The sequence below is a fragment of the Streptomyces sp. NPDC060232 genome, assembly GCF_042726555.1.
Lineage (GTDB): Bacteria > Actinomycetota > Actinomycetes > Streptomycetales > Streptomycetaceae > Streptomyces.
Genome location: NZ_JBHXAG010000020.1, coordinates 1 through 112,862, shown reverse-complemented (window position 1 = coordinate 112,862; position 112,862 = coordinate 1). Strand labels below are relative to the sequence as shown.

General features: G+C 71.7%; 100 protein-coding genes and 9 pseudogenes (1 of these 109 running past the window's edge). 50 read left to right on the top strand and 59 right to left on the bottom strand.

The features are described from left to right. The 10 genes from ACFWFZ_RS26220 to ACFWFZ_RS26175 form a co-directional block, all read left to right on the top strand. Positions 1–47 carry the 3' portion of a CBS domain-containing protein gene (locus ACFWFZ_RS26220; RefSeq protein ID WP_387125422.1) on the top strand. It extends 373 nt beyond the left edge of the window, so the window shows 47 of its 420 coding nt (coding positions 374–420); its start codon lies off the left edge, out of view; its stop codon occupies positions 45–47. Positions 48–157: 110 nt separating this feature from the next. Continuing rightward, positions 158–1,033: a universal stress protein gene (locus ACFWFZ_RS26215; protein WP_387125421.1), complete on the top strand. Its 876-nt coding sequence runs from the start codon at positions 158–160 to the stop codon at positions 1,031–1,033. Positions 1,034–1,139: 106 nt separating this feature from the next. Next, the gene (locus tag ACFWFZ_RS26210; RefSeq protein WP_387125457.1) at positions 1,140–2,615 is read left to right on the top strand and encodes an AAA family ATPase; all 1,476 of its coding nucleotides are present in this window, start codon (positions 1,140–1,142) and stop codon (positions 2,613–2,615) included. A gap of 279 nt (positions 2,616–2,894) precedes the next feature. Further along, positions 2,895–5,336, top strand: coding sequence for a phosphoenolpyruvate synthase (ppsA, locus tag ACFWFZ_RS26205; RefSeq protein ID WP_387125420.1), 2,442 nt, complete (start codon positions 2,895–2,897; stop codon positions 5,334–5,336). A 42-nt stretch (positions 5,337–5,378) separates the two neighbouring features. Next, complete coding sequence (locus ACFWFZ_RS26200; protein ID WP_387125419.1) at positions 5,379–5,879, top strand: flavodoxin domain-containing protein; 501 nt, start codon at positions 5,379–5,381, stop codon at positions 5,877–5,879. Positions 5,880–5,920: 41 nt separating this feature from the next. Beyond that, positions 5,921–6,520, top strand: a complete 600-nt coding sequence (locus ACFWFZ_RS26195) for a hypothetical protein (protein WP_387125418.1) — start codon at positions 5,921–5,923, stop codon at positions 6,518–6,520. Then, on the top strand, positions 6,513–9,182 hold the full coding sequence (locus ACFWFZ_RS26190; protein WP_387125417.1) for a cation-translocating P-type ATPase: 2,670 nt from the start codon (positions 6,513–6,515) through the stop codon (positions 9,180–9,182). The genes ACFWFZ_RS26195 and ACFWFZ_RS26190 overlap by 8 nt, the downstream gene beginning before the upstream one ends. A gap of 18 nt (positions 9,183–9,200) precedes the next feature. Next, positions 9,201–9,506 (top strand): DUF1876 domain-containing protein, encoded by a 306-nt coding sequence (locus ACFWFZ_RS26185; protein ID WP_387125416.1) that lies wholly within the window; start codon positions 9,201–9,203, stop codon positions 9,504–9,506. Positions 9,507–9,592: 86 nt separating this feature from the next. Further along, complete coding sequence (locus tag ACFWFZ_RS26180; protein ID WP_387125415.1) at positions 9,593–10,510, top strand: ABC transporter ATP-binding protein; 918 nt, start codon at positions 9,593–9,595, stop codon at positions 10,508–10,510. Next, a complete protein-coding gene (locus tag ACFWFZ_RS26175) occupies positions 10,507–11,328 on the top strand; it encodes an ABC transporter permease subunit (RefSeq protein ID WP_387125414.1) in 822 nt (273 codons plus the stop codon). Before ACFWFZ_RS26180 ends, ACFWFZ_RS26175 begins: the two co-directional genes overlap by 4 nt. Before the next feature lie 31 nt (positions 11,329–11,359). Here ACFWFZ_RS26175 and ACFWFZ_RS26170 read toward each other — a convergent pair whose 3' ends face one another. The 6 genes and pseudogenes from ACFWFZ_RS26170 to ACFWFZ_RS26145 all read right to left on the bottom strand — a co-directional run bounded on the left by ACFWFZ_RS26170 (position 11,360) and on the right by ACFWFZ_RS26145 (position 16,102). After that, entirely contained in the window at positions 11,360–12,346 is a 987-nt protein-coding gene (locus tag ACFWFZ_RS26170) for an Acg family FMN-binding oxidoreductase (RefSeq protein ID WP_387125413.1), read from the bottom strand. A 24-nt stretch (positions 12,347–12,370) separates the two neighbouring features. Further along, positions 12,371–13,207 (bottom strand): annotated as a pseudogene (locus ACFWFZ_RS26165) (universal stress protein); the annotation flags it as partial. 87 nt (positions 13,208–13,294) lie between these two features. Further along, a pseudogene (locus ACFWFZ_RS26160) lies at positions 13,295–13,864 on the bottom strand (CBS domain-containing protein); the annotation flags it as partial. Positions 13,865–13,877: 13 nt separating this feature from the next. Next, positions 13,878–14,480: a CBS domain-containing protein gene (locus ACFWFZ_RS26155; RefSeq protein WP_387125412.1), complete on the bottom strand. Its 603-nt coding sequence runs from the start codon at positions 14,478–14,480 to the stop codon at positions 13,878–13,880. A gap of 40 nt (positions 14,481–14,520) precedes the next feature. Beyond that, positions 14,521–15,408, bottom strand: a complete 888-nt coding sequence (locus tag ACFWFZ_RS26150) for a universal stress protein (RefSeq protein ID WP_387125411.1) — start codon at positions 15,406–15,408, stop codon at positions 14,521–14,523. A gap of 34 nt (positions 15,409–15,442) precedes the next feature. Further along, complete coding sequence (locus ACFWFZ_RS26145; RefSeq protein WP_387125410.1) at positions 15,443–16,102, bottom strand: CBS domain-containing protein; 660 nt, start codon at positions 16,100–16,102, stop codon at positions 15,443–15,445. A 259-nt stretch (positions 16,103–16,361) separates the two neighbouring features. Between ACFWFZ_RS26145 and ACFWFZ_RS26140 the strand changes: the two genes are divergently transcribed. Genes ACFWFZ_RS26140 through ACFWFZ_RS26125 form a run of 4 tightly spaced genes read left to right on the top strand, consistent with a single transcriptional unit; the run spans position 16,362 to position 20,983 of the window. After that, on the top strand, positions 16,362–17,270 hold the full coding sequence (locus ACFWFZ_RS26140; RefSeq protein ID WP_387125409.1) for a universal stress protein: 909 nt from the start codon (positions 16,362–16,364) through the stop codon (positions 17,268–17,270). Further along, positions 17,267–18,130: a universal stress protein gene (locus tag ACFWFZ_RS26135; RefSeq protein ID WP_387125408.1), complete on the top strand. Its 864-nt coding sequence runs from the start codon at positions 17,267–17,269 to the stop codon at positions 18,128–18,130. Before ACFWFZ_RS26140 ends, ACFWFZ_RS26135 begins: the two co-directional genes overlap by 4 nt. Positions 18,131–18,137: 7 nt before the next feature. Further along, complete coding sequence (locus tag ACFWFZ_RS26130; protein ID WP_387125407.1) at positions 18,138–20,717, top strand: cation-translocating P-type ATPase; 2,580 nt, start codon at positions 18,138–18,140, stop codon at positions 20,715–20,717. A 2-nt stretch (positions 20,718–20,719) separates the two neighbouring features. Continuing rightward, on the top strand, positions 20,720–20,983 hold the full coding sequence (locus ACFWFZ_RS26125; RefSeq protein WP_387125406.1) for a DUF1918 domain-containing protein: 264 nt from the start codon (positions 20,720–20,722) through the stop codon (positions 20,981–20,983). Between the two features lie 230 nt (positions 20,984–21,213). Here ACFWFZ_RS26125 and ACFWFZ_RS26120 read toward each other — a convergent pair whose 3' ends face one another. Next, positions 21,214–21,678, bottom strand: coding sequence for a Crp/Fnr family transcriptional regulator (locus ACFWFZ_RS26120; RefSeq protein WP_387125405.1), 465 nt, complete (start codon positions 21,676–21,678; stop codon positions 21,214–21,216). Positions 21,679–21,999: 321 nt separating this feature from the next. Here ACFWFZ_RS26120 and ACFWFZ_RS26115 point away from each other — a divergent pair, with 321 nt between their 5' ends. Together ACFWFZ_RS26115 and ACFWFZ_RS26110 are read left to right on the top strand one after the other, a co-directional pair. Further along, complete coding sequence (locus ACFWFZ_RS26115; RefSeq protein WP_387125404.1) at positions 22,000–22,458, top strand: Hsp20/alpha crystallin family protein; 459 nt, start codon at positions 22,000–22,002, stop codon at positions 22,456–22,458. Continuing rightward, on the top strand, positions 22,455–22,958 hold the full coding sequence (locus ACFWFZ_RS26110; RefSeq protein WP_387125403.1) for a flavodoxin domain-containing protein: 504 nt from the start codon (positions 22,455–22,457) through the stop codon (positions 22,956–22,958). The genes ACFWFZ_RS26115 and ACFWFZ_RS26110 overlap by 4 nt, the downstream gene beginning before the upstream one ends. 182 nt (positions 22,959–23,140) lie before the next feature. On the opposite strand, the gene ACFWFZ_RS26105 is transcribed toward ACFWFZ_RS26110, so the two are convergent. From ACFWFZ_RS26105 to ACFWFZ_RS26065, 9 genes are all read right to left on the bottom strand, one after another. After that, entirely contained in the window at positions 23,141–23,632 is a 492-nt protein-coding gene (locus tag ACFWFZ_RS26105; RefSeq protein WP_387125402.1) for a CBS domain-containing protein, read from the bottom strand. 19 nt (positions 23,633–23,651) lie between these two features. After that, positions 23,652–24,311, bottom strand: coding sequence for a CBS domain-containing protein (locus ACFWFZ_RS26100; RefSeq protein ID WP_387125401.1), 660 nt, complete (start codon positions 24,309–24,311; stop codon positions 23,652–23,654). A 37-nt stretch (positions 24,312–24,348) separates the two neighbouring features. Beyond that, the gene (locus ACFWFZ_RS26095; RefSeq protein ID WP_387125400.1) at positions 24,349–24,951 is read right to left on the bottom strand and encodes a CBS domain-containing protein; all 603 of its coding nucleotides are present in this window, start codon (positions 24,949–24,951) and stop codon (positions 24,349–24,351) included. A gap of 108 nt (positions 24,952–25,059) precedes the next feature. Then, complete coding sequence (locus ACFWFZ_RS26090; protein WP_387125399.1) at positions 25,060–25,326, bottom strand: acyl carrier protein; 267 nt, start codon at positions 25,324–25,326, stop codon at positions 25,060–25,062. Further along, entirely contained in the window at positions 25,323–26,633 is a 1,311-nt protein-coding gene (locus ACFWFZ_RS26085) for a dihydrolipoamide acetyltransferase family protein (protein WP_387125398.1), read from the bottom strand. Before ACFWFZ_RS26085 ends, ACFWFZ_RS26090 begins: the two co-directional genes overlap by 4 nt. Before the next feature lies 1 nt (position 26,634). Continuing rightward, positions 26,635–27,642, bottom strand: coding sequence for an alpha-ketoacid dehydrogenase subunit beta (locus ACFWFZ_RS26080; RefSeq protein WP_387125397.1), 1,008 nt, complete (start codon positions 27,640–27,642; stop codon positions 26,635–26,637). Further along, positions 27,639–28,697 (bottom strand): pyruvate dehydrogenase (acetyl-transferring) E1 component subunit alpha, encoded by a 1,059-nt coding sequence (gene pdhA, locus ACFWFZ_RS26075; protein ID WP_387125396.1) that lies wholly within the window; start codon positions 28,695–28,697, stop codon positions 27,639–27,641. The genes ACFWFZ_RS26080 and pdhA overlap by 4 nt, the downstream gene beginning before the upstream one ends. 14 nt (positions 28,698–28,711) lie before the next feature. Next, positions 28,712–30,511, bottom strand: coding sequence for an acetate--CoA ligase (gene acsA, locus ACFWFZ_RS26070; RefSeq protein WP_387125395.1), 1,800 nt, complete (start codon positions 30,509–30,511; stop codon positions 28,712–28,714). 268 nt (positions 30,512–30,779) lie between these two features. Further along, positions 30,780–31,427: a CBS domain-containing protein gene (locus ACFWFZ_RS26065; RefSeq protein WP_387125394.1), complete on the bottom strand. Its 648-nt coding sequence runs from the start codon at positions 31,425–31,427 to the stop codon at positions 30,780–30,782. 293 nt (positions 31,428–31,720) lie between these two features. Between ACFWFZ_RS26065 and ACFWFZ_RS26060 the strand changes: the two genes are divergently transcribed. Beyond that, on the top strand, positions 31,721–32,443 hold the full coding sequence (locus ACFWFZ_RS26060) for a hypothetical protein (RefSeq protein WP_387125393.1): 723 nt from the start codon (positions 31,721–31,723) through the stop codon (positions 32,441–32,443). A 228-nt stretch (positions 32,444–32,671) separates the two neighbouring features. Here the strand turns inward: ACFWFZ_RS26060 and ACFWFZ_RS26055 are convergent, their stop codons facing one another. The 5 genes from ACFWFZ_RS26055 to ACFWFZ_RS26035 all read right to left on the bottom strand — a co-directional run bounded on the left by ACFWFZ_RS26055 (position 32,672) and on the right by ACFWFZ_RS26035 (position 36,194). Then, positions 32,672–32,974: a metal-sensitive transcriptional regulator gene (locus tag ACFWFZ_RS26055; RefSeq protein ID WP_387125392.1), complete on the bottom strand. Its 303-nt coding sequence runs from the start codon at positions 32,972–32,974 to the stop codon at positions 32,672–32,674. A gap of 17 nt (positions 32,975–32,991) precedes the next feature. After that, the gene (locus ACFWFZ_RS26050) at positions 32,992–33,576 is read right to left on the bottom strand and encodes a rhodanese-like domain-containing protein (RefSeq protein WP_387125391.1); all 585 of its coding nucleotides are present in this window, start codon (positions 33,574–33,576) and stop codon (positions 32,992–32,994) included. A 98-nt stretch (positions 33,577–33,674) separates the two neighbouring features. Next, complete coding sequence (locus ACFWFZ_RS26045) at positions 33,675–34,421, bottom strand: sulfite exporter TauE/SafE family protein (protein ID WP_387125390.1); 747 nt, start codon at positions 34,419–34,421, stop codon at positions 33,675–33,677. Then, positions 34,418–34,783, bottom strand: a complete 366-nt coding sequence (locus tag ACFWFZ_RS26040; protein WP_387125389.1) for a rhodanese-like domain-containing protein — start codon at positions 34,781–34,783, stop codon at positions 34,418–34,420. Before ACFWFZ_RS26040 ends, ACFWFZ_RS26045 begins: the two co-directional genes overlap by 4 nt. Before the next feature lie 34 nt (positions 34,784–34,817). Then, positions 34,818–36,194, bottom strand: a complete 1,377-nt coding sequence (locus ACFWFZ_RS26035) for a rhodanese-like domain-containing protein (protein WP_387125388.1) — start codon at positions 36,192–36,194, stop codon at positions 34,818–34,820. Between the two features lie 309 nt (positions 36,195–36,503). Between ACFWFZ_RS26035 and ACFWFZ_RS26030 the strand changes: the two genes are divergently transcribed. Next, positions 36,504–36,788: an SHOCT domain-containing protein gene (locus ACFWFZ_RS26030; RefSeq protein WP_387125387.1), complete on the top strand. Its 285-nt coding sequence runs from the start codon at positions 36,504–36,506 to the stop codon at positions 36,786–36,788. A gap of 125 nt (positions 36,789–36,913) precedes the next feature. Here ACFWFZ_RS26030 and ACFWFZ_RS26025 read toward each other — a convergent pair whose 3' ends face one another. Further along, entirely contained in the window at positions 36,914–39,274 is a 2,361-nt protein-coding gene (locus ACFWFZ_RS26025; protein WP_387125386.1) for a phosphoketolase, read from the bottom strand. A 236-nt stretch (positions 39,275–39,510) separates the two neighbouring features. Between ACFWFZ_RS26025 and ACFWFZ_RS26020 the strand changes: the two genes are divergently transcribed. The 6 genes and pseudogenes from ACFWFZ_RS26020 to ACFWFZ_RS25995 all read left to right on the top strand — a co-directional run bounded on the left by ACFWFZ_RS26020 (position 39,511) and on the right by ACFWFZ_RS25995 (position 46,033). After that, positions 39,511–40,386, top strand: a complete 876-nt coding sequence (locus ACFWFZ_RS26020) for a universal stress protein (protein WP_387125385.1) — start codon at positions 39,511–39,513, stop codon at positions 40,384–40,386. A gap of 671 nt (positions 40,387–41,057) precedes the next feature. Further along, the gene (locus ACFWFZ_RS26015) at positions 41,058–41,558 is read left to right on the top strand and encodes a pyridoxamine 5'-phosphate oxidase family protein (protein WP_387125384.1); all 501 of its coding nucleotides are present in this window, start codon (positions 41,058–41,060) and stop codon (positions 41,556–41,558) included. 264 nt (positions 41,559–41,822) lie between these two features. Next, positions 41,823–42,854 (top strand): annotated as a pseudogene (locus tag ACFWFZ_RS26010) (PEP/pyruvate-binding domain-containing protein); the annotation flags it as partial. Positions 42,855–43,037: 183 nt separating this feature from the next. Next, on the top strand, positions 43,038–43,601 hold the full coding sequence (locus ACFWFZ_RS26005; RefSeq protein WP_387125383.1) for a DM13 domain-containing protein: 564 nt from the start codon (positions 43,038–43,040) through the stop codon (positions 43,599–43,601). A gap of 131 nt (positions 43,602–43,732) precedes the next feature. Next, entirely contained in the window at positions 43,733–44,797 is a 1,065-nt protein-coding gene (locus ACFWFZ_RS26000; RefSeq protein ID WP_387125382.1) for a PucR family transcriptional regulator, read from the top strand. A 363-nt stretch (positions 44,798–45,160) separates the two neighbouring features. Continuing rightward, positions 45,161–46,033, top strand: a complete 873-nt coding sequence (locus ACFWFZ_RS25995; RefSeq protein ID WP_387125381.1) for a potassium channel family protein — start codon at positions 45,161–45,163, stop codon at positions 46,031–46,033. A gap of 20 nt (positions 46,034–46,053) precedes the next feature. Here ACFWFZ_RS25995 and ACFWFZ_RS25990 read toward each other — a convergent pair whose 3' ends face one another. Then, positions 46,054–46,440: a winged helix-turn-helix transcriptional regulator gene (locus ACFWFZ_RS25990; protein WP_387125380.1), complete on the bottom strand. Its 387-nt coding sequence runs from the start codon at positions 46,438–46,440 to the stop codon at positions 46,054–46,056. Between the two features lie 98 nt (positions 46,441–46,538). Between ACFWFZ_RS25990 and ACFWFZ_RS25985 the strand changes: the two genes are divergently transcribed. Then, on the top strand, positions 46,539–46,946 hold the full coding sequence (locus tag ACFWFZ_RS25985) for a RidA family protein (protein ID WP_387125379.1): 408 nt from the start codon (positions 46,539–46,541) through the stop codon (positions 46,944–46,946). A gap of 69 nt (positions 46,947–47,015) precedes the next feature. Here the strand turns inward: ACFWFZ_RS25985 and ACFWFZ_RS25980 are convergent, their stop codons facing one another. The 3 genes from ACFWFZ_RS25980 to ACFWFZ_RS25970 all read right to left on the bottom strand — a co-directional run bounded on the left by ACFWFZ_RS25980 (position 47,016) and on the right by ACFWFZ_RS25970 (position 49,152). Continuing rightward, positions 47,016–47,219, bottom strand: a complete 204-nt coding sequence (locus ACFWFZ_RS25980; RefSeq protein ID WP_387125378.1) for a hypothetical protein — start codon at positions 47,217–47,219, stop codon at positions 47,016–47,018. 91 nt (positions 47,220–47,310) lie between these two features. After that, complete coding sequence (locus ACFWFZ_RS25975; RefSeq protein WP_387125377.1) at positions 47,311–48,333, bottom strand: TerC family protein; 1,023 nt, start codon at positions 48,331–48,333, stop codon at positions 47,311–47,313. 243 nt (positions 48,334–48,576) lie between these two features. Continuing rightward, positions 48,577–49,152 (bottom strand): TerD family protein, encoded by a 576-nt coding sequence (locus ACFWFZ_RS25970; protein WP_387125376.1) that lies wholly within the window; start codon positions 49,150–49,152, stop codon positions 48,577–48,579. A gap of 392 nt (positions 49,153–49,544) precedes the next feature. On the opposite strand from ACFWFZ_RS25970, the gene kdpF (ACFWFZ_RS25965) reads away from it, so the two are divergent. The 10 genes and pseudogenes from kdpF (ACFWFZ_RS25965) (at position 49,545) to ACFWFZ_RS25920 (ending at position 59,465) form a co-directional block, all read left to right on the top strand. After that, positions 49,545–49,634: a K(+)-transporting ATPase subunit F gene (gene kdpF / locus ACFWFZ_RS25965; protein WP_387125375.1), complete on the top strand. Its 90-nt coding sequence runs from the start codon at positions 49,545–49,547 to the stop codon at positions 49,632–49,634. A gap of 175 nt (positions 49,635–49,809) precedes the next feature. Next, positions 49,810–49,944 (top strand): hypothetical protein, encoded by a 135-nt coding sequence (locus tag ACFWFZ_RS25960; RefSeq protein WP_387125374.1) that lies wholly within the window; start codon positions 49,810–49,812, stop codon positions 49,942–49,944. Continuing rightward, positions 49,941–50,030, top strand: coding sequence for a K(+)-transporting ATPase subunit F (kdpF, locus tag ACFWFZ_RS25955; RefSeq protein WP_387125373.1), 90 nt, complete (start codon positions 49,941–49,943; stop codon positions 50,028–50,030). The genes ACFWFZ_RS25960 and kdpF (ACFWFZ_RS25955) overlap by 4 nt, the downstream gene beginning before the upstream one ends. Before the next feature lie 8 nt (positions 50,031–50,038). Then, positions 50,039–51,703, top strand: coding sequence for a potassium-transporting ATPase subunit KdpA (kdpA, locus tag ACFWFZ_RS25950; protein WP_387125372.1), 1,665 nt, complete (start codon positions 50,039–50,041; stop codon positions 51,701–51,703). Next, the gene (gene kdpB, locus ACFWFZ_RS25945; RefSeq protein WP_387125371.1) at positions 51,700–53,838 is read left to right on the top strand and encodes a potassium-transporting ATPase subunit KdpB; all 2,139 of its coding nucleotides are present in this window, start codon (positions 51,700–51,702) and stop codon (positions 53,836–53,838) included. The genes kdpA and kdpB overlap by 4 nt, the downstream gene beginning before the upstream one ends. Positions 53,839–53,843: 5 nt before the next feature. Then, positions 53,844–54,479 (top strand): K(+)-transporting ATPase subunit C, encoded by a 636-nt coding sequence (kdpC, locus tag ACFWFZ_RS25940; protein ID WP_387125369.1) that lies wholly within the window; start codon positions 53,844–53,846, stop codon positions 54,477–54,479. Between the two features lie 73 nt (positions 54,480–54,552). Continuing rightward, positions 54,553–54,669: pseudogene (locus ACFWFZ_RS25935) on the top strand (winged helix-turn-helix domain-containing protein); the annotation flags it as partial. Between the two features lie 5 nt (positions 54,670–54,674). Beyond that, on the top strand, positions 54,675–57,215 hold the full coding sequence (locus tag ACFWFZ_RS25930; protein WP_387125368.1) for an ATP-binding protein: 2,541 nt from the start codon (positions 54,675–54,677) through the stop codon (positions 57,213–57,215). A gap of 164 nt (positions 57,216–57,379) precedes the next feature. Continuing rightward, entirely contained in the window at positions 57,380–58,750 is a 1,371-nt protein-coding gene (locus ACFWFZ_RS25925) for a TrkH family potassium uptake protein (protein WP_387125367.1), read from the top strand. Next, a complete protein-coding gene (locus ACFWFZ_RS25920) occupies positions 58,743–59,465 on the top strand; it encodes a potassium channel family protein (protein WP_387125366.1) in 723 nt (240 codons plus the stop codon). The genes ACFWFZ_RS25925 and ACFWFZ_RS25920 overlap by 8 nt, the downstream gene beginning before the upstream one ends. Before the next feature lie 113 nt (positions 59,466–59,578). Here the strand turns inward: ACFWFZ_RS25920 and ACFWFZ_RS25915 are convergent, their stop codons facing one another. The 9 genes from ACFWFZ_RS25915 to ACFWFZ_RS25875 form a co-directional block, all read right to left on the bottom strand. Further along, entirely contained in the window at positions 59,579–61,207 is a 1,629-nt protein-coding gene (locus ACFWFZ_RS25915) for a hypothetical protein (RefSeq protein ID WP_387125365.1), read from the bottom strand. Continuing rightward, on the bottom strand, positions 61,204–62,094 hold the full coding sequence (locus tag ACFWFZ_RS25910) for an ATP-binding cassette domain-containing protein (RefSeq protein ID WP_387125364.1): 891 nt from the start codon (positions 62,092–62,094) through the stop codon (positions 61,204–61,206). The genes ACFWFZ_RS25915 and ACFWFZ_RS25910 overlap by 4 nt, the downstream gene beginning before the upstream one ends. Positions 62,095–62,296: 202 nt before the next feature. Continuing rightward, on the bottom strand, positions 62,297–63,184 hold the full coding sequence (locus ACFWFZ_RS25905) for a universal stress protein (protein WP_387125363.1): 888 nt from the start codon (positions 63,182–63,184) through the stop codon (positions 62,297–62,299). A 94-nt stretch (positions 63,185–63,278) separates the two neighbouring features. Beyond that, entirely contained in the window at positions 63,279–64,130 is an 852-nt protein-coding gene (locus tag ACFWFZ_RS25900) for a DMT family transporter (protein WP_387125362.1), read from the bottom strand. Between the two features lie 150 nt (positions 64,131–64,280). Continuing rightward, complete coding sequence (locus ACFWFZ_RS25895) at positions 64,281–65,159, bottom strand: universal stress protein (RefSeq protein ID WP_387125361.1); 879 nt, start codon at positions 65,157–65,159, stop codon at positions 64,281–64,283. A gap of 135 nt (positions 65,160–65,294) precedes the next feature. Further along, on the bottom strand, positions 65,295–66,470 hold the full coding sequence (locus ACFWFZ_RS25890) for an amidinotransferase (protein ID WP_387125360.1): 1,176 nt from the start codon (positions 66,468–66,470) through the stop codon (positions 65,295–65,297). A 356-nt stretch (positions 66,471–66,826) separates the two neighbouring features. After that, positions 66,827–67,246, bottom strand: a complete 420-nt coding sequence (locus ACFWFZ_RS25885; protein WP_387125359.1) for a hypothetical protein — start codon at positions 67,244–67,246, stop codon at positions 66,827–66,829. Between the two features lie 295 nt (positions 67,247–67,541). Beyond that, on the bottom strand, positions 67,542–68,639 hold the full coding sequence (locus ACFWFZ_RS25880) for an SPFH domain-containing protein (protein WP_387125358.1): 1,098 nt from the start codon (positions 68,637–68,639) through the stop codon (positions 67,542–67,544). Between the two features lie 3 nt (positions 68,640–68,642). Beyond that, positions 68,643–69,074 (bottom strand): NfeD family protein, encoded by a 432-nt coding sequence (locus ACFWFZ_RS25875; protein ID WP_387125357.1) that lies wholly within the window; start codon positions 69,072–69,074, stop codon positions 68,643–68,645. Positions 69,075–69,341: 267 nt separating this feature from the next. Between ACFWFZ_RS25875 and ACFWFZ_RS25870 the strand changes: the two genes are divergently transcribed. Further along, entirely contained in the window at positions 69,342–71,312 is a 1,971-nt protein-coding gene (locus ACFWFZ_RS25870; RefSeq protein ID WP_387125356.1) for a copper resistance CopC/CopD family protein, read from the top strand. Positions 71,313–71,402: 90 nt separating this feature from the next. Here ACFWFZ_RS25870 and ACFWFZ_RS25865 read toward each other — a convergent pair whose 3' ends face one another. The 4 genes from ACFWFZ_RS25865 to ACFWFZ_RS25850 all read right to left on the bottom strand — a co-directional run bounded on the left by ACFWFZ_RS25865 (position 71,403) and on the right by ACFWFZ_RS25850 (position 74,784). Continuing rightward, positions 71,403–72,179, bottom strand: a complete 777-nt coding sequence (locus tag ACFWFZ_RS25865) for a DUF1775 domain-containing protein (protein WP_387125355.1) — start codon at positions 72,177–72,179, stop codon at positions 71,403–71,405. A gap of 49 nt (positions 72,180–72,228) precedes the next feature. Further along, positions 72,229–72,894, bottom strand: a complete 666-nt coding sequence (locus tag ACFWFZ_RS25860) for a hypothetical protein (RefSeq protein WP_387125354.1) — start codon at positions 72,892–72,894, stop codon at positions 72,229–72,231. A gap of 120 nt (positions 72,895–73,014) precedes the next feature. Next, complete coding sequence (locus ACFWFZ_RS25855; protein WP_387125353.1) at positions 73,015–73,953, bottom strand: glycoside hydrolase family 16 protein; 939 nt, start codon at positions 73,951–73,953, stop codon at positions 73,015–73,017. A gap of 582 nt (positions 73,954–74,535) precedes the next feature. Then, positions 74,536–74,784: a hypothetical protein gene (locus ACFWFZ_RS25850; protein WP_387125352.1), complete on the bottom strand. Its 249-nt coding sequence runs from the start codon at positions 74,782–74,784 to the stop codon at positions 74,536–74,538. A 39-nt stretch (positions 74,785–74,823) separates the two neighbouring features. On the opposite strand from ACFWFZ_RS25850, the gene ACFWFZ_RS25845 reads away from it, so the two are divergent. Both ACFWFZ_RS25845 and ACFWFZ_RS25840 read left to right on the top strand, forming a co-directional pair. Then, positions 74,824–76,980, top strand: coding sequence for a bifunctional polysaccharide deacetylase/glycosyltransferase family 2 protein (locus ACFWFZ_RS25845; protein WP_387125351.1), 2,157 nt, complete (start codon positions 74,824–74,826; stop codon positions 76,978–76,980). Beyond that, the gene (locus ACFWFZ_RS25840) at positions 76,977–78,266 is read left to right on the top strand and encodes an acyltransferase (protein WP_387125350.1); all 1,290 of its coding nucleotides are present in this window, start codon (positions 76,977–76,979) and stop codon (positions 78,264–78,266) included. Before ACFWFZ_RS25845 ends, ACFWFZ_RS25840 begins: the two co-directional genes overlap by 4 nt. A 76-nt stretch (positions 78,267–78,342) precedes the next feature. Here the strand turns inward: ACFWFZ_RS25840 and ACFWFZ_RS25835 are convergent, their stop codons facing one another. Together ACFWFZ_RS25835 and ACFWFZ_RS25830 are read right to left on the bottom strand one after the other, a co-directional pair. After that, positions 78,343–79,029, bottom strand: a complete 687-nt coding sequence (locus tag ACFWFZ_RS25835; protein WP_387125349.1) for an N-acetylmuramoyl-L-alanine amidase — start codon at positions 79,027–79,029, stop codon at positions 78,343–78,345. 485 nt (positions 79,030–79,514) lie between these two features. Beyond that, a complete protein-coding gene (locus ACFWFZ_RS25830; RefSeq protein ID WP_387125348.1) occupies positions 79,515–80,504 on the bottom strand; it encodes a helix-turn-helix transcriptional regulator in 990 nt (329 codons plus the stop codon). A 193-nt stretch (positions 80,505–80,697) separates the two neighbouring features. On the opposite strand from ACFWFZ_RS25830, the gene ACFWFZ_RS25825 reads away from it, so the two are divergent. Continuing rightward, positions 80,698–81,438 (top strand): NIPSNAP family protein, encoded by a 741-nt coding sequence (locus ACFWFZ_RS25825; RefSeq protein WP_387125347.1) that lies wholly within the window; start codon positions 80,698–80,700, stop codon positions 81,436–81,438. Positions 81,439–81,447: 9 nt separating this feature from the next. On the opposite strand, the gene ACFWFZ_RS25820 is transcribed toward ACFWFZ_RS25825, so the two are convergent. The 7 genes and pseudogenes from ACFWFZ_RS25820 to ACFWFZ_RS25790 all read right to left on the bottom strand — a co-directional run bounded on the left by ACFWFZ_RS25820 (position 81,448) and on the right by ACFWFZ_RS25790 (position 90,594). Then, positions 81,448–82,392, bottom strand: a complete 945-nt coding sequence (locus ACFWFZ_RS25820) for a 5'-nucleotidase (protein WP_387125346.1) — start codon at positions 82,390–82,392, stop codon at positions 81,448–81,450. Positions 82,393–82,529: 137 nt separating this feature from the next. Continuing rightward, a complete protein-coding gene (gene recQ, locus ACFWFZ_RS25815) occupies positions 82,530–84,527 on the bottom strand; it encodes a DNA helicase RecQ (RefSeq protein ID WP_387125345.1) in 1,998 nt (665 codons plus the stop codon). A gap of 193 nt (positions 84,528–84,720) precedes the next feature. Then, positions 84,721–84,990, bottom strand: a pseudogene (locus tag ACFWFZ_RS25810) (hypothetical protein); the annotation flags it as partial. A gap of 400 nt (positions 84,991–85,390) precedes the next feature. Next, positions 85,391–86,242: a class I SAM-dependent methyltransferase gene (locus ACFWFZ_RS25805; protein WP_387125344.1), complete on the bottom strand. Its 852-nt coding sequence runs from the start codon at positions 86,240–86,242 to the stop codon at positions 85,391–85,393. Between the two features lie 53 nt (positions 86,243–86,295). Continuing rightward, positions 86,296–88,797 carry a SpoIIE family protein phosphatase gene (locus ACFWFZ_RS25800; RefSeq protein WP_387125343.1) on the bottom strand — a complete coding sequence of 834 codons (2,502 nt, stop codon included), beginning with the start codon at positions 88,795–88,797 and terminating at the stop codon, positions 86,296–86,298. Between the two features lie 182 nt (positions 88,798–88,979). After that, positions 88,980–89,045, bottom strand: a pseudogene (locus ACFWFZ_RS25795) (hypothetical protein); the annotation flags it as partial. Between the two features lie 376 nt (positions 89,046–89,421). Next, positions 89,422–90,594, bottom strand: coding sequence for a hypothetical protein (locus ACFWFZ_RS25790; RefSeq protein WP_387125341.1), 1,173 nt, complete (start codon positions 90,592–90,594; stop codon positions 89,422–89,424). 525 nt (positions 90,595–91,119) lie between these two features. Here ACFWFZ_RS25790 and ACFWFZ_RS25785 point away from each other — a divergent pair. From ACFWFZ_RS25785 to ACFWFZ_RS25775, 3 genes and pseudogenes are all read left to right on the top strand, one after another. Next, positions 91,120–91,560, top strand: a complete 441-nt coding sequence (locus ACFWFZ_RS25785) for a hypothetical protein (protein ID WP_387125340.1) — start codon at positions 91,120–91,122, stop codon at positions 91,558–91,560. 190 nt (positions 91,561–91,750) lie between these two features. Further along, positions 91,751–92,725 carry a phosphotransferase family protein gene (locus ACFWFZ_RS25780; RefSeq protein WP_387125339.1) on the top strand — a complete coding sequence of 325 codons (975 nt, stop codon included), beginning with the start codon at positions 91,751–91,753 and terminating at the stop codon, positions 92,723–92,725. Positions 92,726–92,870: 145 nt separating this feature from the next. Continuing rightward, positions 92,871–93,509, top strand: a pseudogene (locus ACFWFZ_RS25775) (phosphatase PAP2 family protein); the annotation flags it as partial. Between the two features lie 12 nt (positions 93,510–93,521). Here ACFWFZ_RS25775 and ACFWFZ_RS25770 read toward each other — a convergent pair. After that, positions 93,522–94,217 (bottom strand): response regulator, encoded by a 696-nt coding sequence (locus tag ACFWFZ_RS25770; RefSeq protein WP_387125338.1) that lies wholly within the window; start codon positions 94,215–94,217, stop codon positions 93,522–93,524. Continuing rightward, positions 94,214–95,686 (bottom strand): histidine kinase, encoded by a 1,473-nt coding sequence (locus ACFWFZ_RS25765; RefSeq protein ID WP_387125456.1) that lies wholly within the window; start codon positions 95,684–95,686, stop codon positions 94,214–94,216. Before ACFWFZ_RS25765 ends, ACFWFZ_RS25770 begins: the two co-directional genes overlap by 4 nt. Before the next feature lie 129 nt (positions 95,687–95,815). Between ACFWFZ_RS25765 and ACFWFZ_RS25760 the strand changes: the two genes are divergently transcribed. Continuing rightward, entirely contained in the window at positions 95,816–96,268 is a 453-nt protein-coding gene (locus ACFWFZ_RS25760) for a flavodoxin family protein (RefSeq protein ID WP_387125337.1), read from the top strand. Between the two features lie 33 nt (positions 96,269–96,301). Here ACFWFZ_RS25760 and ACFWFZ_RS25755 read toward each other — a convergent pair whose 3' ends face one another. From ACFWFZ_RS25755 to ACFWFZ_RS25725, 7 genes and pseudogenes are all read right to left on the bottom strand, one after another. Beyond that, complete coding sequence (locus ACFWFZ_RS25755) at positions 96,302–97,045, bottom strand: class I SAM-dependent methyltransferase (protein ID WP_387125336.1); 744 nt, start codon at positions 97,043–97,045, stop codon at positions 96,302–96,304. Between the two features lie 232 nt (positions 97,046–97,277). Beyond that, entirely contained in the window at positions 97,278–98,159 is an 882-nt protein-coding gene (xdhC, locus tag ACFWFZ_RS25750) for a xanthine dehydrogenase accessory protein XdhC (RefSeq protein ID WP_387125455.1), read from the bottom strand. A gap of 1 nt (position 98,160) precedes the next feature. Next, the gene (xdhB, locus tag ACFWFZ_RS25745; RefSeq protein WP_387125335.1) at positions 98,161–100,560 is read right to left on the bottom strand and encodes a xanthine dehydrogenase molybdopterin binding subunit; all 2,400 of its coding nucleotides are present in this window, start codon (positions 100,558–100,560) and stop codon (positions 98,161–98,163) included. After that, a complete protein-coding gene (locus ACFWFZ_RS25740; RefSeq protein ID WP_387125334.1) occupies positions 100,557–102,029 on the bottom strand; it encodes a xanthine dehydrogenase small subunit in 1,473 nt (490 codons plus the stop codon). The genes xdhB and ACFWFZ_RS25740 overlap by 4 nt, the downstream gene beginning before the upstream one ends. A 410-nt stretch (positions 102,030–102,439) precedes the next feature. Continuing rightward, on the bottom strand, positions 102,440–102,937 hold the full coding sequence (locus tag ACFWFZ_RS25735) for a metallophosphoesterase family protein (protein WP_387125332.1): 498 nt from the start codon (positions 102,935–102,937) through the stop codon (positions 102,440–102,442). A 172-nt stretch (positions 102,938–103,109) separates the two neighbouring features. Continuing rightward, a pseudogene (locus ACFWFZ_RS25730) lies at positions 103,110–104,027 on the bottom strand (amidase); the annotation flags it as partial. Then, positions 104,014–104,223, bottom strand: coding sequence for a hypothetical protein (locus tag ACFWFZ_RS25725; RefSeq protein WP_387125331.1), 210 nt, complete (start codon positions 104,221–104,223; stop codon positions 104,014–104,016). The gene ACFWFZ_RS25725 and the pseudogene ACFWFZ_RS25730, both read right to left, overlap by 14 nt. 165 nt (positions 104,224–104,388) lie before the next feature. Here ACFWFZ_RS25725 and ACFWFZ_RS25720 point away from each other — a divergent pair, with 165 nt between their 5' ends. Beyond that, positions 104,389–105,306 carry an MBL fold metallo-hydrolase gene (locus ACFWFZ_RS25720; protein WP_387125330.1) on the top strand — a complete coding sequence of 306 codons (918 nt, stop codon included), beginning with the start codon at positions 104,389–104,391 and terminating at the stop codon, positions 105,304–105,306. Here ACFWFZ_RS25720 and ACFWFZ_RS25715 read toward each other — a convergent pair. Further along, on the bottom strand, positions 105,258–105,887 hold the full coding sequence (locus ACFWFZ_RS25715; RefSeq protein WP_387125329.1) for a TetR/AcrR family transcriptional regulator: 630 nt from the start codon (positions 105,885–105,887) through the stop codon (positions 105,258–105,260). The genes ACFWFZ_RS25720 and ACFWFZ_RS25715 overlap by 49 nt on opposite strands. A 247-nt stretch (positions 105,888–106,134) precedes the next feature. Next, positions 106,135–107,892, bottom strand: a complete 1,758-nt coding sequence (locus ACFWFZ_RS25710) for a SpoIIE family protein phosphatase (RefSeq protein ID WP_387125328.1) — start codon at positions 107,890–107,892, stop codon at positions 106,135–106,137. 294 nt (positions 107,893–108,186) lie between these two features. On the opposite strand from ACFWFZ_RS25710, the gene ACFWFZ_RS25705 reads away from it, so the two are divergent. The 6 genes and pseudogenes from ACFWFZ_RS25705 (at position 108,187) to ACFWFZ_RS25680 (ending at position 112,736) form a co-directional block, all read left to right on the top strand. Further along, the gene (locus ACFWFZ_RS25705; RefSeq protein ID WP_387125327.1) at positions 108,187–108,666 is read left to right on the top strand and encodes an MSMEG_6728 family protein; all 480 of its coding nucleotides are present in this window, start codon (positions 108,187–108,189) and stop codon (positions 108,664–108,666) included. 84 nt (positions 108,667–108,750) lie between these two features. After that, a pseudogene (locus ACFWFZ_RS25700) lies at positions 108,751–109,203 on the top strand (alcohol dehydrogenase catalytic domain-containing protein); the annotation flags it as partial. A 518-nt stretch (positions 109,204–109,721) separates the two neighbouring features. Beyond that, positions 109,722–110,915: a glycoside hydrolase family 64 protein gene (locus ACFWFZ_RS25695; RefSeq protein ID WP_387125326.1), complete on the top strand. Its 1,194-nt coding sequence runs from the start codon at positions 109,722–109,724 to the stop codon at positions 110,913–110,915. Positions 110,916–110,932: 17 nt separating this feature from the next. Beyond that, positions 110,933–111,673 carry an RNA-guided endonuclease InsQ/TnpB family protein gene (locus ACFWFZ_RS25690; protein WP_387125325.1) on the top strand — a complete coding sequence of 247 codons (741 nt, stop codon included), beginning with the start codon at positions 110,933–110,935 and terminating at the stop codon, positions 111,671–111,673. Positions 111,674–112,011: 338 nt separating this feature from the next. After that, on the top strand, positions 112,012–112,188 hold the full coding sequence (locus tag ACFWFZ_RS25685) for a transposase (protein WP_387125324.1): 177 nt from the start codon (positions 112,012–112,014) through the stop codon (positions 112,186–112,188). A gap of 158 nt (positions 112,189–112,346) precedes the next feature. Then, on the top strand, positions 112,347–112,736 hold the full coding sequence (locus tag ACFWFZ_RS25680) for a transposase (RefSeq protein WP_387125323.1): 390 nt from the start codon (positions 112,347–112,349) through the stop codon (positions 112,734–112,736). Positions 112,737–112,862 lie beyond the last annotated feature (126 nt).

Sequence of the window (112,862 nt, the reverse complement as noted above, 5' to 3'; positions counted from 1 at the left end):
ACGACCAGGTGGGCCACTTCGTCGAGGCCATCTGCGCCAGCCGCTGATCCAGGACGCCTTCGGCTCGGCGAGCGCCGCCGCCACGGTGCGCCTGCGAGCCCGGGACGGGGCATCCGTGATGTCATCCCAGGGGGTCGAGCGAGAGGAAGCTGACGCCATGGACCCGGTCGTGACCGTGGGCCTCGACGGCTCTGCGGAGAGCCTGGCCGCTGCCCGCTGGGGCGCTGATGAGGCCCAAAGACGTAGGCTCACACTGCGTCTCCTGCACGCCTGGCCCCTGCTGGCGCCGGATCCGCCACACGTCTCCTCGGCTTTCGACCAGAACTACTGGGCGAAGAAGCTCGTGCACACGGCACGGGCAGAGATCCAGGCGACGCACCCGGGACTGACGGTCATCGGTGAGCTCGTCGCCGAAGACGCCCAGGACGCACTCCTGCGTGTGGCAGCCGAGTCCGAGCTGACGGTGCTCGGTTCGCGGGGCCTGGAGTTCGTCGAGAGCTATTTCCTCGGTGCCATCAGTACGGCCGTCGTGGGCCGCGCCGAGCGTCCCGTGGTCCTGGTCCGGGCGGGCACACGTGAGGCCGCGCAGCCACCCCCGCCCGGTAGCGCCGGCGGCGTGGTGGTGGCGTTGAAACTGGGCGGCCCGTGCGACGATCTGCTGGCGTTCGCGTTCGAAGCGGCGGCGGCGCGTGGCGTGCCGCTTCGGGCCGTACACGGCGAATCCCTTCCCCTGCACGCCCACACGCCCTGGGGCGCCGACCACGAAGTGACCCGTGAGATCGAGCGCGAGGCCAGGACGAGGCTGAATCTGGCCCTCCAGCGGTGGCGTGTGGAGTATCCGCATCTCGACGTCGTCGAGAGCGTCACCCTCGAGAGCCCGGCGAGGGCCGTGACGAGGGCTGCCGAGGACGCCGGAGTGCTGGTCGTCGGCCGACGCAGGAACCGTCCACCCCTGGCACCCCGCCTGGGGCCCGTCGCCCAGGCCGCCCTTCATCACGCACGCTGCCCCGTGGCGGTTGTTCCCCATGACTGAGCCCGGCACCGACTCCGTGGGGTCGCGACGGACCGCGTACCCGCCCGACGCGTCGGCGCTGCGGACGGGCACCGGCGACGAGGCCCCTCCGCCACTGCGGGCGGAGGTGTGCGAGACCCATACGGCGGTGGTCCTCTTCATGGGAGACCGCGCCTACAAGATCAAGAAGCCGGTCGACCTGGGCTTCCTGGACTACAGCACCGTGGCCGCCCGCCGAAGCATCTGCGAACGGGAAGTCGAGCTCAACCGGCGGTTCGCGCCGGACGTCTACCTCGGAGTCGGTGAGTTCAGGAGCCCCGGAGCAGAGGAGCCCGAACCGGTCGTCGTCATGCGCAGGATGCCGACCGGCCGCCGGCTCTCGGCGCTCGTCGCCGAGGGCGCGGACGTCGACCGCTTCCTCGATGCCGTCGCCCGTCGGCTCGCCGCGCACCACGCGGGTGCGGCCCGGGGCCCGGACGTGGACGCACAAGGCACCAGGGACGCGCTGTCATCGCGTTGGGAAGCCGGCTTCGCGCAGGTACACACGCTGGTCGACGCCCAGCACCTCCCCGACGGTCTGGCCGAGACCGAGCGACTCGTACGCCGCTACCTCAGCGGACGGGAGCGGTTGTTCGACTCCCGCATCGGGCAGGGCCGGATCGTCGACGGCCACGGAGACCTGCTCGCCGACGACATCTTCTGCCTCGACGACGGACCCCGCATCCTCGACTGCCTCGAATTCGACGACCACCTGCGCTACGTCGACGGTCTCGACGACGCAGCGTTCCTCGCCATGGACCTGGAGCATCTCGGGGCTCCCGAGGCCGCTTCGTACTTCCTCTCCCGGTACGGCGAGTACTCCGGTGACCCGGCACCGCCTTCCCTGCGACACCACTACGTCGCCTATCGCGCCTTCGTGCGGGCCAAGGTGTCCCTGATCCAGGCCGGACAGGGTGCGCCGGGTGCGGACTCGGCGGCGCGACGACTGGTATCGGTCGCCCTGCGGCACCTGCGTACCTCAGCCGTCGGCCTCACCCTCGTCGGCGGAATTCCGGGCAGCGGGAAGTCCACCCTCTCCGGCGCCCTGGCCGACCGCCTCGGCGTGACACTGCTCAGCAGCGACCGGATGCGCAAGGAGCTCGCGGGCATTCCGGCGGAACAGCCGGCGCCGGCCGGCTACGGCGAGGGCCTGTACACACCGGAACGGACGGCCGACGCGTATGCGGCACTCCTCGACCGCGCGTCGAGGCTGCTGGCCACCGGCGAATCGGTCGTGCTCGACGCCACCTGGACCGATGCGGGACAGCGTGAAGCCGCCGTCCGCGTGGCCGACCAAGCCCACGCCGACCTCGTGGCACTGCACTGCGAGGCTCCCGGGCAGGTGTCGGAGGCCCGGATCGAGGGCCGCGCCGAGGGCCCGTCCGATGCCGACGTGGCCGTCGCCAGAGCCATGGCCGCCCGAGAAGCCCCATGGCGCGAAGCAGTCGCGATCGATACGAGCGGGCCTCTCGAATCCGCAGTCGTCCAGGCGCTGGCAGCCGTCCGCCCGTGGGGAACCAGCCAGGCACCGGTCTTCCGCCGCCCCTACATGGAGCCGGAGTGAAACCACCGCGCCGGGACCATCGGCCCCCGCAGAAGGGGCCCGGTCGGCCCTGGGCGACGGGCCCCCTCGGCACTGCGGACAGCGCACCCCGCGGAGTGATCGTGGAGCCCGGACGCAGAACCGGCGCCGCTTCCCGAAGAGGGTGACCACGATGCAGCGCAGACGGATCCGGACCCGGCCGAAGCAGCCCCGCAGGCCTGCCCCGCTGGACCTGCGTACGCCCTCCGGCCGCCCGCTGCCGTACTGAACACCGCCTTTCGAGAAAGGCCCCGGATCGTCATGGGACACGTACGACGCGTCATACCCTTCACTCGCCTGAGCCGCGGTGACGTCGCCCGCGTCGGTGGCAAGAACGCCTCCCTCGGCGAACTGACCGTGCGGCTGGCGCCGGCCGGAATCACCGTACCGCCGGGCTTCGCCACGACCGCGGAGGCCTACGACGAGCTGCTCGACCGGCACGGACTGCGTGCCCGGATCAAGGGGCAGCTCGCCCGGTTCCACGACGGCGCCGCGCTGGAGGACGTCGGCGCGGGGATCCGGGCCCTGGTCCTGGGCGCACCCCTGTCCGAGGCGCTGCGGGAGGAGATCACGGCCGCGTACGCCGACCTCGGCCGTCGGCTGGACCGGACCGACCCGGAGGTCGCCGTACGGAGCAGCGCGACCGCCGAGGACCTGCCCGAGGCCAGCTTCGCCGGGCAGCAGGAGACGTACCTCAACGTGCGCGGCACCGAGCAGCTGCTGGAAGCCGTACACCGCTGCTTCGCCTCCCTCTTCACCGACCGGGCCATCGACTACCGCGAGCGCATGGGCTTCGACCATCTGCGTGTCGCGCTGTCCGTCGGAGTCCAGGCGATGGTCCGCTCGGACCTCGCCGGCGCCGGGGTGATGTTCACCCTCGACCCCGAGAGCGGCTTCCCCAACGTGGTCGTGGTCAGCGCGGCCTGGGGGCTCGGCGAAACCGTGGTCAGCGGGCAGACGGACCCGGACGAGTACACCGTCTTCAAGCCGTCCCTGAAGGACCCCGCCCTCAGCCCCGTCATCGACGTCCGCCTCGGGGCCAAGCGCCGCAAGGCGGTCTACGCGCAGGGCGGGCTCACCGACACCGTCGACACCAGCCCCGAAGAACGGGCCGGACGGGTCCTGACCGACGCCGAGGTCCGCCGGCTCGCCGAGTGGGCCGTGGCGGTCGAGGAGCACTACGGGTGTCCGATGGACCTGGAGTGGGCCAAGGACGGGACCACCGGAGAGCTGGCCGTCGTCCAGGCCCGCCCGGAGACGGTCCAGTCCCGTAGGCGTGCCTCGACCCTGCGCCGCTGCCGTCTGACCGGCACGCCGGGGGAGGTGCTCGCCGAAGGCACCGCGGTCGGTGAGGCGATCGGCGCCGGACCCGTGTGCCGTCTGGACACGCCCGTGGACCTGGAGCGCTTCCCGGCGGGCGGCGTCCTCGTCACCTCGATCACGGACCCGGACTGGGAACCGATCATGAAGCGGGCTGCCGCGATCGTCACCGATCACGGGGGCCGCACCTCCCACGCGGCCATCGTCAGCCGCGAACTCGGCGTTCCCGCCGTCGTCGGCACCGCCGACGCCACGAAGGTCTTGGCGGACGGCGCCGACGTCACCGTCTCGTGCACGGAGGGCAGCCGCGGGAAGGTGTACGCGGGCCTGGTGCCGTACGAGGAGACCGAGACCGACCTGGCGGCCCTGCCCGCCACCCGCACGCGGGTGATGCTCAACCTGGCGGACCCGTCGGCGGCCTTCCGCTGGTGGCGGCTGCCGGCGGACGGCGTGGGCCTGGCGCGCCTGGAGTTCATCGTCGCCCACCAGGTCAAGGTCCACCCCATGGCCCTGCTGCATCCGGAGCGCCTGGACGCGGGCGACCGCCGCGCCGTCGAACAGCTCACCGAGGGCAGCCTCGACCGCACCCGGTACTTCACCGACCGCCTGGCCTTCGGCATCGCCCGGATCGCCGCGTCCCGGTGGCCGGACCCCGTCATCGTGCGTACCAGCGACTTCAAGACCAACGAGTACGCCAAGCTCCTCGGCGGCCGCCCGTTCGAGCCGGTCGAGGCCAACCCGATGATCGGATGGCGGGGAGCCAGCCGCTACTACAGCGACGGCTACCGGGAGGGCTTCGCCCTGGAATGCCGGGCGCTGCGCCGGGTCCGCGACGAGATGGGCCTGACCAACGTCATCGTCATGATCCCCTTCTGCCGCACGCTGAAGGAGGCCGACAAGGTCCTCGACGTGATGGCCGGTGAGGGACTGCGACGCGGCGAGAACGGGCTCAAGGTGTACGTGATGGCGGAGATCCCCGCCAACATCCTCCTCGCCGAGGACTTCGCGGAACGCTTCGACGGCTTCTCCATCGGCAGCAACGACCTCACGCAGCTCACCCTGGGCGTGGACCGGGACTCCGAAGCGCTCGCCGACGTCTTCGACGAGAACGATCCGGCCGTCACCCAGCTGATCGGCGTGCTCGTCCCGCGCGCCCAGGCCGCGGGACGCCCCGTGGGCCTGTGCGGTCAGCGCCCCAGCGACGACCCCGCCTTCGCCGCCTTCCTCGTCGGCGTCGGGATCGACTCCGTCTCCGTGGCCCCGGACAGCTTCGCCGCCGTCAAGCAGCACGTGGCTGCGGCGGAGGAGGGCCGCCAGGGCGAGGACCGAATGGCCCCGACCGGGATCCGTCCGGCCCATGCGGAGCCGCCTCCCGCGGCGTGACAGTGGTATCAGCCCACATGGACGAGACGAGGAGGCTGCGCCATGACCGCCAAGAAGGTCCTGGTCGCCTACGGGAGCCAGCACGGAGCCACTGCGGGGATCGCCGAGCAGATCGGCAGGACCCTCCGCGAGGACGGTCTCGACGCCGTGGTACTGCCCGCAGCCCAGGTCGACGATGTCCGCGCCTACGACGCGGTCGTCCTCGGAGGCTCCCTCTACGCCGGCCATTGGAGCGGCAGGGCCAAGCGCTGCGCCGAACGCAACGCGGACTCCCTCCGGCACCGCCCCGTGTGGCTGTTCAGCAGCGGCCCGCTCGACCGCTCGGCGGAGGAACACGACATCCCCCCGGTCCCCGCAGTCGCCCGGCAGATGCAGCTCATCGGCGCGCGCGAACACAAGACGTTCGGCGGCAGCGTCACGGCTCGTACCCCGGGACTCGTCGCCCGGTCGATGCTCCGCCAGGGAAAGGGCGGCGACTACCGCGCCCCCGAGCGCATCCAGGCCTGGGCACACCACATCAGCGCCGAACTCACCGCCGCCTGACCGGGCGGCCCGGCACGGTGCCCGTGCAACGGAGGTGGGCCATGGACGACGACCGGACGGCGGGGGCGGGAGCCAATCCGCTCCGTCGCAAGGCCGACCGCACCCGCTCGCGCCTGCACGCCGCCTTCGCTGTCGCGTGCCTCCTCGCGGCGATCTGCGGCATCGCCGCCGGGCGGGCCGACTGGGCCGACGGCAGCCGCGCCGCCGAGACCCTCGCCCGGCACCGGCACATCGTCACGGCCACCGCGGTCGGTGCGACCAGCTACCGGACCGGACCGGGCCCGAGCGAGAGGCCCGTCGTGGTCGCCCCCGTCACCTGGCACTTCCCCGCTGACCGCAGGCACGCCGACACCGTCCCCGTTCCCGCGCAGACGCGCAAGGGCGACACCGTCCCGGTCTGGGTCGACGACCGGGGCGAGGCCGCTACAGCGCCCCCTGGGACGGCCGACCTCGCACTGCGGGCCTTCGGCCTCGGCACCGTGGTCCTCACCGGGATCACGCTCCTGGCAGGAGCCCTCGTCCGCGTGGGGATCCGGGTCGTCGACGCCCGCAGCGCCCGGGCCTGGGAAGCCGAATGGGAGGACGTCGAGCCCGTCTGGACCGGCCGTCTGCACCCCGGCCCCGGAGCAGACGATGGCTGACGGTCCCGCCGACAGGGGTCTCGCGCAGGACGTCGCCCCCGACCCCCTGGAGCCCCTTCCCCTGCTCCGCCGGGAACTCCACACGGGGCCCGCGGGGCTGTCGAGCCGGGAAGCGGCTCGGCGGCTGGCGGTCTACGGGCCGAACGAGGTCCGCCCCACCGCGCAGGCTGGCGTCCTTCGGGAACTCCTGCGCCAGCTGGCCCACCCGTTGGCGCTGCTGCTGTGGGCGGCCGCCGCGCTCGCGTTCATCGGCGGCATCGGCGTGCTCGGCTGGGCGATCATCGCCGTGGTCCTCGTCAACGCCGCCTTCGCCCTCGTCCAGGAACGGCAGGCCGAGAAGGCCGTCGAGACCCTGGCCCGCTACCTTCCCGCGCAGGCGCGGGTGATCCGCGACGGGCAGACGCAGCACGTACCCGCCCGGGACCTCGTCCCCGGTGACCTCGTCCTCCTTGAGGAAGGCGACCGCATCGCCGCCGACGCCCGTCTGACGGAAGGCGGAATCGAAGCGGACCTGTCCATGCTGACGGGGGAGTCCACGCCGGTGGAACGGCTGGCCGGGCCCGGGCTGCAGGCGGTGCCGGTGCTCCAGGAGCCCAATCTCGTCTTCAGCGGTACCAGCGCCACCGAGGGACAGGCCCGGGCGATCGTCTTCGCCACAGGGGACCACACGCAACTCGGCCGGATAGCGGCCCTCAGCCAGCGCACCCCGCGCGAACCGAGCCCGTTGGAGAAGCAGGTCAAGAAGGTCGCCTGGCTGATCGCGGCGGTCGCCGTCGGCCTGAGTGCGGTCTTCCTCGTGATCGGCGTCGCGGTGGGTCTGCCGGTCACCGATTCGCTGATGTTCGCGATCGGCCTGCTCGTGGCCAACGTGCCCGAAGGGCTCCTGCCGACCATCACCCTCGCCCTCGCGGTCGGCGTCCGGGTCCTCGCCCGACAGGGCGCGGTGATCAAGCGGCTCAGCGCTGTGGAGACCCTCGGCTCCACCAACGTCATCTGCACCGACAAGACAGGCACCCTCACCCGCAACGAGATGCGCCTGCACGCCCTCTGGACGCCCGAGCACGGCACGGACCCCGGACCGGACAGCACCGAACTCGTCCGTGCGGCGGCCCTGTGCACCACCGTCGCGCGCGAGAGCGACGGGCGGTTGCACGGCGACCCGACCGAGATCGCCCTGGTGGACGGAGCGGCGCAGTACGCCGTCGCAGTGGATCCGGCCGACCGGGACGCCTACCGCCGTGCCTGCTTCCGATTCGACCCCCGCCTGCGCCTGATGTCGGTGGTGCAGGCGACGGCCCCGGGACGCCTGAGGGTCATCGCCAAGGGCGCTCCGGAGGCCGTCCTGCACCTCCTGACGGACGGGGAGCCGGCCCGGCGGGCGCAGGACGCGGCCGACGCCCTGGCCGCGGCGGGCATGAGGGTACTGGCCGTCGCGGAGCGGGACCTGCCGGACGGTGCCCCCGTCCCGACGCGGCGGCAGCAGGCCGAACAGGAACTGCGCCTGCTGGGTCTCGTCGGCCTGTACGACCCACCGCGCCCGGAGGTGGCCGCCGCGGTCGAGCGCTGCCACCAGGCAGGGCTGACCGTCCACATCGTCACCGGCGACAACGGCGCCACAGCCGCCGCCGTGGCCCGGTCGGTGGGCATCGGCGTGCCGAACCTGAGGGTGATCGCCCAGTCCGAGGCCATCGACGACCACGAACTCGACCACCTGCTGCGGCTGCCCCGCACGGAGATCGTCTTCGCCCGCTCCTCACCCGAGACAAAACTGAAGGTGGCCGACGCCCTGCGGGCCCACGGGCAGATCGTCGCCATGACCGGCGACGGGGTCAACGACGCGCCCGCCCTCCACCGCGCCCACATCGGCGTCGCCATGGGCAGCTCGGGCACCGACGTCGCCCGCGAAGCCTCGACCATGGTCCTGACCGACGACAACTTCGCCACCATCGTCACGGCGATCGAATCCGGGCGCCGCGTCTACGACAACGTCCGAAAGTTCATCGTCTACATCTTCGCCCACCTCACCCCCGAAGTCGTTCCCTTCCTGGTCTTCGCCCTGTCAGGTGGAGCCGTTCCCCTGCCGTTGACCGTGCTCCAGATCCTCGCCATCGACCTCGGCACCGAGACCCTCCCCGCCCTCGCCCTGGGCCGCGAGCGCGCCGAACCGGGCGTCATGGCGCGACCACCCCGGCCCAGCACCCAGGGAGTGATCAACAAGGACATGCTGGTCCGCAGCTGGGGCTGGCTCGGCACCGTCTCCGCCGTCCTGGTGATGGCCGCCTTCTTCTACGTGCTGTGGCGGGCGGGCTGGCACCCCGGCGACCCGACCGGCCCGGGCACCCCGCTCCACCAGGCCTACCTCACCGCCACCACCGCCACCTTCGCCGGCATCGTCACCTGCCAGGTCGGGACCGCGATGGCAGCCCGCACCGACCACGCCGCCCTGCGCGACATCGGCCTCTTCACCAACCCGCTGCTCCTCGCCGGCATCGCCTTCGAACTCGCCTTCACCGCGGCGCTCGTCTACGCGCCCCCGCTCCAGCACCTCTTCGGTACCGCCGCCCTGCCGATGGACGTCGTCCTCCTCATCGCCGTCTTCCCGCCACTGGTCTGGGGGACCGATGAGATCCGCCGGTGGGTCCGCCGCCGTCGCCACACCTGAAAGCACCGGAGGAACACCATGTCCCACACCAGCGAGTGGAAGACCCGCCTCTACCTGTTCGAGGAGGACGGCACCACCAAGGTCCGCGTCGAACTCGACACCGGCTCCAACCGGCTCACCGGTCACGGAACCGCCCGCTGCAACCCCACGGACAAGGACGTGCCCGAGATCGGTGACGAACTCGCGGCCGCCCGCGCCCTGGAGGACCTCGCCCACCAGCTCAAGCGCATCGCCCACCGCGACATCGCCGGCTCCGGGGCGCCGCCGCAGGAGGACTCCCTCAAGCCCTACGGCGGCTGGATGGACGGCGCGGCGATCCTGTGAACGAGCCGGGCCGACCCCCTACCGCGTCACCGGACACGTCCCCGGGTGACCCGGCGGCCGCGGGGGCGCGGGCCCGGAACGGAGGCATGGTCGACGTGCCGGCGATCGAGTTGACCGGCCTGACCAAGAGGTACGGAGAGGTCACGGGCGTCGACCGCCTCAGCCTGACCGTGCGGACCGGGGAGGTCTTCGGCTTCCTCGGACCGAACGGAGCCGGGAAGACCACCACGCTGCGCTGCCTCACCGGCCTCCTGCGGCCGACCGAGGGCCGCGTCAGGGTGCTCGGGCTGGACCCGATGGGTGAGCACCTCCGGCTGGCACCCCAGATCGGATACCTGCCGGGCGAGCTGCGCCTGTACCCCGAACTCTCCGGAGCGGAAACCCTCGATCTGCTGTCCGCCCTCCAAGGCGCCCCGGTGCCCCGTCGTGGCGAGTTGTGCGACCGGCTGGGGCTGACCACGTCGATCCTCACCCGCCCCGTCTCCGGCTATTCGCGCGGCATGAAGCAGAAGCTCGGGCTGGTGCAGGCCCTGCAGCACGATCCGCGGCTGGTCGTGCTGGACGAACCGACCGAAGGCCTCGACCCGTTGGTACAGGAGACGTTCTTCGCCCTGCTGGGGGAAGCGGCGGCCGTCGGACGGACCGTCCTGCTGTCCAGCCACATCCTGCCGGAGGTGCAGCGCACGTGCGGCCGGGTCGCGATCGTGCGGGACGGACGGCTGGTGACGGTGGAGAGCGTGGCCGGGCTGCGCGAGGCACGCGCCCGACGGATCCGGCTGGCCTTCGCCGACGGCGAGGGGCCCCGGCCGCTGGGCGCCGCCGAACGCTGGGCCCCGCAGTGGCAGCACGACCGGGTGGAACTGCTCGTGCCGCCGAGCGAGGTGGTGGGCGCGCTGCGCGGCCTGCTCGCCCTGCGCGTGGCCGACGTCACGGTGGAGGAGGCGGGACTCGACGAGGCGTTCCTCGACCTCTACCGCGACGTCGGCCCGGAGGAGGAAGCGTGAAGAGCCGGTGGCCCCTGTTCTGGCTCGCCCTGCACCGACGGCGCAGGATGCTGGTCGCCCTGCTGCTGGGAATGGTCGCCTTCGAGGCGCTCATCGTGGTGGTGGCAGGCGCCCTCGCCCCGGGGGAGCTGTTCTCCTCCGGCGGGAAGGGTCCGCCGTCCGCCTACCAGGCTTTCAGCGGCTCCGGCGGGAACGTGTCGATCGCCAGCTACCCCGGTTTGCTGGGGGCCGGCCTGACCCACCCCTTCTGGATCGCCATGCAGCTCACCGCGATCGGTTCGCTCGCGGCCGCCGCCGTGGCGGCGGACGTGGAATCGGGAACGGTGGAGCTGGTGATGGTGCGGCCCGTCAGCCGCACCCGGCTGCTGGCCGAGCGGACCGCGGCGCTCCTGGCCGTGGTGCTGGCCCTGAACGCGGCGGCGACGGTCACGGTCGCGGCCGGGGTGGCACTGTCCCCGGAGATCCACCGGACGGTGCCGCTGAGCGGGGTCCTCGCCGCCGGGTTCATGGGCCTCGGCTTCGCCCTGTGCATGATCGGTCCGGCCATGGCCGTGTCGGCGGCGGGGCGCCGACGGTCACAGGTGATCGGTGCGACCATCGCCATCGCGGCGGTGGGCTTCGCCGTCAACTTCGTCGCGCTGGCCTGGGCGCCGGCGGCGCCGCTGAGGTTCCTCAGCCCGTTCCACTACTACGCCCCGGGCGACGCCCTGGCCGAGGGCCGTGTCCTGTGGGCCCAGTTCGGGATCCTGGCAGGAGTCGGGCTGCTCGGTCTCCTGGTGGCCCATGTGCTCCTCCGCCGCCGGGACCTCGCTCCGTGACCTCCCGCTGCCGGCGCCGCGGAGCCGGTTCTCAGAGGATCTCCAGAACCTCCGTCACCGGCCGCCGCGGCGTCGCGGCCCCCTGGGGCCCGTAGCCGAGCCGGATGACCATCTGGACGTGCCCCATCGCCTCGGCCGGATCGCGTACCGTCCACCGCAGCTCCCGCCACTCCAGGGCCTGGGAGGTCATCGACGTGGCGAGACCGTCGGCGGTGGCCTGCAGGAGGACGCGTTCCATGGCCTGCCCGGCGCGCAGCCAGTCGGCCCTGGTGTCCCCGGCCGTGGCGAGCAGGGCCAGCTGCGGCCTCTTCTCGAACACGGCCCAGCCGCGGTCCGGCATGTGCTGCGAAGCGCCGAAGTCACGGACCGGGGCGGGCGCGCCGGAACTCCGCGGCCCGAACGCGGCGGTGGGGACGCCGTCCCCGAGCGGCCCGGCAGTGCCGCGTGCGGGGGCGGTCCAGGCCGCGGTCTCCGCCTGGACCGCCGGATCCATCGCCTCGCGGTGCTCGGCGTCCCGTATCAGGCCGAGCACCGTCTCGGCGTGCCAGGCGCCCGGAATCGCCAGTCGGCAGCCCTCCAGGCGGGCAGCGGCCCTCAGGCCGTCCAGCAGCGCGTCCGGTACGGGCTCGTCGCTGAACGGGTCGCGGCTGGTGTGGCGGCGGCCGATGGCGTCGTGCAGGGCAGTGGGCACGTCCTCGGGGTCAGGCCCGTCGAACGCCGCCGAGGCCAGCAGCCACGGCTCGCTCGGGTCGGGCAGCATCTGCACCGTGACGGGGTGGCGGTGCCAGGCGGCGGCGACACGCAGGTTGAACAGCGCGGCGGCGCAGCCGAGGTGAAGCGCACGATGGTCCGGATCCGTCCTGGTCATGGCCCGGTCGGGATCGCCGTGCAACTCGATGACACCGGCTTCCGAGCGGAACACGAACCTCCATGGCTGTGCGTTGTGCATGGACGGAGCACGGACGGCGTCGCCGACGATCTGGGCGACGGTCGCGTGGTCGAGGTGTTGTGTGGTCACGGCGCTGGTCCTGTCTGCGTGGTCTCAATCGTGCGCGACGACGGCGACCGGTGAGGTGGCGTGGTGCATCACCGCATGGGTGATGCGGCCGATGTGGGCGCCGAGAGCGGGGCGGCGTATGCGACGGCCGACCACGACGAGCGATGCGCCGGCCGCCGCCTCCAGCAGCTGAACGGCGGGCTGCCCCATGACGGCGCGTGAGTCGACGGAAAGGCCGGGGTGTTTGCGCTGCCACGGCTCCAGCAGATCTCCGAGCGCTGCTTCCAGCCCGTCGGCGATCTCGTCCCCGACACCGGGGTCGAGGGCCGGTGCGGGGGAGAACACGGGCGGTGGCGACCAGCCGTGAACGACGACGAGCGGGCAGGACCGCCAGTGGGCCTCTGCGCAGGCGAAGGCGACCAACCGGTCGCAATCGCTGCGCAGATCCACTCCCAGCACGACCGGCCCGCCGTCCGCACCCGTACCCCCGGCGCGGACGAGTACCACGGGCGTCTCGGTCCTGACCATCGTGTCCGAGCCGGTGGACCCCACGAAGAACCCGGCGATCGACCCCAGTCGGCGTGAGCCCAGCACCAGGAGGTCCGCGTCCACGGCGGCGGACGCGAGGGCGTCGGAAACGGCCATGCCGTCCATCCGACGGGTCCCGACGGTCAGGGCGGGATGCTCCTCGGCCACACGTTCCCGGGTACGGGCCAGGAGTTCGTCCGTCCACCGCCGCCGTGACTCGGGAAGGGGCGCGGCGAAGGGCGCGTACACCGGCCAGTCCTCCACATGCAGGAGCTCCACCTCGGCGCCGCGCAGTTCGGCCTCGGCAGCCGCCCAGTCGACGCAGGCGGGATCTGCACCGGAGCCGTCCAGACCTACGGTGATCCGGCTCGGCGATGCTGTTCCTCCCCGGGTCGGACGTCCGGCGGCTCGGACACGGCCTGCGGTGGCCCGGACACAGGCCAGTCTGTTGTCGACGTCGACGACCCCGTCGACGCTCTGGCACAGCCGCACGATCACGGGCAGCAGGTCCGCGTCCTGCGCCGTGCCGCTCAGCGTCACCAGCCCGTCCTCCACGTCGACGGTGATCGAGGAAGGCGCTATCCGCAGGATGCGGGTCAGGACCTCCTCCACGATCTCCTCCTGAATGGCGTGGTCGCGGCGGAGGAACAGCCGGATCAGGTCGCTCCGGCTGAGCACGCCGCTGATCCGCCCGCTCGCGTCGACGACCGGCAGGCGTTTGACGTTGTGGCGCTGCATCACCCGGGCGGCGCGGACCACGCTCCACTCGGGGCGGGCCGTGACGGCCGGGCTCGTCATGAGGTCCCCGGCGGTCGGCGTACCGCCGGGTGGGCGCCGACGGAGGAGGTCGGCCTCGGACACGACGCCGACCGGGCGCCCTGTCCCGTCCACGACCGGTACGGCGGTGATGTCGTACTCCTGCAGGAGACGGGCGATTTCCTTGAACGCCGTGGCGGGACGGACCGTGACGGCCGTGGGCGTCATCAGTTCCGCGACGCTGCGGTGCCTCATGAGCGCACTCCTTTCACGAGGAAACCGGGACCGTGAAGTCGGCCCTGACGTCCACGACCCCCGGCACGGTGCCCACCGCGCGGACCAGTACGTCCTCCATCGAGGGATCCGGGATGGACCCGTGCAGGTAGACGATGCCGTTGTCGACGTGCACGTGGACCTCGGCCGAGCCGCGCGGGATCAGCCGGAGCATGATCAGTTCACGGATCTCCGTGCCGATGTCCGCGTCAGGGCGCAGGTACACCTTCAACAGGTCCCCGCGGCTGACGACGCCGACGAGATGGCCGTCGCCGTCCACCACGGGGAGGCGCTTGAGGTGGCCGCGCGCCATCACGCGGGCCGCCGCCTGGATGGTGGCAGTCGTCGGTACCGTCACGGCGGGACGGGTCATCAGCCGCTCGGCGGTGGTCGCCCGGTCCGGGTCGGATGCCTGGGTGCTGAGCAGCAGATCGGCTTCGGAGACCACGCCGGCCACCTGTCCGTCCTCGGCCAGAACGGGGAGGACACTGATGTTCCACATGCGCATCGTTTCCACGATGTCCTTGAACGCGGTTCCGCGGTCGACGCAGACGCCCCCACGGGTCATGACGTCGGCCACGGTGCGCAGGTGCTCCATGACGCTCCTCGGTGCTCGATCCGCAGAGAGCACGGACAGTTCAGGGGTGGGCGACGACGGCGACCGGGGCGGCCGCGTGGTGCAGCACCGCGTGGGCGACGGGGCCCAGGTGTGCGCCCAGGGGGGAGTGACGAAGGCGGCGCCCGACCACGACCAGTTCCGCTCCCCGGCAGGCATCGAGGAGCCGCTCGGCCGCGGAACCCATGGACACGCCGGTCGAGACGTCCACGTCGGGGAACTTGTGCCGCCAGGGCAGCAGCATGTCCTCGACCGTACGCGTCACGCTCCGCCCGATGTCCCGTGCGTTGTCGGAGTCGAGGAAGGGGACGTAGCTGTACGCGGGAGGCATCTTCCAGGTGTGGACGACCCGCAGTCGGCAGCCGCGCCGCTCCGCCTCCTCGAAGGCGAAGGTGAGGACCCTGTCGCCTGCCTCCTGGATGTCGATCCCGACGACGATCCCGGCTCCGGCTCCGGCTCCGGCCTCGGAACCGGAGGCCGCCTCCTCCTGTTCGTCCGGGCCGCGGACGAGGACCACCGGGGTGTCGGTGGCGGCCACGGCGGACAGGGCCACCGAGCCGACGAGGAAGCCGGTGAGTCCGCCGAGGCCGCGCGACCCGAGGACCAGCAACGCGGAGTCGGCGGCTTCGGCGGCCAGAGCGGCCGCGGGGCGCCCCGTCGGACAGCGGGTCATGATCTCCAGGCTCGGGTGGCGCCCGTGCAGCTCTTGCGCCGCTTCGGTCAGGGCGCGGTCCGCCCATTTGTCTGCGCCCGACGGGCCGACACCGGGGAGCACGGGGTCGAGGAGCCAGTCGACGGCGTGGACGAGCCGTAGCGGTACCTGCCGCAGCAGCGCTTCGCGCGCAGCCCAGCGTGCCGCCGCACGGCTCTCGGTGGAGCCGTCGACGCCCACTGTGACGTGGTTCTTCATGAGGCGAGTTCCTTAGTGTGGCGGGCCGGGTGGGTCACCACGGCATGACGCGGTGACCGGCGTGGGTGTTCGCCGGGTCGTCGCAGCGGGCGGTGATGCGCGGTGCGACGGCCACGACCCCGTCGATCCCTTCGACGAGGGCGAGGAGTACGGGGAGCTGACTTCGATGGTGCACGCTGCCCTCCAGGGTGACGATTCCGTCCACGACGTGCACTTCGACAGCTTCGGCCGAAAGGCCGGCGAGGTCCGCGAGTACGTCCTGGACGCGTCGGCGTATCTCCGCGTCCGGGCGCAGGAACGTACGGAGGAGGTCGCGCCGGGTGACGATGCCGACGAGGCGGTCCTCGACGTCGACGACGGGCAGCCTTTCGATGCCACGGCGCGTCATCAGCCGGGCGGCCTCCCTCGCCGTCTCCTCGGCCTGGACGGTGACGGCGGGGGAGGACATGAGGGAGCCCGCCGTGGGGGGCTGCGAGGGCGCGGCGGCCCGGGTGCCCGAGCCGGGGACCGGAGCACGGGGGGCGAGCAGGTCGGTCTGTGAGACGACGCCCACGACATGGTCCTCGTCGTCCAGAACGGGCAGGCCCGACACGTCGTACTGGGCGAGGAGCTTCGCCACGTCCTTGAACGGGGTTTCCGGCGTCACGGAAACGACCTCGCCGGTCATCAGGTCTGCCACCTTGATGTGCTTCATGAGGACCCTCCCGCGTTCCGGAGCGCGTACGGCCGAAGTCCTGTGGGTGTGCCTTCACCCTCCGCCGGAGCGGAGGGGGAAGCGAGGGCCGAACGGCCCCGTCCGAGGACCGGACGGGCCACTCGCCCCACCTGCCGGTCCGGCCGTCCGGCGATGGGGACCTTTGGTCCCCGAGGCGGTCCCGGGCGGCCCTCCTGCCAGGGCGCCGCGGCCGTCACCGTGGAGGGTGTCCCCATCGGCTTCTCGTTCGGGAGTGACCGTGGAAAGCACAGTTCGTACTCCGGGCACCAGCTCGGTCACCGTCGGTGTCGACGGTTCTGAGTCGGCGCGCCGCGCTGCGCTGTGGGCCGCGGCGGAGGCCGTGCGCCGAGGCCGCCCGCTCCACATCGTCCACGGCGCGGACACCGAGGGCAGGGCCTTGTACGCGTCCGCGGAGACCATCGAAACGGTCCGTGTCGCCGGCCGGGCGCTCCTGGACGACACGGCGAAGGCCGTGACCGCCGAGTACCCCGGTCTGGTCGTGACCACGGAGTTCAGCCGCTCGGACGCCATCACGAGCCTGCAGCGTGCCGCCGGCCTCTCCAGCACGCTCGTCGTCGGCAACCGCGGCCTGGGCGGCTTCGACTCGCTCATGCTCGGCTCCGTCGGACTGGGCATCGCAGCCGTCGCCCGCACCCCCGTCATAGTGGTCCGCGGCATCGACGAGGCGGAGGAGCGGGGGAGCGTCCTCGCCGCCGTCCGCGACGGACACGACCTGGTGTGCGCCCGCTACGCCGCCCACGAGGCCCGGTTGCGCAAGGCGTCCCTGCGGCTGCTGCACGTGTGGAACATCCTCCAGTCCGTCGGTAGCGTGGTACCCATGCTCGACGACGTCGACGCCATCAGCAGGGAGCACGAGGAGGCCGTGCGGGCGATCGCCGACACGATCCGTGCCGAGTTCCCGGACCTGACCGTCGACAGCGACGGGGAGAAGAGCTTCTCCACCGCCGGAGTCCTGGTCGAGGCGTCCCGGCACGCCGACCTCCTGGTCATGGGCGGCCGCCGCAACCCCACCCCGCTCGGGCTCTCGCGCCGTCTCGGCAGGGCCACGCACAGTCTGGTGCACCACGCACACTGCCCCGTCCTCCTCATCCCCCGGTTCGGCAGCGGCTCCGGGAGCGGGTCGTGACCGCGGCGCGGGAAGGTGCTCGCGGCATCGTCGTGGGAATCGACCCGGACAGGGACTGGCACCTTCCCCTGGCCTGGGCGGCCGACGAGGGATTGCGGCGTCGGCTTCCCCTCCGCCTCGTGCTGGCGGTCCCGCCCCAGCACGACACCCCGCACATCGACGACACCCCACGGCTGACCGCTCTGCGAGGAGCGGGTACCGAGAGGCTGGAGCAGGCCCGGGACTGGGTCCGGCAACGGCATCCCGAGCTGGTCGTGGCCACCGATCTGCGGGGTGGCTTTCCCGCCCCCGTCATAGCGGCCATGGGAGAGCAGGCCCGCATGGTCGTGCTCGGCTCCCGGCACCTGGGCCGCGTCGCGGAGGTACTCAGCGCCGGATCGCTCGTGCTCCCGGTGACGGCGCAGGCGTCCTGCCCCGTCGTCGTCGTGGGCGGCGCCGAGCACATCACGCAACGGCCGCTGTACATCGTCGTCGGCATCGACGGGAGCAGGGCCTCGGCCGCGGCCCTCGAATTCGCCTTCGACGAGGCAGACCTGCGCGGAGCGCGGGTACGGGCCATCTCGGTGTGGCAGCCGCCGGTCTTCCTGCTGCACGACGAGGAAGTCGCCCTCCAGGCGCAGCGAGCCGTGCTGGCCGAGACCACCGCCGGACTGTCCGGGAAGTATCCGGACGTGGTCCTCACACACGAGGTGCTGGTCGGCCATCCCGTCGAGGAACTGGCCCGGGCGGCCGAGCATGCTCTGGCCGTCGTCGTGGGCCGCCGCGGCCGAGGCGGCTACACCGGCATGCGGCTGGGATCCACGGTGCACGGTCTCCTGCACCGGGCGCACTGTCCGGTCGTCACCGTCCCCGACGGATGAGCCCGACATGACCAGCCGCACGACCGACGCACCGGCCCCGCGTGCCCCGGGCCACCCGGGGCTGACACAGGCCGAGGCCGAACGCCGGCTGGCCCGTCACGGCCGCAACGAGGTACCACCGCCCAGGCCGACACCCCTTCACCGCCGGGTGCTGGCCCAACTGCGAGATCCGCTGATCATGGTGCTGCTGGGTGCCGCCCTGCTCACCATCGCGATCGGAGACTACCCCGACGCGGTCGTGATCGGACTCGTGGTCGTCTTCAACACCACCGTGGGGGTCGCGCAAGAGGTCCGGACCGACCATGCCGTGGCCGCGCTCTCCGCCCTCTCGGCCCCCCACGCCCGTGTGCTGCGCGACGGCGTCCCACACGAGGTCCCCGCAGCACTCGTGGTGCCCGGGGACACCCTGCTGCTGGGCGAGGGCGACATCGTCGCCGCCGACGCCCGACTCGTCGAAGCATCCGCGCTCCTGATGGACGAGTCCATGCTCACCGGCGAGTCCGTGCCCAATGACAAGGCGCGGGGGGAACCGGTGTCCGCCGGCACCGTGGTCGTCCGCGGTCGCGCAACGGCCACCGCCACGGCCACCGGCCCGACGAGTGCGCTCGGCCGCATCGCCGCGCTGTTGGACGGCAACGGCCACGAACCGACCCCGCTGCAGCTCAGGCTGGCCTCGCTCGGCCGCGTACTCGCCGTCGTCACCATCACCCTGTGCGTGCTCTTCTTCGCCCTGGGGCTGGTTCGCGGCCTCGCACCGGACACGATGGCCGTCACCGCCATCAGCCTGGCCGTCGCGGCCGTGCCCGAGTCCCTTCCGGCCGTGGTCACCCTCGCCCTGGCCCTCGGCGCCCGCCGGATGGCCGCCAGAGGGGCCCTCGTCCGGCGCCTGCCGGCCGTCGAGACGCTGGGCTCGGTCAGCGTGCTGGCCACGGACAAGACCGGCACTCTCACCGAGGGCCGCATGGTCGTCCAGCACCTGTGGACCCCGTCCGGTTCCGCCGACGTATCGGGCAGCGGCTACAACCCCCACGGAGAACTGACCCGCGCCGGGCACCCCCTGACGCCTGAGCAGCTCCGCCCGATCCAGGAACTCCTCACCACGGCGGCGCTCTGCAACGACGCCGCCCTCAAGCCGTCGGGAACCGCACAGGACACCTGGGCCGCGGTGGGCGATCCCATGGAGGCGGCGCTGCTGGCCGCCGCCGCCAAGGCAGGCTGCCCCGACCCCGCGGAGCTGCACCGGGAATGCCCCCGGATCGCTGAAGCGCCGTTCGACAGCATGCGCAAGCGCATGACCACCCTGCACCACCTGCCCTACGGGAACGTGCTGGTCTGCCTCAAGGGAGCCCCCGAGGCCGTTCTCAACCCCTCCGTGCTCGACGAACCGTCCCGCCTCCTGGAACAGGCCCGTGAACAGGCCGCCGCGCTGGCTCGCGAAGGATTCCGCGTTCTGGCGGTGGCCGGCACCGAGCGGCTCTGGCAGCCCCTGCCCGCCACCGAAGCGGAGCGGGAACTGCGACTCCTGGGCCTGATCGCGATCAGCGACCCGCCCAAAGCCGCGGCGTCCGCGACCCTCGCGGCCTGCCGCGCGGCCGGCATCACACCCGTGATGATCACCGGTGACCATCCGGCGACGGCACGCGCCATTGCCGAGAGCACCGGCCTCGTCCGGGAGGGCGAGGCCGCCGAGATCCTCACCGGCGCCCAGCTGGCCGCCGCCCCCGACACCGACCTGACCGGCGTCCGGGTCTTCGCCCGCACCGACCCCCAGCAGAAGCTGGACATCGTGCACGCCTGGAGATCCCACGGTGCGGTCACCGCCATGACCGGGGACGGAGTCAACGACGGTCCCGCCCTCCACCAGGCCGACATCGGGGTCGCCATGGGCGCCCGTGGTACGGAGGTGGCCCGCCAGGCCGCCGATCTCGTCCTCACCGACGACGAACTCGCCACCGTGGTCACCGCCGTCGAGGAAGGACGCCGGGTGTACGACAACATCCGGCGCTTCCTCGTCTACGCCATGGCCGGCGGAGCCGCCGAAATCCTCGTGATGCTGATCGGCCCCCTGCTCGGCCTGCCCCTGCCGCTGCGCGCGGGGCAGATCCTGTGGATCAACCTCCTCACCCACGGCCTGACGGGCGTGGCCATGGGCGCGGAACCCGTCTCGCCGGGGGCCATGCGTCGGCCGCCGCGGCCTCCCGGCCAGCACATCCTCGCCGCGGGCGTGTGGCAGCGCCTCCTCGTCCTCGCCTGCGCCGTGACGGCGGTCAGCCTGCTTGCGGGCGCGGCCGCGCGCACACTGGACCTGCCCTGGCAGAGCGTGCTCTTCCTGGCCCTGCTCGCAGCCCAGCTCGGTGTGGCGCTCGGCCTGCGGGCCCGTCTGCTGACCAGGGCGAACCTCTTCCTTCCCGCCTCGGTGGCGGGATCCGCCCTGCTGGCGATGGCCGCCCTGTACGTGCCGTGGCTGCAATCGCTGCTGGACACCGAACCAGTGGGCTGGACCGGGGTCTGGCTCGCTTCGGCCGCCGCTCTCGCGGCATTCGCGGCCGCCCGGCTGTTGCGGGGCGCGTTTCGCAGAAAGGCATGATCATGAGCACGTTCGCACCGCACTACGGACCGGGCGTCCATGCCGAGGTCGGCGACCAGATCGTGGTGGGCGGACCGAGCGTCGGCAAGCCCGGCCGGGACGGCGAGGTCATCGCCCTGCACCACCCGGACGGCACTCCGCCGTACGACGTCCGCTGGTCCGACACCGGACGTACCACTGTCTTCTTCCCCGGCCCTGACGCCCACGTCAGGCACCTGCACGAGGGCCCGGGGCACTCCCCTGACGCAGGCGGGGCCGCGCGCTAGGGTCTGTATCGAGTTGCCCCGCGGCGTCGCGACGCCCGGCACGCACCCTCGGCGCACGAGCCACATGCCCTAGTAGCTCCGCTACGAGGACATCCGTCCCGCACGCCGAGGGCACGCACCGAACGCCGCTCCCTGCTCCACGGGGCAACTCGATACAGACCCTAGCCCGCACGCGCACGTGAGACCGCCTCCGGGCGGGGCCACGCCGGACCCCCGGTCATACGGGTGGCTTACAGGAAGCTTCCACTGCCGTACGGGGCGTACAGATCGAGCAGGCGGATCCGCGTGGCCTGCAGCCGGTGGGCGAGAACCTGCCCGACCCAGTGGCCGATGGCGGAACCGAAGACGGGATCGGTGTCCATCAGCATCCGGACGCGCGCGGCGTCGAACTCGTACGCGCGTACAGGAGTCATCGCGTCCGCGCCCAGACGCCAGGTGTAGGGCTTGAACAGCCATGAACAGCCGACGAGTTCACCGGAACCGAGGCTTTCGACGACCGCCGCGCGCCGACCGGGCACGTGGACGTCCAGGGTGACGGTGCCGGACCGGACGATCCAGAACCTGTCGGCGTGGCCGCCCTCGCGGAAGAGGCGCGTCCCTTCGTCGAAGTTGACCTCCTGGGCCATCTCCATCAGGCGGGTGCGACAGTCCGCGGGCAGCGCGGTGGCGATTCGGGTGGGTGACGGAGTGCTCATCGACGACCTCCTGATCCGAGTCCGCCTCCAGTCTCGGGGTCCCGCCCGGCCCGCGCATGGGCCCTGTGGTCCCCTCCCCGGCCCGAACGGCCCCTGCCCGGACCCGCACGGACGGACGGCGCCTTCGAGGTGGAGCGGATCGACGACGTCGCGGCGAAGGCGTGGAGAGTCCTGAGGACAGCCGCTCCACCCGCCGGCGGGGCCGAATGGTCCTGTCGCTGCCCCGACAGGCCCAAGCGGAATGTGCGGTCCCGGGGCGACCGTGATGACAGAACCTCACGAAGGCGCCGGATGACGGCGCCGCAGACCCAGGAGCATCCCATGACAGGCACGCAGATGGAGCGGAGGCGCAGCCTCTTCCCCGACCTCACCGACTGGTTCGGAGCCGACTTCCCGCGCTTGCCCATGTGGCGGTCGGCCTTCGGCACCCACACGATCGCGATCGAGGTGACCAGCAACGACGGCATGTACACGCTCCGCGCCGAACTGCCCGGAATGGACCCCGAGAAGGACATCGAGATCACGGTGGACGGCGACACCCTCACCGTGAGCGCCGAGCACACCGAGAGCACGGAGGAGAAGGACCACTCCGAATTCCGCTACGGGTTCTTCCGCCGCAGTGTCCGCCTTCCCGGCCGGATCCCGCCCGACGAGGTCGACGCCGCGTACAAGGACGGCATCCTGACGGTCCGCATCGCCATGGAGGCCGAGCCCCCCGCGGGCCGCCGCACCATCCCCGTCAAGCGCCCTCAGGACGAGCAGCAGGGCGAAGCGCCATGACCGGCAAGAGGGTGCTGGTCGCCTACGGAAGCAAGCACGGCGCGACCGCCGGGATCGCGTCGGAGATCGGCAGGACCCTCCGCGAGGACGGCTTCGACGCCGTCGTGCTCCCGGCGGACGACGTGGACGACGTCCGCGGCTTCGACGCCGTCGTCCTCGGCGGGTCCCTGTACGCCGGCCGGTGGAGCGGCAAGGCCCGGCACTGCGCGGAACGCAACGCGCACCACCTCAGGCACCGCCCTGTCTGGCTGTTCAGCAGCGGACCGGTCGACAGCTCTGCGGAGCGCCGGGACATCCCGCCCGTTCCGGCCGTGGCCGAGCAGATGGAACGGCTGGGCGCACGCGAGCACGCCACCTTCGGAGGCAGCATCACCACGAGCACACCGGGCTTTCTCGCGAAGGCACTGGTCCGCCACGGGAAAGGCGGCGATTTCCGCAACCCCGAGCGCATTCGGACGTGGGCCCACCACATCAGCAGTGAACTCGCCGAAGCCGCCTGAAAGGCAGCCCCGCCCCGCGGCGGGGCTGCTCCGTGCCCGATCGGGGAGGAAAGGGGCCATCGGGGAGGAAAGGGGGCCGTTCGGCCCTGGCGGACTGCTGCGGCCGGCGGTTTCATGGAAGTGGCGGAAGGGGTCCGAGGTTGAGGATGCGGAGAAGCGGCCGGCGGCCGTGCACCGCACGATCAGGATCCGCGAGAAGCGGGTGGACTCTTTCCGTCCACTGGTGCGCGCGGCCCGATCTCGTCCTGCGGCCCGGGGGGTTCGTCCAGCACGCTCCAGGCGATGGGGCCGAGCAGGTCGCCGACCCTTCGGAAGACGTCCATCAGGAGATCGTCCACCGTCAGCATGCCCACGAGATGCTGCCCGTCCAGGACCGGTAGGCGCCGGACGCCGCTGTTGCGGAACGTCCGGTACGCAGCGCTGATGTCCTCGTCGGCGCCGACGGTCACGGCCGGTGTGGTCATGATCTCCTGTACCGGATGTTCGAGGTCCAGGCCTTGGACCACCCCGCGCAGCACGATGTCACGGTCGGTGACGACACCCAGCAGTTCCTCGCCTTCCGCCACGGCGAGACAGCCGACGCCGTGCACGCCCATGTGCCGTGCCGCGTCCCTGATGGTCGTCGACCCGGTGACCCTCACCGCGGGCGTGGTCATGGCTTCCGACACGTTCATCGTTGGTCCCCTCCCCTTCTCAACGGCCTGTACCGGTGTCGTCCGTCTCCCACGCGAGGTGCGCGTCGACCCGGACGACGCCGTCCACCGTGCGGCAGAGGCGCTCCACGACCGGAACGAGACTTCGCAAGCGCACCACCCCGTGGAGGGTCACCCGCCCGTCCGCCACGTCGACGGACACGGACACGGGATCCAGGTGCAGGGTCCGGTCGAGGACCTCCCCGGTGATCTCGTGGCGGATGGCGTCGTCGTCGCGCAGGAAGACCCGCAGCAGGTCGCCGCGGGTCACGATGCCCACGAGGATGTCGGAGTCGTCGACGACCAGGAGCCGCTTGACCCGCTGGCTCTCCATGAGCCGGGCGGCCTCGGCCACGGTCCAGTCGGGCCGGGCGCAGACGGGCGGTGCCGACATCAGTTCCTCCGCGCTCGTGCCGGCCGCCTTGTCGCTCTCCCATCGTTCGGGGCGCGGCAGCGAGCCGTACCAATCGCCTTGGTCGGCGGACTTCGGGAGCAGGTCGCCCTCCGAGATCACGCCGAGAGGGCGTCCGCGGGTGTCGGTGACCGCCACGGCGGACACGTCGTGTTCGCCGAGTGTCCGCAGGATGTCCTTGAACGTGGCGTTGCGGGCGACCGTGACGACCTCACCGGTCATCAGCTCGCGCACTTCCCTGTGCCTCACCGGATCCTCCTTCGTAGTTGCCCGCCCGCCGTCGCGTTCAGGCCGTCACCTTCGAGTGCAGTCCTGACGAGACGTCCACGACCCCGGGCACCGAACGCGCGATGCGCGGCAGTACGCCGACCAGGGCCGGATCGGATACGTCGCCATCCAGCCGTACGACGCCGTGGTCGACGTGGATCCGCACGGTCGCCGTTCCCGAGGGAATCAGCCGCGTCATGAACAGCTCCCGCAGTTCTTCGGCGATGTCCTCGTCGGGGCGCAGATAGATCTTCAGCAGGTCGCCTCGACTGACGACGCCGACCAGCCGGCCGCCGCCGTCGACCACCGGCAGCCGTTTGAAGTGTCCCCGCGCCATCAGCCGGGCGGCGCCGGCGATCGAGGCGTCCTTGGGCACGGTCACCGGTGGAACGGTCATCAGCTGTGCTGCCGTCACGGTGTGCGATGCGTCGGTGCCCTCCGCCTTGGCCAGCAGGTCGGCCTCGGACACGACACCGGCCACACGGCCCTCGGGCGAGAGGACGGGCAGGGAGCCGAAGCCCCACCGCCGCATGGTCGCGACGATGTCGTGGACGGGCGCCGCGAGGTCGAGGGAGACGACGGCGTGCGTCATGACGTCGTTCACGGTGCGCATGTGCTTCATGGTGCCTCCAACCGCGGATCGCCCTTCCAGCCTGCTGTTCCACGCCTGCCTGAGGTAGGGCCGACCGGGCCCGTGTCGTGGGCTGACCAGCCGGTGCCCGCCGACCGTCTACGTGGCATCGGACGGTGCGCCTTCGGTGTGCTCGGCCACGTAGTCCGCGCATCCGCCGAGGGTGGTGAGCGCGGGGTAGTCCTGTTCCGGGAGGGCCAGCCCCGTACGCCCGCTGAGCGCCTCGACGAAGGAGAGGAAGTCCAGTGAGTCCATCTCCAGACCCTCGCGGAAGTTCTCGTCAGCCGACACCGCCGAAGGATCGGCGCCGGGGACGACCTCCTCGATCACGGCTTTGATCGTTTCGAGGGCCTCTTCGCGGGTCACAAGTCCTCCGGATGCTGGAGCAGGCGGTCGAGCGCGGTGAGGAAACGGGCACCGGTCGCGCCGTCGCTGGCCCGGTGGTCGGCGGACAGGGTGGCGGTGACGGTCGGGTGGAGGGCGATCATGCCGGCGACGGCTACGGGGCGCTCGGTCACCCGACCGAGGCCGACCATCGCCACCTGGGGCGGATAGATCACGCCGAACACCGACTCGACCCCCTGGTCTCCGAGGTTGGTCACCGTGAGCGTCGGGTCGGCGGTCTCCGAAGCACGGAGCCTGCCGTGGCGGGCCCGGGAGACGAGGTCCTTCAACGCTGCCATCACATCGGTGAGGGGCATGCGGTCGGCGTCGGCCAGCGCCGGAGCCACGAGGCCGCCTCCGCGCAGGGACACGGCGGTGCCGAGCCGGACACCGGCAGCCGCGACGAAGCGGCCGTCCGTCCAGTGGCCGTTCAGTTCGGGCACCTCGCGTGCGGCCAGTGCCACCGCCTTCAGCAGCAGCGCGGCCGGTACGAGGCGCTCGCCGACCGGCCGCGTGCTGTTCTGCCGACGCATCCACTCCAGCGCCGCGGCCAGGTCGACGGTGGTGGACAGGTAGTAATGCGGGATCTCGCGTTTGGCGCGGGACATCAGCCGGGCAATGGCGGCGCGGTCGCCGGCGGAGGAGGCTTTGCCCGAATCAGGGGGGGTGGGCGTGGCGGTGCGTCGAGGCCCGGCCGCTACGGCCGCTTCCGTCACGACCGCGGCGTGGCCGGTGCCGGTGCCGGTGCCGGATGCGGCCGCGGCACGGACGTCGTCCGCCTTGACCGCGCCGTTGCGGCCCGAGCCCCGGACGGTGGCGAGGTCGACGCCGAGAGAGTCCGCCAGGCGCCGCGCGAGGGGTGATGCCTTGATGCGGGAGGGTCCCGGATGAGCGGCCCGGGAGACGTCCGACCGCGTGATCCGGCCGCCGCGGCCGCTGCCCTGCAGAGCTTTGAGGTCCACGCCTTCCTCGGCCGCCTGGTGCCGGACGAGGGGGGTGGCCGTCCCCTCTTCGGCCGGGACGGCTCCGCGCGCGGCGGGGGGCGGTACCGGTGCGGTGGGGGAGATGACCGCCAGGGGCGTTCCCACGGGGACGGTCGCCCCGGGCTCGACCAGCAGCTCGGTCACCGTGCCGGACTCGAAGCACTCCACCTCGATCGTCGACTTGGCCGTCTCCACCACCGCGACGACGTCCCCGCGTGCGACCTCGGCTCCCTCGGCGGTCAGCCACTCGACCAGGGTCCCCTCGTCCATGTCGGCTCCGAGGGACGGCATGGTGAACTCGCCCACGTCAGGCCACCGCCTGCCGGACCGCTGCCACGATGGAGGCGACCTGCGGCAGAGCGGCTTCCTCCAGCTGTCGCGCGTAGGGGATCGGCACCTCCTGGCTGCAGACCCGCTGGACCGGTGCGTCGAGTTCGTAGAAGGAGCGCTCCGAGATGCGGGCCGCGACCTCCGCGGAGATGCTGCCGCTGCGCCAGGCCTCGTCCACGATCACGGCCCGGTGGGTCCGGGCGACGGACGCCAGTACCGTCGCGTCGTCCAGGGGGCGCAGGGACCGCAGGTCGACCACCTCGACGCCGATGCCGTCCTCGGCCAGGGTCTCGGCGGCGGCCATGGCCTTGGGCAGCGACCCCCCGTAGGTGATGACGGAGACGTCCGTGCCCGGCCGGCGTACCGCCGCGGAGTCCAGGCCGACGGAACCGACCGTACCGTCCAGCAGGCCCTCCTCGTTGTAGAGGCTGCCGTGTTCGAACATCACGACCGGGTCGGGGTCGTCGAGCGCCGCGGCCAGCATGTGCCGGGCGTCGTCCACGGTGGCGGGGGTGAGCACCCGGATGCCGGGGATGTGGGCGTACCAGCCTTCCAGACTGTGCGAGTGCTGGGCGGCGAGCTGGCGGCCCGCGCCGGTGGTCATGCGGATCACGATCGGTACGTTCAGCTGTCCGCCGGACATGTGCAGCAGCGTCGCCGCGTTGTTGAGGATCTGGTCGAGGGCGAGCAGGCTGAAATTGACGGTCATGATTTCGACGACCGGACGCAGCCCGCCCAGCGCGGCACCGATGCCCGCGCCGACGAAGGCGGACTCCGACAGGGGAGTGTCGCGGATCCGGTCGGGTCCGAACTCCTCCAGCAGGCCCAGGCTCACACCGAAGCAACCGCCGTACCGGCCCACGTCCTCACCCATGAGGAAGACCCGGTCGTCGGTCCGCAGCGCGTCCCGCAGCCCGTCGCGCAGCGCTTCCCGGTACGTCGTACGGGCCGTCGAGGCGGTACCCGCGGACCGGCGGGCGTTCACGGCGCACCCCCGGCAGGGCTCGTCACGAACCGCAACAGGTCCGTGACCGGTTCGTACGGGGCGGCCTCGGCGGCGCGGACGGACGCGTCGATCTCGGCGGTCACGTCCTCCTCCAGCCGCTTCCTCGCAAGGTCGCCCAGGCCTCCTTCGACACGCATCCGATCCTCCAGGCCGGCCAGCGGGTCCCGCGTCTTCCACCGCGCGATCTCGTCCTTGTCGCGATAACGGTCCGGGTCGTACATCGAATGGGCCCGGAAGCGGTACGTCCGTGCCTCCAGGAAGTGCGGACCGCCGCCCGCCCTGACGGATTCGGCAGCCTTCCGCGCGGTCGCCTCGACGGCAAGCACGTCCATGCCGTCGACCGTCCACGCGGGCATACCGTACGACGCGGCACGCATCGCGAGGTTCGTTTGGGCGTGTTCCCGCGCCAGACTGGTCCCCATGGCGTACAGGTTGTTCTCGCAGACCAGCAGCAGCGGCAGCTGCCACAGCGCGGCGAGGTTGGCCGTCTCGTGGAACTCTCCCTCCGCGTAGGCCCCGTCACCGAAGAAGCAGCAGGTCACCCGTTCGATGCCACGCATCCGGTCGGCGAGGGCCAGCCCGGCGGCCAGGGGCAGTCCCCCGGCGACGATCGCGTTGCCGCCGTAGAACCGCCGTCCGGCGTCGAACAGGTGCATCGACCCACCGCGCCCGCGACTGCACCCGGTGGCCTTGCCGAACATCTCGGCCATCACGGCACCGGCCGGCACGCCCCGGGCGAGGGCGTGGCCGTGCTCGCGGTAGGTGGAGACCACGGCGTCGTCATCGCGCAGCGCCTGCCCGACCCCCACGGCGACGGCTTCCTCGCCGATGTAGAGGTGCACGAAGCCGCGGATCTTCTCGGCGCTGTAGAGCTCGACACAGCGTTCTTCGAAGCGTCGGATCAGCAGCATCTGCCGGAGCAGTTCGAGCTGGTGGTCATGGCCGGGTCCCTGGCCTGCCGTTGGTGGCGCCGGAGTGGTTCGCCGGGCGGCGACGCGTTTCGCACCGGTGGCCCGCCGGGTGGTGGTGCTCATGGCCGTGCCTTTCCTCACAGGTCCCGGACGGGACCTTCCAGCGTCGACAGGTCGCCCTCGGGCAACCCGAGTTCACGGGCGCGCAACAGGCGGCGCATGACCTTGCCACTGCGGGTTCTGGGCAGGTTCTGGTCGAACTCGATCTCACGCGGGGCCACGGCGGGACCGAGCCGCCGGCGGGCGAACGCCAGCAGCTCGCGCTTCAGCGCGGCCTGCGGTTCGTGTCCGGGGCGCAGGGAGACGAACGCCTTGACCACGGCCCCCGCGACGGGGTCGGGGCGGCCGATCACCCCTGCCTCGGCCACAGCCGGGTGCTCCATGAGTGCGCTCTCCACCTCGAACGGTCCGATGAGATGACCGGCGGATTTGATCACGTCGTCCGCGCGCCCGACGAACCAGAACCACCCGTCCTCGTCCCGTTTCGCCAGATCGCCGGTCAGGTACCAGCCGTCGGCGAAGCAGGCGTCATAGCGTGCGCGGTCGTTCAGGTAGTCACGGAACATCGAGGGCCAGCCCGGCCGCAGGGCCAGCTCGCCCTCCACGCCCGGTCGGGTCACGGGTCGGACATGGCCGTCGTCCAGGAGCACCCGTCCGTCCTGCCCGCGTTCGAGAATCGCCGCGTGCACGCCGGGGAGCGGCCGCCCCATGGAGCCGGGACGGATGTCGCTGGAAGCGTAGTTGGCGATCATGATGGCGCCCGTCTCGGTCTGCCACCAGTTGTCGTGCACCGGCAGGCCCAGGACCTCCTGCCCCCAGCGGACGGCCTCCGGGTTGAGCGGCTCGCCCACGCTCGCGATGAACCGGAGGGCCGACAGGTCGTACGGGCCGGGGAGGGCTCTGCCGCTGCCCGGGGGTGTCGCACGCATCAGCATGCGTATCGCCGTCGGCGCCGTGTACCAGACCGCGACCTTGTGGGTGTCGAGGATCCGGTACCAACGGTGGACGTCGAAGTCTCCCTCGTCCACCACCACTGTCGCGCCGTGCGTGAGCGGGGCGATGATTCCGTACGAGGTACCCGTCACCCAGCCCGGGTCGGCCGTGCACCAGTACACGTCCCGAGGGCCGAGATCCAGCGCGAACGCCGCCGTGGCATGGTGCGCCACGACCGCTTCGTGCACGTGGACCGCACCCTTGGGCGCGCCCGTCGTCCCACTGGTGAAGTGGAGCAGGGCCATGTCCTCGGGGTCGGTCGGCGGCACCGGGAACACCGGCGAGGCGTGCTCCATCAAACGGTCGAGCACCAGGGTGCCGGCCGGCGGATCGGTGACGGGACCGACCAGCAGCACGTCGGTCAGGCCCGGGAGCGCCTGCCGGATCCCCTCGACCTTGCGCCGGTACAGGGCCTCGGTGGTGACCAGGACCCGGGCGCCACCCAGGGCCAGCCGCTGACGGACCGGCTCGGGGCCGAACGCCGCGAAGAGCGGGCAGAGGACGAGTCGGGCTCGCAGCGTGCCGAGCACCGTGACGTAGAGCTCCCTGCGTCGGCCCATGAGGGTGAAGACCCGTTCTCCCGGCGCCGTTCCCAGACCCGCGAGGACGTTGGCGAACCGGGACGCTTCGTCGGCGAGCTCCGCATAGCTCACATGTGTCACGGAGTCGTCCGAGGCCACGCACCGCAGGGCCTCCCAGCCGCCGTGACCGGCCATGACGTGCCGGTCGACCGCTTCGAAAGCGATGTTCAGACCCCCGTCGGGGAGGCCGCACAGCCAGGACCGGGCCTGATCCCAGGTGAACGCCGCGCAGGTCTCCTCATAGTCCGAGAGCCGGTAGGCGGTGGTAGGGCGGCGTTGCTTGGTGATGATCGGATGGGTCATGACGGGCTCCTCGTCCACCACGGTCTGTGGAGTCTGGTCCGCAACCACCCTCCTCCGGCCCCGGGCTGCCGGGGGAGGGCCGAACGGTCCTCGTCGGGGGCCGCTCGGACCCCTCGGCACCTCGCAAGCCGCAGGAGCCGTTTGCGTCCGACCGTCCGGATCCGGCCATCCCCGCGCTCGACACCCCGCCTGCCCGGAAGGCGGGAGACGAGAATCTTGACGGTCTGCTCCGACAGGTAAGGCGGGAGCACACCGCGCCCGCTGGGGCCTATGCCGCGGCAGAGACGGTTCCGTCCAGTTCGATCCGCACGTCGACGACCCCTTCGACGGCCCTGATGGCGCGGGCCAGAAGGGGGACGAGAGCGCGATCGTGCAGGGGGCCCCGGAGCGTGACGACGCCTTCGCGCACCGAGAAGTCCAGGGACGTCATGCCCGGCGCGAGGTCGGTCAGTACGGCCTGCCGGATTTCCTCTTCCAGCTCCTCGTCGGGCCGGAGGAAGACCTTCAGCAAGTCGCTGCGGCTGACGACGCCCTCCAGCATGCCCAGCTGATTCACGACCGGCAGGCGCTTGACGTGCCTGCGGGCCATGATGCGGGCGGCTTCGGCAGTGGTGGCGTCCGGGTGGACGGTGACGGCTGGGCTCGACATCAGGTCCTCGGCGAGTACGCCCCCGGCCTTGGAAGCCTCATCCAGCTGCTCCGGGAGGCGCGGCTCCTCGCGCCGGAACTCCTCCTTGGGCAGGAGGTCGGCCTCCGAGACCACGCCCACGACGCGGCCTTCGCCTTCCAGGACCGGAACGGCGCTGACCTTCCACTCGTGCAGAAGCTCGACGATCTCCTTGTAGGACGCCTCGCGGCCTATGGCGACGGCAGTGTGTGTCATGACGTCACTGACGGTGTACCGAGATGCGGGCATGACCGGCTCCTTCGCCGTGTTCGGTCGCGGATCCTGTCGTCGCCCCCGGGGGCGGGCAGGTGGGGTCGGGACCCTTCTTCCCTTCCATCTGAGCACCCCGAGCAGGTGCGTGCGCAGGGTCCTGTGGGCCACGGCGGAGGTCCGACCGGCCCTGTGGCGGCAGAGGCGCGGCCGGTGCCCGGCCGAGCGGTCCGTGCTGAGCGTCCGCCAGCCGGCCGCACCGGGGCTGAGCCCGGCACGGCCGGGCGGCGTGTCGCTGTTCGGGGGTGTGGCCCGGGGCGCACACTGCTCGCATGCCCGAGGACGAGGCGCGGACCAGACCTCCGGAACCGCTGTTGCGGGTGATCGCCAACCTTGCGCGGTTCCATCGCGAGCACGAGCAGTTCTACTCGCAGGCTCCGTTGCGGCAGGCGGACGAACTGCAGGCCTGCTCCCGGGCACTGAAGTCGCTGGCGGCCCGATGGAGTGTGACCGATGTCCGAGACTCCGTGGGGCATGAGTTCGCCGGTGCGGAGGATCTCAATGCCCCTGGGCTTGTCGCGGAGTCGGGGATCCTCTTCATGGAAGGGGAGGGCGAGCCCGTCGAGCTCCAGCGGTTGAAGCGGGATCTCAGGGAGGTCGCGCAGGACAGCGACCAGACCGGAACCTGGCTGGCGCACGCCATGGAGCAGTCATGGGAGTCCGTCGGCCAGCTGGCCGCCTACCCGGCGCTGGCCGACCTGCTCGGGGAGCGCCACCGCATCATCGCCAACGACTGGCAGTCGGCGGGCCTGCTGGCGCTGGTCGCCAGGCTGCTGCACCGCTGCCTCGACCTGTTGGACCGGGTCACGTTCTCTCCCGCGTCGCTGCGGTCCGACCTCGGTTCCGAAAGGAACGCCCCTGCCTACATCTTCTCGGCGTGCGAGCTGCTCGACCGGGCGTCGGACCTCCTCTCGGAATCGGCAGTACTCGTGCGCGACAACGAGCGGCGCTGGCGGGTGTTCGGCGCCCGGGTCCGCAGGCTGCGGTCCGAGTGAAGTCAGGTCGGGGCGCTAGGGTCTGTATCGAGTTGCCCCGTGGAGCAAGGAGCGGCGTTCGGGGCGTGCCCTCGGGGTGCGGGACGAATGTCCTCGTAGCGGAGCTACTAGGGCATGTGGCTCGTGCGCCGAGGGTGCGTGCCGGGCGTCGCGACGCCGCGGGCAACTCGATACAGACCCTAGGCCGGGCTTGCCGTGGAACAACGGCGGCGCGGCAGGCGGCCGGTGTCAGGCGAGGGTGAGGAAGAGCTTTTCGAGTTCTTCCTCGGTCATGGGTGCCTGAGTCTCGTCGGCGTTGTTCATGCACTGGCGCATGCCACTGGCGACGATTTTGAATCCGGCGCGGTCGAGTGCCTTGGAGACGGCGGCGAGCTGGGTGACGACGTCCTTGCAGTCGCGGCCGGCTTCGATCATGGCGATGACCCCGGCGAGCTGTCCCTGGGCGCGGCGCAGTCGGTTGAGGACTGAGCTGACCGCGTCGTCATCGACCTTCACCGGATACCTCCTGCTGGGTGTGCTGTTCACCTCCATGGTACCCCAGGGGGTATTCACCCCCGGGGGTGCTGATCGAGGAGGGCCGCGAGTGCGGCATCGAGGTCGCTCGCCCGCGGACGGTTGTGGGGGAGCTTCGCGAGCACGGCTGCCATGCCGCAGGTGTCGGTGAGGGCGGAGAAGGTCAGGCCGGCGGCGACGGCGGCGGAGACGAGCCGGAAGGCGGGGTGGAGCCGGCCGAGCCCGAGGCCCGCGAGGACGAGCGTGCCGGCGGTCAGGCGGACCTGGCGCTCCATGGCCCACGCCGTGCGTGCGGCCTGCGGGGGGCGGTGGAGGTCGTGGCCCGCGGCGGCCCAGGCGCCGGTGCCCCCGGCGAGGGTGGCGGTGTCGATGCCGTGCTCGGCGAGTGTCTTGCAGGCACTGTCGGAGCGCGCTCCGGAGGCGCAGACGACCAGGATGTCGCCGCGGTCGGCGGCGTGGCGGATGGCGGGGAGGGCGCGTGCGATCTGATCGAGGGGGATGTTCAGGGCGCCGGGCACGTGGCCCGTGGCGTATTCGCCGGGAGTGCGGACGTCGAGGACGATGAGGTCGTGCAGGCGGGGGAGGGCCTGTGCGGGGCTGAGGGCGTGGGGGGTGGCCATGGGGACTGTCTCCTGGTCGGTGTATCGGGGTGTCGGTGTCGGTGGCCGTGTCCGGATACCGGGTCGGCTGTGGGGGTGTGGCCGCGGGGGATCCGCTGTCAGCGGATCGCGTCGGTGAGCATGAAGGCCGCTACGAACAGCAGCACGACTGCGAAGATCCGTTGCAGGGTCGGTCCCGTGACCATGGCGGACAGGCGCTTTCCGTCCCAGGCGCCCAGTATCGCCGCCCCGGTGAAGGGTGCGACGACCGCCCAGTCCAGAGGGGTGGCACCGCCGGCACGGACGGTGAGCGCGGCGAGCGAGTTGACGGTGATGACGAGCAGGCTGGTCCCGATGGCCGCCCGCATCCTCAGGCCCAGCACTCCTACGAGGGCGGGGACGGCGAGGAATCCGCCGCCGACGCCCAGGAACCCGGTGACCGCACCCAGGCCCGCGCCGGCTCCGGCGGCCCGTACCGGGCGGACCGGGCGGAACTCGTGCTCGGCCGCCGGTGACCTGAGCATGCGCAGGGCCGCGAAACCCGCGACGGCTGCGAACGCGGCGGTGAGCAGCTGTCCGGGCACCCGTGCGGCGAGGGCGGCTGCCGCCATGGCCGGAGCGATACCGGCGGCTGCGAAGAACATGCCGGTTTTCCAGCGGACGTTGCCGGAGGCGGCATGGGCGCGGAGGGAGGTGGCGGCTGTGGCGGTGACGATGACCAGCGACGCGGTGGTGGCCGCGGCCGGGGTGAATCCGAGCAGGTAGATCAGTGCCGGAACCGCGAGCACGCTCCCGCCGCCCCCGAGCGCGCCGAGGGCCAGACCGACAACGGCTCCCGCGATCAGGGCGAGGATGAGCGTGCTCACGCTATCAAGCCGCTGTTCCCGCGGTCGTCGACGACGGGCAGTCCCGCCGCGGCCCAGGCGTTCATGCCGCCCTCGACGTCGACGGCCGCCGCTCCCCGTCCGGTGAGCACTCTGGCGGCCCGCTGGGACCGGTGCCCGGAGCGGCAGATCACGATCAGTGACCGTCCCAGGGCAGTCGGAGGCAGGTCGGCGCCGGCCAGTAGTGCGGACAGTGGGGTGTGCACGGCGCCGGGCGCATGGCCCGCCGCCCACTCCGCAGGCTCGCGTACGTCGAGCAGCACGGCGCCCTCGTCACGGGTACGCCGATGGGCATCCACCGCGGTCACGCGGGCGGGACCGCCGCGCCGGAAGAGAAACTTCACAGGGTCCTTCTCTCGTCGGGATGGGGGCTGGCCGTCAGCTGTGGGGGCGGGTTCCCGAGACCATCGGAAGGCCCGCGCTGCGGGCGGCGTCGAAGGAGTCGTCGACGGCCACGACGTCGCGTCCGGCGGCGTCGAGCAGGGAGGCGGCGATCCCCGCGCGCATTCCCCCCGCACAGTGGACCCACACGGTTCCGGCGGGCACCTCGCTCTGGCGGCGGTGGAGCTGGTGGATCGGGATGTGCACCGAATCCTTGATCCAGCCGTCCGCGCGTTCGGATTCCCGCCGTACGTCCAGCACGATCCGGTGCTCGTAGGGGTCCAGCGCTGCGAGGTCGGCGAAGGTGGCTCGCGGGAAGCGCCGCAGCTCCTCGTGCGAGGAGATCCATTGGGCGGGCTCACCGATGGCAGCGGCGGCAGGGCGGTCGATCCCGACCCGGACCAGTTCGCGCTGGGCCTTCGCCAGCTGCTCGGGGGACTCCGCGAGCAGCGTGACGGGCTTGCCCCAGGGGATCAGCCACGCCAGGTAGGTGGCCACCTTCCCCTCGGCCTCGAAGTTGAACGAACCCGCCACGTGCCCCTGGGCGAACGCGATGCGGTTGCGCAGGTCGACCACCCACTCCCCGGCGGCCAGGCGGGCGGCGATGTCGGTGGCGTCCGCCACAGGAGGTGTGGTGAGGTCGACCGGAGCCGGACCCGCGGCGTTCGCCGGCCCCATGTGGGCGTAGTAGGCGGGCACGTCGTCGAGCCCGGACAGCAGGGCGGCAACGAAGGCGTCGACCTCTTGGACGAGGGCGTCGTTGCCCGCCTTCTCCTTGCCGATGGTGGTGGCGTCCCCGTCGGCCTGGGCGGAGGAGCAGAAGCTGCCGAACCCGTGGGTGGGAAGGACCTCGGTCTCGTCCGGCAGTTCGGCGGCCAGCCGTTGCGCGGAGGCGTGCTGGGCGCGGGCCAGTTCCTCGGTCAGGCGGGGCTCGACCAGGTCCGGCCGTCCCACCGTACCGATCAACAGGGAACCACCGGTGAAAACGGCAGCGGCTGCTCCCTGTTCCTCCAGTACGTAGGAGGTGTGGTGCGGGGTGTGGCCGGGAGTGGCCAGGGCTCGCAGCGTGATCCCCTCGTCCACGGCGAAGGTGTCGCCGTCATGGACGGGGGTGCGGGCGAAGGACACTCGGGCTGCGGCGGGCACGTGGTACACCGCGCCGGTGAGGCGGGCCAGGTCCAGGCCTCCGGAGACGTAGTCGTTGTGGACGTGAGTCTCCACGACGTGCGAGATCCGCACGCCGCGCCGGGCCGCCACTGCGAGTACCTGGTCGATGTCGCGGGGCGGATCCACCGCCACGGCCGTGTGGGCGCCGCCCGTCAGGTAACTGCGGTTGCCGAGCCCTTCCAGTTCAAGGGTGTCGATGAAGAACACGCGTCGCTCCTTGTCTGAGAATTACCCCCGGGGGTATGTATCGAGCGTAGCATGAGTACCCCCGGGGGTATTTTCGGGCATACGGTGCGGACCGCCAGGCGGTACTCACCGCTCTCGCGCCTGGGCCGACCTGAACCAACCGCCCCTGTCACGCTAGAGGAGGACACGGCCACCGGCATGAGCCCATCGGTCCTGAGAGCGACCCCGACCGGCCCATGCCCGGACGACTCGGGCCGGAGGATGGTGGGGACATGCGGGACGTGCCCTCTGCGGGCCGTGCCCCGGACCCTCGCATCAGGAGCGTGAGCCATGTTCTGGTACGACCACGGAATGGGCGGATGGGGCTGGATCGCCATGTCGTTCAGCATGGTTCTCCTCGTAGCCTTGGCCGTTGCGGGAGTCTTTCTGCTTCTCCGCAGCGTCGACCGTTACCCCTCGGGCCCGGTGCAGCCCCCGGCCGCGCCCTCCGCCAAGCAGCTGCTTGCCGAACGGTTCGCCCGAGGCGAGATCGACGAAGAGGAGTACGAACAGCGTCTGACCGCACTGCGTGCGCACGGGCCAGGCCGAGGCCGACCGGGACCGGGAGAGAGCTGAACCCATGCTTCCGGGAGCCCGCGACAGGTCTGAGGAGGGGGGCAGGCGCCGGCACCCGGTCCGGGGCCGGCGCTTCAGAACCTGCGGCACTGGTCCTCAAACTGAGCAGTGCCGACCAGGGCTGGTCAGTACGGCCAGGACCAGTCCGCGACCTCCGGCAGGTCGGTGCCGTGTTCGCGGATCCAGTCGTGGTGGCGGATGCGCCGGTCGGCCATGGCCTGGCGCAGTCCCTCGGCGCGGGCGGCGAGCCCGGGGACGCGGTCGATGACGTCGATGACGAGCCGGTACCGGTCCATGTCGTTGCGCACGACCATGTCGAAGGGGGTGGTGGTGGTGCCGGACTCCTTGTAGCCGCGGACGTGCAGATTCGGGTGGCCGGTGCGGCGGTAGGCGAGGCGGTGGATCAGCCAGGGATAGCCGTGGTAGGCGAAGATCACCGGCTTGTCGGTCGTGAAGAGGGCGTCGTACTCGGTGTCCGTCATGCCGTGCGGGTGTTCCCCATGGGGCATGAGGCGGGCGATGTCGACGACGTTGACGATCCGGACGGCCAGTGAGGGGAGGTGCTCGCGGAGCAGGGCCGCGGCGGCCAGCACCTCCATGGTGGGTACGTCGCCGGCGCAGGCGAGGACGACGTCCGGTGCGCGGGAGCCGTCATCGGTGCCCGCCCATTCCCAGACGCCGACGCCGCGCGACACGTGGGCGCGGGCCTCGTCGATCGACAGCCAGTCGAAGCACGGCTGCTTGCCGGCGACGATCACGTTGACCTGGTCGCGGCTGCGCAGGACGTGGTCGGCCACGCTGAGGAGGGTGTTGGCGTCCGGCGGCAGGTAGACCCGCACGACCTCGGGGCTCTTGTTGAGGACGTGGTCGACGAAGCCGGGGTCCTGATGGGAGAAGCCGTTGTTGTCCTGGCGCCAGACGTGCGAGGTGAGCAGGTAGTTGAGAGAGGCGATCGGCACCCGCCAGGACAGTTCGCGTGCGTTCTTCAGCCATTTGATGTGCTGGCCGACCATGGAGTCGACGATGTGCGCGAAGGCTTCGTAGGTGGAGAACAGACCGTGGCGTCCGGTGAGGAGGTAGCCCTCCAGCCAGCCCTGGCAGACGTGCTCGGACAGGATCTCCATCACCCTGCCGTCCTGGGACAGGTTCCGGTCCGTGGACTGCGTCGCGGCCTGCCAGGCCTTGCCGGTGGCCGCGTACAGGTCGTCCAGTCGGTTCGAGGCGGTCTCGTCGGGCCCGACGACCCTGAAGTCCCTGCGTCCGGCCGTGTCCCTCATGACCTGGGTGAGGAAGCGCCCGAGGACGCGGGTCGGTTCGTGCAGGGCCCGGCCCGGCTTGTCGACCGGGACGGCGTGCGCGTCGAGCGAGGGCAGCGGGAGGGGCCGCAGCAGCCGGCCCCCGTTCGCGTACGCCACGGCGCCCAGGCGGCGCCCGCCCTCCGGGACGCAGGCCAGGACCTGTGCCGTCGGGCTGCCGTCCGCGTCGAAGAGCTCCTGTGGCCGGTACGAGCGGAGCCAGTCCTCCAGTTGCCTCAGGTGGGCGGGGTTCTCGCGCACCCCGGCGAGCGGGACCTGGTGGGAGCGCCATGTGCCCTCGACCGGGTCGCCGTCGACGTTCGCCGGTCCCGTCCAGCCCTTCGGCGTGCGCAGCACGATCATCGGCCAGCGCGGGTACTCCCGGCCCGGGCCGGTGCCCGCCGCCCGCGCCTCCTGCTGGATGGCCCTGATGCGGTCCAGGGCGTGGTCCATCGCCCGGGCCATGGCCCGGTGCACCAGGGCGGGGTCGCTGCCGGTGACGTACAGCGGCTCGTGCCCGTAGCCGCGCAGCAGCGCGTCGAGCTCGGCCTCGGGGATCCGGGACAGCACCGTCGGGTTGGCGATCTTGTAGCCGTTGAGATGCAGGATCGGCAGCACCGCGCCGTCGTGGACCGGGTCGAGGAACTTGTTCGAGTGCCAGGACGCGGCCAGCGGTCCCGTCTCCGCCTCGCCGTCGCCGATGACGCAGGCGACCAGCAGGCCGGGGTGGTCGAAGGCGGCTCCGTAGGCATGGGCGAGGGCGTACCCGAGCTCGCCCCCCTCATGGATGGAACCGGGTGTCTCGGGCGCGACATGGCTCGGCACGCCCCCGGGGAAGGAGAACTGCCGGAACAGCATGGCCATGCCGCCCGCGTCGCGCGTCACGTCGGGGTAGGTCTCGCTGTACGTCCCCTCCAGCCAGGAATTGGCCAGGACGGCGGGTCCTCCGTGCCCCGGACCCCAGACGCACAGGGCCTCCAGCGAACGCTCCTTGATCACGCGGTTGAGGTGGGTGTGCACCAGGTTCAGGCCGGGCGAGGTGCCCCAGTGGCCGAGCAGCCGGGGCTTGATGTGCTCCGGCCGGAGCGGTTCGGCCAGCAGGGGATTGCCCATGAGGTAGATCTGGCCGACCGCCAGGTAGTTGGCGGCGCGCCAGTGGGCGTCGAGCTCCGAAATGGGGTACGCGGTCATGTCCGCTCCTCCGTGCGGCGGTCCGGAACGTTCGTCGACTGAGCCGATGCGGACACTCTGCACTCGCCCGGCTCCCGTCCGCGAGGGGAGGACCGGCCCTCGGGGAGGGACTGTCGGCCCCTGTGGGGCACGGACCGATGCGGCGAAGGTGGAACCAGCGGCGCCGGTTCCCCCGGCCGGCGCCGCTACCCAACCGCCGCCCCCGATGCCGCGTGCATCAGTAGGAGGACAGACCTGTGAAGCGCACCCTCGTCGTCGGAGTGGACGGATCCCCGGAAAGCCGGGCCGCAGCCGACTGGGCCGCTCGCGAAGCCGTACGGCGTGACCTGCCCCTGCACGTGGTTCACGCCTGGTTGTGGCAGCCCCTCGCACTCCCGCTCGTCCAGGACCGCGCCACCGAAGCCCGGCGCGCGGATGACATCCTGAAGGAAACGGAGGGCGAACTCGCCGACCGGTACCCGGAGCTCACCGTCACCGCGCACGTGCTCTCCGACGTGGTGGTGCCGGCTCTGCTGCATGCCTCCAAGGGAGCGGAACTGCTCGTTCTCGGTACTCGTGGACACAGCGCGCTGGCGGGATTCCTGCTGGGCTCCTACGGCCGGCAGGTGATCGCCGCCGCGGAATGCCCCGTGGTCTCGGTGCGCTCCCCGCACGGCCGGCCGGTGGCCCTGCCGGAGCTGGGCGAGGTGGTCGTGGGCCAGCAGGGCGGAGTGGAGGAGTCCGCCGAAGTGCTGCGCGTTGCCTTCGAGGCTGCCGCCGTACGCAAGGTCCCGCTCCGCGCCGTCCGCGCTTGGAGCCTGCCCCCGGTCTACGCATACAGCCCCGGATCGATGTGGATCGCCGAGCAGTTCGGCGGTCTGGAGCCGTACGAGAAGGCCGCGCTGGAGCAGGCCCTGGAGCCGTGGCGGCTGAGGTACCCGGACGTGGAGGTCGTCGAGCACGTGGAGCGGGGCAGCGCCGGTCACGTCCTGCTGACCGCGTCGTCGGACGCGCAGCTCCTCGTCGTCGGCCGCAGGGTCCGCGAGTCGTCGGTGGGGGCGCGCATCGGATCCGTGGCCCACGCGGTCCTGCACCATGCAGCCTGTCCGGTCGCGGTGGTCCCGCACTCCTGACCGGCCCGGGGAGCGGCAGGGGGCAGGGGCGGACTGTACCGTGCCACCCTGCCCACCCCCCGAGGCATTCTCTGTTCGGCAGCAGGAACCGGGTGTTGGCTCGGAGGGGTCAGCGCATGACCGGCGATGACGGCGACCACGGGTCAGGCCGGGCTCGGTGTCCCACCGGTCGTGCACCCCGCGGCGCACACCTTCGCGGGGTTCGTCCTGGGCGAACGGGGGCGTCCTGCCTGCCGGACGGGGCTTACGGACAGGGGCGAGCGGCCCTCATCGGTCCGTACTCGGCTCGGCGCGGCCCGGTCGGCTGTCCGAAAGGGGACCTTCGGCCCTGTCCGGGGGGCCTCCCGGACCTTTCGCAGCGTGCCTGGGCGGGATGAACTGATGGCGCACGGGAACGGCGCAACTCGACGGGGCCGTAAGCGCGCGGAGGATCGCATGACGACCGCCTTGACCGACCTGGGGGCCATGGCACCTGATGGCCGCGGTCCGGCGGGGGAGTCCGCACTCCGCACGGCAGGGCAGACAGAGCCCCGCCTTGCGGCACTCGCACGAGCCGGCCACCGCAACCCGCCCCGGACCTCGTGTGGCCTCCCCTCCTGCGAGGTTCGAGAGGGAGGCTGGTGAACCGAAAGCCGTACAGACCGATGTGGGACGGGACGAAGGTGTGCATCATGGACCAGGACGCCACGCAGCGTGCCGACGCCCAGGTCCGTGACATGACGGTCGCCCCGCGCATGCGGGAGCTGGACAGGGCCGAGGCGCTGCGGCTTGTGGCGACGGTGTCGCTGGGCCGCATCGTCTTCACGCAGCACGCATTGCCGGCCGTCCGCCCGGTCAACCACCTCGTCGAGGGCGGGGACATCATCGTACGGATCCACGACGGCGGTGCGCTCGCGTCCCTCGTGGCACCCGCCGACGTTCCCGGAGTGGTGGTCGCCTACGAAGCGGATGCCATAGACCCCGTGACGCACCTGGGGTGGAGTGTGGTCGTCACCGGCTACGCCAGCCTGGTCGCCGACGCGGGCGAGGTGGATCGCTATGCGGAGCTCCTGTGCTCGTGGGTGGCACAGCCGATGATCGGCGCCCTGCGGATCAGCCCCGATCTGGTCACCGGGTTCAAGCTGGAGGCGGAGGGGACGCGGCCCGGGTGGGCCATCCAGGGCCGGTCGTGACCAGGGCATCGACTCCCGGTGTGCAGCGGCGCCCGCCAGACGAGCCCACACCCGCGCGCAGTGACGCGTGAGGGTCCTGGGGCCCGCCGGCCTCGTGTGGGGGACGAACGGCCCTTCCTGAAGGCGGAGTCGGCCCGCCAGTCTGAGGACAGAAGGTGCGCCGCACGTGGACCCGTGGTTGTGCCCGTAAGAATGACGCATGTCCGAGCCGAAGCGATCAGCATCGCGGGAGGCAGGGCTTCGACGAGGAGGCTGGTGGAGATCATGGGCTCCTACGTGCACGACTTCACCGAGCCGGGGGGAGGCCGGGGCAACGCCGATCTTCTCGGAGACAAAGGCGCGAACCTTGCGGAGATGGCCTGCATGGGCCTCCCCGTTCCGCCCGGCTTCACCGTCACGGCCGAGGCCTGCCGCGTCTTCCTGGCCACCGGCGAGCCGCCGGAGAGCCTGCACGGCGAGATCGGTGAGCACCTGGCCGCGATGGAGCGGGCTGCCGGTAAGCGGCTGGGGCAGGTGGACAACCCGCTGCTGCTGTCAGTCCGGGCAGGGGTGAGGGGCTTCGCACCGGGCACGATGGAGACCATCTTGGACATCGGGCTGAACGACCTGTCAGTGCTCGGACTGGCCATGGGACCCGAGCGGGAGAGGTTCGGCTGGGACTCCTACCGCCGCCTCGTGCGGAGGTTCGGGAGTGTGGTCATGGGCGTCGAAGACTCGTTGTTCGACGACGTGCTCCGGCGCATCGAGGTGCAGCACCGCGTCGCGGACGACTCCCGTCTGGACGCCTGTGACCTCATCCGGGTCGTCGAAACGTTCAAGGACCTCATTGTCGACACCACCGGGAGGGCGTTTCCGCAGGATCCGGCCGAGCAGCTGCGGCAGGCGGTCCTCGCTGCGTTCCGTTCTTGGAACGGCGAGCAGTCCAGGCGCCATCGGCACCGTGAGCGCATCCCGGACGACCTCGGAACGGCGGTCACGGTTCAGACCATGGTCTTCGGGAACCTCGGAGCCGACTCCGGCAGCGGTGTCGCCTTCAGTCGCGACCCGGGCACAGGACGTCCCGGGCTGTACGGCGCATACCTGCCGAACGCCCAGGGCGAGGACGTGGTCTCAGGCATCCGCGACACCTTGCCGCTTCAGGAGCTGGCCGTGCTGGACCCGGTCTCCTTCGACCGCTTGCGCGGCTACATGGAGCAGTTGGCGGCGCACTACCGGGACCCTTGCGACATCGAGTTCACGATCGAGCGCGGCACCCTGTGGATTCTCGAAACCCGAGTCGGCAGACGCTCACCTGACCATCCGCACCTTTGAATCCGCACCTGTGAACCCGGCCCGGTGAGGCCGCGCGTCGGCCGCCGAGGTCGTCCTGCCGGGCTGCCCGTGCGTAATGCGCGCGTAATGGCTTCCGGTCGCGGGGTCGCGTTGAATGCGTTGACGAAGGTGCATCGCCCGGTCGGGCGCGGAGCAGGGAGTTGTCGGATGAAGTGGGATCGTGGGTGGCGCAGGCCGTTGGTCGGGGCCGCCGTGGTCGTGGTGACGGCCGTCCTCGCAGCGGGGCTGTACCTTTTCCAGCCGTGGAAGCTGTGGCAGGACGAAACGGTCAGCGAAGCGCTGCCGACCGCCTCGCCCGCCGCGCCGGGCCCGGCGCCCACGGCGTCCGGGACGCGCTCTCCCGAGCCGCTCCCCGGGCCGCAGACCCTCGTCGAGGGCTCCTTCATCAGTCATGAGCACGACACCAAGGGCACCGCCAGGATCGTGCGGCTGCCCGACGGCTCCCACGTGCTCCGGCTGGAGGGGCTGGACACGAGTAACGGGCCGGACCTGAGGGTGTGGCTGACCGACGCCCCGGTGAAGGAGGGTGTGGCGGGCTGGAGGGTTTTCGACGACGGCAAGTACGTCAGCCTGGGCAAGCTCAAGGGGAACAGGGGCGACCAGAACTACGAGATTCCGGCGGACGCGAACCTCGCCGACTATTCCAGCGTCGCGATCTGGTGCGACCGCTTCGACGTCTCTTTCGGGGCTGCCGAACTCGCCAAGGTGTAGCGGCGGTCCGACGTCAGGACCGCTCCGTGCCGCCAACCGTCCGCCGGGGACCGGCCTGCGGAGCCTGCCGTGCCGGAGGCATGGCAGGCTGGCCCTCGGGCAGTGACGGGCAGGAACGGGCGGGGCGAAGGTTGAACGACGAGCAGCAGGCGACGGACGAGTATCTGGAGGGAAGCGCGGACCTCCTGCGCCAGGCGTGCGCCACCGGGCGCCGCTTCACCCGCGCCGAGCTGAAGGCCCGCCGCGACGCGGGTGAACGGGCCGCCGAGGCCGGCATCGGGCTGCGGTCGCTGGTGCGGGCCCACCTGGCCATGACCCGGGAGATCCAGCCGGATCTCCCCGTACGGGAGTTGCCCTACCTGCTCGGTGCGCTGGAGCAGGCGGTCGACGCGTTCGCGGAGGGGTACGAGCGGGCCCAGCAGCAGGCGGTGCGGCAGCAGGAGGCCGAACGGCGTGAGTTCATCGACGACCTGCTGTACGGCGGCAGCGATCTGGGGCGGCTCGCGGAGCGGGCCGAGCGGTTCGGCCTGCGGCTGGCCCAGGCCCACGCGGTGGCGGTGGCGCAGGGCCCGGAACCGTACGGCGACGGCTACAGCACCGTCCGGGGGATCGAGGCGGCCGTCCTGGCCCGGTTCGGCAACCGCAGCATCCTGCTGACCACCAAGGAGGGCCGGCTGATCTGCATCGCCCCCGGTGACCGGCCCGAGGTGCTCGCCTACTTCGCGAAACGGGCGTACGCCGCCACCGACGGCGGCCTCGTCGCCATCGGCAGGCCCCACCCCGGTGCCGGGGGAGTGGTCCACTCCTACGAGGAGGCCCTCAACGCCCTCGACCTCGCCCGCCACATCGACCTGGACGGGCCGGTCCTGCACGCCGCGGACCTGCTGGTCTACCCGGTCCTCGGGCGGGACCGCCAGGCCATGGCCGACCTCGTCGAGACCGTCCTGGGCCCCCTCCAGGAGGCCCGGGGCGGCGCCAGGCCGCTGATCGACACCCTCCACGCCTACTTCGACACCGGCTGCGTGGCCACCGACGCGGCCCGCCTGCTGTCGCTCAGCGTCCGCGCCTTCACGTACCGCCTCGAACGCATACACAAGCTCACCGGGGCCGACCCCGGCGATCCGCGCCACCGCTACACCCTGCAGACCGCCGTCATCGGCGCCCGCCTGCTGGACTGGCCGCAGAAGGAGCGGTGACCGCCGGGGCACGTCACCGGTCCGGGCCGCCGCCGAGCCCGTCGCGGCAGCGCACCAGAAGCATCGCCGCGTCGTCGTGCAGCGGGCCGCCCGCGCAGGCGACGAGTCGGCGACGTCCGCCCGGAGCGCGTCCGGCGCACGCTGCGGATCGCCGTCCCGGAGGAGACCCGCTCGATCGGCCACGGCGGGGAGAACTTTCCGTCGGCGCCCCGGGCTTCCGACACCCGCGTCACTGTGCGGCGCAGCCGAGCGCGTCGCCGCTCCCTGGACCCGGCCCGCTGGTAGGCAGTCACCTACCTGCGGCTGATCGAGTCCTCTGGCCTCCGCGGAACGAACGCCCGAGACGACCATGGAGGAATCCGGATGGGCTGGAGTATGGCGATCGCGGGTGCGGCGCTGGTCCTCGTGGTCCTGCGGGACGTGTTCCATACCCTGTGGCACCCGACCCGCCACGGCGGCCTGAGCCGCCTGGTCATGACAGCGGTGTGGCGCCTGTCGAAGACCTCCCCCCGTCGCCGGGCCACGGGGCTCGCCGGCCCCCTCGGGATGGCGGCCGTGGTCGCCACCTGGTCCCTGACCGCCGTCCTCGGCTGGGCCCTCGTGTACCGGCCCCACATGCCGGAAGGCTTCACCTACTCGCCCGGCCTGCGACCAGCCGAGCACGCCGGGTTCCTCGACGCGCTGTATGTGTCCCTGGTCCACATCTCCACGCTCGGTCTGGGAGACATCGCTCCTGCCGAAGGCTGGTTGAGGATCGCCGCTCCGATGGAATCCCTGGTCGGCTTCGCGCTCCTGAGCGCGACCGTGGCCTGGACGCTCGGCATCTTCCCGGCCCTCGGCCGCCGCCGCGCCCTCGCGCTGCGGATCTCGCACCTGGTCCGCACCCGCCCCGCGACGGACCAGGTCGACGCCGACGCGGGTGCCGAGATCCTCGACAGCCTCGCCTCGGACATCTCGGTGGTCTGCGTCGACTTCCTGCAGTACGCCGAGTCGTACTACTTCCACGACGGTGACGACGCCATCTCACTCGCCCGCCAGATCCCGGGCGCCATGAAACTCGCGGACCAGGCGTCAGCCGCGCGCCACCCCGACGTCCGGATGTCGGCGGCCGTACTGCGTGCGGCCCTGGATGACCTGGCCGCGATCCTCGACCACCGCTTCCTGCGCACCCAGGGCGGGGCACGCCAGGTGTTCGCGGCCTTCGCCCGGGATCACGGCTACTCGGAAGCGTCCTGAAGGACGGAAAACGCCGTCGGTCAGGCCGAATCGAATCGGTGGCGGGCCGACTCGATCGCGCTCAGATGGCGCCGGGTCCAGTCGCACATGGCGTCGACCGTCGCCCGCAGCGCCCGGCCCGGTTCCGTGAGGGTGTACTCGACGCGCGGTGGCACGGTGGGGTGCACCGTGCGCACGACCAGGCCGTTGCGCTCCAGCAGGCGCAGGTTCTGCGTGAGCATCTTGTGGCTGATGCCTTCGATCTCGCCGCGCAGCTCGGTGAAGCGCAGCGTGCGGTCGCCCACCGCCTCGATGATGAGCAGCGCCCACTTGTTGGCGATGTCCGCGAAGATCTCCCGCGCGAGCGTGTCCGCCCGTGACACATCGGCCTCGTCCTTTGCCGAGCCGTTCACCTGCTTGGTCACCATAAGGTTCCCCAGTCACCTAAAAGTGCGTTCTTCCACGTCAGCGCCCACTCTCCTATGGTTTTTGAGTAACCACAAGTGACCACGAGGAGCGTACGGCCATGGCCATCACCCTGATGAACCCCGACGGGCTGCCCCAGATCGACGTCTACCGGCAGGTTGCCGTCGCCTCCGGTGGAAGGATGGTCTTCGTCGCCGGACAGGTCGCCTGGGACGCCGACCACGCCACCGTCGGCCAGGGCGACCTTGCCGCCCAGGTCGAGCAGTGCTACCTCAACGTCGCCGCCGCCCTGGCAGGGGCAGGCGGATCCTTCGACGACGTCGCGAGGCTCACCGTCTACGTCGTCGACTGGACGCCCGACAAGATGCCCCTGCTCCTGGACGGGATCGCACGGGCAGCCGCGAAGCTCGGTGTCACTCCTGTGCCGCCGGCCACACTGATCGGCGTCGCGGCACTGGACGTGCCCGAGCACCTGGTCGAGATCGAAGCCACCGCGGTCCTCGACTGAGGCGTCCCGCCCGCGGGGCACCGATACCGCCCAGGGTCTCTGAACTGCCCTCGACCCCCGAGGCGGATCCTAAGCGGGGTGGCGGCGCGGGGTGTGCGTCGGGTATTCCGCGTATGCGGGGCAGTCGGGATTGCGGCACGGACCCTGCTCCCACACGGGGACGAAGACCCCGAGTGTCTTGTGCCGCCGCTTGATCACGGTGTCGACGCGGTGCTTGCAGGCCGGGCAGAGCAGCACGCCTTGCGGCCCGGTCTCATGCTCGTTTTTACCCATTTTTTAATGATAGTCCGTGATGAGCGGCGGCGGTGGCCGTGGCCTTGGCCGCCCTCTCACGATGTCGTCACAGCGCTGCTCGAAGCGCTGGTCAAGGCGCTCTCGGGGGCGGGTCCTCCGGGCGCTCGTCCGGCTCGTGGCGCTCGGCGTCGGTCGTCGGGTCCCGGGGGGTGGAGGCCTCCGGGACGGGTCGGCGCATGCTGGCGGCGATGGATACGGCAAGGACGGCGGCGATGACGGCCAGGCTGACGGGGGAGGGGATCTCGGGGATCGCGGGGCTGATCAACTTGTGGGATGCCTGGAGGATGAGCTTGACCCCGATGAAGGAGAGGATGACCGCGAGGCCGACGTTGAGGTAGTGGAACCGGTCCAGCAGGCCGGACAGCATGAAGTACAGGGCCCGCAGGCCAAGGATCGCGAAGGCGTTGCTGGTGTAGACGATGAAGGCGTCGTCGCTGACCGCCAGGACGGCGGGAACGCTGTCGACGGCGAAGACCAGGTCGGCGGCCTCGATGGCGGCGACCACCGCGAGGAGGGGGGTGGCCACACGTTTGCCCGCCTCCTTGACGAAGAACTTGGCTCCGGCGTATTCGTCCCGGACGGGGATGATCCTGCGCAGCAGCCGCACGGCGAAGCTGTTGCCCGGGTCGAAGGTGTCCTCCTCTTCCTTGAGGAGCTTGTAGGTGCTGTAGAAGAGAACGGCGGCGAAGACGAACAGGACCGCGGTGAAGCGGCTGACCACGGCCACGCCGAGGGAGAGGAAGATCCCGCGGAAGACGAGGGCGCCGATGACGCCGAAGAACAGGACGCGGTGCTGGTAGGCGCGGGGGACTTTGAAGTAGCCGAAGATCACGGCGAAGACGAACAGATTGTCGACCGACAGGCTCTTCTCCAGCAGCCACGCGGTTGTGTATTCGGTACCGGCGGTCGGGCCGAGGACGAAGAAGACGACGGCTGCGAAGATGAGCGCGAGCCCGACCCACAGTCCGCTCCAGGTGGCGGCTTCCTTGAAGCCGATGACATGCGCGGTGCGGTGGGCCAGCAAGTCCACCGCCAGCGACACCAGCACCGTCGCGGCGAACGCAGCCCACAGCCAGAGCGGGACTTCGTACACGTCGGCCACTCTCCCGCGGCCGGCGCCGAAAACGCCGACCCTCTACAGCAGTCTGCGTCATATCACCCCACATGGCGCGGCAGTGCCGTACCGGGCGAGCGCAGCGGGCTCGACGTCGCTCCGCCCGCGCTTCCGGTCGGGCCCCTCGCCATCAGAGATCACCGGAACGAGTGATACGGCCGTCCATCGGGCGAGGAGGCGGTCTGCCGCGCCGGCGGACCGCCTCCGCTCGGACGCCGCCGGTCAGACCCCGACACCGAAGTCTGCGGCGATTCCGGCCAGGCCGGAGGCGTAGCCCTGGCCGACTGCGCGGAACTTCCACTCCGTGCCGCTGCGGTAGAGCTCGCCGAAGACCATCGCGGTCTCGGTCGAGGCGTCCTCGGAGAGGTCGTAGCGGGCGATCTCCGCCCCGCCGGCCTGGTTGACGACGCGGATGAACGCGCCCCTGACCTGGCCGAAGCTCTGGCCGCGTGCTTCGGCGTCATGGATGGAGACCGGGAAGACGATCCTGTCGACGTCCGCGGGCACGGTGGCGAGGGCGACCTTGACGACCTCGTCGTCCCCCTCGCCCTCGCCGGTGAGGTTGTCGCCGGTGTGCTCGACGGAGCCGTCAGGGCTCTTGAGGTTGTTGTAGAAGACGAAGTGCTGGTCGGAGGGGACCTTCCCGGACGCGTTCACCAGCAGGGCGCTGGCGTCGAGGTCGAAGTCGACGCCTGTCGTCGTCCGGACATCCCAGCCCAGACCCACCAGTACGGCCGTCAGGCCCGGTGCCTCCTTGCTCAGCGATACGTTGCCGCCCTTGGACAGGCTCACACCCATGCCGTGTCTCCCATTCGGTAGCTCCGCGGCCCCGGCTGGCGTGCCCGTGCCGTCGGATCAAGGTGAATCTACAACACTGTAGAAATATATGGGTGGTTGTCCGGCGCGAGGTGCGGTGGGGCGTGTCGCTCCGTACCTCGCGGCAGCCGGAGCGGCTGACCATCAGGGTGAAAGCTCCGGCAGCTGCCGCGCGAACGGGTGAAGTGCACGCTGCGCGGCGTGCTTCCACGTGAGAGAGCCGTCGGATTCCGTATGAGCCGCGTCAAAGACGCGTCGGCCCCGGCCGGGATCAGGCTCGCGAGGGTGCATGGTCGTGCAGGTCGGCCGGATGCGACACGGACGCCGTCTCGCCGTCACTCACCTCACGCATCGAGCTCAGGAACGGACCTCTGATGAATCTGGAAAACGCCGTCGGACTGCTGGTGGCACTTTCGCTGTTGGCCTACCTCGCGGCCGCGCTGATCAAGCCCGACAAGTTCTGAGCCCGGGGGATCCGGGCGCGGTTCTACGACACGTGCCGGGCCCGTCCCGGTACCCGGTACGCGATCGATCCACGCGGAGGTTCCCGCCCGCATCAAGGTTCCGTCAAGGCCGTGGCGGCTGCCGTATGGGAGCCGTCAAGAAGGCTAAACGCCGCTGTGCAGGTGCGGTTAGCTCATGCTCGGCCAACTGGCCGATTCCGTACCTTCACTCATTCAGGAGCTCACGATGGCCGATGTGGCCTTCGTCCTCACCACGATCGCGGTGTTCGCGCTGGTGGCCCTCATAGCCAGGGGGGTGGCGAAGCTGTGACTGCCGAGAACACCGTCGGGCTGGTCGTGGCCGTCGTCCTGCTGGGCTATCTCATCCTCGCCCTCGTCAAGCCGGAGAGGTTCTGAGCCCCGACATGAGCCCCGTTCTTGCTGATGTGCTCCAGGTGGCGGCGCTGGTCGCCGCCCTGGCCCTGGTGCACCGCCCGTTGGGCGACCACATGGCGCGTGTCTACTCCTCGGAGAGGCATCTGCGGGTGGAGAAGTGGATCTACCGCTGTGTCGGCGCCAACCCGGACACCGAGATGCGCTGGATCGCGTACCTGCGCGGCGTCCTGGCCTTCTCCGCGGTGGGCGTGCTGTTCCTGTACGCGCTCCAGCGCTTCCAGGACGTCCTGCCGCTCTCGCTCGGCTTCGAGGCGATCACCCCGGACCAGGCGTTCAACACCGCCGCGTCCTTCGTGTCGAACACGAACTGGCAGTCGTACTCGGGTGAGACGGCGATGAGCCACGTCACCCAGACGGCCGGTCTGGCGGTGCAGAACTTCGTCTCCGCCGCCGTGGGCATCGCGGTCGCGGTGGCCCTGGTCCGCGGATTCGCCCGCTCCCGCACCGGTGAGCTGGGCAACTTCTGGGCCGACCTGGTGCGCGGCACCGTCCGGATCCTGATCCCGATCTCCGTGATCGCGGCGATCCTGCTGGTCGCCGCCGGCGCGATCCAGAACTTCGGAGGCATCCACGAGCTGACCACGGTGACCGGGCAGCCCCAGAGCATCTCCCCGGGGGCGGTGGCCTCCCAGGAAGCCATCAAGGACCTGGGGACGAACGGCGGCGGCTACTTCAATGCCAACTCGGCCCACCCCTTCGAGAACCCCAACGGCTTCTCCAACCTGCTGACGATCTTCCTGCTGCTGGTCATCCCGTTCTCGCTGCCGCGCACTTTCGGCCGCATGGTGGGCAACGCCAAGCAGGGCTACGCGATCCTCGGGGCGATGGGCGCCATCTGGTTCGTCGGCGTGGTGGTGGTGACCTGGATCGAGTACGCCCACCCGGGCACCGCCTCGCAGCTGGCGGGCGGCGCGATGGAGGGCAAGGAGCAGCGCTTCGGCGAGGGCGCCTCCTCCCTGTTCGCCGTGTCCACGACGATGACCTCGACCGGTTCGGTCAACTCCTTCCACGACTCCTTCAGCGGACTGTCCGGCGGCGTGCTGCTGCTGGGCATGATGCTGGGCGAGATCGCGCCCGGTGGTGTGGGCTCCGGCCTCTACGGCATGCTGATCATGGCCGTGATCGCGGTCTTCCTGGCAGGTCTGATGGTCGGCCGCACGCCCGAGTACCTGGGCAAGAAGATCGGCACCCGCGAGATCAAGCTGGCAGCCCTGTACATCCTGATCACCCCGGCGCTGGTGCTGATCGGGACCGCGGTGGCGATGGCCCTGCCGGACGGCAAGGAGGCCATGACCAACGTCGGGGCGCACGGTTTCTCCGAGGTCCTCTACGCCTACACCTCCGCGTCGAACAACAACGGCTCCGCGTTCGCGGGCTTCGGCGCGAACACGCCGTTCTTCAACACGACGCTGGGCCTGTGCATGCTGCTGGGCCGCTTCCTGCCGATGGTGTTCGTGCTGGCGCTGGCCGGCTCGCTGGCCGAGCAGACCCCGGTGCCCGCCACGGCCGGCACCCTGCGGACCGAGAAGCCGCTGTTCACCGGCCTGCTCGTGGGCGCCATCCTGATCATCACCGGTCTGACCTTCTTCCCGGCCCTGGCACTGGGCCCGCTCGCCGAGGGACTGGGGTCATGACCTCCGACGTCAAGAAGCACGAGGACGAGATGTCCACAGCCACCCGTACCCCCGCGCCGCACCGCGACGTGCCGACGGGCCGCAAACCCGACAGCGGCCGCGTGGGAGGAGGCCTGTTCGACCCCGAGCAGCTGGTCAGGTCCTTCCCCGACGCGATCCGCAAGCTCGACCCCCGCGTGATGATCAAGTCGCCGGTCATGTTCGTGGTCCTGATCGGCTCGGTCGTCACCACCTTGCTGGCGGTCAAGGACCCGGGCGACTGGTTCGGCTGGGCCATCACCGCCTGGCTCTGGCTGACGACGATCTTCGCCAACCTGGCGGAGGCGGTGGCCGAAGGCCGCGGCAAGGCACAGGCCGACACGCTGCGCAGGGCGAAGAGCGACACCGTCGCCCGCCGGATCATCGGGAACAACGAGGAGCGGGTCCCGGGAACCGATCTGCGCATCGGCGATCTGGTGGTGTGCGAGGCCGGCGACGTCATTCCCGGCGACGGTGACGTCGTCGAGGGCGTGGCCTCGGTGGACGAATCCGCGATCACGGGCGAGTCCGCACCGGTCATCCGCGAGTCCGGCGGCGACCGCAGCGCGGTGACCGGCGGCACGAAGGTCCTCTCCGACCGGATCGTCATCAAGATCACGACCAGGCCCGGTGAGACCTTCATCGACCGTATGATCAACCTGGTCGAGGGCGCGGCGCGGCAGAAGACGCCGAACGAGATCGCCCTCAACATCCTGCTCGCCTCGCTGACCGTCGTCTTCCTGCTGGCCGTGGTGACGCTGAAGCCGTTCGCGATCTACGCGGGCGCCGACGAGCAGACCTCCCTGATCGTGCTGACCGCGCTGCTGGTCTGCCTGATCCCCACCACCATCGGCGCCCTGCTGTCCGCCATCGGCATCGCCGGCATGGACCGACTGGTCCAGCGCAACGTCCTGGCGATGTCGGGCCGCGCGGTCGAGGCCGCCGGCGACGTGTCCACGCTGCTGCTCGACAAGACGGGCACCATCACCCTGGGCAACCGGCAAGCCGCCGAGTTCGTGCCGGTCAAGGGCACCACGCAGGCCGAGGTCGCGGACGCCGCCCAGCTGTCGTCCCTCGCGGACGAAACCCCCGAGGGCCGCTCCGTCGTCGTCCTGGCGAAGGAGAAGTACGGGCTGCGGCAGCGCCACCAGGGCGAGCTCGCTCACGCGACCTGGATCGAGTTCACCGCCCAGACCCGCATGTCGGGTGTGGACGTGGACGGCAGGAGGATCCGCAAGGGTGCGGCCGGCTCGGTCGTCACCTGGGTCAGGGAACAGGGTGGCCGGGTTTCCGACGACGCCGACACCCTCGCCGACACGATCTCCCAGGCTGGTGGTACTCCGCTGCTCGTGGCCGTGGAGGACGGCAGGGGTGCCCGGATCCTGGGTGTCATCCACCTCAAGGACGTGGTCAAGGAGGGCATGCGGGAGCGGTTCGAGGAGCTGCGCCGGATGGGCATCAGGACCGTCATGATCACCGGTGACAACCCGCTGACGGCCAAGGCGATCGCCGAGGAGGCCGGGGTCGACGACTTCCTCGCCGAGGCCACCCCCGAGGACAAGATGGCCCTCATCAAGCGGGAGCAGGCGGGCGGCAAGCTCGTGGCGATGACGGGGGACGGTACGAACGACGCCCCTGCCCTCGCCCAGGCCGACGTGGGCGTGGCGATGAACACGGGTACGTCGGCCGCCAAGGAGGCCGGGAACATGGTCGACCTGGACTCCAACCCCACGAAGCTCATCGAGATCGTGGAGATCGGCAAGCAGCTCCTCATCACGCGGGGTGCGCTGACGACCTTCTCCATCGCCAACGACGTCGCGAAGTACTTCGCGATCATCCCGGCCATGTTCGCGGTCGCCTACCCGGGTCTGGACAAGCTCAACGTCATGGGCCTGGCCTCACCAGAGTCGGCGATACTCTCGGCGGTGATCTTCAACGCGCTGATCATCGTCGCGCTGGTTCCGCTCGCCCTGAAGGGCGTCCGGTACCGGCCGTCCAGCGCGGACAGGATGCTGCGCCGCAACCTCGGCCTCTACGGGCTGGGCGGCCTGATCGCGCCGTTCGTCGGCATCAAGATCATCGACATGGCTCTGTCCCTCATCCCCGGAATCGGCTGATCGGCATGAACACCTCCCTCTCCAACACCGGCCGCCTGCTCGGCGCCGCCCTGCGGATGCTGCTGGTCCTGACCGTCGTCACCGGCATCCTCTACCCGCTCGCCGTCACGGGCGCCGCCCAGGCCCTCTTCCACGACAGTGCCAACGGATCGATCGTCACAGCCGGGGGCAAGGAGGTCGGCTCCGAGCTGATCGGGCAGAGCTGGAACCTGCCCAAGCAGAACCCGGACAACGAGGACGAGGCGGCACTACCGGACCCGAAGTGGTTCCAGCCGCGCCCCTCCAACAGCGGCTACAACCCCCTCGCCACCGGTTCCAGCCAGCTCGGGGCCTCTGACCCCACCCTGGCCAAGACCGTCGCCGACACCAAGGAGGCGGTCGCCGAGTTCAACCGTGTGCCCGAGGCGGACGTCCCCAAGGACGCCGTCACCGGCTCCGCGTCCGCCATCGATCCGCACATCTCGCCCCAGTACGCGCGGATCCAGATCGCCCGCGTCGCCGAAGCGAACGGCCTGACCGAGCAGCGGGTCGCACAGCTGGTCGAGGACCACACCGAGGGCCGTAACGCCGGCTTCCTCGGCGCGCCGCACGTCAACGTGCTGATGCTCAACCTGGCGCTCAAGGACCTGACCCGGCGCTGACGAACCAGCCGGCGCTGACGAACCAGCCGGCGCCGGCTGCCGGTCGACCTCTGGGGGCCGACGTAACGTGGACAAGGCCAACGACCTGCGCGTCTGCAGGGCGCAGCTGCGCCGCACACTGGAAGCGGACCCTTCGCACCCCCGACATCTGATCACCGAGCCCGGCATGGGCTACCGCTTCGAAGGCTGAGCACCATGAGACGTGGCACATTCCGCATCTACCTCGGCGCGGCCCCCGGCGTCGGCAAGACCTACGCCATGCTCTCCGAAGGGCACCGGCGCATCGAGCGCGGCACCGATGTCGTCGTCGGCTTCGTCGAGCACCACAACCGGCCGCGCACCGAGGTCATGCTGCACGGCCTGCAGGAGATCCCGCGAAGGGAGCTGGAGTACCGCGGCAGCCGGTTCACGGAGATGGACGTGGACACGATCCTGGCCAGACGGCCCGCCGTCGCGCTCATCGACGAACTCGCCCACACCAACGTGCCCGGCTCCCGCAACGCCAAGCGCTGGCAGGACGTCGAGGAGCTGCTCCAGGCCGGTATCGACGTCATCACCACCGTCAACATCCAGCACCTGGAATCGCTCGGCGACGTGGTCGAGACCATCACCGGGATCCGCCAGCAGGAGACCGTTCCCGACGAGGTGGTACGCCGGGCCGACCAGATCGAGCTGGTCGACATGTCGCCGCAGGCCCTGCGGCGCCGCATGGCCCACGGCAACATCTACAAGCCGGACAAGGTCGACGCGGCCCTCTCGAACTACTTCCGCCCCGGCAACCTCACGGCCCTGCGCGAGCTCGCCCTGCTGTGGACCGCCGACCGGGTGGACGAATACCTCCAGGAGTACCGCGGCGAGCACAACATCCGCACCACCTGGCAGGCCCGTGAACGCATCGTCGTCGGTCTGACCGGCGGCCCTGAGGGCCGCACCCTCATCCGCCGCGCCGCCCGCCTCGCGGAGAAGGGGGCCGGTGGGGAGGTCCTCGCGGTCTACATCGCCCGCAGCGACGGTCTCACCTCGGCCTCACCCAAGGAACTCGCCGTCCAGCGCACCCTGGTCGAGGACCTCGGCGGAACCTTCCACCACGTCATAGGCGACGACATCCCCCAAGCCCTGCTGGAGTTCGCCCGCGGTGTCAACGCCACCCAGATCGTGCTCGGCGTCAGCCGCCGCCGGTCCTGGCAGTACGTCCTGGGGCCGGGGGTCAGCGCCACCGTCGCCCGGGAGTCCGGACCCGACCTCGACGTGCACATCGTCACCCATGACGCCGCCGCCAAGGGCCGCGGCCTGCCGATGGCCCGCGGCGCCCGCCTGGGGCGTTCCCGCATCATCTGGGGCTGGACGGTCGGCATCGCCGGGCCCGCCCTGCTGACCGTACTGCTGCGCACCGTCGTACCCGAGCTCGGGCTCGCCAACGACATGCTGCTCTTCCTCAGCCTGACGGTCGCCGCCGCACTGCTGGGCGGGTTGCGGCCCGCGCTCGCCTCCGCCGCCTTCGGATCCCTGCTCCTCAACTACTTCTTCACCCCGCCGCTGCACCTGTGGACCATCGCCGATCCCAACAACATCGTGGCCATAGCGGTGTTCGTCGCGGTCGCCGTCTCCGTCGCCTCGGTCGTCGACCTCGCGGCCCGACGCACCCACCAGGCCGCCCGGCTGCGCTCCGAGGCCGAGATCCTCTCCTTCCTCGCCGGCAGCGTGCTGCGCGGCGAGGACTCGCTGGACGCCCTGCTGGAACGACTGCGCGAGACCTTCGCCATGGAGTCCGTCGCCCTGCTGGAACGCGCGAGTGAGGTCGACTCCTGGACCACCGCGGCGAGTACCGGCCCCCACCCGGCCGAGCGCCCCGAAGACGCCGACGTGGACATGCACATCGGCGAGAACCTCGCCCTCGCCCTCACCGGACGGGTACTGCCCGCCGAAGACCGCCGCGTCCTGGGCGCCTTCGCAGCCCAGGCCGCCGTCGTCCTCGACCGCCAACGCCTGGTCGGCCAGGCGGAAGAGGCGCGCCGCCTCGCCGAGGGCAACCAGATCCGCACCGCCCTCCTCGCCGCCATCAGCCACGACCTGCGCACCCCGCTCGCCGGCATCAAGGCCTCCGTCACCTCCCTGCGCGCCACCGACGTCGAGTGGTCCGAAGAGGACCGCGCCGAACTCCTCGAAGGCATCGAGGAGGGCACGGACCGGCTCGACGCCCTCGTCGGCAACCTCCTCGACATGTCCCGGCTCAAGACCGGCACCGTGACCCCGATCATCCGCGAGACCGACCTGGACGAGGTGGTGCCCAGGGCGCTGCACGGCGTACCCGACGGCAGCGTCGAACTCGACATCCCCGAGACCCTTCCCATGGTCGCCGTGGACCGCGGTCTCCTGGAGCGGGCCGTCGCCAACATCGTGGAGAACGCGGTCAAGTACAGCCCGGCAGGACACTGCGTCCTGGTCTCCGCCAGCGCCATCGCCGACCGGGTCGAACTGCGCGTCGTCGACCGCGGACCGGGCATCCCCGACGAGGCCAAGGACCGGGTGTTCGAACCGTTCCAGCGGTATGGCGACGCGCCCGCCGGTGCCGGCGTGGGCCTCGGACTCGCGGTCGCCCGCGGCTTCACCGAGGCCGTCGGCGGCACGCTCGCCGCGGAGGACACCCCCGGTGGGGGCCTCACCATGGTGCTCACCCTCCCCACCGCCGAAGGAGCGACGGGGCTTCACGATGCTCCCCGGGGGGCCCTGACCTGAGGCCGGACGAACTCGTCGGCTGCTGCCGACGGGCGAGGAGGTGCGGACACCCTCCGCACCCGTGAGCCTGCCCGTCCGCCTGCGGGTAGTCTGAGCCGCTGCGGTCCTTGAGGCATCCCTGATGACAGGGCCCGTTGCCGGGACCGTGTCGGAGGGTGGACGAAGTGGCTGTACGCGTGGCCGGGGTGTGGCGGCTGTTCACCGCGCATCCCGCCCGTACCGTGGTGTCGGCGTTCGCCCTGGTGATCGTCATCGGTACGGCGCTGCTGATGCTGCCGGCGGCATCCACCGACGGCTCGGTCACCGACCCGCTCACCGCCCTGTTCACCTCCACCTCCGCGGTGTGCGTGACCGGACTGGTCGTCGTGGACACCGCCACCCACTGGAGCGGCTTCGGCGAGGGCGTCATCCTGGCCCTCATCCAGGTGGGCGGGTTCGGCATCATGACGATGGCCTCCCTGCTCGCCCTGCTCGTCTCCGGCCGGCTGCGCCTGCGGATGCAGCTCACCGCCGCCGCCGAGACGAAGAGCCTGGGGATCGGTGACGTACGGCGCGTCCTGCTCGGCGTGGCCGGCTGCACCATCGCCGTGGAGCTCGCCGTGGGGGCCCTCCTCGCCCTGCGGCTGCGGTTCGGCTACGACCGCTCCTATGCCGAGGCCGTGTACTCCGGCTTCTTCCACGCGGTCTCGGCCTTCAACAACGCAGGATTCGGCCTCCACGCCGACAGCATCGTCCCCTACGCGCAGGACCCCTGGATCACGATGCCGATCGCCGCGGCGGTGATCCTGGGCGGTCTGGGCTTCCCGGTGCTGCTCGAACTCCTGCGCCACCGCAACCTCAGGCGCACCACCGGGCGGCGCAACTGGTCCCTGCACACCCGGCTGACCCTTGTCACCAGCGCGGCACTGCTGCTGGTGGGCACGGTCATGACATGCCTGCTGGAATGGACCAATGCCGGCACCCTCGGCGCCTTCGACTGGGACGAGAAGATCCTGGGCGGGTTCTTCTACTCGGCGATGAGCCGCACGGCCGGGTTCAACGCCGTCGACATGGGCGCCCTCAACGCCTCGACCCTCCTGTTCACCTGCACGCTGATGTTCATCGGCGGTGGCAGCGCCGGTACCGCCGGCGGCATCAAGGTGACCACCTTCTCCGTCCTGGCCGCCGCCATGCTCGCGGAAGTCCGCGGCGAACCCAACTCCACGGTGATGGGCCGCCGACTGGCCCCCCACGCCCTGCGTCAGGCCCTCACTGTCGCCCTCCTGGGTATCGGGCTGGTCATCGCCGCCACCCTGGTCCTGCTCACCATCACCAAGGCACCGGCCGAGGCTGTGCTGTTCGAGGCGGTGTCCGCGTTCGCCACGGTCGGCCTGTCCACCGGGATCACCGCGGACATCCCGGCCGTCGGCCAGCTCATCCTGATCCTGCTGATGTTCATCGGCCGGCTCGGACCCGTCACCCTCGTCTCCTCCCTCGCCCTGCGCGAGCGGACCCGCCGCTACCAGCTACCCGAGGAGCGACCCGTCATTGGGTAACTACCTGCACTCCCTGCGCCACCGCCGCCGTAAGCGCCTCCGCGACCTCGGCGCCCAGCTGCACGCCGACCAGCGCGTCGCGGTCATCGGACTGGGCCGGTTCGGCAGCTCCCTCGCCTACGAACTGACCCGGCGCGGCTGGGACGTCCTGGGCATCGACACCGACGCCTCCCTGGTGCAGAAGCACAGCGACGCCCTCACCCACACCGCCGTCGCCGACTGCACCGACCCGGAAGTCCTCCACCAGCTCGGCGTCCACGACTTCCCGAGCGTCGTGGTCGGCATCGGCACCGACATAGAGGCCAGCATCCTCGTTGCCTCCAACCTTCTCGAAGAGCAGGTCCCGAACATCTGGGCCAAGGCCATCAGCCGCCAGCACGGCCAGGTCCTCGAACGCCTCGGCGTCCACCACGTCGTCCTCCCCGAGCACGAGATGGGCGAACGCGTCGCCCACCTGGTCACCGGCCGCATGCTCGACTTCATCGAGTTCGACGACGACTACGCACTGGTCAAGACCATCACCCCGACCACGATCACCGGCATCCCGCTCGGTGAGAGCGCGGTCCGCACCAAGTACGGCATCACCGTCGTGGGCATCAAGCGGCCCGGCCAGGACTTCACCCACGCCACCGCCGAAACCGTCGTGGAGAAGGCCGACGTCATCATCGTCACAGGCAAGACACGTGACGTGGAAGCCTTCGCCGAACTCAGCTGAGCCGCCGATCCGCTGTCGGGGCGACGCCCGCCGCCCCACACTCCGGCGAGACCGCCGAGCCGAGGGCGGCGCCCCGCGGGTGCGCCGTATGCGGGTGCTGCAGGGCGTGGCCTTCAGGTACGGAGGTCGCGCAGCTGGTAGCCGATGAGGCCGACGGCTGCGGCGAGCGCGGCGATGGCTGTCATCAGCAAGGCCGCGGGCCAGTTGACGGGAGCGTCGGGTACGGCGGCCAGGTGCGTGAACGGGGACAGCTGGCCGACCCAGGCCGGCAGTCCTGACCTTTCGGCGAGCACTTTCAGCAGAAAGCCGCCCACGGCTGGGAAAGATCCGATGACGGAGACCGCGCGCGGCGCCCAGCCGAGTGCGAGTACACCGGCGCCCATACACAGGAGTGCGACCGGCAGAACGTTCCAGGCCCCGGACAGCGCTGGGAGAAAGCCGAGGTCGGCACCGACGGCCCTGGTCCCGGTCCAGGTGGCGACGCCGGCGACGGCGGTGAGCACGACGACACCGCCCAAAGCGGCAACGACCTCGCCGGTGAGCACGGCCGCCCGGGTGAGCGGCTGGGCGTACAAGAGGGTCAGGCGCCGACTGGCCTCGTCTGCGGAGAGCGCGGCGAGCCGGACCGCGACGAACACTCCTGCCGGCACCGCCAGCAGCGCGAACAGCATCGCGGTGTATCCCGGGACGGTGCCGAGCCCGGTGAAGCCCGCCTGCGCGGCGAGTTCGGCGAACCTCGGATTGTCGGTGAGGAAGTCCGTCATCGACATCGCCAGCACCCCGATGAGCAGGTAATATGCCCCGACACCCGCAGACCAGGCGGCCAGGGGCCGCGCCAGCCGCCGTACCGCGAACGCCTGGACCGAGCCGAGCAGCCTCGTACGTGCGGCGCGCCCTGAAGAAGAGCGCAGGTATCCGCCGCGGATGTCACGCCCCCCTGCAGCAACCACTGCTCCGGTGGCGAGTACCAGGCAGGCGGCCAGCAGGACCACCAGAGGCCAGATCCGGTTCCCGTCGTACGGGCGGGCCAGCGCCATCAGTCCGAACGGCGACAGCCAGCGCAACCAACCCAGAGCCGCGACACCGTCCCCGACCATCCGCAGCAGCATGCCCGTGCCGAGCAGCGCCACCGCCGCGCCACTGGCCGCCGCCCGGCTCGCGAACACCTGAGCTGCCATCATGCCCGCAGCAGCGAAGAACACCCCGCACAATCCCAGAGCGGCACCGTGCACCGCGGCGCCGCTCACCGCCGCACCGGCAGCGACCAGACCTGTGAAAGCGGCTGTGCCCGCGGCGAGCGACGCCGCCACCAGGACCGCGACATGACGTGCCACTACGGCCGTGACCGGTACCCGCCCGGCCAGCAGTACATCCCATCGGCCGGCGTCCTCCTCACCCCGGGTGATCCGTGTCGCAGCGAGCAGCGCCCACACCGACAGCACCACCGCCAACGCCGTCCCCGTGCGCCACACGGCGAACCCGCCGGCCTCGTCCAACGCGACCGGTTCGCCGAAGAGCGTGCGGATCGCCGGGTTTCCGGCCAGCGCCTTCAGGGCCGCGGCGTCCGCCGGGTCCTTGACGGTGCTCGCGTAGGCAGCCACCGCCACTGCCGACATCCCCGCCACCAGGCCGATCACGAAGAGCGCGCCGCGCCGAATCTGCCGCAGGGCCAGGGAAAGGACCGCCCGCCCCGCCGAGGCATCGGGGGCTGTACGCTCGGGCGCCGAGCTGACAGCCGTCACCGCTCCTCCCCGCCGTAGTAGCCCAGGAAGATCTCTTCCAGCGACGGTTCCCGCATCGTGAGGCTGACCACGTCCGCCGCCGCCAGGACGCGCAGGGCATCCCCCGGCGGGCCGGTGAGGGTGAAGCGCACCGAGGCCGCGCCGATCAGCTCGACGGTCTCCACACCGGGTACGCGGGCCAGATCCGGGGGCGCGCCCGTGAAACACACCGTCACCTCCGTGCGGTGCAGCCGTCGCAGCTCCGCCACGGCGGCGACGTCGACGAGCCGCCCCGCCCGCAGGATCGCCACCTTGTCGCAGACTGCCTCGACCTCGGCAAGCATGTGGGAGCTGAGGAACACCGTCTGGCCGTTGTCCCGGGCTTCGCGGACCGCGCGACGGAACTCGTGTTCCATCAGTGGATCCAGGCCGCTGGTCGGTTCGTCCAGCACGAGCAGGGGTGCCCGGGTGGCGAACGCGGCCACCAGCGCCACCTTCTGCCGGTTGCCCGTCGAATACGCCCGGCCCGGCTTGGACAGGTCGAGGTCGAACCGCCCTACCAGCTCATCCCGGTAGGACCGGTCGGTACCGGGTCCCGTGCGCGCCAGCAGCTCAAGCATCTCTGCGCCGGTCAGCTGTGGCCACAACGCCACATCGGCCGGCACGTACGCCAGGCGCCGGTGCGTGACGGCGACGTCAGCCGCGTCCGTGCCGAAGATCCACGCCCGGCCGGCGGTGGGGCGGGCCAGCCCCAGCAGCAGTCGGATGGTGGTGGATTTGCCGGCACCGTTGGGGCCGAGGAAGCCGAACACCTCGCCGACCGGGACGCCCAGATCCAGTCCGTCGAGCGCGAGGACGGGACCATACCGCTTGGTCAGGGATTGGGTACGAAAGGCGTGCGAGACCATGCTGGCCTCCTGAGTCGGTACGGCAGGCACACGGCCCCTAACCGCCGACCAGACTTCCCGGCACACCGGTTGTGAACATACTCGCGCCTGGTTACGGTGCACAAGCAGCAGGCACGAAACCGCCGGCCGGTCACGGGCGGCGCCCGGTGCCGTCGAGCGGCTTGCGCAGCAGGTGCGGGCACGGACCACGCACCGCGCCATGTCATGAACGCTCAGCGGCTCCCCGTACGACAGCGACAGGGCACTGCGCATGATGCAGGACCGCCTGGCTGACCGACCCCAACACCAACCCGGCGAACCCGCCGCGGCCCCGGGCACCGACCACCAGCAGCTGCGCCGAGCCACTGGCCCTGATCAGCGCCTCCCGTGTCTGGCTGCGCAGCGCCCGAGGCTCCACCCGCACCCCCGGGTACCGCTGTCGGCGGCCAGCCAGGGCCTCGGACACCAGCCGCTCTTCCGCCTCGGCAAGTTCACCCGGCGGGTCCGTATACGTATCCGCGTCCTCGTGTATCTCGGAAGGGGGCGCATTCCACAGGGTCCAGGCATGAATCGCGCTCAGTCGCGCTCCACGCAGCGCGGCCTCCATGAAGGCGAACTCGATCGCCGGCTCGCCGGCGGCGGAGCCGTCCACCCCTACCACCACCGGCCCGTCCTCGTCGCCTCCCGCACGCACGACCAGCACCGGGCACCGACCGTGCGCGGCCAGATGCACCGCCGTCGAACCCACCAGCAGACCGACGAACCCGCCGATGCCCCGCGACCCGACGACCACGAGATCCGCAACCCGCGACTGCGCCTCCAGCACCGTCAACGGCTCACCGGTCACCACCGCGTGCGAGACATCCACCCCCGGGGCCGTACTCCTGGCGCGTCCCACCGCCTCGGCCAGCAAGCGCTCGACCATGTTGCGCAGCCCGCCGTCCGGCGGGCCCAGCGGCGACGGCCCCAGCGGCACATGCATCGCGGGCCACAGGAACGCGTGCACGACACGCAGCTCCGCACCACGCCACCGCGCCTCACGCGCCGCGGCCTCCACCGCCGCGAGACTGGATGCGGACCCGTCCACTCCCACGACCACCAGAGCGCTCATCCCGACTCCTCGACAACGACGACTCGCGCACCTTCACCTCTCCCAGCGTCACCCCGATGCCTGGCCGCTGCCAGGCCGCACCGCGGCAGGGGCGTCATATCCTGGCCAGCGGCGACCGCCCCAGCAACACGATGCCTGTCACGGCCGCCGCCGCACCCAGCATCTGCACGGTCAGTGCCCAGCCGGTGAGTGCGAGCTGCTCGCCGAAGACGGCGATGCCGATGGCGACGGCGCCGATCGGCTCCAGGGTGTCGATGATCGGCAGACTGACAGCCAGAGAGCCGGCCTGGAAGGCGCTCTGGGACAGAACCAGGCTTGCCACCCCGACGGTCATCAGCGCGTACGGTTCCCAGTGGAGTAGTACTTCGAGGCCGTCGGCCCGCAACCGGCCGGCCGTGCTCTTGGCCAAGCCGTCGAGAAGCGCCAGCATCAGTGCCGCGCAGACCGCGTACGCAACGGTCCGTATCCATCCAGGACGCCTGGCTCCCACGGGCGCCAGCAAAGCCACGGTACCGAGGACCACCGCGAACGCCGGGCCCCAGTCGTAGACCGCAGGGAGCGCAACGCCGGCAGAGAGCGGCAGCACCGCCAGGAACACCGCCACGCCTCCCGCCGTGCAGACCATCCCGGTCTTCTCCCAACGGGTCAGTTGCTCCCCGCGCCGCAGAGCCAGGAACGGCAGCGCGAACAGGAGATCGGTTGCCGCGAGCGGAAGGACCAGGACCAGGGGACCGAACGCGAGCGCGAATCCGAGGAAGGCGAAGGAGGAGATGGAGAGTCCCAACCCCGCCAGCCATCTGGGGCGACGGACCAGGTCGAGTAGGAGCCGCAGCCGCATCGACTCCTTCATCGGCGCCTGCCGCGCCGCTTCGTGCTGCAGCACCGACCCGATACCGAAACATAGGGCGGCCATCAGGGCACTGGACACCGCGACCACGATGTTCACGGGTCAAGGCGCCTTGTCACCACGGGACGGACCACGTCTGAGGCAGGAGAGAAGGGTATGGACAGGCCCGTCAGGCCCGCGAGCGCGCCGACTGTCGCCTGGCTCCGCACGGCGGACTCCGACGAGGCCATGGTTCGGGCGGCGAAGGTGTCATTCATGCGCGACGACGGCGACGGGCGCCGGGCAGTGGTGAATCAGGGCATGGGTGACGGATCCGATGTGGGCGCCCAGAGATCCTGTGCGTACATGTCGGCCGACCACCACGAGGTCCGCGTTGTCCGCGGCATGCAGGAGTAGTCGAGCCGGGCCGCCGATGGGCGATTGCTCGGCGACCTCTACGGAAGGGAACTCGTGCCGCCACGGCTTCAGGGCTTCCGTGAGGCGCCGCGCGATACCGGGGCCCATGTCCCGCTCGGCTGCGACGAGCGCCGAGGCGTCGCGGACCACGGGCATGATCGACCACCCGTACAGGACGAGGACACGGTCGCCACGCAATGCGGCCTCCTGGAAGGCGAAGTGGAGGAGCGGAGCGAAGAACTGGTCGAGGTCCACGCCGACGACCACGTCGCGCGCTGGGCCGGCCGGGACGGCGCCGGCCGCTGCGTCCGGCCGCTCCGGTGCCCGTACCAGCACGACCGGGCGTTCCGTGACGCTGATCGTCGCCATGCCGACCGATCCGAGGAGGAACCCCCTCACCCCGCCCAGACCGCGAGAGCCGAGCACGAGGAGAACGGCCTCGGAGGACTCGTCGGCCAGGACCTCGGAGGGCTGCCCGGATCGATGCCGAATCTCGATCTCCAGAGAAGGGTGCGCGCGCCGCACCGATTCCTCGGCCTCGGCCAGCAGATCCTCCGCCCAGTGGGTCCGTGCTCCAAGGCTGCCGGGCTGCGCGGCCGACGGGCCCGGCGACTGATCCACGTAGACGATACGCAGGTTCACACGGCGCAGTACCGCCTCTTCCGCGGCCCATGCGGCCGCCGCGACGGCCTCCGGCGATCCGTCCACACCGACAGTCACAGGACGGGACATGCTGACGCTCCCTTCTGGCGGCGGGGCCGGGGTCTCCTTCCCGGGCTGCGGGCTTCATGACACGTGACGTGACCTTCTCATCACCCCCAGATGTCGGGCCTGTCCATGAGGTCTGCGGTGCGGCGTGCATGCCCGTCAGTGTTCGTTCCCCGGACTTGGCGAGCGGGGTGCGGTCGTGCGGGCCGGCCGGGGGAAGTACGAACCGAGCGCACCGCGGCGACGGATGTCGAGGGTGGCGCAGTGGAACGACCCGCCGAACGGCGCGTAGTGCAGAAGGTCGCAGGGGATGGGTTCAAAGCCCCACGTCTCCAGGGCGCGCAGCATGCGGGTGTGGTGGCGTTCCGCGATCACACGGTCACCGTCGATGACGAGGACGTTCATGTTCAGCCACTTGCCGCACATGGAGGTGACCTTGAGTAGCCGTTCAGGGAGCGGATCGGGCTCGGGGGCGATGAGCACGTCCCATCCGTCGAGAATTGCGGGCAGGCGGTCGACGTCGACGTACTCGGGATTCACCAGGACCTTGCCCGGGGCCAGGGGGAGGAACGTCGTGTCGATGTGCATCGGCGCGCGGCAGCGGCTCTCGATCTCGTGGATGCGGTAGTCGGGCGCCAGGTGGCGGCGCAGCCACTCGATGCCCATGCGGTTGGTCACGTTGCTCCTCTGGGTGAACAGGTCACGGCCCGCCCGCACGAAATCCGCCGCGTCGAAGACCGGCTCGAATTCCGTGGTCAGGTAGCGCACCTGCTCCCCGGTCCTGGGGACCCGGTAGCTCTCGTCGAACAGGGCGTCGGTGAGCTGCGGCTTCGGCGCCGACGTCCAGCGCGCGCCACGACGGAAGTAGTCCTTGACGAGTGAGCGGTATGAGAACGTCTCGTAGTACCGGCACGGCCAGGCCATCGGGGTCTCGATGATCTCGTCACCGATCACCAGGAGACTGTCGCGCGGACAGCTGTTGGCGAACCCGCGTGACGGCCAGTCGGGGGTCGCGTAGCGCCGGCGGTGGTCGACGGGGTCCGGACGTCTGACCGTCACACCCAGGGACTGCAGCAGGGCGATGAACCGGTTGAGCTCACGCTGGGCCGGCTCAACGATGGCGCGGGGATAGCGGACGCCGGCGGCCAGACCTTGCAGCCGCCCGGCCCATGCCGGGACGTTGCAGGTCACGATCGGATGCCTGGACGGGAACGTCGCACCTTCCAGACGCCCGACGACGACCTCCTCCAGCGGGTCCCATTCGTTGTGCGAGCTGACCGGCGACACGGTGGGGTGGACGCTGCCGTCGGCGGTGACGATCCGTGGCGATGACATCGGGCCTGACTCCCCTCGTCCCAGCCGCTACCTGTCCGACCGGCGATCTGGCGCACCCGGCGGGGCAGGACCCCGTACAACCACGATGAGCGATCGTGGCGGGCTTCGCGCGCCAGGCGTTCTGAGAACGCGCTGGTAGGTCCCGCGCATCGCCGCAGTGAGCTGGCTGAGGGCCGCGCGGAGGCGGCGGACGGCGTGCGCGCCGCCGGCACCTCGGTGTCGTCGCGGCGACCATGCGACGGGACCTCCGAGGAGCCGACCTCACCGGTGCCGACCTGACGCGGGCGTAGCGGGCGGCGGGGCGGCGGCTCCGGCGCCGGCCCAGCGTCGACGATCGTCATCGCGAAGGCAGTCGGTCACGCCAGGTCGGTACGTCCCCACCACGCGGGTTTCACCGGTATGCCGTCCTCGTCGCTGTCCACGGCCGAGGTTGCGTGAGTCGGTGTCGCGGGCTGCGGCGGCGCCGGGGCCGTCCCGCCGCCCGCTTCCGCCGGTGCGGGGCGGTCGGTGTCGTCCATGAGTTCGGCGACGGCGAAGCGCGTAGCGTGGGACTGCCATGCGCCGTCGATCACCAGCAGGAACCCGTCACCGCTACGGAAGAGACGGCGGCGCTGGGGGCTCCTGGGGTGTTCCGGACTGTACGCCCGCGCCCGCCTCTCCAACTCCGCCAGAGCCGCCTCACGCGGACCTTCCACATGCGCCACCACGTAGGCCTCGGTGTGCTTGCGCTCTCCGAAGCCCACCGTGGTCTCCAGGATGAGTCCCCACGTCGTCATGGTTGTTCCTGCCCCCTCTGTCCTTTACCTGTCGGCGGTCGCGGCCCGCGGGACGCATCCCAGCGCTTCCCCGGGGCCGGCACACCGCACGGTACGTGCTTTCGCGCGCAGGGGCGGAGGCGCCGTGGCGGCCGCCAGCGCCCCTGTTCACCGCACCGCACCCCACCCAGCAATGCCCGAATGCCCGGGCCGCGCCAAGGAACCCTTCGGGGAGCACCACAGGGTTTGGTGGGTGCCTGGACGTACTTCGCCCAGAGCCGTTACGGGCGTGCGGGCCGGCCAGGACAGGCTGTGATCAGCGCGACCCGGGCGAGTCCCAGGATCCGGGCTCCGGTGCCGCCTCGCTGCTGCGTTCTGCGGACTCGCGTCGCGCCGCGAGAGCGCTGGAGGCCTCGCTGTCGGCTTCCGCCGCGTCGGCGAGGGCCTCGGCGGCGGCTTCCGCCGCTTTCGCCGCGTCGTTCGCGGCTTGCACGGCCAGGTCGTCGGAGGACGCCTCGCGCGTGGCCGCGGACTGGGGGAGGGCCTCGCTGAAGGCGCGCGTGACGTTCTGGAGGGCGGAGGTGACCTCGCCGGGTATCACCCAGAACGTGTTGCCCGGTCCCTGCGCCAGCTGGGGCAGCATCTGGAGGTACTGGTAGGCGAGCAGCTTGGGATCGGGGTCGTTGCGGTGGACGGCCTGGAAGACCTCGTCGATGGCCCGTGACTGGCCCTCGGCCCGGAGGATCTCCGCGGTCCGGTTGCCTTCGGCGCGCAGGACGGCGGACTGCTTGTCCCCCTCCGCGGTGAGGATCTGGGACTGGCGCTGTCCCTCGGCCCCGAGGATCGCGGCCCGCTTGTCGCGCTCTGCCCGCATCTGCTTCTCCATCGCGTCCTTGATGGACTGCGGCGGGTCGATCGCTTTGATCTCCACCCGGTTGACCCTGAGCCCCCACTTGCCGGTGGCCTCGTCGAGCACACCGCGGAGCTGGTTGTTGATGGTGTCGCGCGAGGTCAGGGTCTTCTCCAGATCCATGGATCCGACGACGTTGCGCAGGGTGGTGACGGTCAGCTGTTCCACCGCCTGAAGGAAGTTGGCGATCTCGTAGGCCGCCGCGCGCGGGTCGGTGACCTGGAAGTACAGGACGGTGTCGATCTCGACGACCAGGTTGTCCTCCGTGATGACCGGCTGCGGTTTGAAGGAGACGACCTGCTCGCGCAGGTCGATCACCGGATAGACGCGGTCGATGTACGGGATGACGACGTTGAGACCCGGCTTGAGGGTGCGGTGGTAGCGGCCCAGCCGTTCGACATTGCGCGCGCGGGCCTGCGGAACGATGCGTACCGCCCGAACGACCGTGAACACCGCCAGCGCCGCGACGAGCAGGCCGAGGATGAGGAACGCGGACACTTCCATGGATCACTCCCGGGGATAGACCAGCGCTGTGGTGCCCTTGATCTCGATGACATCGACGGTCGCGCCGGGAGGGATCACCTGCGTCTCGTCATAGGCGCGAGCCGTCCACTCCTCACCGCCGATGCGGACCCTGCCCCCCAGCTTCGACACCTCCGACGTCACGTAGGCGGCCGCGCCGACCAGCGCGTCGACGCCGAACCGCTCCTCGGCCCGCGGGGACAGACGGCGCAGGGCGACAGGGCGTACGAAGACCAGGCCCACCGTGGCCGCGACCGCGAACACCAGGAACTGCAGCGGCAGGGGCAGACCGGCGGCGGCGAACACGGCGGTGACCAGCGCCGCGCCGCCCAGCAGCCCGAGCGCCGCGGTGAGGGTGGCGATCTCCGCCGCCCCCAGGGCCAGAGCGGTGATCAACCAGATCAGCCACGGATCCATCTCTTAGCCCTCCCGGCGAATGCGGCAGCGCGCAAAAATCTCCCTTTTGAATCCCTTTACCCGTTTTGTGTGCGAGGAAGCGTTTGCGCCGTTCCCGGTTCCGGCGCTCTTTAGCGGAAAGTGCTCAACAAACGCCCGGGGCGAGTCGGCGCCGCTATCGTCCACATCTCCGTGCGCGCACCTCCCGGACGCGGACGCCGCCGCTGCCCCGCGGCGGCCGAGCGCCGGCCGGCGGTGCCGCTGAAGCAACCCGGAGGCTGCCTGCTCATGCGCCCAGTACCGCGTCCCGCCCGGACTTCGCTGACCGTACTGGCGCTGCTCGCCGCCGTATGCGCCCTGCTCGTCGGAGGGGCGGGCTCGGCCTTCGCGCACGCGAGCTTCAGCGGCTCGGACCCCGCCGACAGCAGCATCCTGAAGGAGGCGCCGCGGCACGTCACGCTCACCTTCACGGAGTCGGTGACGTTCTCCGAGGACTCGGTGAGGGTGCTGTCGCCGGAGAACCAGCGGGTCAATCCCGCCCCGGCGCAGCACGTGGACGGCAAGGGCAACACCGCACGGGTGCAGTTGTCGGACCAGCTGTCCCAGGGCACGTACACGGTGGCATGGCGGGTGGTCTCCGCCGATGGCCACCCCATCTCCGGCGCGTTCGTCTTCTCCGTCGGCAAGCCGTCCGAGACCGCCGCCGTGGTGCCGGACGGTTCCCTGGACGACTCGGCGGTCGGCCGTCTGTACGCGTTCTTCCGCTACCTCGCCTACGGCGGGCTCGCGCTCCTCGTCGGCGCTGCCGCGTTCGTCGCCGTGTGCCTGCCCGGCGCCGGTGCGGTTCGTCCGGTACGCAGGCTGCTGGCGGCAGGATGGGCGGTGCTGCTGGTGTCCACCGCGGCGCTCCTGTTGCTGCGCGGCCCCTACGAGACGGCCGGCCGCCTGACCTCGGTCTTCGACCTGTCCCAGCTCGGCCGAACCGCCGTCGGACGGCCCGGGGCGGCGCTGGTCGTCCGGCTCGTGCTGCTCGCCGCGGCCGCGGTCCTGCCGCGGTGGTGTGCCGTGCGGCCTCGCGGACACGACGGCCACGACGGCGCCGCCGAGCCGCAGGACCTCGCCAGGCGTGTCCGCTGGGCCGGGGTGGCGCTCGCCCTGGGGCTGGCGTTCACCTGGGCCGCCGCCGAGCACGCCTCCGCCGGCATCCAGGTGCCGCTCGCCGTTCCCGTCGCGGTACTGCACCTGCTGGCCATGGGGGTCTGGCTGGGTGGCCTGATCACCCTGGTGGTCGTCCTGCGAAGCCACGGGTCCGAAGGAGGCACGGTCCCGGCGCGCGCGGTCAGCCGCTTCTCCACGATGGCCTTCGCCGCCGTTGCCGTACTGGTCGGCACCGGGGTGTACCAGTCCTGGCGGCAGGTCGGCTCCTGGGAAGCGCTCACCGCCACGTCGTACGGAAAGACCCTGCTCGTGAAGGTCGCCGTCGTGATCGTCGTGCTGTGGGTGGCGTCGTTCTCGCGCCGCTGGACCGCCCGCCTCATGCACGAGGCCGCTCCGGCCGCCGGGACGCGGACGGTGCGAGAGCCCCAGCGGGTGACGGCGGCGGTCGGTGCACCGGCCGTCCCCGCAGCCGCGCACGTGGGCGGCGCGACCGATGTGCCCGGCGGGGGAGAGGTACGCGGCGCGGCCGGAGCGCCGACGCCCGAGGCCGACGGACCACAACGCGTGCATCAGCGCGTCGATCAGCGCGTCGGGCAGCGCAGACTGCGCCGGGCGGTCGCCGTCGAGGCGGCGCTCGGCGTGGTGGTCCTGGCGATGTCCACCGTGCTCACCGGCACCCAGCCCAGCCGTGCCGCGGGCGAGAGCGCGGCGGCTGCGGCAGCGGCGGCGCAGGAACCGCAGGCCAAGGTGGCGACAGTGCCCTTCGACATGGGAACGGCCGGCCACCGGGGCACCGTGCAGATCACCCTGGCACCGGGACGCGTCGGGGAGAACACCGTCGAGGCTGTGGTGTACACCGCGGACGGTGGCATCGCCACCGTTCCCGAACTCCGCCTGACGCTCACCCAGGAAGCTCTGGGAATCGGCCCGATCGACGCCGGACTCAAGAACCAGAAGGGGTTCTGGGCCGTCTACGACCTGCAACTGCCCATGCCCGGCGAGTGGACCCTGAACATCACGGTGCGTACGACCGAGATCGACCAGGTGACGGTCCGCGGGAGCGTCGACATCGCACCGCTGCCGAGGCGACCGGCGGCGTAACCCACCGGACGGCCGGTGCCGCCGATGCGAGAAGGACCGGGGCGGGTGTGCGGGGCCTGCGTCCCGTACACCCGCCCCCGGCCGCTCGGTTCAGGACAGCCGGCCGCGGCGCGCCCACCAGAAGGCGACCGCACCGCCGAGCACGACGACGGCTGCGACCACGGCCACGATGACGCCGGCGCCGCTCCCCGAGTCCGCCGCATTCGCCGTCGGCACGTCCGGGGACGCGGGCGGCGCTGACGGAGCCGGGGACGACGGTTGGGCGGTCGGAGCGCTCGCAGCGGTCGGAGCGCTCGGAACCGGTGAGGCAGACGGGCTTGCGGCGATCGGCTTCGCGCCGGGCGCAGCGGGTTGCAGCTTGAGGAGCGGGGCCGGGTTGTCGACCTTCCGGCCGTCCGTCGGTACTTCGATCCACCGGGAGACCTTGCCGTCGCCGTACGTCTCCAGCGTCTTGAACGCCAGGGATTCCGCGTCGGGCAGTTGGCGCACCGTGATGCTGTACTCGGCGTCGGTACCGGTCGCCAGCGCAGCACCGCCGACGCTGTATCCGTCGGGGGTGGCGGTCAGCTTCCAGTCCTTGGGCGCCTCCGCGAGGGTCACGGCGTCCGGGACGATGCCCTGGGGGAGGACGACGCGCAGCTCGGCGATGCCCGCGGTGTCCGACTCCGCCTCGGAGGTGAAGGACAGGGTGACGTTCTCGGCCAGGGCGCGCGGGTCGGAGGCGGAGACCTCGGCGTGGGCGGCTGCCGGTCCGGCCGCGATGCCCAGGAGCAGCACCGAGCCGACGGCGGCGAGGCCGAGGCGGCGAAGCGGGATGCGGCTGAGCGGGATGCGGCGGTGCGGGAGGTGATGGCGCGAGGCGTGCATGGCGAAGGAACCCTCTCTGGACGTGGAGCGGGCCTCATGGTGGGACCGTTCAACCCGCCGGGATCAGGGGAACGTCTTGCGCACACCGGACGGGAGGTCCCCGGCGTACCACCGCGTCGCAGAGCATCCTCGCCGCCGCCGACCGCACGTCAGGGCCGTCGAGTGGTACGGGTCCGGTCCGTGCGTACGACCACGGATGCGGTCGGCGGAGGGCACCGAAGGCCGCGGCGGCCGTCGCGACGGCCCTCTGGGCCCAGCGGCCCACCGTCTCCGGCAGGCGGCTGAGCACCTGGTCCGCGCGGCACATGAGCAGAGCCATGACACAGGCGGCCGCGCAGTGGGCCGTCGCCATCACCCATGTGCCGGAGTGCGCCGTGCGCACGATGTGCGACACGCTGCCGTGCGCCTCGGCGTGACCGTGGTCACGCGGCTGCTGGACGGACAGTGCCCGGTGCAGCACGAGTTGGGCGATGCCAGTGGCCGTGGCCACCTGCCACCGCGGTCGGGACTTCGCCGCCGCGAGCCACGACGACGAGGGAACGCATACCGCGCCGGCCGCCAACCGCTGCCAGGGCACCGGGTCACCCGAGGCCAGGGGGTGGGCTGCGGCCGCCGACACCATGCTGAGCGAGGTGAACGCGGCAGCCCGCAGCCACCGTCCGCTCGCCCGCTCGGGCTGCGGACACGAGCGCATCCCCGCACGGGCGTCGTTCATGTCCGGCTCATCATCGCCCGACCCCGCTCACCATGATCCCCAACTGTCAGGGGAGGAGCAGTTTTTCCGGTCGGGAACCAGGCGACCCGTCCGGCCCGGTGCGAGCTCCTGGTCCCCTGCTCAGGCCTTCGGCACGGTGTTGACGTAGTGGGTGCCCTCGCTGTAGAAGCCGTCCACCGTCTTCTGGACGTCCGCCGGGGAGACGGCCTCGTCGGCCTTGTAGTAGACCCAGTTGACCTTCATGTCCCAGGTGCGCGGACCGCCGGTGGCGGGGGTGTCGATGAACCAGTTGCTGAAGTGGACGTCCATCTTCTCGCGCGGGACGTACTTGCCGGAGCTGGTGAACACCTCCTTGCCGTCCAGGGAGTAGCTGACCTTGCCGTCCATGGCGGTGATCATCAGGGTGTGCCACCCCTCAAGACGCTGCTTGAGCGTGTGGTTGACCCGGTCCGGCGGATCGGCCCGGTACCAGCTGACGTTGTCGAGTCGCGGCCCCGCCGTACCCCAGCCGCCGTTGGGCAGGTACTCGAAGTCGAGTTCGCTGTAGTTCGCCGAGTCGTCCGAGGGGGAGATCGGGAAGAAGGTCTGGACGACGTGGTCGCCGTTGCGCCCGCTCGTGGGCTTGTCGCTGAAGTAGACCCGAGCGGCGTAGGTCCCCGTGAAGAGGTTCTTGCCGGTGCCCTGCAGCTCGACCTGCTTCGTGCCCTGCTGGGTGCCGTCGGTGGAGGACTGCAGCCGCAGGACCCTGCCGCCCTGTGCGGTCGTGTCGGAGGGGAAGCCGGCGCCGGCGGTGGACCAGCTGTCCTTGATCCCCGGGCCGCCCCCGCCGGTACGCACCTCCCAGCCGTGGGCGGCGAGCGCCGGGTCGTCCGGGCCGCTGTAGTGGAAGTCGTCGAACAGGGTTCCCGGCGGACCGGACGGGGCCGGCGAGACGCTGGGGGCGGGTGCGGCGGCGTCGTCGCCGGGGCCGCCGGAACACGCGGCGAGTACGCACAAGAGGGCGGGTAGCGTGAACGCGGTCCACACGCGGCGACGAGGGGTGCGGCGGGGCTGGCTCACACGGGCTCCTTGGGGCGTAGAGGCGGTACCTGGACACGTCCTCTGCAGGGGGGATCGTCGTCGGTCGAACCGACGAGGGCGTCATCCTAAGGCGCGCATCGGCGGCCCGGATGACCGCCGGGTGGCCGCCTGGGGCGGTCCGTACGCGCGCCGACCGGTACCCGGCGGCGGGCGGGCGCACCTGCTAACCGGTATCATCAATTCCGTTTCGATCTGGTCACGGCCTCTGGGCGGATCAGGCTATATGCCGACATCAGGCCCAAGTTGCCCCCGGCTGGTGCACTAGCGTTCGGCCTGCGATCCCGCGGTCTCCGTACCCTGCAATGAAAGGCCTCGCAAGGTGCGCCCAGCCATGACCCCCGTCCAGCGCGGATCGGTACCCCCGGCAGAGCCCGCAATGTCCGAGTCGAGCTTCGAGGAACCCGCCCCCGCACCGGTGTTCGTCGACCAGTCGGGTCTGCGCGGCCGTCTGCTGCGGGGTGTCGGCTGGCCGGTCTCCGTGATCGGCGCGATTCTCGCGGTCGCCATGTGCAGCAGCCTGATCGGTGTGCAGGCGGACGCTCCGGCGATGCGGATCCCCGCTCAGCCCTCGCGCCCGCCCGCGCCGTCGCCGGAGCCCGCCCAGTCGCCCCCGTCGTCCCTGTCGTCCTCGCCGTCCTCACCTCGGGCGGTCGCCCGGTCCGCTCCTCCCGGGACGAGGACGACCCCGGCCGCCAAGACCTCGGCCACCCCGCCGAAGACCGCGGCCGCCCCGTCGAAGGCGGCCGTCACCGCGCCGAAGCCCGCGAGCACCGCGCAGCGCGGGGCGAAGCCTTCGGACCGACCGGCCAAGCAACCCTGATCACCCGCACCACCTCTCCAGGAGCGTCATTGTCCCGCCACCAGCGCCGCCGGCAGTCCCCGCTGAGGCCGCGCCGACTGGCCGCGCCGCCACTGCGCTTCTTCATGCCGCTCTCCCTGCTGGCCTGCCTCCTGGCCCTGCTCGTCCTGCGCGGCCTCGCCACCAACGAGGCGTTCCACGACTCCCGGATCGCCATCTCGGTCGACAAGACGACCGTGCCGGCCAACCTGCTCAAGGGCGGTCCGATCATCGACGCGCGGGGCGCCAGGAACGAGCACCCCGTGAGCTACCGCGTCCCCGACCGCACAGCGGTTCTGAGCTTCGACGACGGCCCCTCGCCGGAGTGGACTCCGAAGATCCTCCAGGTGCTCGCGGCCCGCAACGTCCGGGCGGACTTCTTCGTGACCGGTGCGATGACCACGCGCCATCCGGAGCTGATCCGGCAGATCGTCGCGGGCGGCCACGAACTCGGCGCGCACACCTTCACCCACCCCGACCTGGTGTACCAGTCCCACGCCCGCACCAGCTGGGAGCTGGCGCAGACGCAGCTGGCGCTGGCCGGCGTGGCCGGCGTCCACAGTGGGCTGTTCCGCCCGCCGTACTCCTCCGACGCCACCGCGATGGACGACTGGAACTACCCGGTGATCAAGTACGTGGGCGCACGCGGCTACCTCACCGCGTTCATCGACCGCGACACCGAGGACTGGAAGCGCCCCGGCGTGGACGAGATCGTCAAGGCGGCGATGCCGGCCAAGCCCGGTGCGGGCGCGCTGATCCTGCTGCACGACGCGGGCGGCGACCGTAGCCAGACCGTCGCCGCGCTCGTTCAGATCATCGACAAGCTGCAGGCCCAGGGCTACCGCTTCACCACCATCTCCGAGGCGCTCGGCGCGTCCAGCGCGACCGTGCCGGTACACGGGTTCCAGCTGTGGGCGGGCAAGGGGTTCGTCTGGGCCACCCAGGCCGCCGTGCTCACCCTGCCGGTGCTGGTGGGGCTGCTGGCGCTCGTCGGCTTCCTCAACTTCGGACGGTTCGCGCTCATGCTCGTCCTCGCGCCGATCCACGCCCGCCGCTCCAGACGGCGGGACGCCTGGGGAGCGCCCGTCACCGAGCCGGTCACCGTACTCGTCCCGGCCTACAACGAACGCGAGTGCATAGCCAACACCCTCCACTCACTCGCCGCCAGCGACCATCCCATCGAGGTCATCGTCATCGACGACGGCTCCACGGACGGCACCGCGGACATCGTGGAGGAGACGGCCCTGCCGTACGTCCGGCTGATCCGCCAGGTCAACGGCGGCAAGTCCAGCGCGCTCAACACCGGCATCGCGGCCGCCTCGTACGACATCGTCGTGATGATGGACGGGGACACCGTCTTCGAGCCGTCCACCGTGCGCGAGCTGGTCCAGCCCTTCGGCGATCCGGCGATCGGCGCGGTCGCGGGCAACGCCAAGGTCGGCAACCGCGAGAGCCTGATCGGTGCCTGGCAGCACATCGAGTACGTCCTCGGCCACAACCTGGACCGCCGGATGTACGACATGCTGGGCGTCATCCCGACCATCCCCGGCGCCGTCGGCGCGTTCCGCAAGGAAGCCCTGCGGCGGGTCGGCGGGATGAGCGACGACACCCTCGCTGAGGACACCGACATCACCATCGCGGTGCTCTGCGACGGCTGGCGGGTCGTCTACGCCGAGTACGCCCGCGCCTGGACCGAGGCACCAGCCAGCCTCCAGCAGCTCTGGTCCCAGCGGTACCGCTGGAGCTACGGCAGCATGCAGGCGATGTGGAAGCACCGCGGCGCCGTGACCTCCCGCGGCCCGGCCGGGCGCTTCGGCCGGCTGGGGCTGCCGCTCGTCGTGATGTTCGGCGTGGTCGCCCCGCTGCTGGCGCCGCTGGTCGACCTGTTCCTGCTGTACGGCGTGCTGTTCGGGGACGCCCCGATCACCCTCGCCAGCTGGGGCGGCTTCATCCTGCTCCAGGCCGCGCTGTCCTGGTACGCCTTCCGGCTCGACCGGGAGAAGCCATGGCATCTGATCAGCCTGCCGATCCAGCAGCTGGTCTACCGGCAGCTGATGTACATCGTCCTGCTGCAGTCCGCGATCACGGCGATGACCGGTGGCCGACTGCGCTGGCAGAAACTCCGGCGCACCGGCGAGGTCGCCGTGCCGGTGGAGGCCGGACGGTGACCGCATCCTTCGACCTGGGGCGCACCCGGGACACCGTGCAGTTGCGCGTTCCGGCCGCACTGCGAGCCGAGCCGTCGCGGGGGCCGGACCTGCAGACGCCTGCGCCTGGGCCTGCGCCACAGGCCCAGGCGCCGGCCGAGCGCAAGGGCGGCCGGGACCGCTATCTCGACCTGCTGCGCGCGCTGGCGCTGGGCCGCGTGGTGCTTTACCACAACTTCGGCTGGTTCTGGCTGCCGCTCGTCTTCCCGTCGATGGGCGTGATGTTCGCCCTGGCCGGCTCTCTGATGGCCCGCTCGCTCAGCCGTCCCGCCCTCGGCGTGATCCGCGGCCGACTGCGCCGACTGCTGCCGCCCATGTGGGTGTTCGGCGCCATCCTGGTCGCCCTCCAGATCCTCGACGGCTGGAGCCCGCAGTCCGACGGCCATCCCACCTGGTGGTGGTCCAAGCTGGCCTTCTGGATCCTGCCGCTGAGCACCCCGCCGTACGCGCAGGAGCTGACCGGCTTCCAGCACGTGGAACCCATCTGGGCCATGCAGATCACCGTCCCGCTCTGGTACCTCCGGGCCTACCTCTGGTACGTCCTGCTCTCGCCGCTGCTGCTCCGGGCACTGCGACGCTCTCCGGTGGTGACGCTCTCCGCTCCGCTGGCGATGGTGATCGCCATGAACACGTTCTTCGCCGACCAGGAGTTCGTCTACGGCCGGGTCTGGGAGAACGCCAACGACTTCGCCACCTTCGGGGCCTGCTGGATCCTCGGCATGGCCCACCAGGAGGGGCTGCTCAAGAAGATCCCGCAGTACGTGCTGCCGTCCGTCGCACCGCTGATCATGGTGGCCGGCTTCTGGTACCTGCAGACCCGTCCGGTCGATCCGACCGTGGCGACCGACATCGAGGCCTGGCCGATCGCCCAGGCCCTGTGGTCCTTCGGCTTCGTCGCCATCCTGCTCCACGTCAGCCCCTCGTGGGAGCGGTGGCCCAGGCCGCTGGAACGCTGGAACGGCCTGGTCGGCCTCCTCAACGCACGAGCCGTCAGTGTCTACCTCTGGCACCAGGTCGCGCTGGTGGCCGCCGTCCCGCTGATCGACCCCCTCTGGAGCGTCCCCTTCTTCTACGACAACCTCCGGTGGCTGCTGGCCAGCCAGTGGTTCACGCTGTCGGTCGCGATTCCGCTGCTCGGGCTGCTGGTACTGGCCTTCGGCTGGGTCGAGGACGTGGCCGCCAAACGCCCGCCGCGCCTCTTCCCGTACCCCCGCCGCCCCCGCGGCAGACGCCGAGCCGCCGACTGACACGGCCGCACCCGGCTCAAGGGCCTGTTTCGCCTGACGTCTGCATCGCCGACATGCAGGCAGACCGTGAGGCGGCCTACCTGGGGTACCTGGTGCGGACCGTGCCGAGTATCTCGCCCGCCTGGGCGGAGCGGAGGGGGCCCGGGCAGGAGTGGCCGCCCCAGTCGCGGCCGCCCATGCGGTGGACGCCCAACCCCCGGCCCAGTGGTGTGGTGGCGGCCTCCAGGAGCCAGCCGTACTGGGCCATGCCCCATGCGTAGATCCGGGCGACGGAGTCGACCTGCTGTGCGGTGAGCGGCCGGCTCGCGAAACCGGAGGTCTCCACCGAGAGCCACGACGGGTTGCCGGTGCCCTGTGCCCAGGCCCGGTCGTGCGCGGAGACGTACTGCTCGATCTCGCCGGACTGCGAGACCCAGAAGTGCGCGGAGGACTGCACCGCGGGGTCGCTGAAGTGGGTGTGGAGCGAGTTCTCGCCCTCCTGCACGTGCAGGATCAGACCTCGCATCTCCCTGAGCCCCCCGGGAGTGAAGTTCACGGACAGGGGCTTGCGGGTGGCTTCCGGCATCCACGCCTGTCTGCCGGGCTCGGGAGCCGCTGCGGCGGGTGGCTCCGCCCTGCCCTCGCCCTGCGGTTCGGTCCGGACGGGCCCGGGGGCCTCGCCGCGGTCGACGACGCCGAAGGCGGTGGCGACGAGCCCGCTGCTGATGCAGACCATCGCGGTGCGGCGGGACAGGGGCCGGGGCTTCGGTTTGCGGTGGGTCACGCGAGCGGCGCCCTGGCTGCGGCTCGTCGGGAACGGAGCATCGGAGGGTCCCCTTGCTGGACTGACGTTCTCCAGCGGAATGCTTCCCGACCATTAATGTCGGAATGGGACCGGACGATGACCGTTTCGTGACGGCCGAGGGGGCGCGGGCTCGCCCGAGGACAGGCCGAGGCCAGAGCCGCCGCGCCGCAGGAGACGTCGCAGCGGTAGCACGGCCGCGGTTGGGCGGCCCCGGCCGACTGCCGGGGCCGCGAGCGCGGGGGACGGTTCGGGGCCGTTCCCCGCCGAGCGGCAGGGGGTCTCCGACCGGTACGACCCCCTGCCCGGTTTCACCGTAGGCATGCCCACGGCCGGATCGTCGCCGATTCCCCTTCCGGATGAAGGTGCCTCTGCCCTTGACTTCTGCCCCTGACTTCTGCCCTGGACCCCGGTCCTCGGGGCCGATGCCTCCTGGCCGCGAACTGGCCGCGAACTGGCCGCGAGGGTCAGGCGGGGCCGGTGAGCCCGTAGGCCCGGGCCAGCGCACCCACCGTGTCGGCCATCGCCCGGCGCAGCTCGGCCGGCGCCAAGACTTCCACGTCCGTACCGAGCCGGAGCAGTTCACCGCACGCGTGCGCGGTGCTCTCGGTCGGTACGACGGCCTCCACCCACCCGTCCCCGCCGACGGCGGTCGCCGTGGCATCGACCGCCCGCACCACCTCCGGCGCCACGTTGTCGGGCAGGCGCCGGCGCCCGCGCGGGGACAGGCGGATGGTGGCCGTGCCCGTGTAGCGGCGTGCCTGGAACTCCGCCAGGTACGAGGCCCAGTACGCGCCCAGGTCGAAGTCCCGCGGCCGCTCGAAGCGTTCCTCGGCCGGCACCGCGTCGAGAACCTGGGCGACCCGGTAGGTCGCCGCCGCCCCGCTCTCCGTGGCGGCCACGATGTACCAGACACCGGACTTGAGGACCAGTCCGTAGGGGCGCAGACGGCGCGACACCTCCTGCGGCGCCCGCCAGCGGCGGTAGCGCGCCTCCACGACCCGCTGCGTGAGCGTCGCGTCGACGAACACCGGCAGGTAGGGCACCTGTTCGGGCTCCCGGTACCAGCCAGGGGCGTCCACGTGGACCACCGCCGCGGTCCGCACCGCCTCCTCCCGCAGCCCTGCCGGCAGGGCTGCCAGCAGCTTCAGCCGCGCCGCCGTCACCTCCGCCGCCAGCCCCAGGTCGGCGGCCGCGCCCGGCAGCCCGGCGAACAGCAGCGCCCGCGCCTCGCCCTCGCTCATCCCCGTCAGACGGGTGCTATAGCCGTCGAGCAACCGGTAGCCGCCGCCACGGCCCGGCTCCGCACAGACCGGTACGCCGGCGCCCTGCAGCCGCTCCACGTCGCGGTAGGCCGTCCGCACGGAGACCCCCAGCTCCGCGGCGATCGCCCGCGCGGACATGCGGCCACGGGATTGCAGCAACAGCAGGACCGACAGCAGACGACCGGCAGACATGCGCCCATTCTCCCCGTAAACCCTGACAGCCCCTGGCACGCCCGCGGCCTAGGGTCTGTATCGAGTTGCCCCGTGGAGCAAGGAGCGGCGTTGGGTGCGTGCCGGGCGTCGCGACGCCGCGGGGCAACTCGATACAGGCCTTAGCGTCGGCCTCCGTACCCGCAGGACACACCGAACGGAACAGGAGCCCGTCGTGCCACCCACCGACCCGGCCCGCCACCTCGCCGTGATCGAGCTCCGCCAGTACACGCTGCGCCCCGGTCGGCGTGACGAGCTCGTCGAACTCTTCGACCGGGAGCTGATCGAACCTCAGGAGGAGACCGGCATGGCCGTCCTCGGCCAGTTCCGCGACCTCGACGACCCGGACCGCTTCGTCTGGCTGCGCGGCTTCCCGGACATGGCGGTACGACACGACGCCCTGACGGCCTTCTACGGCGGCCCCGTCTGGGCACGCCACGGGCCCCGGGCGAACGCCGCCATGGCCGACTCCGACGACGTCCTGCTCCTGCGTCCCCTGACGGACGACAGCGGCTTGCGCGCCGCCCCGTCCACCAGGCCCCGACCCGGTACGCCGGCCCCCGAGCGGTTCGTGTCCGCCACGGTGTGGTCCTTCCCCCCGGGCCGCACCGACGGGACCGCGCTGGTCAGGGACGGTCTGCTCCCGCTGCTCCGCGCGACGGGAGCCGCGGCGCTCGCCGCGTTCGCCACCGAGCCGGCCGCCAACACCTTCCCCCGGCTGCCGGTCCGCACGGGGGAGAACGTGGCCGTGGTCCTCACCTCCCACCCCGACGAAAGCGCCCACCGCCGGCACCTCACCGCCCTGCACGCACATCCCGCCGCACGGGACGAGGTACTGCCGGGCATCGAGCGAGTGCAGACGGCGGCCCCCAGCATGCTGCGTCTGACGCCCACGGGCCGCTCGCTCATCTCCTGACGGCCGACGTCATCCGGGCCCCGGAGGGGTGTTGACGACTCCGAACGGCACGTGGACGCTCGGGGTGGCGGGGGCGGTGCCGTTCAGGTGGGAGACCTGGTCGTCGAAGAAGATGTGCGGATCGAGGACGCTCATCACAGCCGCCTTGTCGATGCCGCCGAGGAAGAACGCGTCGTTGACCCGCAGCCCCCACCGCTTGAGGCTCCTGACGGCGCGTTCGTGCGCGGGCGCGTCCCGGGCGGTGACCAGGGACACCCTCAGCCGCAGTGGGTACCCGGGGTCCTCGCGGCGTTTGTCCTCCTCGCGGCGCTGGATGCGGTTGATGCCGGCGAGGAACTCGCTCAAGGGGCCCGGGTCGTGCGGGGTGGTCGCGTTGAGGACCTCGTGCGCGCGGAAGCCGTCGATGCCGGCGTCCTGGAAGATCCGCTCGGAGGAGTCGCTCGCCAGCACGCCGTCGAAGTCGAAGGCGATACGGAGTTCCTGGTCGCCCTCGTCGTCGACCCGGGCCGTCTGCAGCACATGCCCCGCGGGCAACCCGTCCGCCACCGCCTGACGCACGTCGGTCCCGTCCGCCGACAGGAACAAGGACATGTTCAGGGCGCGCATGAACCGGTGTGCCGACCGGCCCTGCCGGAAGACGGCCCGGCTGATGGGCAGACCGTGCGCGGCGATCGAGCGCATGACACGCAGACCGCTGTCCGGGTCGTTGCGGGAGAGGATGATGACCTCGACCAGCGGATCGGACGGGTCCGAGGCGAGGTCGTTCAGCGACAGCAGGCGCCGGACGAACGGGAAGGCCACGCCTTTGGCCAGGACGTCGTCCGCATGGGCCTCCTGGTGGGCCCGGTACGCGTCCTCGCCCTGTTCCCGGAACACCGCGTCGCAGTCGGCCAGGTCGAACAGGGCGCTGGAGGCGATCCCGATCACCAGGCGGTCGGACAAGTCGTACTTCAAGACGCCCCCTGCCGGCACGCGGGCGATATCACGATGATCATCACCCGTTCGTACGTACCGAAAATAGTACGGCGAAGGGCCGGGTCGTCGGGATCGACGACCCGGCCCAGCGGCCGGCTGCGGTCGGACCTGGCGTACTACTGCCAGTCCTCGTCCCAGGGCGGCGGCTCCATCCCCTCCGGGTCGAAGGGAGGCTCCTCGGGGTCCGCACCGGAGGGGGCCGTGCCCGGAACGGCTGCCGCGCTCTGAACGCCGGCCGTGCCCGGAACGGCTGCCGCGACGGCGCCGCACTCCGCCAGCGTGTCGAGAACGCCCTCGGCGTACTTGGCGAGCTTGGCCTCGCCGACGCCCCCGATGGTGCCCAGCTCCTCCACTGTGGCCGGCAGCCGCGTAGCGATCTCCCGCAGCGTCGCGTCGTGGAAGACGACATACGCCGGGACGCCCTGCTCCTTCGCCGTCTCGGCCCGCCAGGCGCGCAGGGCCAGGAAGACCGGCTCGGCCGCGGCCGGCAGGTCGACCGGTACGCGGCTGCCCTTCCCCGAGCGCGACCCGGACTCCTTGCGGGAGGGGGCGGCGGGCGCCTTCTCCTTCCGCATCGGAACGCTGCGGCGTCCGCCCAGCACCTCGCCGCTGTCCTCCGTCAGCACGAGCGTCCCGTAGTCGCCCTCCACCGCCAGCAGCCGCTGCGCCAGCAGCTGGCGTACGACGCCCCGCCACTCCGCGGTGCCCAGGTCCGCCCCGACGCCGAACACCGACAGCGCGTCGTGGTCGAACTGGATGACCTTGGCCGTCTTCTTCCCCTGGAGGATGTCGATGATCTGGCCGGCACCGAACTTCTGCCGCCGCTCCTTCGCCAGCCGCCACACCGTCGACAGCAGCTTCTGCGCGGCGACCGTCCCGTCCCAGGACTCGGCCGGCGTCAGACACGAGTCGCAGTTGCCGCAGGCCGTGCCCGTCTGCCCGAAGTACGCCAGCAGCCGCACCCGGCGGCACTCGACCGTCTCGCACAGCGCCAGCATGGCGTCCAGGTGCATGCCCAGCGAGCGCCGGTGCGCCTCGTCCCCTTCGGAACCGTCGATGAGCTTGCGCTGCTGGACCACGTCCTGCAGGCCGTACGCCAGCCATGCCGTGGCGGGCTCGCCGTCACGGCCGGCGCGGCCGGTCTCCTGGTAGTAGCCCTCGACCGACTTCGGGAGGTCCAGGTGCGCCACGAAGCGCACGTCCGGCTTGTCGATGCCCATGCCGAAGGCGATCGTGGCGACCACCACGACCCCGTCCTCCCGCAGGAAGCGCGCCTGGTTCGCCGCGCGCGCCCGGGCGTCCATGCCCGCGTGGTAGGCCACGGCGTCGATGCCCTGCTCGACCAGTGAGGCCGCGGTCTTCTCCACCGACGCCCGGGACAGGCAGTACACGACACCGGCGTCCCCGGCGTGCTCGGTCCGGATCAGGTCCAGCAGCTGCTTGAGCGGGTTGTTCTTCGCGACGATGCGGTACTGGATGTTCGGCCGGTCGAAGCTGGCGACGAAGTGCCGGGCGTCCTCCAGGCCGAGCCGCGCCACGATCTCCGCGTGGGTGGCCTCCGTGGCCGTCGCGGTCAGCGCGATCCGCGGCACCTTCGGCCAGCGCTCGTGCAGCATGGACAGCGCGAGGTAGTCGGGCCGGAAGTCGTGACCCCACTGGGCGACACAGTGCGCCTCGTCGATCGCGAAGACCGACACCCTGCCCCGGTCGAGGAGCCGCTGGGCGCTCTCGGTGCGCAGCCGCTCGGGGGCCAGGTAGAGCAGGTCCAGCTCGTCGGCGAGGAAGGCCTGCTCGACGGCCTGCCGCTCGTACGGGTCCTGCGTGGAATTGAGGAACCCGGCCCGCACCCCGAGCGCGTTCAGCGCGTTCACCTGGTCCTGCATGAGCGCGATGAGCGGCGAGATCACAACGCCCGTACCCTCCCTGACCAGCGCCGGGATCTGGTAGCAGAGCGACTTGCCGCCGCCGGTCGGCATCAGCACGAGCGCGTCGCCGCCGCTGACCACCTGCTCGATGATCTCCTGCTGCTCACCGCGGAAGGAGTCGTATCCGAACACGCGGTGCAGTACCTGCAGAGCGTCGGAGGTATCGGGGGAAGTGTCCGGAAGGGCCATCCGAGAAGCCTAACGGCACCCGCCGACACGCCGGGTCCGTCCACCGGAACCCGGTGGCCGCCGGAGGCGTCGGGACCAGGGCGTCAGGGTGCCGCCGACCGGGGCCGTTCGCAAGGGCCGGTGCCGTGGCGGGAGACGGCTCGCCGCACCCCGCCACGGCACCTGTGGCCCACGAACGGGCCCGCTCGTGGGATCAGTTCACGCGTTCGATGCGGGCTCGTCGGATCAGGTTCTTGCCGGGTTCGCGTACCTGGTCGAAGGCGGAGTTGTTGAGGAGGACGCAGCTGCCGGAGGGGCCGTTGACGGTGACGGTGGTGGCCTGGTTGTTGTCGAGGTTGGTGACCTTGAGCTTGGTTCCGACGGGGAACGTCCCGCTGGTGGCGGCCGGCGGGCCGGCTTCGCCGGAGAGCGTCACCGTCGAGCCGGGGCACACGACGTCGGGGGCGGCGGCATTGCCGGTCGCCACCGTGACGATGACCCCTCCGGTGACCAGGGCTCCTGTGGTGACAGAGAGCACGAGCTTCTTCGTAAGACTCATCGTCCGTTTCCGGGACATTGACACTCCTCGATCCGATGGGCACTGCCTCCCCTGCGTCCTGCATACGCCCGCCGTCACCAGCGAGTTCGGTTCTTGTCGCCGTCTTACAAATCCGGCGGTGACGGGGCCCGCGGGTGCTGCGCGCGGTACACCGCGGCGAACCCGCGACACCCGCACCGCGGGCGAAGGCGCAGGTGGCGGCCCCGCCACTGAGGCCCGTCGACGTGCACGGCGCTCGCGGCGACCCGGACGGACCGCTCGCAGCGGACGCAGCGGCCGCCGGGATCCTTAAGGCTGCCTTGATCCCGCGTTAACCCTCGGGGCGTCAGGCGCGGGCCGCCTGGACGATCCAGACCGAGGAGGCGTAACACACCCCTTCGTCGGTCTCGTGGGCGGTGAGGGTGGCCCTCAGATCGTCGATCGCACGACGCCGGTCCTCCTCGTCGAGACCGTCGAGCATCCAGCCGTGCAGGCCCAGCGTGAACCGCTCCGCGTCGGCCGCGTCCGCACCGAACCACATCGCCTCACTGTGCGGCTCCAGCCGGACGTCCGTGAAGCCGGCGGCGCCGAGAACAGCCCGTACGCGCGCGGGATCGGCCAGCGAGAACGGCCCGGGAGCACCGGGCGGCGGCCCGGCCATCGGACGCCCCGCGGCCAGGGCCTGCGTGAAGGCGAGGAACCACTCGTTGCCCGCCGCCTCCTGCCAGACCAGCTGTACGAGGCGTCCGCCGGGGCGCAGCGCACCGCCGATGTTGCGGAACGCCGCGACCGGATCGGCGAAGAACATCGACCCGGTGCGGCTGACGGCCACGTCGAACGAGGCCGCGGGGAAGGCATGGACCTGGGCGTCCGCCTGCACGAACTCGGCGTTGTGCACGCCCTCGGCGACCGCCCGCCGCCGTGCCACGCTCAGCATCGCCGCCGACAGGTCCACGCCCAGCGCACGGCCACCGCTCGCCCGCCGCGCGGCGGCGCGGGTGGTCTCACCGGTGCCGCAGCCGATGTCCAGCACCCGGTCGGCGGGGGACACGTCGGCCGCGGCGAGGAAGTGCGTCCGGTAGGCGCTGATCGCACGGTCGAACCGGTCGGCGTGCTCCGCCCAGTAAGCGCCCTCCCGCCCGTCCCAGGCACGTGCCTGCTCGGCGTTCGCGGGATCGACCCGATCAGTGCTGCTCACGGTCACCACCTCCTGTGGTTCCGTATCCGCACCGCCGGCCGACGCGGATTCCGTCAGACGAGGGGCAGGTTCTGCTCGGACCAGACGGTCTTGCCTCCCATGGTGTAGCGGCTGCCCCAGCGGTGCGAGAGCTGGGCGACGATGTACAGGCCGCGACCGCCTTCCTCGGAGCTCCTCGCGCGCCGCATCCTCGGCTGGGTGTTGCTGGAGTCCGAGACCTCGCACGTCAGGGTGTCCGCCCGGATCAGGCGCAGCCGGACGGGGCCGCCGGCGTGGCGGATGGCGTTGGTGACCAGCTCGCTGACGATGAGCTCCGTGCTGAACGCCAGCTCGTCGAGGTCCCAGGAGGTCAGCTGGGCCAGTACGAGATGGCGCGCGTCGGCGACGACCGCGGGGTCGGCGTCCAGCATCCACGTCGCGATGGCCCCGGTGTCCACCACCCGGGTACGGGCCAGCAGCAAGGTGACGTCGTCCCTCAGCCTGCCCGGCGGCAACCCCTCCACGATGTCGTGCCGGGCCTGGCGCAGCGGTCTGCCGAGCACGTCCGAGCGCAGCAGCCGGTCCGCCAGATCGCGCATGCCCTCGTCGACATCCCCCTCCCCGCGCTCGATCAGGCCGTCGGTGTACAGGGCGAGGACGCTCCCCGGCGGCAGATCGAGTTCGACCGGCTCGAAGGGCCAGCCGCCCACCCCCAGGGGCGGGCCGGGGCTCAGCTCGACGTACTCCACGGTGCCGTCCGGGCCGACGACCGCCGGCGGCGGGTGTCCGGCGCTCGCCATGACGCAGGTGCGGGCGACCGGGTCGTACACGGCGTACAGGCAGGTGGCCCCCGCCGGCCCGCCGGGCAGCGGAATGCCCGCGCCGCCGTCGTCCGGGTCCTCGCGCTCGGCCTCGGCCGCGACCTGTACGACCATGTCGTCCACGTGCGCCAGCAGTTCCTCAGGTTCCAGTTCCAGGTCCGCCATCGCTCGTACGGCGCTGCGCAGGCGCCCCATCATGGCCGTGGCGTGCAGTCCGTGGCCGGCGACGTCCCCGACCACCAGGGCGACCCGGGCCGACGACAGGGGGATGACGTCGAACCAGTCGCCGCCCACTCCGCTGTCCGCGTCGGCGGGCAGGTACAGACCGGCGGCTTCCACCGCGGGCTTCTCCGAGGTGGCCGGAGGCAGGAGGCTGCGCTGCAGGCCCACGGCGGTGCGGCGTTCCTTGGTGTAGCACCGGGCGTTGTCGACGGCGACCGCCGCCCGGGCTGCGATCTCCTCCAGCAGGGCCAGGTCGTCCTCCTCCAGCGGAGCGCTGTCCCCGGTGCGCCAGAGCATGAGCCGTCCGAAGGTGACGCCCCGTGCGCACAGCGGGGCCGTCATCGCCGAATGCGCACCCGGGACGGTCGAGACCCACGCCGGGACCGTGTCGTTCCCGGGCTCCGAGGGCCGGTCGCCGAGGCCGGTGACCAGCTCTCCCCGGCGCACCCGCTCCGCAGACGCGGAGGGCGGCGCCGCGAACCGGGTCGTCGTCCCCGTCCGCAGCGCCTCCGGCCGCGTCCCGGCGACGGCCATCCGGATCAGGTGCAGCCGGAGCCGCTCGTCCGCGGTCGGTTCCCCGCCGGTGAGCACGGTCTCCGCGAGGTCCACCGCGGCGCAGTCGCCGAGCGTGGGCACCAGGACCTGCACCAGGTCCTCGACGGTGCGCAGGACGGACAGTGAACCGCCCAGCGCTCCCGTCGCGCGGTAGAGGAGGTCCAGGCGCCCGCGCGAGCGTTCGTGGTCGGTGACGTCGGTGAACACCGCCGCCACCCCCATCGGCTGGTCGTCGGGCTCCTGGAGCCGGAACGCCTGGATGGTCACGATCCGGCCGCCCTTCGGATCTTCAAGGGTGCGCACGGTCGTGTTGAAGCCGATCAGGGGCGTCCCGCTGTCCAGGACCTCCCGCAGCCGGGCTTCGATGGTGCGCGCGTCCTCGGCCCACAGGAAGTCGCCCAGCCGCCGGCCGTAGAGCTCGACGGGCACCCCGGTGTACGGCAGCAGGTGCGTGTTCGTCCGCAGCATGCGCAGGTCCCCGTCGAAGACGGCCAGGCCGACCCGGCCCTGGAGGAACAGTTCGCGCGTGAGGGCGTGGTCCTGCCGCCATCGGGTGACCAGCTCCAGGGGTGCGCCGAGTACGAGGCACCGGGCGGCCCCCCTGCCCGGCGCGCCGTGGTGCAGCGGGATGACGCGGAAGCCGATCTCCAACTCGCCGCCCGAGCCGTGCCGCAGTGTGGCCCGGCCGTCCCAGCCCTCGCGGCTCTCCCGGCCTTGCCGGCCTTCTTGGCCTCCCCGGCCCGCGCACCCGGTCTGCCCGCCCTGCCCCCGCCCGCCTTGGGCCAGTACCGCCTCCCAGCTGCCCGCGTCCGCGAGGAGGTCCCGTGCCGGCCGGCCGCACACGTCCGCGGACCGGCGCTCCAGGAGGGCTTCGGCCGCCGGTGTCCAGGCGAGGACCGTCCCGGCATCGTCCAGCAGGGCCGCGGCCGTGTTCGTGACGGCGAAGGGATAGTCCTGGTTGCTCTCGCTGGCGCGCATGCGTGCCCATTTCGTCCGCCGGTCCCGCTGTCCCCATGCTGGTCGATGTCCCGGGCGGGAGCCAGAGGCGTTGCGCCGTCCGGTACCGCGTCGGGCGTCATTGCCAGTCTCTCGCGAGCCCGGCCCGGGCAGGGCGACTGGGGACGACGCGGCGGGGCGCGGTGCCGGGCGTCACCCGGGTCGCTCGTGCAGGTGTCGCTGCCGAGGCCGCCGTGCACGGTGTCGTTGCCGCTGAGACCGCAGATCACGTCGGTGAAAGAAGCCGCCGGTCAGGGCGTCGGCGCCGCCGGTGCCGATGATCGTGCAGCCGCGGGCGGTGTGGACGGTGGTGTTCCACGAGCGGTGGCCGAGGCGGCGCGAGCAGCGGCGCCCTTTCCGACACTGCCACGGGGGACGCGGCGGCGACCGACCCGGTACCCGGCAAGGACAGGGCCACGGCGCGACGGGCCACAGCTTCCGACCACCGCTGCGGCGGGACCCTGGCGGCTCGCCGGACTCGCCCGGCCGGAGACGACGGTTCCACCCGACCCGGGGGCGGGCCGGGGCCGGGGCGTGTCCAGGACCGGAGTCCTGGACACGCCCCGGCTCCCAGCGCCGCCAGGGAGCAACAGGCCCGGGTCGGGGTCAGCGGGCGTCGAGGAGGGTGACCGCCTCGGCGAAGTCGGCGTACGCGGGCTCGAAGGTCCGCGCGGCGACGAGGTACATCGACCGGTCCGTCAAGGCCCGGGCAAGGCGTGCGGGATCGTCGGACAGGCGGCGGGCGAGCGCCACGCCTTCGTCGAAGCACGGCTTGAAGCGTTCCTCGAACCGGTAGGGACGAGTGCCCTCGGATACGGCTGCACGGATGCTGATCCTGCGCTGGACGTCGACCAGTTCGGGCAGTCGGCCCGCCTCCCGCAGTCCCTCCGCCTCCGCTTCCAGCGCCGGCAGAGTGTCGAGGAAGGCATCCCGCGTGGCGCTCCACCGGTCGAGATCGGTGCCGAAGGGCAGCATCGGGGAGTCGGCGCTCGCAGCCGGTTCGTCGCCCCGTCCCGAAAGCGTGAACAGGGTGACCCACCACCCGAGGATGCAGCTCCAGTTCTTCGGCTCGCCCTTCGTCGCCAACTCCTCCAGGACGGCCAGGGCTTCGTGCCGGATGGCCGCGGCGTCAGCCCCGTGCCCGGCGGCCTCACGCATCCGGGAGTGGTGTACCAACTCCCAGGTGAGAATGGCCAGCGCCGTGCCCTGCTCGGCAGCCTCGCGCCGGGTTCGGTCGAGAAGCTCGCGGAAGACGGCCGATGCCGCGTCGTGCCGGCCGGCGCCCTCCAGGTTCGCCGCCCACTCGACCATGGCCCAGAAGGACGGCTCCGACGTGCCGTTCCGGGCTGCCTTCTCGTTGAGCTCGGCGGCCTCCTGGAAGCGTCCCTCCTCCGCCAGGACGCACGCCAGCCGCCCGCTTCTTCCGGCCGCGGCCAACTCCTCGCACACCGCGCGTCCTTCCGCTCGGCGCCCGAGGGCGAGCAGGACCCTCTGGTAAGCGTCCAGGGCCCTGCACAGGCGCTCTGCCCGGGTCGGTACATCGGCCTCGATGCTCCGGGCGGCCCCGACCGCCTCGGTGGTCAGCGCCAGTTCCACCTTCGGGTGCCGGCAGCGGTAGCTCGTCAGGAGGAGCGCGTCGACCAGCTTCGGCAGATACGCCTTCGGGCTCACCTCCGCCAGAACCCGGTACGCGTCGACCTCTTCACGCAGGCTCGGCTGACCGGACCCCAGCAGCAGCACGCGGGCCCGCAGTACGGCGTCGTGATTGATCTTCCCCATGTTCCCCCAGTCTCCGGGTGATGCACGAAGGAGATTCTGGGAGTTGGGGAGCGGACCGGACAAGGCTCGCGAACTGTGCTTTCCGTCCTACGAAAACGGCCTCTGACCTGTCATGATGTACATGCTCTTACACTTTCCGCCGACCATGCGGCCCTCGCGTCAGGGGTGTGGGGCATGCCGCAGCCGAACCGGTCGTAGATACCCGGCTCGGAGTCCCCCAGTGCCGGCAGCGGTTCACCGCACTCGCGGACGTCGCCCAGCAGGCGCCCCACGTCACCATGAGGCCGCACGTACGGTGCGTGGCGTCACGCTCACCATCGGCATCCGGGCCGTGTCGAGGGCCGCGCCGCCCCGCAGGCCGCCGTGACCCGGACTTTCCGCTGCGGAGGGAGCTCGCGGTGGGGGGACGCGCTCGGCTGAGCAGGTGGGGGCTTGACGGGCCGCATCGAAGATATGACACTCGTAGTGCAAGTTGTTTTGTGTAATTCATTCCGACTGTTCACTTTGCGTCACGAAAGGCGAGACATGTCCAGCTACAGCGCCCGAGCGTGTGCCGGGCAGGCCCCTGTACGCGACGGGCGCACGGGAAGCAGTGGCTCCGCGCGCACGTCGGCGGCCTACGCCGCCGCGGGTGCGGCCGTGGGGGCGGTGTGGGTGCTCGGCGGGGACATGCCCGCGTGGGAGCACGCGCTGCGCGTCCTCGTCGTGGTGCTCTGTGTCAGCGTGGCCGGGCGCATGGCCGGGCGCCGTCTGGCCCGCGCCGGGAGGACTCCGCTCGACCGGAAGCTGTTCTTCGGCCTGGTGGCGGCGAAGGTTCTCCTGGTCGGCGTGGCGCTGCTCGTCGACTGGCTGGCCGGCCTGTGGTTCGCCGACCCGGCACTGATCACCGCCGGGTTCCTGTTCGTCCTGGTGGCCGCCGGCGGTCCCGTACTGCACGGCCGGTTGTCACACGGTACGCAGGGCTGACAAGGTCCCGGCGGCGCCGTCCACGGTCGGATCCCGCCGTCCCGCCGCAAGGTGAAGACAGCCGGCCCGCCGTGATCACTTCACGGTCATCCGAAAGGTTCATGCCTGCCTCCCCGCCCCGCCTGCCCCGCCTCCGCCCCCTTCCGCGACCGTGCGGCAGCCTTGGCGGGCGGACGGATAGCCTGCCCCTGTGAGCGGACGAACTGAGGTCATACGTACGGGGATTGGCGGCCAGGGCTGGGCGGCCACGCGCGCCTGGGTGGAGAGGGGGCTGGCCGACGGGGAGCGCATCGAGCAGGTTGTGCGACTGCGCGGCGGCTGGACCTCGCAGATGCGCCGACTGGACCTCGCCGGGCCGGGCGGTCGGCGCTCGCTCGTCCTTCGCTCCTTCGTCAAGCCCTTCTATGTCCGGCACGCGGAAGGTCTGTTGACCCGGGAGGCGGCCGTCCTGCGCCGACTCCGCGGCACGGACGTGCCCGCGGCCACGCTCGCGGCCGTGGACGCCACCGCGCAGTACTGCGATCACCCGTCCCTGCTGATGTCCCTGCTGCCCGGGAGCGTACGCCTGGGCGATGAGGATGCCGACGACCGCGCCGCACTGCTGGCCCGCCAACTCGTGGCCGTCCATCGGCTGCCGGTGACCGCGTCTCAACGTCCTCGGCCCTATCAGGCGTGGACCTCGCCCGAGCGGGTGACCCTGCCCGCAGCCACCGAACGGCCTGAACTCTGGCTGCGGGCGGTCGACCTCATCCGCCGGGAGCCGCCGGCCCATCAGGGCTGCTTCCTGCACCGGGACTTCCACCCCGGCAACGTCCTCTTCGCGGGCGCCCACGGTGACCTCCGCATCAGCGGCGTCGTCGACTGGGTGGAGACCTCGTGGGGGCCGGCCGACCTGGACGTGGCTCACTGCTCGACGGCTCTCGCCCTCCTGTACGGGGTCCCCGCCGGCGTGCGCTTCGCCGATCGCTACGTTGCCGCCGGGGGCACCCTGGCCGAGGGAACCGCCCATCTCTACTGGCGGCTGCTGGACGCGCTGGGCTTCGCCCCGGACGCGGAGAAGGTCGCCGTCCCCTGGCGGGAACTGGGCCGCGTCGACCTGACAGCCGACGTTCTGGCCCGCAGGCTGGAGGCGTACATCGAGGCCCTGTTCGAGTGCTATGCCTGAACCGGCACGGCAGGAGGCTCCGACGGCCAAACCTCTGGTGTCTGCATGGCTCCTCCGGGTGCATGTCAACCCTGACGAACGTCGTGGTGGCGGGCCGACGTTCGGCCGGGGGCGGACCGCATGACGGGCATCTACCTTCGGCGGCATGGAAACGAGCAAGCGGTACGGGTGGGGTCGGCGCTGCGCGGGGGCGGTCGTCGTGGCCGGAGCCGGGGTGGCGGGCGTGGTGTGGTCGGCGCCCGGCGGGACGGCGGGTACGGACGGGTCGTTGCACGTCACGGCGGGTCTCTCCGCCCGGGCCTACCGGGCGGTGAACGGGGGAGTGGCAGACGGGCCCGCGTGGGTCGGGAACGTCCTGGAGGCGGCGAGTGAGGGCACGGTGCTGTTGCTCGGCCTGCTGCTGGCCTGGGCCGCATGGAGCGCGCTGCGCCGCCGGGACGTGCCGGGCCTGGCCGGGGTGGTCGTGGCGGCCGCCGGGACCGTCGTCGCCTACGGGGTCAGCGAGGCGGCCAAACTCCTCGTCGGGGAGGAACGCCCCTGCCGCGCCCTGCCGGGCGTCTCGGCCCTCGCGGCGTGCCCCGGGTCGGGCGACTGGTCGTTCCCCAGCAACCACGCCACCCTCGCCGTCGCGCTGGCCGTCGGCGTGACCCTCGTACGCCCTCGGCTCGCCTTCCTGGCGATGCCGGTGGCCGGGGCGGCCGCCGCGCTGCGCGTGCTCGTCGGGGTGCACTATCCGCACGACGTCCTGGCGGGCGCGGTGCTCGGCGCGACGGCCGTGGTGACCCTGCTGCTCCTGCTACGGCGCTTTGCCGCACGGGCGGTCGGACGGCTCCGGAACCATGCCCGCCTCGTGCGCGACCACGGCCGCCGCAGCCCGGTTGGCGACGCCCAGGCGCGCGAGGATCGAGCTGACGTGCGCTTTCACCGTCCCCTCCGCCAGGCGCAGACGGCGCGCGATCTGCCCGTTGGAGAGCCCGCTGCCGAGGAAGCCGAGCACGTCCCGCTCCCGGCGGGTCAGGGCCTCGACGCGTGCGCGGGCCGCGGAGCGGCGGCCCGCCCGGGCCCCCGCACCCCCGGCGGCGAGATGCGCGACGACCCGGGCCGCGACCTTCGGTGACAGATAGGCCGCGCCCTCGGCCACCGCCCGGATGCCGGCGAGCAGTTCCTCCGGCTCACCGGACTTGACCAGGAAGCCGGTGGCGCCTTCGCCGAGCGCGCGCAGGATGTACTCGTCCTCACCGAAGGTCGTCAGCATCACGACACCCGTCTCGGGCACGGTCCTGCGTATCTCGGCGGCGGCCTCCAGACCACCGGTCCCCGGCATCCGGATGTCGAGGACCGCCACCTGCGGGCGATGGCGCTGGACGAGCTCCACCGCCTGGCGGCCGTCGGCCGCCTCGGCGACGACGGTGATGCCGAGGTCGGTGGCCGCGATCGCGCGGACACCCGCGCGGATCATGGGCTCGTCGTCGGCGATCAGGATCCGGATCATCGGACGGCCTTCCCGGTGTAATCGTCGGTGGAGATCAGGCGGTCGGCCCGGAAGCAGAGACGGTAGACGTCCCCCGAGCGGTCGTCGAAGGGGTCGCCGGTCTGTACGTAGAACTCGCAGGCCGCACCCTGCGGTGCGGGCGCGGGCGACACCGGACGCCGGGTCGTCTGGCGTTCGGGCAGGTACGGTGCCACGTCCGCGCGCGGCATGCCGGGATACAGGAGGGCGTAGTCCTCCGGAGCGAGTGCGGACTGCCGCGCCGTCACGGTGTCCCACACGCGGATCCCGCCGATGAGCAACGCGGTGGTGCACAGCGGCACCAGCACGGCCGCCACGGCGGTACGGCCCAGCCGCCGACGGGCACTGCGGTGCTCCGGAGGCAGTACGTCGGCCCGACCGCCCGGGTCGGCAGCGCGCGGCGGGGGCACCGCCCCGGGACGGTGCGGGAGCCCGGCCCGGACGGCGAAGCCGTCGCCCTCGGGCCCCGAGGTGAAGGTGCCCCCGGCCAGCCGGACGCGCTCGTCGAGGCCGATGAGCCCCAATCCGTTCCCGCCTGGAGCGGAAGCCCGGAGCCCTCGCGCCGGCGCCACGACCGGCAGCGGTGCCGTCACCGGACCGTCCGTCACGCTGACCTCGGTCCGGTCGTCCAGGTGGCGGACGAGGACGGTGGCCCGGTGTCCGGGCACGTGCTTGGCGACGTTAGTCAGTGCCTCCTGGACGACCCGCCCCACGGCCCGCTCGACCGCCGGCAGTGCCTCGCCGGCCGCCGGGCGGCCCTCCACGCGCAGCCGGACGTCGAGCCCCGCGGCGGCCGCCCGCCGCACCAGGTCCTCCAGTGCGGTGCGGCCGGCGCCGGGCTCGGACCCCGGAGCCCGCTCCGACGGTTCGCGCAGGACACCGATCACCTCGCCGAGCCGGTCGACGGCGGAGCCCGCCCTGGCGCGGATGTCCCCGGCGGTGGCCCGGTGCTCTTCGGCCAGCCCGGGGGCCAGCTTCAACGCCCCCGCGGACAGCGCGATGAGGCTGAGGTCATGGCCGAGGAGGTCGTGCATGTCCTGCGCGATACGGGTCCGCTCGCGCAACCGGGCCTGTTCGGCGACCAGATGCTGCTCCCGCTCCAGCCGGGCGGCCCGCTCCCACCCCGCCCGTACCAGCTCCCGGTGCTGGCGCAGGAACCGGCCGGCGAACCACGGCAGCATCGCCGCTACGAGCAGCAGCCCCACGAAGCGGCTCGCCCAGGCCAGCCATGCCGGCACCAGGAGCACGGTCACGGCGGCGGCCACCAGCACCCCGGCCAAGGCCGCAGCCGTGATCCGGCTCCGCCCCGGCTGCCGCCCCGCGAGGAAGGCGCAGACCGCCGCCGGTATGCCCCACCACAGGGTGACGGCGCCCGTGCCGACGGCCGCCACCGCCCCCACGAACAGCCCCGCGGACAGTGCCGGTGCCGGCACCCGGGTCTTGATGATCATTCTTCTCACGCAGGCGACCCTACGGAACCGGCCGCCGTCGCGGCACTGCCGAAAGTCCACTGTCGGGGGCCGTCACATTCGGCGGGGCTGTTCGGTCTCGGCTGCAGGGCCACCAAGGAAGGGACACCGATGACGACTCTGCTCGTGTGTACGTCCGTATCGCACGGCAACACCCGTCGCGTGGCGGCGGCCATGGCCGAGGTGCTCGCGGCGCGCGTGGTCGCGCCGCACGAGGTGACGGCCGCGGAGGTGGCGGGCCACGACCTGGTGGGCTTCGGCTCCGGTGTCTTCGCGCAGCGGATGCACCCGGACCTGCTCGCCTTCGCGCGCGCCCTGCCGACGTCGTCGGGGCGGGCCTTCGTGTTCGCCACGAGCGGCCTGCCGGAGCCCGTGTTCGCGCCGTACACCCGGCCGCTGGTACGGCTCCTCGAAGGCAAGGGGTACGCCGTCGAGGGCACCTTCACCTGCCGGGCCCTCGACACGTGGGCGCCGTTCAGGCTGATCGGCGGCATCAACAAAAGGCGGCCGGACGCGGGCGACCTGACCGCCGCCCGCGCCTTCGCCACCCGCCTCCGGGGCTGAACCCGCCGCCGCGGTCCGGCCCCGTCGCCGACGTCAGGCGCGGCAGCGCAGCATTTCGAGCGGCGGGTTGGCGTGGAAGTCCGCCCAGAACTCCGCGTCGAAGTCGCGCTCTCCGGCCTCCGACACCGTCAGCGGCACCCAGGCCAACTCGCTGAAGCCGGCCGCCCGCAGGCACTTCTCGTACACCTCGCGGCGCGGGAGGTTGGCGACGAACGAGACCGGCGGGTCGAGCAGCGCCGTCGTCCGCACCTGCGGCCCGGTCTCCGCCTCCGCGCCGGTGAGCTCGCTGCGGAAGCCGTACCTCTCCGGGGTGGGCCCGTCGAAGCGGAAGTCGGGCGACTGGTTGAGCAGGAAGAGCTCACCACCGGGCTTCAGGCCGCGGTGCAGGGCGCGGCACATCCGCTCCGTGGTGGCGATGTCCTGCGCGTAGTTCAGGAGTTGGACCGCCAGGGCGACGTCGAAGCGCTGCGCGAGAGGCCGCAGGTCGGCGACGTCGCCGACCTCGTAGCGCACGCCCAGCGGATCGCGGTCCTCCAACTTCTGTGCCACGGCGACCATTTCACCGGAGATGTCGATGCCGAGCACCTCGGCGGCGCCGCGCCGCTTGAACTCCCGGCTGTAGAAGCCGGTTCCGGACGCCAGGTCGAGGACCGACTTGCCGCGTACGTCCCCGACCAGGCCCAGGAAGCTGGGTACCACCACGTACTGCTCCAGGGGCAGAGCCTTGAACCCCTCGTAGGCCTCGCCGATTTCGTCGTAACTCTGCTGCACGCTCATGGTGATGTCCTCCCCGTTCCGACAGGCTTGGGCCACGGCCCCCTCCCCGGGGAGCGCCGCGGCTTCTGCTCGGAAGTCTCTACGGGGCCGGGCGGCCACCCGTACTGGCAGAACCGACGAAGATCCGGACATCGTCCCGGCGGCGTCTACGGCGTCTACGGCGTCTACGGCGTCTACGGCGTCCACCGCGATCCGGGGAGCAGCCGGCACCCGCTCCCCGCCACTGCCACCGCTACCGGCCGCCGCCGGTCGGCGGCTCGGCGACCGGGGCGTGCGCAACGGCCGTCACCGCCTCCGGTACGGCCCGGCCGCGGTCCTGTTCGAACCTCCGGAGCAGGTCCGCCGCCACGCTCACCGCGATGGTGGCGGGCTCCTTGCCGGCGATCCCCGAGATCCCGATCGGCGTCTTGATGCGGTCGATCGCGGCGGGGTCGTGGCCGCCCTCGGTGGCCAGGCGGTGGCGGAACCGCGACCACTTCGCCGACGAGCCGATCAGACCGATCGAGCCGAGCCCGGCGGTGCGCAGGGCTGCGTCGCACAGCGCGGCGTCCTCCGCGTGGTCGTGGGTCATGATCAGGACATGGGCGCCGGGCGGCAGCTCCGCGAGCACCTCCTCCGGAAGCAGCAGGGCGCGGTGCACGTGGACCTGCGCCACGGCGTCCGCGAGCACGCCGAGCCGTTCGTCGGCGAGCATCTGCGGGCGGGTGTCGACCAGGTGCAGGTCGAGGTCCTGGCGGGCCAGGATGCGTGCCAGCTCCAGGCCGACGTGCCCGACGCCGAACACCGCCACCGCCTCGACCACCGGCAGCGGTTCGAGCAGCACGGTGACTGCCCCGCCGCAGCACTGCACGCCGTGCGGGCCGGTGGCCTTGTCGTTGAGGGCGAAATCCATCAGTTCCGGCTCCGGATCGGCCGCGCCGGTCAGCTCCCGCGCCCGGTCGACGGCGACGGCCTCGATGTTGCCGCCGCCGATCGACCCCCAGGTCCCGGTGCGTCCCACGACGAGCTTGGCACCGGCCCGGCGGGGCGCGTGGCCGCGTACGGTCGCGACGGTCACGAGCACGCCGGGTTCCCGGCGGGCCCGCAACCGCGCGACCGCGGCCACCCAGCTCATGTCAGGCATGGCTCAGAGCGCTCGCTTCAGCCGGGACCCCGCTGCCGTCGGGCGCGTACCCGCCGGGCCGCGTGCCCCCGCCACGGGCTCCCTCGACCGCCCAGTACACGGCCTCGGGTGTCGCCGGGGAGGCGAGTTCCACGCTGATCCCGTCGGGCCCGAACGCCGCCGCGGCCTGCCGCAGCGCCTCCCGTACGGAGAAGGCCAGCATCAGCGGGGGTTCGCCGACCGCCTTGGAGCCGTAGACCGCGCCCTCCTCCGTGGCGTTCTCCAGCAGCCTGACGTTGAACTCCTCCGGCATCTCCGAGAAGCTCGGCAGTTTGTACGTGCTCGCCGCCTGGGTCAGCAGCCGGCCGCGGTTCGGGCCGTCGCCGGCGTCCCACCGGAGGTCCTCCAGCGTCAGCCAGCCCGCGCCCTGCACGAAGCCGCCCTCGACCTGACCGATGTCGATCATGGGGGAGAGGCTGTCGCCGACATCGTGCACGATGTCCACCCGCCGGATCCGGTAGGCGCCGGTGAAACCGTCCACCTCCACCTCGGCGGCGGCGGCGCCGTAGGAGAAGTACTTGAACGGCGAGCCCTGGAACACCGCCGCGTCCCAGTGCAGGCCCTCGGTCCGGTAGAAGCCGGCCGCCGACAGCTGGACCCGCTGGACGTACGCGGTGCGCACCAGGTCGTCCCAGGCCAGCTCCGCGTCGCTGCCGAGGGCCCGGGCGACCCCGTCGACGATGCGCACGTCCGAGGCGTTCGCACCCAGCCGGGTGCCGGCGACCTGCAGCAGCCGCTCACGGATCTGCTCGCAGGCGTTCTTCACCGCCGCACCGTTGAGGTCCGCCCCGGCGCTGGCGGCGGTGGCGGAGGTGTTGGGCACCTTGTCCGTGCGGGTCGGGGCCAGCCGCACCCTGTGCAGCGGGATGCCCAGCGTGGTCGCGGCCACCTGCAGCATCTTGGTGTGCAGGCCCTGCCCCATCTCGGTGCCGCCGTGGTTGATCAGGACCGAGCCGTCCTTGTAGACCAGCACCAGCGCGCCGGCCTGGTTGAAGGCGGTGAGGTTGAAGGAGATCCCGAACTTGATCCCGGTGATCGCGAGCGCCCGCTTGGTGTGGGGGTGCGCGGCGTTGAAGGCCTCGATCCCGGCCTTGCGGTCGGCGATGCCGGCGTCGTCCTGGACCTGGCGCCAGACGGCGGAGATCCGTTCGGGGTGCAGGACCCGCTGCCCGTACGGCGTCGACTGCCCCTGCCGGTAGAAGTTGCGTTCGCGCAACTCCATGGGATCCAGGCCGAGCAGCGGTGCGCACCGGCCCATGATGTCCTCGATCACCAGCATGCCCTGCGGTCCGCCGAAGCCGCGGAAAGCCGTGTTGGAGACCTTGTTGGTCCTGGCGACGCGGCCGGCGACGCGCGCGTTGGGAATCCAGTAGGTGTTGTCGATGTGGCAGAGCGCGCGGGCCACCACGGGCTCGGACAGGTCCAGGCTCCAGCCGCCGTCCGCGGTCAGGGTGGCGTCCAGGGCCTGGATGCGGCCCTCGGCGTCGAAGCCGATCCTCCACGTGGCGTGGAAGCCGTGGCGCTTGCCGGACATGGTCAGGTCCTGGGTCCGGTTGAGCCGTACCCGGACCGGTCGGCCCGTCAGCCTGGCGCCGAGTGCGGCGACGGCCGCGAACCCGTGGGGCTGCATCTCCTTGCCGCCGAAGCCGCCGCCCATCCGCAGGCACTGCACGGTCACCTCGTGGCTGTGCAGGCCGAGCACGTGCGCGACGATCTCCTGCGTCTCCGAGGGGTGTTGGGTGCTGCTCTGGACGAACATCTGACCGTTCTCGTCGACGTGGGCCAGTGCCGCGTGCGTCTCGAGATAGAAGTGTTCCTGATCGGAGAAGTTCAGCTCCCCGGTGAACACGTGCGCGGAGTCGTCGAAGCCGGCGTCGACGTCACCGGTCACCATCACGGGCCGGGCGCCGTGGAAGCTCCCGGCCGCGATCGCCTCCCGCAGCGTGATCACGGAGGGCTTCTCGTCGAGGTCCACCTCGACGGCCGCCGCACCGAGCCGGGCCGCCTCCAGGGTCTCGCCGAGCACCCAGGCGACGGCGTGGCCGTGGAACATGACGGTGTCGGGGAACAGCGGTTCGTCGTGCTTCATCCCGGCGTCGTTCACGCCGGGCACGTCGGCGCCGGTCAGTACGCGGACCACGCCGGGCACGGCGAGCGCGGGCCCGGTGCGCAGCGCGGTGATCGTGCCGTGCGCCTTCATGACCTGGACCGGGTAGGCGTGCAGCACGTCCTTGGTGCGGTGGACCAGGTCGTCGGTGTAGAGGGCGGCGCCGGTGACGTGCAGGCCGGCGCTCTCGTGCGGCAGCGGAAGGCCGACGACGGGCTTCTCGGGGCGTTCGGACAGATGGCTCATGACGACACCGCCTCGGTGGTTCGCGCGTACAGCTTGAGCAGGCTCTGGCCGAGCATCGCGGAGCGGTAGCCGGCGCTGGCCCGGTGATCGTCCATCGGCGTGCCTTCGCTCCGGAGTACCTGGGCCGCAGCCCCGGCGGTCTGCTCCGTCCAGGGCCGGCCCTCCAGAGCGGCCTCGGCGGCGAGGGCGCGGATCGGGGTGGCGGCCACGCCGCCCAGCCCGATGCGTGCCTTGCGGACGGTCCCGTCCTCGATGTCGAGCGCGAACGCCACCGCCACGCCGGAGATGTCGTCGAAGCGCCGCTTGGCGATCTTGTGGAAGGCTGTGACCGGTGACAGCGGCAGCGGGACGCGCACCGCGCGGATCAACTCGCCCGGGCGGCGCACGCTCTGCCGGTAGCCGGTGAAGTAGTCGCAGAGGGGGACTTCGCGCTCGCCGTCGGCGTCGGCGAGCACCAGGGACGCCTCCAGCGCGAGCAGGACCGGCGGGCTGTCACCGATGGGGGACCCGGTACCGAGATTGCCGCCGAGGGTCGCGCTGTTGCGGATCAGCCGGGACGCGAACTGCGGGAACAGCTCGGCCAGCAGCGGTACTTCGCCTTCGCCGCCGAGTCGGCGTTCGATCTCCGTGAGGGTCAGTGCCGCCCCGACCTCGATGTGGTCGGATCCGACCCGCAGCTCCCGCAGTTCGGGCAGCCGGTCGACCGCGACCACACAACCGGCCCGTCGGGAGCGGATGTTGACCTCGACACCCCAGTCGGTGCTGCCGGCGACGACCACCGCCTCGGGGCGCTCGCGCAGCAGCCGCACCGCGTCGGCCAGGGTGGCCGGCCGCAGGAACGTGCTGTCCTCCTGCGTGTACCGGGTGGCGGCCGGCGCGGGCGGAGACTGCTCGCGGCGCCGCGCCAGAGGGTCGTCCTCGGCGGGCATGCCGACGGCGAACGCGGCGTCGCGGATCGGGCGGTAGCCGGTGCAGCGGCACAGGTTGCCGCTCAGCGCGTGCAGATCGAAACCGTTGGGACCGTGCTCGGCGCCGTCGGAGCCCTCGGCCGGGCCGGCGTGCGCGCAGCGGTCGGGCCGGTAGTACTCGGAGGCCATGCTGCAGATGAATCCCGGTGTGCAGTACCCGCATTGGGAGCCGCCGCGGACGGCCATCTCCTCCTGTACGGGGTGCAGCACCGCCGGCGTACCGGGTGCGCCGGCGGTGGCAAGGCCCTCGGAGGTGACGACCTCCTGCCCGTCGAGCGCCGCGACCGGGACCAGGCAGGCGTTGACCGCCACCCAGTCGGTGGGCTTGCTCACCCCGGGACGGGCCACCAGGACCGAGCAGGCGCCGCATTCACCTTCGGCGCAGCCTTCCTTGGTACCGGTCAGGCCCCGCTCGCGGAGGAAATCGAGCACCGTGGTGTGGGGTGCCGCCGGCGCGATCGGTGTTTCTTTCCCATTGACCGTGACCCGCGCTGCTACCATGGCACGTCCTCATTTCGGCGGGCGGTCGATCGGACTGTCCAAGTCGCCATTTCAGAGCTTTCTCTTCCGGTGGCCGCGGCCCGGGAACAGGCAGCGCGACGCATCGGCACGCGACGGCGTGCCGTGAGTGGTGACATAGATGAGAAGGTGCCGGGGCCGCAATCGGGCACGCCGGCAAGGGGGCTGCTCAGCAGCCGTGTGCTACACGACCCGGAGCCCAGGCGATCTGGTGTGCGAGGCGAATCAGGCCGGAGACGGTCGACATCCGGTTTCGCCTCCTTCCAGCAGCTCACGAGCGGGTGCGGTCGAAGTTACGTTGCCGCGGCTTCATCGGTCAAGCGCGGTGCAGGGCATCCGGAACGATCCGGAGCGACGCGCGGGCCCCGGGATCCTACCGAGGCCTCACAGCCTCACCCGGGCAGTCGGTGGAGGACGACATCGCGCAGGGCGCCGTCACCGGCGGTGAGGGTCAGGTAGGTGTGGTGGGGCTGGCGCCGGCGGTCAGTGGGCGAGCCGGGGTTGAGCAGGCGCAGTCCGCCCGGGGCGGTGGAGTCCCAGGGGATGTGGCTGTGGCCGAACACCAGGACGTCCGTGTCGGGGAAGAGCGCGGCGCAGCGCCGTTCGCGTCCGGCGGCCGGTCCGGTCTCGTGGACGACGGCGAAGCGCAGGCCGCCGAGTTCGGCGCGGGCGACCTCGGGGAGCCTGCGGCGCAGGGCGGGCCCGTCGTTGTTGCCGTACACGGCGATCAGACGCCGCGATGCCGACTCCAGTACGTCGAGGGTGGATTCGTCGGTCCAGTCTCCGGCGTGGATCACCACGTCGACCTCGCCGGCGGCCGTCAACAGGCCCTCGGGCAGGCGCTTGGCCCGCGCGGGGACGTGCGTGTCCGAGGTCAGCAGCAGCCGCATGGGCCCACCGTAGCCGCCGCCCCCGGCCCGCGTCTCCCGGCCCGCGTCTCCCGGCGCGCGTCTCCCGGCGCGCGTCTCGCGGCAGGCTGCCCCGCGCGGCGCAGCCCCAGGGTCTGCGGGTCCGCCTCGCCGGCGAGGCCGCCCGGCGCGAGCCCGGCACTACACCGCCGGTGCCGCACTGGGTCGCCCGGATGTAGCGCGCCATCGGGATCTCGACGTCGACGAGGTGCGCGCCGAGGGCCTCCGGCCGGGTGATCGCGCCCCGTACCGCGGCTTCGACGTCCGGGTCGACCTGGTCGAAGTAGTAGTTGCCCGGCACACCCACCCGAAGCCCCGTCAGGTCCGTGCCGGGACCGGGCCGGTAGTCGTCCGGAGGCGCCGCGACGGACGCCGGGTCGTGCGGGTCGCGGCCCACCAGGGAGGCCAGGACCAGCGCGGCGTCCTCCACGGTCCGGGTGATGGGCCCGACGTGGTCGAGCGACCAGGACAGCGAGGTCACACCGTGCCGGGGGACCAGCCCGTACGTGGGCTTCAGGCCGACGACCCCGTTCAGGGCGGCGGGCACCCGGATCGACCCGCCGGTGTCGGTCCCCAGCGCGAAGGTCGCCGCGCGCGCCGCCACCGCGACGGCCGATCCGCCGCTGGATCCGCCGGCCACCCGGCTCCGGTCCCAGGCGTTACCGGTCTGAGGGGTGGTCAGGCCGTAGGCGAACTCGTGGGTGTGGGTCTTGCCGACGAACACCGCCCCGGCCGCGGAGAGCCGTGCGGCGACCGTACTGCCGGCCGGCGCCCTGTGGCCCCCGCGTACCCGGGAGCTCGCCGAGGTCGCCGTCCCCGCCACGTCGATCAGGTCCTTCAAGCCCGCGGGTATGCCGTGGAGGGGGCTCCTGGCCCCGCCCGCGGCGATCTCGTCGGCCGCGCGTCGCGCCGAACCCCGCGCCCGGTCCGCCGTCACCGAGACGTAGGCACCCAGGCGGGGTTGCACCTGCCCGATGCGCTCCAGCACCGAGTCCACCAGCTCGACCGGCGACACCCGGCGGGTCCGGATCGCCTCGGCGGCGTCGGCCACGGTCAGTTCATACGGCTGCATCGCGCCGCTCCCCTCCCGCGCGGTACGCGGCGGCCGGCGGTGTGTCCCCGAAGTCCAGTTCCCGCAGGACGGATACGACGGAGTGGATGTGTGCGGCGGTGGCTGTCACGCCCGCGTGGCGTTCGGGTGCCAGGGGGAGGCCGGAGCGTGCGGCCCAGCAGGCCGCCTCCGCAGGGGTGAGGGCGTCGGCGGACATGGGTGTCCTTCCTGAACGGGCCGAGAGGGAGGGGGTGGTGGACGTTCACCGCACCTAAAAGCTAACAGGTTGCGTTAGCTGAGGGCAGGACCTAGGTTACCTAAAAGCGAACCAGTCGCTTTTAGGTGGGCCCCTCGCCCTCCGCGGACGCAGGAAGGCCCCACCGTGCACACAGCACCGCCCGTACTCGCCCCGTCCTGGACGATCGGCTCCGTCACCGTCCACCGCATCGACGAGATCCCCCTGCCGTCGCAGACCGGCCCGTGGCTCCTGCCCGCCGCCACCGCCGACCTCGTCTCCGAACGCGACTGGCTACGCCCCGACTTCGCGGATCAGGACGGCGTCCTGCGCCTGGACAGTCACAGCTTCGCGATGGTCGTGGACGGGCTGCGCGTCCTCGTCGACACGGGGATCGGCAACGGCAAGACGCGCGCCAACCCCGCGTGGCACGACCTGCGCACCGACTACCTCGAACGCCTCGCGCTCGCGGGATTCCCGCCGGAATCGGTGGACCTGGTCCTGCTGACCCACCTGCACACCGATCACGTCGGCTGGAACACGCACGAGGCCGACGGCAGTTGGGTGCCGACCTTCCCCAACGCCCGTTACCTCACCTCGAAGGCGGAGTACGACTTCTGGGTCGCCTGCGACATGGACGACGCGCGAGCGGCCGTGTTCCGTGACTCCGTGCACGCGGTCGACGAGGCGGGCCTGCTCGAAGCGGTCGACGTACCCGCCGGGGGAGTCGCCGTGGCCGCCGGTCTGGAGCTGGTGCCGGCGCCGGGGCACACGCCGGGCCACGTGGCCGTCCGCGTGACCGGCGGCGGCGCCACGGCCCTGATCACCGGGGACTGCATCCATCACCCCGTGCAACTGGCGCACCCGGAGATCGGCAGCTGCGTCGACATCGACCCCGGGCAGGCCGAGGCGACCCGCCGCTCGCTCCTCGCCTCGCTCGCCGGCACGGGCGGGCTCCTCCTCGGGACGCACTTCCCCCCGCCGACCGCGGGCCGCGTGGTCGCCGACGGCGACACCTACCGGCTCGAACCCGTCACCGGCGGGGCCGCGGACGCCGCGGCCTGACGGACGGGTCGGCGAGCCGCGTCGAAGCCGTCCAGGAGACCCTCCACGAGCCCGCGCGCGTAGTCGGCGGTGAGGCCGCCGGGGCGGAAGAGGATGCGGTACATCATGGGCGCCACGACCCGGTCCAGCACCAGCTCGACCCCCGGCGCGCCCTCGCCGCGCTCCGCCGCCCGGGCGAGTACGACGCCGATCTGCTCCGCCGCGTACTCCGAGCACCGCGCGGCGTTGTCGCTCTCGGGGGCCCCGAGCAGGGCGTCGCGGATGTAGGCGCGGCCGACCGGCGAGGCCATCTCCTCGATGAACTGCTCGGCCCAACTGCGGAGGTCCGCGGCCAGGTTGCCGTGGTCCCGCGGCGGAGTCTCCGGCCGCAGGTTCTCCACGGCGACGTCCGACAGCAGCTCCTGCAGGTCGCCCCAGCGCCGGTAGATCGTCGACGGGGTGACGCCCGCGCGCGCCGCGACCAGCGGAATGGTCAGCTCCGCACGGCCCAGCTCGGCCTGGAGCTCACGCACCGCGGTGTGCACCGCCTGCTGGACGCGGGCGCTGCGACCGCCGGGGCGGACCATCGGTTTGCGGCTCATGGCGGCAGCTTAAAGCAAAGTTCCTGCTTCAAGGAGCACACGGCGATGAGCCTGCCGGTCGTCGGCGCGGGCGTCCTGACGCAGTCCTACGGGCTGCGGACGGCGGCCCACCTGCACCCCGCCCTGTACCCCGCCCTGGTCGTCCTGCCCGCCGCGGCCGCACTGCTCACCCCCCGTCGTCGCCGCCCGGGCCGCCAGGAAGGCCGGACGCCGCGTCCGGCGCCTGCCGCCCGCTGGGCAGGCCGGGTCAGGGAGCGCACACGCGTACCGCGAACAGGACGGCGTCGTCCCTGGCGTCCCGGGGAGCGACGGCGTCCAGGAGGGACCGCAGCAGCGCGTCCAGCGGAACGTCCGGGGGAGCGGTGGCGAGCCGGTGGGCGAGCCGGTCGACGTCGTCCTCGATGTCCCCGCCCGGCTGCTCCACCAGCCCGTCGGTGTACAGCAGCAGGATGCTGCCCGGGGCCAGGGAACGGCTGTCACAGCTGCGGGGCCCCGGCTCCAGGGCGTGGTGCAGCAGCACGTCGTGTTCCGTGAGGCTCTCCACGGCGCCGTCCGCGGCGACCAGGAGCGGGGCGGGGTGGCCCGCGTTGCTCCACCTGAGCTGCCAGCGGCCGCCGCCCGTCGGAGTGAGATGGGCGTGCACGGCGGTGCCGCTGGCCGGAACGTGCAGTCGGCGGCAGGCCCGTTCGAGCGCGCCGAGGGCCTGTTCCGGCCCGTCGCCCGGATGGTCGTGATCGGCCTGGCGCAGCATGCTGCGTACCTGGCCCATGAGGGCGGCGGCCCGCATGTCGTGCCCGGCGATGTCGCCGACCGTCAGCGCCAGCGCGCCCGCCGCGTTCGTACCCGGTGCCACCGGCAGGGGATAGGCGTCGTACCAGTCACCGCCCACCATGTCGCCCTGCGCGGCCGGCCGGTACAGGGCCGACAGCTCCAGGCCCGGTACCTCGGGGAGTTCGGTGAGCATGGCGCGCTGCAACTGCCGGGCGATGGTGACCCGTTCGTCCAGGTGGAGGGCGCGCTCGACCGCCTGGGCGGTGTAACCGGCGAGTGTGGTCAGGACCGCCCGCTCGTCCACGCCGATCTCGTACGGCGCGTCCCAGCCCAGGACCAGCGCCCCGAGCGTGTCGTGCGTGCCGCGCAGGGGCAGGCAGGCGGCGGTGCCGTGGTGGAGGGTGTCGAACGCCGGGGTGGCCAGGGGGAGGCCGGAAGCGGTGTCGGCGCCTTCGCTCTCCGGCGGCGCATGGACCACGATCATCCGGTTCTCCCGCACGGCCCGCGCGACCGGCCAGTCCGAACCGACGGGGAAGGCTTCGGTGCCGGCCACGCCGGCCACGCCGGCCACGCCCGTCCCGCCGGGCGCGGTGTAGGCGTCGTCGACGGGATGCAGAACGTGGTGGAGCATCCCCTGCCGCACCAGCACCAGATCGATGCGGGCCGGCTTGAGGTCCCCGCTGACCAGGTCCCCTACCCGCTGGCGAACGTCCTCCAGGCCGCTGGTGTCGGCAAGGTCCTCGGACGCCCGCAGGAGCAGCTCGGACCGGTTCAGCAGTTCGTGCGCGCGGGTGGCCGCGCCCTCCGCCGCGTGCGCCGCGTCCTGCGCCGCCTCGCGGGCCTGGCGGACGATCTCGGAGCGTGTCCGCAACCGCATCTGCGCGCTGCACGCGGCGGCGAGGTCCGACAGGTCCCGTACGTCCTGCTCGCTCCACTCCCGGTGGTCGCGGTCCGTTACGGCGAGGACGCCAAGGAGTTCGCCGGAACCCCCGACGAGCGGGACGCCCGCGAACGCGAAGGCCGCGCCGGCGCCGCCGTCACCGGCATAGGACAGGAAGCGTGGCCGCCCGTCCTCCGCGACCCGCCGGCAGCACGCCAGCACGGCCGGGTCGGGGCTCGTCCCGGTCGGCCAGCACTCGGGGACCGCGCCCGCGGCCTCTGCTGCAGGCTCCAGCCAGACGAGTCCCAGCGGTACCGCCAGAAGCCGCGTGGCGAGCCGGGCGAACCGATTCAACCCGTTTCCTCTCCTACCGGGTTGCACCTGCACCCTCGATGCCTCCCATCGTAGGGGTATCGCGCCGAACACGCCGATCACGCCGAGCCCGTGCCGACCTGCGCTGACGAGCCATGGCGCGCCTTGACAAGCCCTGACAAGCGGGCCGCCCCGAGCGCGGCACCGGCCTGCGGCCCGACGCGGTTTCGGCGGGCGCCCCAAGGGCAGGCGCACGTGGTGGGCCAGTCGAAGGCACCGGTACCCGGCGCGCACTCACCGCGAGGACCTGCCGGGCACCACCAGGGAGGAGACCCCGTGCAGACCTTTCTCCCCTATGCGTCGTTCCGGGCCTCGGCAGCCGTACTCGACCCCCGGCGGCTCGGCAAGCAGCGCGTCGAGGCACTCCAGGTACTGCGCGGCCTGATCGTCCCGGGCTACGGATGGCGCAGGCACCCGGCCGTGCGCATGTGGACCGGCTACGAGGAGGCCCTCGTACGGTACGGGCTGGACGTCTGCCGGACCTGGACGGCCGAGGGACGCGCCGACACCTGCGCCGTCACCCTCGTCCAGGACTTCCGAGCCTGGCTGCCGGGCGGGGAGCCGAGGACGCAGCGGCAGTTGGCCGCCGACGGCGACCTCCCACCCTGGCTCGGCGCCCCCGACTTCCACCGGAGCCACCAGTCCGCGCTGGTCCGCAAGGACCCGGACTTCTACCGCCCGCACTTCCCCGAGGTCGCGGACGACCTGCCGTACGTCTGGCCCGACTCCGACCGGACGCCGCGGCGGGCGACGTGACCGGGCCGCGCCCGGTTCCCTCCGGACCGGTGCGGCCATGCGCCTGGTGCACGGAGAGATCCCGGGGGGCGATGAGGAGGCGTCATGAGGGCTCTGACATGGCAGGGCAAGCGGGACGTACGCGTCGACACGGTGCCCGACCCCGCGATCCGTGACGGCGACGACATCATCGTCAAGATCACGACGACCGGCCTGTGCGGATCCGATCTGCACCTCTACGAGGTCCTCGGCGCCTTCCTCGACCCCGGTGACATCCTCGGCCACGAACCGATGGGCGTGGTCGCGGAGGCGGGCCCGGACGTCACCGCCCTCAAGCCGGGGGACCGGGTCGTCGTCCCCTTCAACATCTCGTGCGGGACGTGCCACATGTGCGTCCGCGGACTGCACTCCCAGTGCGAGACGACACAGGTCCACGAGCACGGGACCGGCGCCTCCCTCTTCGGCTACACGAAGCTCTACGGGCAGGTGCCGGGCGGCCAGGCGGCGTACCTGCGGGTGCCGTTCGGCAACGCCCTGCCCGTCAAGGTCCCGGACGGGCTCGGGCAGGCGCCGCGCCGCGCACCTCCCGGCCCTACGGTGGACGGTCCCTGATCACGCAGGAGACGCACATTCCAGCCCAGCCGCCCGCGGGCCGACCTGACGACGCCCGCCAGGACGCCCTGTTCGGCCCGGAGGACATCGACACGGGGCAAGCGTCCCGCGCGCAGGCGGACGTCGGCCCGCTGTTCAGGTACTCCGCCACCGCGCGCCGGCAGCTGTCCGTACGGGCGATCCTCGCCGATCCCGCGGCCGCGGCCTCCCCGCGCGGCCGGCAGGTCCTCGCCCGGTACCCCGGCGCCGAGATCGTGCCCGTCGCCCGGCCGTCGGGGCGATGCGCGCACTCGTGACCGCCGACGCGCCGTGGCTGCGGATCCGTTACGCCTTCCGACTGCTGAGCCCATGTCAAGAGTATTGACAGAAGTTGAACGCAATCGGACGCTGAGAGCGCTCTCACGTTTCAATACATCGACCCCTGCCCTGTCGGCTCCCCATCGGCAGGCCCCCACGCGAGGAGGATGAGAGTGTCCCGCTTGTCGAAAGTGCTGGCGTTCGGCGTCTCGGCGCTGACCGTCGGCACCGGTCTGCTGTTCTTCGGTCCGCCGCCGTCCGCCGACGCCGTCCCGGCGACCATCCCGCTCACCATCAAGAACAACTCGGGACGCAGCGAGCCCGTCTACATCTACAACCTGGGCACCCAGCTCGCGTCGGGCCGACAGGGCTGGGCCGACGCGAACGGCACGTTCCACCCCTGGCCCGCCGGAGGCAATCCGCCGACCCCCGCGCCCGATGCGGCGATCGCCGGTCCGGCCAACGGGCAGACGAAGACGATCCGGATGCCCAAGTTCTCCGGCCGCGTCTACTTCTCGATCGGACAGAAGCTTGTCTTCAAGCTCACCAGCGGCGGCCTGGTGCAGCCCGCCGTGCAGAACCCCTCCGACCCCAACCACAACATCCTGTTCAACTGGTCCGAGTACACCCTCAACGACGGCGGCCTGTGGATCAACAGCACCCAGGTCGACATGTTCTCCGCCCCGTACGCGGTCGGCGCGAAGACGCCGGGCGGCACGGTCAAGAACACCGGCCGCCTCAAGGCCGGCGGTTACGACGCAGTCTTCGGCGGTCTGCGTTCGGCCGGCTGGGGCGGCCTGATCCACAGCCGCCCGGACGGCACCCCCCTGCGCGCGCTCTCGCCCGGCCACGGCATCGAGGCGGGCGGCATCCCGGCCGACGCGATGAGCGACTACATCAACCGCGTCTGGAGCAAGTACAGCTCCTCCACCCTCACCATGACGCCGTTCGCGAACGAACCGAACACCAAGTACTACGGCCGGGTCTCGGGCGACGTCATGAACTTCACCAACGGCTCGGGGGCAGTGGTCACCAGCTTCCAGAAGCCCGATTCCGACAGCGTCTTCGGCTGCTACAAGCTGTTGGACGCCCCCAACGACACCGTCCGCGGCCCGATCTCCCGCACCCTGTGCGCGGGCTTCAACCGCTCGACGCTCCTGGCCAACCCGAACCAGCCCGACACAAACGGTGCCGGCTTCTACCGCGACGCCGTCACCAACCACTACTCCCGCCTCATCCACGCCCAGATGACGGACGGCAAGGCGTACGGCTTCGCCTTCGACGACGTGGGCGCCCACGAGTCGCTGGTCCACGAGGCGAACCCCCAGGAGGCCTTCATGACCCTGGAGCCGTTCAACTAGGACCGGCCTGGCGACGGGTGCGGAGCCGTTCCGCCCCGTCGCCCAGGCACCCCCCGCGGGGTCGAGTCGGCGGCCGGCCGTCCCGACGGGGCCGTTCGGTCCTCAGTGGTTGTGGCGTGCCCCGTGCTCCATCTACTGGGGGTGGGCCCCGCGGGCCTGGGGGCCGAAGGGGGCGAGGGGCGTCCGCCGGGGGCCGTCGCGGTGAGGGGGATGCCGAGGCTCTGGCACATCCGAAGAACCGGGCCAAGGCCCGCACCAGGGTCGCACGGCAGCACGCCCGCGTGGCGGACCGGCGCAGGGACTGGCACCACAAGGAATCCACAAAGATCATCCGCGACAACCAAGCGGTGTACGTGGAAGACCTCGCGGTGTCCGGCCTCGCCCGCACCCGCCTCGCCAAGTCCGTACACGACGCCGGATGGTCGGCGTTCGTCGGCATGCTGGAGTACAAGGCCGCCAAGCACGGCCGGTACTTCGGCAGGATCGGACGCTTCGAGCCGACCAGTCAGGTCTGCTCCGCCTGCGGGATCAAGGACGGCCCCAAACCCCTCAACGTCCGCGAATGGACGTGCCAGGAGTGCGGGACCGTTCACGACCGCGACGTCAACGCCGCACGCAACATTCTGGCCGCCGGACGGGCGGACAGGCTAAACGCCTGTGGAGCGCCGGTAAGACGGGCATCCGTACCCGCACAGCGCCGTGAAGCAGGAAGTCACCAGAAGGGCCAGACGGCCCAGGCTGGAATCCCCGTCCTTTAGGGCGGAGAGCACGTCAATGATGGCCATGCCGTACCCCTCCGCACAGCGGGATCCCCAGGACGACACCAGTGTGCGCCAGGCGGGCCGCCCGGACGAGTCGGACCGCCCCGTCAGGCCTTGAGGGCCCGTCCCGCCACTGTCAGGGCCGGGCGGCGCAGAGTCGGCGTGGACGCCGTCGCGGAGAGCCGGTCGCCGATCCGTGCGGGGTCCTGGTCGGTGAACGGGCCGTGACTGTCGAAGCCTGCGTTGTCGATCGGAGCGGCGGGCGACGAGTGAGACGTCCGCGCCGCGCTCCGGCCTGATCGACAAGACACCCCCGCCCAGGGCCTGTTGCGAAAGTGCATCTTGTTCGTTCAAGATCACGTCTTGTGGGACGTGGGGATCTGACGAATGACCAGTGGGCCCGGCTTGAGCCGTTGCTGCCTTCGGGTATCAAGCCGGGCCGGCCGCAGGTGTGGACGCGGCGGCAGCTGATAGACGGCATACGGTGGCGGACACGGACCGGCGCCCCCTGAAGTGACGTGCCCGAGCGTTACGGCCCGTGGGACCGGGTCTACGACCTGTTCCGGCGCTGGCAGCGGGACGGAACCTGGGCGGGGATCCTCACCCGGCTCCAGGCCGAGGCGGATGCGAAAGGCCTGATCACCTGGGAGGTGAGCGTCGACTCCACCGTGTGCCGGGCCCATCAGCACGCCGCCGGGGCGGTGAAAAGGGGGATCTCCAGAAGGAGCCGCCCGGCGGGATCGCCGTCGAGCCGGCCGACCACGGGCTCGGCCGGTCCCGGGGCGGCCTGACCAGCAAAATCCACCTCGCCGTCGAACAAGGCCAGAAGCCGTTGTCGGTGGTGATCACGGCCGGCCAGCGGGGCGACTCCCCGCAGTTCGAGCCGGTCCTGGAAGCGATCCGGGTGCCCCGGATCGGACTCGGCAGGCCGCGCAAGCGGCCTGACCGAGTACGTGCCGACAAGGCCTACGACTCCCGCAGTAACCGGTCCTACCTGCGCAGACGTGGCATCAAGGCCACTATCCCGATGCCTGCGGACCGCGTCCGCAACAGGCTCTAGTGCCGCGCCAGGCGACGTTCGCCCCGTCGCGGCGTCCGGCACGCACTCTCGCCGCACCGGCCGAAAGCCACGTACGTCCCGTACGAGCGCTCCCGGCCGGCACGCCGAGAGCACGCACCGGACGCC

What these genes read in the sequence shown, in the direction of transcription:
- ACFWFZ_RS26005 (WP_387125383.1), top strand. Translation starts at nt 43,038, where the DNA reads ATGAAGTGGGATCGTGGGTGGCGCAGGCCGTTGGTCGGGGCCGCCGTG.
- kdpC (WP_387125369.1), top strand. Translation starts at nt 53,844, where the DNA reads ATGAACACCTCCCTCTCCAACACCGGCCGCCTGCTCGGCGCCGCCCTG.
- ACFWFZ_RS25875 (WP_387125357.1), bottom strand. Translation starts at nt 69,074, where the DNA reads ATGGATCCGTGGCTGATCTGGTTGATCACCGCTCTGGCCCTGGGGGCG.
- ACFWFZ_RS26065 (WP_387125394.1), bottom strand. Translation starts at nt 31,427, where the DNA reads ATGCCCGCATCTCGGTACACCGTCAGTGACGTCATGACACACACTGCC.
- ACFWFZ_RS25765 (WP_387125456.1), bottom strand. Translation starts at nt 95,686, where the DNA reads ATGATCATCAAGACCCGGGTGCCGGCACCGGCACTGTCCGCGGGGCTG.
- ACFWFZ_RS25910 (WP_387125364.1), bottom strand. Translation starts at nt 62,094, where the DNA reads ATGGTCTCGCACGCCTTTCGTACCCAATCCCTGACCAAGCGGTATGGT.
- ACFWFZ_RS25930 (WP_387125368.1), top strand. Translation starts at nt 54,675, where the DNA reads ATGAGACGTGGCACATTCCGCATCTACCTCGGCGCGGCCCCCGGCGTC.
- ACFWFZ_RS25985 (WP_387125379.1), top strand. Translation starts at nt 46,539, where the DNA reads ATGGCCATCACCCTGATGAACCCCGACGGGCTGCCCCAGATCGACGTC.
- ACFWFZ_RS25885 (WP_387125359.1), bottom strand. Translation starts at nt 67,246, where the DNA reads ATGACGACGTGGGGACTCATCCTGGAGACCACGGTGGGCTTCGGAGAG.
- ACFWFZ_RS26105 (WP_387125402.1), bottom strand. Translation starts at nt 23,632, where the DNA reads ATGAACGTGTCGGAAGCCATGACCACGCCCGCGGTGAGGGTCACCGGG.
- ACFWFZ_RS25865 (WP_387125355.1), bottom strand. Translation starts at nt 72,179, where the DNA reads ATGCACGCCTCGCGCCATCACCTCCCGCACCGCCGCATCCCGCTCAGC.
- ACFWFZ_RS25790 (WP_387125341.1), bottom strand. Translation starts at nt 90,594, where the DNA reads ATGGGGAAGATCAATCACGACGCCGTACTGCGGGCCCGCGTGCTGCTG.
- recQ (WP_387125345.1), bottom strand. Translation starts at nt 84,527, where the DNA reads ATGGCCCTTCCGGACACTTCCCCCGATACCTCCGACGCTCTGCAGGTA.
- kdpB (WP_387125371.1), top strand. Translation starts at nt 51,700, where the DNA reads ATGACCTCCGACGTCAAGAAGCACGAGGACGAGATGTCCACAGCCACC.
- ACFWFZ_RS25880 (WP_387125358.1), bottom strand. Translation starts at nt 68,639, where the DNA reads ATGGAAGTGTCCGCGTTCCTCATCCTCGGCCTGCTCGTCGCGGCGCTG.
- ACFWFZ_RS25735 (WP_387125332.1), bottom strand. Translation starts at nt 102,937, where the DNA reads ATGCGGCTGCTGCTGACCTCGGACACGCACGTCCCCGCGCGGGCCAAG.
- ACFWFZ_RS26120 (WP_387125405.1), bottom strand. Translation starts at nt 21,678, where the DNA reads ATGAGCACTCCGTCACCCACCCGAATCGCCACCGCGCTGCCCGCGGAC.
- kdpF (WP_387125375.1), top strand. Translation starts at nt 49,545, where the DNA reads ATGAATCTGGAAAACGCCGTCGGACTGCTGGTGGCACTTTCGCTGTTG.
- ACFWFZ_RS25960 (WP_387125374.1), top strand. Translation starts at nt 49,810, where the DNA reads ATGCTCGGCCAACTGGCCGATTCCGTACCTTCACTCATTCAGGAGCTC.
- kdpA (WP_387125372.1), top strand. Translation starts at nt 50,039, where the DNA reads ATGAGCCCCGTTCTTGCTGATGTGCTCCAGGTGGCGGCGCTGGTCGCC.
- ACFWFZ_RS26180 (WP_387125415.1), top strand. Translation starts at nt 9,593, where the DNA reads ATGGTCGACGTGCCGGCGATCGAGTTGACCGGCCTGACCAAGAGGTAC.
- ACFWFZ_RS25895 (WP_387125361.1), bottom strand. Translation starts at nt 65,159, where the DNA reads ATGTCCCGTCCTGTGACTGTCGGTGTGGACGGATCGCCGGAGGCCGTC.
- ACFWFZ_RS26015 (WP_387125384.1), top strand. Translation starts at nt 41,058, where the DNA reads ATGGACCAGGACGCCACGCAGCGTGCCGACGCCCAGGTCCGTGACATG.
- ACFWFZ_RS26115 (WP_387125404.1), top strand. Translation starts at nt 22,000, where the DNA reads ATGACAGGCACGCAGATGGAGCGGAGGCGCAGCCTCTTCCCCGACCTC.
- ACFWFZ_RS26155 (WP_387125412.1), bottom strand. Translation starts at nt 14,480, where the DNA reads ATGGAGCACCTGCGCACCGTGGCCGACGTCATGACCCGTGGGGGCGTC.
- ACFWFZ_RS26110 (WP_387125403.1), top strand. Translation starts at nt 22,455, where the DNA reads ATGACCGGCAAGAGGGTGCTGGTCGCCTACGGAAGCAAGCACGGCGCG.
- ACFWFZ_RS25755 (WP_387125336.1), bottom strand. Translation starts at nt 97,045, where the DNA reads ATGAGCGTGCAGCAGAGTTACGACGAAATCGGCGAGGCCTACGAGGGG.
- ACFWFZ_RS25725 (WP_387125331.1), bottom strand. Translation starts at nt 104,223, where the DNA reads ATGTCCGCCGACGCCCTCACCCCTGCGGAGGCGGCCTGCTGGGCCGCA.
- ACFWFZ_RS25760 (WP_387125337.1), top strand. Translation starts at nt 95,816, where the DNA reads ATGACGACTCTGCTCGTGTGTACGTCCGTATCGCACGGCAACACCCGT.
- ACFWFZ_RS25770 (WP_387125338.1), bottom strand. Translation starts at nt 94,217, where the DNA reads ATGATCCGGATCCTGATCGCCGACGACGAGCCCATGATCCGCGCGGGT.
- ACFWFZ_RS26030 (WP_387125387.1), top strand. Translation starts at nt 36,504, where the DNA reads ATGTTCTGGTACGACCACGGAATGGGCGGATGGGGCTGGATCGCCATG.
- ACFWFZ_RS26095 (WP_387125400.1), bottom strand. Translation starts at nt 24,951, where the DNA reads ATGAAGCACATGCGCACCGTGAACGACGTCATGACGCACGCCGTCGTC.
- ACFWFZ_RS26145 (WP_387125410.1), bottom strand. Translation starts at nt 16,102, where the DNA reads ATGAAGCACATCAAGGTGGCAGACCTGATGACCGGCGAGGTCGTTTCC.
- ACFWFZ_RS26025 (WP_387125386.1), bottom strand. Translation starts at nt 39,274, where the DNA reads ATGACCGCGTACCCCATTTCGGAGCTCGACGCCCACTGGCGCGCCGCC.
- ACFWFZ_RS26150 (WP_387125411.1), bottom strand. Translation starts at nt 15,408, where the DNA reads ATGAAGAACCACGTCACAGTGGGCGTCGACGGCTCCACCGAGAGCCGT.
- ACFWFZ_RS25990 (WP_387125380.1), bottom strand. Translation starts at nt 46,440, where the DNA reads ATGGTGACCAAGCAGGTGAACGGCTCGGCAAAGGACGAGGCCGATGTG.
- ACFWFZ_RS25860 (WP_387125354.1), bottom strand. Translation starts at nt 72,894, where the DNA reads ATGAACGACGCCCGTGCGGGGATGCGCTCGTGTCCGCAGCCCGAGCGG.
- ACFWFZ_RS26050 (WP_387125391.1), bottom strand. Translation starts at nt 33,576, where the DNA reads ATGGCCACCCCCCACGCCCTCAGCCCCGCACAGGCCCTCCCCCGCCTG.
- ppsA (WP_387125420.1), top strand. Translation starts at nt 2,895, where the DNA reads ATGGGACACGTACGACGCGTCATACCCTTCACTCGCCTGAGCCGCGGT.
- ACFWFZ_RS25870 (WP_387125356.1), top strand. Translation starts at nt 69,342, where the DNA reads ATGCGCCCAGTACCGCGTCCCGCCCGGACTTCGCTGACCGTACTGGCG.
- ACFWFZ_RS25800 (WP_387125343.1), bottom strand. Translation starts at nt 88,797, where the DNA reads ATGCGCGCCAGCGAGAGCAACCAGGACTATCCCTTCGCCGTCACGAAC.
- ACFWFZ_RS25905 (WP_387125363.1), bottom strand. Translation starts at nt 63,184, where the DNA reads ATGAGCGCTCTGGTGGTCGTGGGAGTGGACGGGTCCGCATCCAGTCTC.
- ACFWFZ_RS26190 (WP_387125417.1), top strand. Translation starts at nt 6,513, where the DNA reads ATGGCTGACGGTCCCGCCGACAGGGGTCTCGCGCAGGACGTCGCCCCC.
- ACFWFZ_RS26130 (WP_387125407.1), top strand. Translation starts at nt 18,138, where the DNA reads ATGACCAGCCGCACGACCGACGCACCGGCCCCGCGTGCCCCGGGCCAC.
- pdhA (WP_387125396.1), bottom strand. Translation starts at nt 28,697, where the DNA reads ATGAGCACCACCACCCGGCGGGCCACCGGTGCGAAACGCGTCGCCGCC.
- ACFWFZ_RS25785 (WP_387125340.1), top strand. Translation starts at nt 91,120, where the DNA reads ATGTCCAGCTACAGCGCCCGAGCGTGTGCCGGGCAGGCCCCTGTACGC.
- ACFWFZ_RS25715 (WP_387125329.1), bottom strand. Translation starts at nt 105,887, where the DNA reads ATGAGCCGCAAACCGATGGTCCGCCCCGGCGGTCGCAGCGCCCGCGTC.
- xdhC (WP_387125455.1), bottom strand. Translation starts at nt 98,159, where the DNA reads ATGAGCTGGGTGGCCGCGGTCGCGCGGTTGCGGGCCCGCCGGGAACCC.
- ACFWFZ_RS25995 (WP_387125381.1), top strand. Translation starts at nt 45,161, where the DNA reads ATGGGCTGGAGTATGGCGATCGCGGGTGCGGCGCTGGTCCTCGTGGTC.
- ACFWFZ_RS25830 (WP_387125348.1), bottom strand. Translation starts at nt 80,504, where the DNA reads ATGTCTGCCGGTCGTCTGCTGTCGGTCCTGCTGTTGCTGCAATCCCGT.
- xdhB (WP_387125335.1), bottom strand. Translation starts at nt 100,560, where the DNA reads ATGAGCCATCTGTCCGAACGCCCCGAGAAGCCCGTCGTCGGCCTTCCG.
- ACFWFZ_RS26215 (WP_387125421.1), top strand. Translation starts at nt 158, where the DNA reads ATGGACCCGGTCGTGACCGTGGGCCTCGACGGCTCTGCGGAGAGCCTG.
- ACFWFZ_RS26125 (WP_387125406.1), top strand. Translation starts at nt 20,720, where the DNA reads ATGAGCACGTTCGCACCGCACTACGGACCGGGCGTCCATGCCGAGGTC.
- ACFWFZ_RS26055 (WP_387125392.1), bottom strand. Translation starts at nt 32,974, where the DNA reads ATGGAGGTGAACAGCACACCCAGCAGGAGGTATCCGGTGAAGGTCGAT.
- ACFWFZ_RS26185 (WP_387125416.1), top strand. Translation starts at nt 9,201, where the DNA reads ATGTCCCACACCAGCGAGTGGAAGACCCGCCTCTACCTGTTCGAGGAG.
- ACFWFZ_RS25695 (WP_387125326.1), top strand. Translation starts at nt 109,722, where the DNA reads ATGAGAGTGTCCCGCTTGTCGAAAGTGCTGGCGTTCGGCGTCTCGGCG.
- ACFWFZ_RS26200 (WP_387125419.1), top strand. Translation starts at nt 5,379, where the DNA reads ATGACCGCCAAGAAGGTCCTGGTCGCCTACGGGAGCCAGCACGGAGCC.
- ACFWFZ_RS26060 (WP_387125393.1), top strand. Translation starts at nt 31,721, where the DNA reads ATGCCCGAGGACGAGGCGCGGACCAGACCTCCGGAACCGCTGTTGCGG.
- ACFWFZ_RS25740 (WP_387125334.1), bottom strand. Translation starts at nt 102,029, where the DNA reads ATGGTAGCAGCGCGGGTCACGGTCAATGGGAAAGAAACACCGATCGCG.
- ACFWFZ_RS25890 (WP_387125360.1), bottom strand. Translation starts at nt 66,470, where the DNA reads ATGTCATCGCCACGGATCGTCACCGCCGACGGCAGCGTCCACCCCACC.
- acsA (WP_387125395.1), bottom strand. Translation starts at nt 30,511, where the DNA reads ATGACCCATCCGATCATCACCAAGCAACGCCGCCCTACCACCGCCTAC.
- ACFWFZ_RS26195 (WP_387125418.1), top strand. Translation starts at nt 5,921, where the DNA reads ATGGACGACGACCGGACGGCGGGGGCGGGAGCCAATCCGCTCCGTCGC.
- ACFWFZ_RS25980 (WP_387125378.1), bottom strand. Translation starts at nt 47,219, where the DNA reads ATGGGTAAAAACGAGCATGAGACCGGGCCGCAAGGCGTGCTGCTCTGC.
- ACFWFZ_RS25970 (WP_387125376.1), bottom strand. Translation starts at nt 49,152, where the DNA reads ATGGGTGTGAGCCTGTCCAAGGGCGGCAACGTATCGCTGAGCAAGGAG.